The 114,955-nt window shown below is 61.1% G+C and carries 104 protein-coding genes, 1 other RNA gene and 1 pseudogene (2 of these 106 running past the window's edge); 51 read left to right on the top strand and 55 right to left on the bottom strand.

Annotated elements, in window-relative coordinates; translation table 11 throughout:
• A protein-coding gene (locus tag L8I05_RS21965; protein WP_242171506.1) for an MFS transporter crosses the window boundary here: on the top strand, positions 1-513 show its 3' end. 999 nt of this gene lie to the left of the window's left edge; only the last 513 of its 1,512 coding nucleotides appear in the window; its start codon lies beyond the left edge, outside the window; its stop codon occupies positions 511-513.
• A gap of 59 nt (positions 514-572) precedes the next feature.
• Here L8I05_RS21965 and L8I05_RS21960 read toward each other — a convergent pair whose 3' ends face one another.
• Together L8I05_RS21960 and L8I05_RS21955 are read right to left on the bottom strand one after the other, a co-directional pair.
• Entirely contained in the window at positions 573-983 is a 411-nt protein-coding gene (locus L8I05_RS21960) for an HPF/RaiA family ribosome-associated protein (protein WP_159954396.1), read from the bottom strand.
• A gap of 213 nt (positions 984-1,196) precedes the next feature.
• Complete coding sequence (locus L8I05_RS21955) at positions 1,197-2,144, bottom strand: LysR substrate-binding domain-containing protein (protein WP_242171505.1); 948 nt, start codon at positions 2,142-2,144, stop codon at positions 1,197-1,199.
• Positions 2,145-2,281: 137 nt separating this feature from the next.
• Between L8I05_RS21955 and L8I05_RS21950 the strand changes: the two genes are divergently transcribed.
• On the top strand, positions 2,282-3,658 hold the full coding sequence (locus L8I05_RS21950) for an L-serine ammonia-lyase (RefSeq protein ID WP_242171504.1): 1,377 nt from the start codon (positions 2,282-2,284) through the stop codon (positions 3,656-3,658).
• Positions 3,659-4,134: 476 nt separating this feature from the next.
• Positions 4,135-4,449, top strand: a complete 315-nt coding sequence (locus tag L8I05_RS21945) for a DUF3509 domain-containing protein (protein ID WP_242171503.1) — start codon at positions 4,135-4,137, stop codon at positions 4,447-4,449.
• Here the strand turns inward: L8I05_RS21945 and L8I05_RS21940 are convergent.
• The 3 genes and pseudogenes from L8I05_RS21940 to L8I05_RS21930 all read right to left on the bottom strand — a co-directional run bounded on the left by L8I05_RS21940 (position 4,446) and on the right by L8I05_RS21930 (position 5,775).
• Positions 4,446-4,934 carry a phosphate-starvation-inducible PsiE family protein gene (locus L8I05_RS21940; protein ID WP_017135172.1) on the bottom strand — a complete coding sequence of 163 codons (489 nt, stop codon included), beginning with the start codon at positions 4,932-4,934 and terminating at the stop codon, positions 4,446-4,448. The two genes, L8I05_RS21945 and L8I05_RS21940, sit on opposite strands and share 4 nt — an antisense overlap.
• Before the next feature lie 289 nt (positions 4,935-5,223).
• Positions 5,224-5,394: pseudogene (locus L8I05_RS21935) on the bottom strand (DUF6124 family protein); the annotation flags it as partial.
• Positions 5,395-5,529: 135 nt separating this feature from the next.
• Entirely contained in the window at positions 5,530-5,775 is a 246-nt protein-coding gene (locus L8I05_RS21930) for a DUF6124 family protein (protein WP_242171502.1), read from the bottom strand.
• A 426-nt stretch (positions 5,776-6,201) separates the two neighbouring features.
• Here L8I05_RS21930 and L8I05_RS21925 point away from each other — a divergent pair, with 426 nt between their 5' ends.
• The gene (locus tag L8I05_RS21925) at positions 6,202-6,462 is read left to right on the top strand and encodes a YebG family protein (RefSeq protein WP_003188807.1); all 261 of its coding nucleotides are present in this window, start codon (positions 6,202-6,204) and stop codon (positions 6,460-6,462) included.
• A 55-nt stretch (positions 6,463-6,517) separates the two neighbouring features.
• Here the strand turns inward: L8I05_RS21925 and L8I05_RS21920 are convergent, their stop codons facing one another.
• On the bottom strand, positions 6,518-7,537 hold the full coding sequence (locus tag L8I05_RS21920; RefSeq protein WP_197624863.1) for a Glu/Leu/Phe/Val dehydrogenase: 1,020 nt from the start codon (positions 7,535-7,537) through the stop codon (positions 6,518-6,520).
• A gap of 187 nt (positions 7,538-7,724) precedes the next feature.
• Between L8I05_RS21920 and L8I05_RS21915 the strand changes: the two genes are divergently transcribed.
• On the top strand, positions 7,725-8,528 hold the full coding sequence (locus L8I05_RS21915; RefSeq protein WP_242171501.1) for a transglutaminase family protein: 804 nt from the start codon (positions 7,725-7,727) through the stop codon (positions 8,526-8,528).
• A 61-nt stretch (positions 8,529-8,589) separates the two neighbouring features.
• Here L8I05_RS21915 and L8I05_RS21910 read toward each other — a convergent pair whose 3' ends face one another.
• The 4 genes from L8I05_RS21910 to hmgA all read right to left on the bottom strand — a co-directional run bounded on the left by L8I05_RS21910 (position 8,590) and on the right by hmgA (position 13,328).
• The gene (locus L8I05_RS21910) at positions 8,590-9,960 is read right to left on the bottom strand and encodes an aromatic acid/H+ symport family MFS transporter (protein ID WP_242171500.1); all 1,371 of its coding nucleotides are present in this window, start codon (positions 9,958-9,960) and stop codon (positions 8,590-8,592) included.
• Positions 9,961-10,097: 137 nt separating this feature from the next.
• The gene (gene maiA, locus L8I05_RS21905; protein ID WP_242171498.1) at positions 10,098-10,742 is read right to left on the bottom strand and encodes a maleylacetoacetate isomerase; all 645 of its coding nucleotides are present in this window, start codon (positions 10,740-10,742) and stop codon (positions 10,098-10,100) included.
• Positions 10,743-10,754: 12 nt separating this feature from the next.
• On the bottom strand, positions 10,755-12,041 hold the full coding sequence (gene fahA, locus L8I05_RS21900) for a fumarylacetoacetase (protein ID WP_242171497.1): 1,287 nt from the start codon (positions 12,039-12,041) through the stop codon (positions 10,755-10,757).
• Positions 12,042-12,044: 3 nt separating this feature from the next.
• Complete coding sequence (gene hmgA / locus L8I05_RS21895) at positions 12,045-13,328, bottom strand: homogentisate 1,2-dioxygenase (protein ID WP_242171496.1); 1,284 nt, start codon at positions 13,326-13,328, stop codon at positions 12,045-12,047.
• A 120-nt stretch (positions 13,329-13,448) separates the two neighbouring features.
• Here hmgA and L8I05_RS21890 point away from each other — a divergent pair, with 120 nt between their 5' ends.
• The gene (locus tag L8I05_RS21890; RefSeq protein WP_242171495.1) at positions 13,449-14,228 is read left to right on the top strand and encodes an IclR family transcriptional regulator; all 780 of its coding nucleotides are present in this window, start codon (positions 13,449-13,451) and stop codon (positions 14,226-14,228) included.
• Between the two features lies 1 nt (position 14,229).
• Here L8I05_RS21890 and dacB read toward each other — a convergent pair whose 3' ends face one another.
• From dacB to L8I05_RS21855, 7 genes are all read right to left on the bottom strand, one after another.
• Positions 14,230-15,681, bottom strand: coding sequence for a D-alanyl-D-alanine carboxypeptidase/D-alanyl-D-alanine-endopeptidase (gene dacB / locus L8I05_RS21885; protein WP_242171494.1), 1,452 nt, complete (start codon positions 15,679-15,681; stop codon positions 14,230-14,232).
• Between the two features lie 228 nt (positions 15,682-15,909).
• Complete coding sequence (locus L8I05_RS21880; RefSeq protein ID WP_242171493.1) at positions 15,910-18,330, bottom strand: TonB-dependent receptor; 2,421 nt, start codon at positions 18,328-18,330, stop codon at positions 15,910-15,912.
• 109 nt (positions 18,331-18,439) lie between these two features.
• Complete coding sequence (locus tag L8I05_RS21875) at positions 18,440-19,375, bottom strand: glutathione S-transferase family protein (RefSeq protein WP_242171492.1); 936 nt, start codon at positions 19,373-19,375, stop codon at positions 18,440-18,442.
• Between the two features lie 75 nt (positions 19,376-19,450).
• Entirely contained in the window at positions 19,451-19,726 is a 276-nt protein-coding gene (locus tag L8I05_RS21870; protein ID WP_119738470.1) for a GIY-YIG nuclease family protein, read from the bottom strand.
• A 36-nt stretch (positions 19,727-19,762) separates the two neighbouring features.
• Positions 19,763-20,233, bottom strand: a complete 471-nt coding sequence (locus L8I05_RS21865; protein ID WP_242171491.1) for a nuclear transport factor 2 family protein — start codon at positions 20,231-20,233, stop codon at positions 19,763-19,765.
• 115 nt (positions 20,234-20,348) lie between these two features.
• Complete coding sequence (locus tag L8I05_RS21860; RefSeq protein ID WP_242171490.1) at positions 20,349-20,984, bottom strand: response regulator transcription factor; 636 nt, start codon at positions 20,982-20,984, stop codon at positions 20,349-20,351.
• A gap of 201 nt (positions 20,985-21,185) precedes the next feature.
• Positions 21,186-21,989, bottom strand: a complete 804-nt coding sequence (locus L8I05_RS21855) for a response regulator (protein WP_242171489.1) — start codon at positions 21,987-21,989, stop codon at positions 21,186-21,188.
• A 449-nt stretch (positions 21,990-22,438) separates the two neighbouring features.
• On the opposite strand from L8I05_RS21855, the gene L8I05_RS21850 reads away from it, so the two are divergent.
• The 9 genes from L8I05_RS21850 to L8I05_RS21810 all read left to right on the top strand — a co-directional run bounded on the left by L8I05_RS21850 (position 22,439) and on the right by L8I05_RS21810 (position 30,846).
• Positions 22,439-23,068, top strand: coding sequence for a DUF1120 domain-containing protein (locus L8I05_RS21850; RefSeq protein ID WP_242171488.1), 630 nt, complete (start codon positions 22,439-22,441; stop codon positions 23,066-23,068).
• Between the two features lie 29 nt (positions 23,069-23,097).
• The gene (locus L8I05_RS21845) at positions 23,098-23,736 is read left to right on the top strand and encodes a DUF1120 domain-containing protein (RefSeq protein WP_242171487.1); all 639 of its coding nucleotides are present in this window, start codon (positions 23,098-23,100) and stop codon (positions 23,734-23,736) included.
• 39 nt (positions 23,737-23,775) lie between these two features.
• A complete protein-coding gene (locus L8I05_RS21840; RefSeq protein WP_242171486.1) occupies positions 23,776-24,399 on the top strand; it encodes a DUF1120 domain-containing protein in 624 nt (207 codons plus the stop codon).
• Between the two features lie 36 nt (positions 24,400-24,435).
• The gene (locus tag L8I05_RS21835; protein ID WP_242171485.1) at positions 24,436-25,059 is read left to right on the top strand and encodes a DUF1120 domain-containing protein; all 624 of its coding nucleotides are present in this window, start codon (positions 24,436-24,438) and stop codon (positions 25,057-25,059) included.
• An 88-nt stretch (positions 25,060-25,147) separates the two neighbouring features.
• The gene (locus L8I05_RS21830) at positions 25,148-25,777 is read left to right on the top strand and encodes a DUF1120 domain-containing protein (protein ID WP_242171484.1); all 630 of its coding nucleotides are present in this window, start codon (positions 25,148-25,150) and stop codon (positions 25,775-25,777) included.
• Positions 25,778-25,779: 2 nt separating this feature from the next.
• On the top strand, positions 25,780-26,523 hold the full coding sequence (locus tag L8I05_RS21825) for a fimbria/pilus chaperone family protein (RefSeq protein WP_242171482.1): 744 nt from the start codon (positions 25,780-25,782) through the stop codon (positions 26,521-26,523).
• 61 nt (positions 26,524-26,584) lie between these two features.
• Entirely contained in the window at positions 26,585-29,047 is a 2,463-nt protein-coding gene (locus L8I05_RS21820) for a fimbria/pilus outer membrane usher protein (RefSeq protein WP_347341226.1), read from the top strand.
• A gap of 11 nt (positions 29,048-29,058) precedes the next feature.
• Positions 29,059-30,189, top strand: a complete 1,131-nt coding sequence (locus L8I05_RS21815; protein ID WP_242171480.1) for a DUF1120 domain-containing protein — start codon at positions 29,059-29,061, stop codon at positions 30,187-30,189.
• A gap of 9 nt (positions 30,190-30,198) precedes the next feature.
• On the top strand, positions 30,199-30,846 hold the full coding sequence (locus tag L8I05_RS21810; protein WP_242171479.1) for a DUF1120 domain-containing protein: 648 nt from the start codon (positions 30,199-30,201) through the stop codon (positions 30,844-30,846).
• 2 nt (positions 30,847-30,848) lie between these two features.
• Here L8I05_RS21810 and L8I05_RS21805 read toward each other — a convergent pair whose 3' ends face one another.
• Both L8I05_RS21805 and L8I05_RS21800 read right to left on the bottom strand, forming a co-directional pair.
• Complete coding sequence (locus L8I05_RS21805) at positions 30,849-32,114, bottom strand: CynX/NimT family MFS transporter (protein WP_242171478.1); 1,266 nt, start codon at positions 32,112-32,114, stop codon at positions 30,849-30,851.
• Positions 32,104-32,763: a FadR/GntR family transcriptional regulator gene (locus L8I05_RS21800; RefSeq protein WP_242171477.1), complete on the bottom strand. Its 660-nt coding sequence runs from the start codon at positions 32,761-32,763 to the stop codon at positions 32,104-32,106. The genes L8I05_RS21805 and L8I05_RS21800 overlap by 11 nt, the downstream gene beginning before the upstream one ends.
• Positions 32,764-32,922: 159 nt before the next feature.
• Between L8I05_RS21800 and L8I05_RS21795 the strand changes: the two genes are divergently transcribed.
• Both L8I05_RS21795 and L8I05_RS21790 read left to right on the top strand, forming a co-directional pair.
• Positions 32,923-33,234 carry a type II toxin-antitoxin system MqsR family toxin gene (locus L8I05_RS21795; RefSeq protein ID WP_177016436.1) on the top strand — a complete coding sequence of 104 codons (312 nt, stop codon included), beginning with the start codon at positions 32,923-32,925 and terminating at the stop codon, positions 33,232-33,234.
• Complete coding sequence (locus L8I05_RS21790) at positions 33,231-33,731, top strand: type II toxin-antitoxin system MqsA family antitoxin (protein WP_242171476.1); 501 nt, start codon at positions 33,231-33,233, stop codon at positions 33,729-33,731. The genes L8I05_RS21795 and L8I05_RS21790 overlap by 4 nt, the downstream gene beginning before the upstream one ends.
• Before the next feature lie 52 nt (positions 33,732-33,783).
• Here L8I05_RS21790 and L8I05_RS21785 read toward each other — a convergent pair whose 3' ends face one another.
• The 4 genes from L8I05_RS21785 to L8I05_RS21770 all read right to left on the bottom strand — a co-directional run bounded on the left by L8I05_RS21785 (position 33,784) and on the right by L8I05_RS21770 (position 37,953).
• A complete protein-coding gene (locus L8I05_RS21785) occupies positions 33,784-34,548 on the bottom strand; it encodes an amino acid ABC transporter ATP-binding protein (RefSeq protein WP_003171943.1) in 765 nt (254 codons plus the stop codon).
• An 11-nt stretch (positions 34,549-34,559) separates the two neighbouring features.
• Positions 34,560-35,657, bottom strand: a complete 1,098-nt coding sequence (locus L8I05_RS21780; protein WP_242171475.1) for an amino acid ABC transporter permease — start codon at positions 35,655-35,657, stop codon at positions 34,560-34,562.
• 10 nt (positions 35,658-35,667) lie between these two features.
• Entirely contained in the window at positions 35,668-36,849 is a 1,182-nt protein-coding gene (locus L8I05_RS21775; protein ID WP_177016439.1) for an amino acid ABC transporter permease, read from the bottom strand.
• Between the two features lie 72 nt (positions 36,850-36,921).
• On the bottom strand, positions 36,922-37,953 hold the full coding sequence (locus L8I05_RS21770) for an amino acid ABC transporter substrate-binding protein (RefSeq protein ID WP_159954347.1): 1,032 nt from the start codon (positions 37,951-37,953) through the stop codon (positions 36,922-36,924).
• 347 nt (positions 37,954-38,300) lie between these two features.
• Between L8I05_RS21770 and L8I05_RS21765 the strand changes: the two genes are divergently transcribed.
• Positions 38,301-38,957 carry an alpha/beta hydrolase gene (locus tag L8I05_RS21765; protein ID WP_242171473.1) on the top strand — a complete coding sequence of 219 codons (657 nt, stop codon included), beginning with the start codon at positions 38,301-38,303 and terminating at the stop codon, positions 38,955-38,957.
• Positions 38,958-39,053: 96 nt separating this feature from the next.
• Positions 39,054-40,535, top strand: a complete 1,482-nt coding sequence (gene rhlB, locus L8I05_RS21760) for an ATP-dependent RNA helicase RhlB (protein WP_242171534.1) — start codon at positions 39,054-39,056, stop codon at positions 40,533-40,535.
• Between the two features lie 82 nt (positions 40,536-40,617).
• Here the strand turns inward: rhlB and moaE are convergent, their stop codons facing one another.
• The 5 genes from moaE to L8I05_RS21735 all read right to left on the bottom strand — a co-directional run bounded on the left by moaE (position 40,618) and on the right by L8I05_RS21735 (position 44,830).
• Positions 40,618-41,067, bottom strand: a complete 450-nt coding sequence (gene moaE / locus L8I05_RS21755) for a molybdopterin synthase catalytic subunit MoaE (RefSeq protein WP_197624942.1) — start codon at positions 41,065-41,067, stop codon at positions 40,618-40,620.
• A gap of 2 nt (positions 41,068-41,069) precedes the next feature.
• The gene (moaD, locus tag L8I05_RS21750; RefSeq protein WP_159954344.1) at positions 41,070-41,312 is read right to left on the bottom strand and encodes a molybdopterin converting factor subunit 1; all 243 of its coding nucleotides are present in this window, start codon (positions 41,310-41,312) and stop codon (positions 41,070-41,072) included.
• Complete coding sequence (gene moaC / locus L8I05_RS21745) at positions 41,309-41,782, bottom strand: cyclic pyranopterin monophosphate synthase MoaC (RefSeq protein WP_159954343.1); 474 nt, start codon at positions 41,780-41,782, stop codon at positions 41,309-41,311. Before moaC ends, moaD begins: the two co-directional genes overlap by 4 nt.
• Positions 41,783-41,962: 180 nt before the next feature.
• Positions 41,963-43,357 (bottom strand): PhoH family protein, encoded by a 1,395-nt coding sequence (locus tag L8I05_RS21740; protein WP_012722339.1) that lies wholly within the window; start codon positions 43,355-43,357, stop codon positions 41,963-41,965.
• A 348-nt stretch (positions 43,358-43,705) separates the two neighbouring features.
• Positions 43,706-44,830: a polysaccharide deacetylase family protein gene (locus L8I05_RS21735; RefSeq protein ID WP_242171470.1), complete on the bottom strand. Its 1,125-nt coding sequence runs from the start codon at positions 44,828-44,830 to the stop codon at positions 43,706-43,708.
• 119 nt (positions 44,831-44,949) lie between these two features.
• On the opposite strand from L8I05_RS21735, the gene yaaA reads away from it, so the two are divergent.
• From yaaA to L8I05_RS21650, 17 genes are all read left to right on the top strand, one after another.
• Positions 44,950-45,729 (top strand): peroxide stress protein YaaA, encoded by a 780-nt coding sequence (gene yaaA, locus L8I05_RS21730; RefSeq protein ID WP_242171467.1) that lies wholly within the window; start codon positions 44,950-44,952, stop codon positions 45,727-45,729.
• 900 nt (positions 45,730-46,629) lie between these two features.
• Positions 46,630-47,946: a nucleotide sugar dehydrogenase gene (locus L8I05_RS21725; protein WP_159954340.1), complete on the top strand. Its 1,317-nt coding sequence runs from the start codon at positions 46,630-46,632 to the stop codon at positions 47,944-47,946.
• 83 nt (positions 47,947-48,029) lie between these two features.
• On the top strand, positions 48,030-49,511 hold the full coding sequence (gene alg8, locus L8I05_RS21720; protein ID WP_242171464.1) for a mannuronan synthase: 1,482 nt from the start codon (positions 48,030-48,032) through the stop codon (positions 49,509-49,511).
• 36 nt (positions 49,512-49,547) lie between these two features.
• A complete protein-coding gene (locus tag L8I05_RS21715) occupies positions 49,548-50,714 on the top strand; it encodes an alginate biosynthesis protein Alg44 (RefSeq protein ID WP_242171462.1) in 1,167 nt (388 codons plus the stop codon).
• A gap of 14 nt (positions 50,715-50,728) precedes the next feature.
• On the top strand, positions 50,729-52,252 hold the full coding sequence (algK, locus tag L8I05_RS21710) for an alginate biosynthesis TPR repeat lipoprotein AlgK (RefSeq protein ID WP_242171460.1): 1,524 nt from the start codon (positions 50,729-50,731) through the stop codon (positions 52,250-52,252).
• Positions 52,249-53,736: an alginate export family protein gene (locus tag L8I05_RS21705; protein WP_242171459.1), complete on the top strand. Its 1,488-nt coding sequence runs from the start codon at positions 52,249-52,251 to the stop codon at positions 53,734-53,736. Before algK ends, L8I05_RS21705 begins: the two co-directional genes overlap by 4 nt.
• The gene (gene algG, locus L8I05_RS21700) at positions 53,736-55,310 is read left to right on the top strand and encodes a mannuronan 5-epimerase AlgG (RefSeq protein ID WP_242171458.1); all 1,575 of its coding nucleotides are present in this window, start codon (positions 53,736-53,738) and stop codon (positions 55,308-55,310) included. Before L8I05_RS21705 ends, algG begins: the two co-directional genes overlap by 1 nt.
• An 11-nt stretch (positions 55,311-55,321) precedes the next feature.
• Positions 55,322-56,770 carry an alginate O-acetyltransferase gene (locus tag L8I05_RS21695; protein ID WP_242171457.1) on the top strand — a complete coding sequence of 483 codons (1,449 nt, stop codon included), beginning with the start codon at positions 55,322-55,324 and terminating at the stop codon, positions 56,768-56,770.
• 8 nt (positions 56,771-56,778) lie between these two features.
• On the top strand, positions 56,779-57,888 hold the full coding sequence (locus tag L8I05_RS21690; protein WP_159954334.1) for a mannuronate-specific alginate lyase: 1,110 nt from the start codon (positions 56,779-56,781) through the stop codon (positions 57,886-57,888).
• Positions 57,889-58,080: 192 nt separating this feature from the next.
• Entirely contained in the window at positions 58,081-59,613 is a 1,533-nt protein-coding gene (locus tag L8I05_RS21685; RefSeq protein ID WP_177016451.1) for an MBOAT family protein, read from the top strand.
• Positions 59,614-59,624: 11 nt separating this feature from the next.
• A complete protein-coding gene (locus tag L8I05_RS21680) occupies positions 59,625-60,809 on the top strand; it encodes an alginate O-acetyltransferase (protein ID WP_242171456.1) in 1,185 nt (394 codons plus the stop codon).
• A gap of 16 nt (positions 60,810-60,825) precedes the next feature.
• Positions 60,826-61,482 carry an alginate O-acetyltransferase AlgF gene (locus L8I05_RS21675; RefSeq protein WP_083360051.1) on the top strand — a complete coding sequence of 219 codons (657 nt, stop codon included), beginning with the start codon at positions 60,826-60,828 and terminating at the stop codon, positions 61,480-61,482.
• A gap of 187 nt (positions 61,483-61,669) precedes the next feature.
• Positions 61,670-63,121: a mannose-1-phosphate guanylyltransferase/mannose-6-phosphate isomerase gene (locus L8I05_RS21670; RefSeq protein ID WP_242171455.1), complete on the top strand. Its 1,452-nt coding sequence runs from the start codon at positions 61,670-61,672 to the stop codon at positions 63,119-63,121.
• 355 nt (positions 63,122-63,476) lie between these two features.
• On the top strand, positions 63,477-63,941 hold the full coding sequence (locus tag L8I05_RS21665; protein ID WP_159954330.1) for a multidrug transporter: 465 nt from the start codon (positions 63,477-63,479) through the stop codon (positions 63,939-63,941).
• Positions 63,942-63,955: 14 nt separating this feature from the next.
• Positions 63,956-64,768 (top strand): SDR family oxidoreductase, encoded by an 813-nt coding sequence (locus L8I05_RS21660; RefSeq protein ID WP_242171454.1) that lies wholly within the window; start codon positions 63,956-63,958, stop codon positions 64,766-64,768.
• Positions 64,769-64,859: 91 nt separating this feature from the next.
• On the top strand, positions 64,860-66,191 hold the full coding sequence (locus L8I05_RS21655) for an AAA family ATPase (RefSeq protein ID WP_242171452.1): 1,332 nt from the start codon (positions 64,860-64,862) through the stop codon (positions 66,189-66,191).
• Positions 66,184-66,813 (top strand): retron system putative HNH endonuclease, encoded by a 630-nt coding sequence (locus L8I05_RS21650; protein ID WP_242171450.1) that lies wholly within the window; start codon positions 66,184-66,186, stop codon positions 66,811-66,813. The genes L8I05_RS21655 and L8I05_RS21650 overlap by 8 nt, the downstream gene beginning before the upstream one ends.
• Before the next feature lie 2 nt (positions 66,814-66,815).
• Here the strand turns inward: L8I05_RS21650 and L8I05_RS21645 are convergent, their stop codons facing one another.
• The gene (locus tag L8I05_RS21645) at positions 66,816-67,673 is read right to left on the bottom strand and encodes a LysR family transcriptional regulator (RefSeq protein ID WP_242171448.1); all 858 of its coding nucleotides are present in this window, start codon (positions 67,671-67,673) and stop codon (positions 66,816-66,818) included.
• A 111-nt stretch (positions 67,674-67,784) separates the two neighbouring features.
• On the opposite strand from L8I05_RS21645, the gene L8I05_RS21640 reads away from it, so the two are divergent.
• On the top strand, positions 67,785-68,969 hold the full coding sequence (locus L8I05_RS21640) for an MFS transporter (RefSeq protein WP_242171446.1): 1,185 nt from the start codon (positions 67,785-67,787) through the stop codon (positions 68,967-68,969).
• Complete coding sequence (locus tag L8I05_RS21635) at positions 68,966-69,367, top strand: DUF4440 domain-containing protein (RefSeq protein ID WP_197624997.1); 402 nt, start codon at positions 68,966-68,968, stop codon at positions 69,365-69,367. The genes L8I05_RS21640 and L8I05_RS21635 overlap by 4 nt, the downstream gene beginning before the upstream one ends.
• A gap of 30 nt (positions 69,368-69,397) precedes the next feature.
• Here the strand turns inward: L8I05_RS21635 and L8I05_RS21630 are convergent, their stop codons facing one another.
• The 4 genes from L8I05_RS21630 to L8I05_RS21615 are packed head-to-tail and all read right to left on the bottom strand — an operon-like array spanning position 69,398 to position 74,158.
• The gene (locus L8I05_RS21630; RefSeq protein WP_242171443.1) at positions 69,398-70,258 is read right to left on the bottom strand and encodes an HlyD family secretion protein; all 861 of its coding nucleotides are present in this window, start codon (positions 70,256-70,258) and stop codon (positions 69,398-69,400) included.
• 10 nt (positions 70,259-70,268) lie between these two features.
• Positions 70,269-70,469, bottom strand: coding sequence for a DUF1656 domain-containing protein (locus tag L8I05_RS21625; RefSeq protein WP_010565658.1), 201 nt, complete (start codon positions 70,467-70,469; stop codon positions 70,269-70,271).
• On the bottom strand, positions 70,459-72,636 hold the full coding sequence (locus L8I05_RS21620) for an FUSC family protein (protein WP_242171440.1): 2,178 nt from the start codon (positions 72,634-72,636) through the stop codon (positions 70,459-70,461). Before L8I05_RS21620 ends, L8I05_RS21625 begins: the two co-directional genes overlap by 11 nt.
• A 10-nt stretch (positions 72,637-72,646) precedes the next feature.
• A complete protein-coding gene (locus L8I05_RS21615; RefSeq protein WP_242171438.1) occupies positions 72,647-74,158 on the bottom strand; it encodes an efflux transporter outer membrane subunit in 1,512 nt (503 codons plus the stop codon).
• Positions 74,159-74,339: 181 nt separating this feature from the next.
• On the opposite strand from L8I05_RS21615, the gene L8I05_RS21610 reads away from it, so the two are divergent.
• From L8I05_RS21610 to L8I05_RS21590, 5 genes are all read left to right on the top strand, one after another.
• The gene (locus L8I05_RS21610) at positions 74,340-75,308 is read left to right on the top strand and encodes a LysR family transcriptional regulator (protein WP_053254489.1); all 969 of its coding nucleotides are present in this window, start codon (positions 74,340-74,342) and stop codon (positions 75,306-75,308) included.
• 196 nt (positions 75,309-75,504) lie between these two features.
• Positions 75,505-76,479 carry a D-glycerate dehydrogenase gene (locus L8I05_RS21605; protein WP_242171435.1) on the top strand — a complete coding sequence of 325 codons (975 nt, stop codon included), beginning with the start codon at positions 75,505-75,507 and terminating at the stop codon, positions 76,477-76,479.
• A gap of 209 nt (positions 76,480-76,688) precedes the next feature.
• Positions 76,689-77,591, top strand: a complete 903-nt coding sequence (locus L8I05_RS21600) for a chemotaxis protein (protein ID WP_159954321.1) — start codon at positions 76,689-76,691, stop codon at positions 77,589-77,591.
• A 3-nt stretch (positions 77,592-77,594) separates the two neighbouring features.
• Positions 77,595-78,077: a GNAT family N-acetyltransferase gene (locus L8I05_RS21595; protein WP_159954320.1), complete on the top strand. Its 483-nt coding sequence runs from the start codon at positions 77,595-77,597 to the stop codon at positions 78,075-78,077.
• 108 nt (positions 78,078-78,185) lie between these two features.
• Positions 78,186-78,929, top strand: coding sequence for a YkgJ family cysteine cluster protein (locus L8I05_RS21590; RefSeq protein ID WP_242171434.1), 744 nt, complete (start codon positions 78,186-78,188; stop codon positions 78,927-78,929).
• Positions 78,930-78,939: 10 nt separating this feature from the next.
• Here L8I05_RS21590 and L8I05_RS21585 read toward each other — a convergent pair whose 3' ends face one another.
• From L8I05_RS21585 to L8I05_RS21570, 4 genes are all read right to left on the bottom strand, one after another.
• On the bottom strand, positions 78,940-80,067 hold the full coding sequence (locus L8I05_RS21585) for a transporter substrate-binding domain-containing protein (RefSeq protein WP_347341617.1): 1,128 nt from the start codon (positions 80,065-80,067) through the stop codon (positions 78,940-78,942).
• Positions 80,068-80,263: 196 nt separating this feature from the next.
• On the bottom strand, positions 80,264-81,838 hold the full coding sequence (locus L8I05_RS21580; protein WP_242171431.1) for a PAS domain-containing methyl-accepting chemotaxis protein: 1,575 nt from the start codon (positions 81,836-81,838) through the stop codon (positions 80,264-80,266).
• A 107-nt stretch (positions 81,839-81,945) separates the two neighbouring features.
• Positions 81,946-82,713 (bottom strand): transporter substrate-binding domain-containing protein, encoded by a 768-nt coding sequence (locus tag L8I05_RS21575; RefSeq protein ID WP_242171533.1) that lies wholly within the window; start codon positions 82,711-82,713, stop codon positions 81,946-81,948.
• Between the two features lie 194 nt (positions 82,714-82,907).
• Positions 82,908-83,141, bottom strand: a complete 234-nt coding sequence (locus tag L8I05_RS21570) for a hypothetical protein (RefSeq protein ID WP_242171428.1) — start codon at positions 83,139-83,141, stop codon at positions 82,908-82,910.
• Positions 83,142-83,354: 213 nt separating this feature from the next.
• Between L8I05_RS21570 and L8I05_RS21565 the strand changes: the two genes are divergently transcribed.
• The 7 genes from L8I05_RS21565 to L8I05_RS21535 all read left to right on the top strand — a co-directional run bounded on the left by L8I05_RS21565 (position 83,355) and on the right by L8I05_RS21535 (position 94,523).
• Complete coding sequence (locus L8I05_RS21565) at positions 83,355-84,521, top strand: efflux RND transporter periplasmic adaptor subunit (RefSeq protein ID WP_159954316.1); 1,167 nt, start codon at positions 83,355-83,357, stop codon at positions 84,519-84,521.
• Positions 84,518-87,613, top strand: a complete 3,096-nt coding sequence (locus L8I05_RS21560) for a multidrug efflux RND transporter permease subunit (RefSeq protein ID WP_242171427.1) — start codon at positions 84,518-84,520, stop codon at positions 87,611-87,613. The genes L8I05_RS21565 and L8I05_RS21560 overlap by 4 nt, the downstream gene beginning before the upstream one ends.
• 10 nt (positions 87,614-87,623) lie before the next feature.
• Positions 87,624-88,301, top strand: coding sequence for a heavy metal response regulator transcription factor (locus tag L8I05_RS21555; RefSeq protein ID WP_065900845.1), 678 nt, complete (start codon positions 87,624-87,626; stop codon positions 88,299-88,301).
• The gene (locus L8I05_RS21550; RefSeq protein WP_242171426.1) at positions 88,291-89,655 is read left to right on the top strand and encodes a heavy metal sensor histidine kinase; all 1,365 of its coding nucleotides are present in this window, start codon (positions 88,291-88,293) and stop codon (positions 89,653-89,655) included. The genes L8I05_RS21555 and L8I05_RS21550 overlap by 11 nt, the downstream gene beginning before the upstream one ends.
• 404 nt (positions 89,656-90,059) lie before the next feature.
• A complete protein-coding gene (locus tag L8I05_RS21545; RefSeq protein ID WP_242171425.1) occupies positions 90,060-91,382 on the top strand; it encodes an OprD family porin in 1,323 nt (440 codons plus the stop codon).
• An 87-nt stretch (positions 91,383-91,469) separates the two neighbouring features.
• Positions 91,470-92,963, top strand: coding sequence for a sensor domain-containing diguanylate cyclase (locus tag L8I05_RS21540; RefSeq protein ID WP_242171424.1), 1,494 nt, complete (start codon positions 91,470-91,472; stop codon positions 92,961-92,963).
• A gap of 60 nt (positions 92,964-93,023) precedes the next feature.
• Positions 93,024-94,523 carry a sensor domain-containing diguanylate cyclase gene (locus L8I05_RS21535; protein WP_242171423.1) on the top strand — a complete coding sequence of 500 codons (1,500 nt, stop codon included), beginning with the start codon at positions 93,024-93,026 and terminating at the stop codon, positions 94,521-94,523.
• Between the two features lie 178 nt (positions 94,524-94,701).
• Here L8I05_RS21535 and lpxC read toward each other — a convergent pair whose 3' ends face one another.
• The 18 genes from lpxC to rsmI form a co-directional block, all read right to left on the bottom strand.
• Positions 94,702-95,613 carry a UDP-3-O-acyl-N-acetylglucosamine deacetylase gene (gene lpxC, locus L8I05_RS21530; RefSeq protein ID WP_003171886.1) on the bottom strand — a complete coding sequence of 304 codons (912 nt, stop codon included), beginning with the start codon at positions 95,611-95,613 and terminating at the stop codon, positions 94,702-94,704.
• 112 nt (positions 95,614-95,725) lie between these two features.
• A complete protein-coding gene (gene ftsZ, locus L8I05_RS21525; protein ID WP_017138180.1) occupies positions 95,726-96,931 on the bottom strand; it encodes a cell division protein FtsZ in 1,206 nt (401 codons plus the stop codon).
• A gap of 74 nt (positions 96,932-97,005) precedes the next feature.
• Positions 97,006-98,268 carry a cell division protein FtsA gene (ftsA, locus tag L8I05_RS21520; RefSeq protein WP_110623104.1) on the bottom strand — a complete coding sequence of 421 codons (1,263 nt, stop codon included), beginning with the start codon at positions 98,266-98,268 and terminating at the stop codon, positions 97,006-97,008.
• 15 nt (positions 98,269-98,283) lie between these two features.
• Entirely contained in the window at positions 98,284-99,153 is an 870-nt protein-coding gene (locus L8I05_RS21515; protein WP_159954310.1) for a cell division protein FtsQ/DivIB, read from the bottom strand.
• Positions 99,154-99,157: 4 nt separating this feature from the next.
• Positions 99,158-100,114, bottom strand: a complete 957-nt coding sequence (locus L8I05_RS21510) for a D-alanine--D-alanine ligase (protein ID WP_242171422.1) — start codon at positions 100,112-100,114, stop codon at positions 99,158-99,160.
• On the bottom strand, positions 100,111-101,556 hold the full coding sequence (gene murC, locus L8I05_RS21505) for a UDP-N-acetylmuramate--L-alanine ligase (protein ID WP_159954308.1): 1,446 nt from the start codon (positions 101,554-101,556) through the stop codon (positions 100,111-100,113). Before murC ends, L8I05_RS21510 begins: the two co-directional genes overlap by 4 nt.
• Positions 101,549-102,619 carry an undecaprenyldiphospho-muramoylpentapeptide beta-N-acetylglucosaminyltransferase gene (gene murG / locus L8I05_RS21500; protein ID WP_242171421.1) on the bottom strand — a complete coding sequence of 357 codons (1,071 nt, stop codon included), beginning with the start codon at positions 102,617-102,619 and terminating at the stop codon, positions 101,549-101,551. Before murG ends, murC begins: the two co-directional genes overlap by 8 nt.
• On the bottom strand, positions 102,609-103,826 hold the full coding sequence (gene ftsW / locus L8I05_RS21495) for a putative lipid II flippase FtsW (protein WP_159954306.1): 1,218 nt from the start codon (positions 103,824-103,826) through the stop codon (positions 102,609-102,611). The genes murG and ftsW overlap by 11 nt, the downstream gene beginning before the upstream one ends.
• Positions 103,823-105,169 (bottom strand): UDP-N-acetylmuramoyl-L-alanine--D-glutamate ligase, encoded by a 1,347-nt coding sequence (gene murD, locus L8I05_RS21490; protein WP_159954305.1) that lies wholly within the window; start codon positions 105,167-105,169, stop codon positions 103,823-103,825. The genes ftsW and murD overlap by 4 nt, the downstream gene beginning before the upstream one ends.
• Positions 105,170-105,175: 6 nt before the next feature.
• Positions 105,176-106,258 carry a phospho-N-acetylmuramoyl-pentapeptide-transferase gene (gene mraY, locus L8I05_RS21485; RefSeq protein ID WP_159954304.1) on the bottom strand — a complete coding sequence of 361 codons (1,083 nt, stop codon included), beginning with the start codon at positions 106,256-106,258 and terminating at the stop codon, positions 105,176-105,178.
• Positions 106,258-107,628 (bottom strand): UDP-N-acetylmuramoyl-tripeptide--D-alanyl-D-alanine ligase, encoded by a 1,371-nt coding sequence (gene murF, locus L8I05_RS21480; RefSeq protein WP_242171419.1) that lies wholly within the window; start codon positions 107,626-107,628, stop codon positions 106,258-106,260. The genes mraY and murF overlap by 1 nt, the downstream gene beginning before the upstream one ends.
• Positions 107,621-109,084: a UDP-N-acetylmuramoyl-L-alanyl-D-glutamate--2,6-diaminopimelate ligase gene (locus L8I05_RS21475; protein ID WP_159954302.1), complete on the bottom strand. Its 1,464-nt coding sequence runs from the start codon at positions 109,082-109,084 to the stop codon at positions 107,621-107,623. Before L8I05_RS21475 ends, murF begins: the two co-directional genes overlap by 8 nt.
• Complete coding sequence (locus L8I05_RS21470; protein ID WP_164487968.1) at positions 109,084-110,826, bottom strand: penicillin-binding protein 2; 1,743 nt, start codon at positions 110,824-110,826, stop codon at positions 109,084-109,086. Before L8I05_RS21470 ends, L8I05_RS21475 begins: the two co-directional genes overlap by 1 nt.
• Entirely contained in the window at positions 110,826-111,119 is a 294-nt protein-coding gene (ftsL, locus tag L8I05_RS21465; RefSeq protein WP_016974244.1) for a cell division protein FtsL, read from the bottom strand. Before ftsL ends, L8I05_RS21470 begins: the two co-directional genes overlap by 1 nt.
• Complete coding sequence (gene rsmH / locus L8I05_RS21460) at positions 111,116-112,057, bottom strand: 16S rRNA (cytosine(1402)-N(4))-methyltransferase RsmH (protein ID WP_085986468.1); 942 nt, start codon at positions 112,055-112,057, stop codon at positions 111,116-111,118. Before rsmH ends, ftsL begins: the two co-directional genes overlap by 4 nt.
• A 2-nt stretch (positions 112,058-112,059) precedes the next feature.
• Positions 112,060-112,515: a division/cell wall cluster transcriptional repressor MraZ gene (gene mraZ, locus L8I05_RS21455; protein ID WP_003171868.1), complete on the bottom strand. Its 456-nt coding sequence runs from the start codon at positions 112,513-112,515 to the stop codon at positions 112,060-112,062.
• A gap of 355 nt (positions 112,516-112,870) precedes the next feature.
• Positions 112,871-113,224, bottom strand: an RNA gene (gene rnpB, locus L8I05_RS21450) — RNase P RNA component class A.
• 96 nt (positions 113,225-113,320) lie between these two features.
• Positions 113,321-114,226: a 16S rRNA (cytidine(1402)-2'-O)-methyltransferase gene (rsmI, locus tag L8I05_RS21445; RefSeq protein ID WP_162530289.1), complete on the bottom strand. Its 906-nt coding sequence runs from the start codon at positions 114,224-114,226 to the stop codon at positions 113,321-113,323.
• A 165-nt stretch (positions 114,227-114,391) separates the two neighbouring features.
• Between rsmI and L8I05_RS21440 the strand changes: the two genes are divergently transcribed.
• Positions 114,392-114,955, top strand: the beginning of a protein-coding gene (locus L8I05_RS21440; RefSeq protein ID WP_242171417.1) for a penicillin-binding protein activator. Its footprint extends 1,248 nt past the window's final position; the window shows 564 of its 1,812 coding nt (coding positions 1-564); the start codon lies at positions 114,392-114,394; its stop codon lies beyond the right edge, outside the window.

Here is a 114,955-nt window from a genome sequence, read left to right as displayed (position 1 = left end):
TTGCGCTTTGGCGCCGAGCGCATCATTCCTTTGGGCCTGGGCATGATGGGCGCGGGCTTTATCGCGATGGCTACGGTCAATGCTGCCGAGCATCCGCGCATTGTGCTGGTGCTTTTCAGTTGCGCGATGGCCGGTGTGGGGTTGGCGCTGACTAACTCACCGACCACCAACACCACCACCGGCTCGGTCTCGGCCGACCGTGCGGGCATGGCCTCGGGCATCGACTTCAGCGCGCGGTTGATCACCTTGGCGCTGAACATCGCCTTGATGGGCCTGGTGTTGCTGCTGGGCATCAGCCATCACCTTTCCAGCGTGCTGCCCCAAACGTCTGCACTGGATTGGCCCGCCATCAGCCAGAATATTGCGGCGGGCAAGCTGGACGCGCTGGCGCTGGCCCCGGCAGACGCGCAGTCAGCTCTACGCCACGGCGCCGGTTGGGCGATGCTTTTTGCGGGCCTTGGCGCTGGCGGGTTGGCGATGCTGAGCGGGTACTTCTTCCGACGCGGCAGCTGAACGAAAACGGGCCTGCAGATGCAGGCCCGTTTGATTGGGGTTGAAAAAACTGTCAGCTATCAGCTGTTAAGCGCAGCCTGTTCGTTTTCCAGAAATTCCTCTTCAAGCTCGGCCTCGTCGGCCTTGGTATCAGGCAATGCTTGCCCGGCGGCGCGTGGTTTGCCGCGTAACTTTCCGTACAGATGCTCCAGCGCGTGTTCAAGCTTGGTCGCTGCACCATCAATCGCCTGTTCAAGGGTATCGGCCTTATGCAGGACCGACAGTGGCTGATGGCCCTTTGGCCGTGCCTCCAGGCGGCAACTCAGATCATGAGGGCCAGGCTTATCGCCATTCTCATCTTTCAAGTAGACCTCGACGCGGGTCAGGTCTTCTTCATAACGTTCGAGCGTGCTCTCAATGGTAGTACGTACCCACTCCTCCAGTCGGATGCTGCTTTCAATATGGTTATCGCTATTGACTTGGATTTGCATAGTTCTTCCCTTATTTCAGCTAGCTCGCGAGAGGTCACAAACTGCAACACCGGGGTGGTGAAACCATGACCTCTTGATTACACAATTGAGCAGTCGGAAGAACATTTCAACCCCTTTGCGAAGATAAATTACACATTACAAATTAAGTCTGACGACGGGCAAAAACGCTGTTAGGGTGGGGAGTTAGTTACATCTTCTTACGCCCAGCGAACCTCACAATTGCCCCTCTCCCATGGGGTGCAATCCGCGAAAAACCCCCGCTTCCTCCACCAGCCAGTCATGCACCGCACGCACGCCCGGATGGTTCAGCGCGCCTGGCGCGTACAGCAGCACATAGCGTTTGTGGTTCGGCACAGCCAGGCCGAACGGCACGATCAACGTGCCGCGCTCCAGCTCATCATTGAGCAAGGTGCGCCGTGCGATGGCCACGCCCATGCCGGCGATGGCGGCTTCGATGGTCAGGTGATTGCGGTTGAACGTGTGCCCGCGCCGTACGTCGGCGTCGTGGTAGCCGATGGCATTCAGGTAAAACTCCCACTCGGCGTATTCATAACTCCCACGCCAGGCGGTAATGTCGTGCAGCAACGGGAAATGCACCAGGTCGGCCGGGCCATGCAGCGGCGGGCGACCGCGCAAGAGGCTGGGCGCGCACACCGGGAAAATCTGTTCATCCAGCAGGGCTGTGGATAACAGGCCAGGGTAGCTGCCGTCGTTCAAGTCGATCGCCAAATCGAAGTCGCCCTCGTGCAGCGCAATGCTGCTGTCTTCGGCGACCATGCGCAGTTGGATATCCGGAAAACGTTGCTGCAAACGCGGCAAGCGCGGCGTCAACCATTTACCCAGAAACGACGGGATTGAGCGCAGGCGCAAGGTGCCGCTAATCATCCCTGCATCCAGGCGCTGCAACTCGGCATCGATGCTGCCATAGGCCTCCCCCACCGTCGCCGCCAGCCGCTGCCCCTCCGCACTCAGCTCCACGCCGCGTGCGCGCCGATGAAACAGACGGAAACCCAAACGCTCCTCCAATTGGCGGATTTGCTGGCTCACCGCCCCCGGTGTGATGTGCAGTTCTTCAGCGCAACGGGTAAACGACAAATGCCGCGCGGCGCAGGAAAAAACGTGCAGCCAGACATACGTCTGACCATGAAGAGGCCGGGTCATAGGGTTTAGTCCTGCTAAAGGGTGTCTTAGGATAATTCGTTGGTCAGTGCCGATCCAGAGGCGCAGTATCGCGCCAATTCCGCCTGCTCTACAAAACATGGCAGCGATTCCTACTCCATTGCTTGTTAGGCTTTAGCATGGCTATCAGTGTTTTCGATCTATTCAAAGTGGGCATCGGCCCATCCAGCTCCCATACCGTCGGCCCGATGCGCGCGGCGGCGACCTTCGCCCAGGCCCTCACCGAGCAGGATTTGCTGACCGACACACGCCGTGTCGAAGTGCGCCTGTACGGCTCGCTGTCCGCCACCGGCGTCGGCCACGCCACCGACCGCGCCTGCGTGATGGGCTTGATGGGCGAATGGCCGGACAAGGTCGACCCCACGTCGATCAACGCGCGCATCCAACAATTGCGCGAATCCGGCCAACTATTGCTCGCAGGCACGCAGGCAATTGCCTTCAACTGGCACACCGACCTCCTGCTGCTGGACGAAAGCCTGCCCTACCACCCCAACGCCATGTCCCTGCACGCTTATGGCGACAATGGCCTACTGAGCGAACAAACCTATTACTCGGTGGGCGGCGGTTTCATCATCGAAGCGGCCGAGGCGGCCTCCGGCATTGCGCCGACCAACGATGTTGAATTGCCCTACGACTTTTCCAGCGCCGTCGAACTGCTGGCCTTGTGCAACAAACATGGCCTGCGGGTTTCCGAACTGATGATGGCCAACGAACGCGCGTGGCGCAGCGACGAAGAAATCCGTAGCGGCCTGTTGCATATCTGGTCGGTGATGCGCGAATGCGTGGAGCAAGGCCTGCGCGATGAGGGCATCTTGCCCGGCGGCCTGGATGTGCCACGCCGCGCCGCGAAACTGCACCGCAGCCTGTTGGAAATCGGCAAGCCCAATGTCATCACCTCGACCTTGTCGGCCATGGAATGGGTCAACCTGTTCGCCCTCGCCGTCAACGAAGAAAACGCCGCCGGCGGGCGCATGGTCACCGCGCCGACCAATGGCGCGGCGGGGATCATCCCGGCGGTGCTGCACTACTACATGAAGTTCAACGCCGACGCGTCTGACGATGACGTGGTCAATTTCTTCCTGGCTGCCGCCGCCGTCGGCATCCTCTGCAAGAAAAACGCCTCGATCTCCGGCGCCGAAGTCGGTTGCCAGGGCGAAGTCGGTTCGGCCTGCGCCATGGCCGCCGCCGGCCTGGCCGATATCCTCGGCGCCACCCCGGAGCAGCTCGAAAACGCCGCCGAAATCGGCCTGGAACACAACCTCGGCCTGACCTGCGACCCGGTCGGCGGCCTGGTGCAAGTGCCGTGCATCGAGCGCAATGCCATCGCGGCGGTCAAGGCGATCAACGCCACGCAAATGGCCCTGCGCGGTGACGGCAAACACTTCATTTCCCTCGACCGGGTGATCCGCACCATGCGCGATACTGGCGCCGACATGCATGACAAATACAAAGAAACTTCACGGGGCGGCCTGGCGGTCAGCTGGGTGGAGTGCTGATCGGAGCACTGCAACCCGTCCTGAACCTGAGCCCGCGCAAAAATAATAACGCGGCAATATCGATGACCGATGTACGCCATCCGCCGCGTGCCTGCTCTGCGCCAGTACTTGGGCCACCTGTCGAATGTGTTCGTGGTGGTGATCGGGCTGATTGCGCTGTCTGCGATCATTTTCTCGGTAGTGCCCTGAAATAGCTCACAACACAAATCCAATGTGGGAGCGGGCTTGCCCGCGATAGCGATCTGTCAGCCAGGAATTATTAAGCTGATACACCGCAATCGCGGGCAAGCCCGCTCCCACATGAGATAGGTGAAGGTAGGAAGATCGCTGTACGGCACGGCCCTTGCTGTACAGCTATTGAGGAAAACGGACCTTGTGAAAACCTCAGCGATGGAGTGGCCGGTGGTCAGGCAACGCGAACTAATCCCGACACCGGTCGTCAATGACTGCATGTTCTTATCAGGCGGTAACGCACCATGGACAATCCTTTTCAGATCATCACCGACACGTTCACCCCCAAATACCGCGTCAACCTGAGCATCCAGCGGCTGGATGGCAGCATCATGCTCACCCTCTCCAATGAGGAGGGCGTGGTTGCCAAACGCATGATCAGCGCCGAACAGCGCAATGACCCGCAACGGCTCAAACGGCTGGTGCAAAGCATTCAATTCGGCATCGCCATCGAGCAGGGCCACAGCGCCATGGAGATTCTGGCGGTGATGACGGACGGCGACCATAAACTCCTGCAGCGCCCCCCCGCCCGCACCCTGCCCTTCAGCGTCGGGCTTTAAAGCTCGCCCTTCTCGGTTTCCAGGCTCGCCTCGCCCTTGCGGCGCGGGCCTTCGACTTTAACCGACGGGAACGCCGACGACGCGTAGCGCACCACCAGAATCGAGAACGCCAACAGCAGAATGCCGCCACACAGGTAGATGATGCCGATGTCCGGCGGGTTGTGGTGGGAGACGTTGGAGATCAACAGGCGCGTCAGCGCGGTGATCGCCACGTAGATCAGGAAGCGCACCGGCATGTGGTTGGTCTTGAAGTAAATCCCGACCATGGCGCCCAGTTCCAGGTAGATGAACAGCAGCAAGATGTCATCGATCTTGATATGCCCCGTCTCCAGCATCCCCAGAAACTCCATCACCGCCGCCCAGGCGGTCACCGCACCAATGGCGAACAACGCCAGGTAGTGGAACGTCTCGACAAATAGATTGCCCAGCGACTCGGCCAGCCCATGGACTTGCTGACGCAGCTTTTCGGCCCAGTTGATTTTCACGATGATGCTTCCTTAGGTCGGCTCGACCGGATAATGCGGGTTGGACGTGACGGTTGTTCTGCATGCAGAAAAAAGGCCAGACACTAGGACTTGAGATGGTGGCGGCCTGACATGAGGCACAAGGTGACGACACCACTTGTGGCGAGGGCGCTTTTGATCGTTCCCACGCTCTGCGTGGGAATGCATCCCGCGACGCTCCGCGTCCCCCTTGAGCCTTGCGTGAGCAGCGGGGCGCAGAGCGCCCCAGGCGGCATTACCACGCGGAGCGTGGGAACGATCGGTTGAGGCCTCAGGCGAGTGCGACTTGCTCCAGGGCTCGGTCGACCAATAAGCCGCCCATTTCCACCAGTTGGTGAATCGCCAAGACCAAGCTTCGCTGCGGGCCTTCAAGGTCGAATGCCAGCTTATTAGCCATCTCACGGGCGCTGCTTAGGGTTTCGCTGGCATTGGCGAGCAAGGTTGATCGTTCCCACGCTCTGCGTGGGAATGCATCCCGCGACGCTCCGCGTCCCCCTTGAGCCTTGCGTGGGCAGCGGGGCGCAGAGCGCCCCAGGCGGCATTAATACGCGGAGCGTGGGAACGATCGTTTGAGGCCTCAGGCGGGTGCGACTTGCTCCAGGGTTCGGTCGACCAATAAGCCGCCCATTTCCACCAGTTGGTGAATCGCCAAGACCAAGCTTCGCTGCGGGCCTTCAAGGTCGAATGCCAGCTTATTGGCCATCTCACGGGCGCTGCTTAGGGTTTCGCTGGCATTGGCGAGCAAGGTTTCTGTATCAGAATCAGGAGTAACGCTGAACAGCGTCGAATCAGTAGACGGAGGATTGGGGGTGATCTTTTTCATGGCACAGCTCCTCTCGTAGGGAAACCATCACCACCTGCCGCCAAGCAGTTTGGGTGACGGATTGCACAAGGTTGGCGGACCGGTACGAAAGGAACCCGGCACCCCGAAGGGTCCCTGTGCAACCCGCCATGACATAAGAATGCAAACGGAGTTAGCGTCTGAAATCCTATTAGAGCGTTGTTGCACCTTTCGTAGCAGGCCGCCAAGCCCGCTCGCTGCATGTGCAGCGCCGGTGGAAGGTAAGCCACCGGACAATTCCAGCGCAACCCCGGCAAGTTGTCAGACATTTCCGTTGTAGCAAACCTGTATTTACGGGCTACATTAAAAAACTGCTACCCAAACCCTGTCGTTTGGCTTAACCTTTTCGCTGTATATAAATACAGTAGTCGCAAAAGACAACTATCGTGAAGGCATGTGAGGTGGTGAATGGCCGTCGAAGTGGTATACCGCAGCAGCCGAGATCTGGAGCGTTTGTTCATGGATAAAGCCGAAGCTGACCGTCATGACAAGATGCTTGAACTCGCTGAGTTGCTGGCAGAAGTGTTGCAAAAAGCCGTGCCGTCCCTGAGCGAGCAGCAGGTGGAAGAAGCCGGGATCTACATGGCGAAGAACCGCGATGTATTTGCCAAGGCGTTCAAGAGCCAACCGGACGCACTGTCCGAGTTGCTCAACCCGGCAGCGGAATAAAGCCCGAATTGAACAGGCCCTGAATTATTGATTCAGGGCCTTTTTAATGCCTGGCTTACGGGTAGAGCAGGCGTTCGGCCAGCTCATCCGCCACCCGTGCGGGCGAGCGCTTTTCGGCTTGGGCGTGGGCGAAGATTTCGGTGAGGCGCGTGCCGATGTTCGACAGGTGCGCGGTGATGCCGGGCAGCTCGGCGCCAGCGTGTTTGAGTGCGACGTAGATCAGGCCACCGGAGTTGATCACGTAGTCCGGGGCGTAGAGGATGCCGCGCCCTTCCAGTTGGTCGGCGATTTCCAGGTTGGTCAATTGCGCGCTGGCGGAACCGGCCACGGCGGCGCAGCGCAGTTGGCCGACGCTGTGGCGATTGAACACCGCGCCGACGCCGCAGGGCGAAAGAATGTCGCAAGGCGTGCTGAGCAATGCATCGTTGGCAATGGGGTGCGCGCCGAGCTGTTCCATGGCCAGCTGCACCTTGCCGTTGTCGATGTCGCTGACCAGTAGTTCAGCCCCCGCCGCGTGCAGTTGCTCGGCCAGGGCGTAGCCGACGTTGCCCAGGCCCTGGACTGCTACGCGCAAGCCTTCAAGGTTGTCGCTGCCCAGGCGCGCCATGGCGGCGGCGCGGATGCCAGTGAATACGCCCATCGCCGCATGCGGCGCCGGGTCGCCGGCGGCGGTGGTGCTGGTGACGAAGCGGGTGTGCTGGGCGATGCAATCCATGTCGGCCACCGAGGTGCCGCTGTCGATGGAGGTGATAAAGCGGCCGTCGAGTTTTTCGACGCAACGCCCAAACGCCTCGAACAGCGCCGCGCGGCTTTCCACATGCACAGGCCGGATGATCACTGCCGTGCCGCCGCCCACCGGCAAGCCGGCCAGGGCGGCTTTGTAGCTCATGCCTTGGGCCAGGCGCGCGGCATCGGCCACGGCACTTTCATCGTCGGGGTAGGCGAGATAACGGCAGCCGCCCAACGCGGGGCCCAGGCGGCTGTTATGGATGGCTATGATTGCCTTCAGCCCGGTTACCGGGTCGACGCTCAGGTGCAGCGATTCAAGGCGGGTGCTGTGCATGAGAGCAAACATCGTCGGGCTCCCGAATCACTTCTGGTTGAGGCCCAAGTATAGGCTTACGGCAGGAAACTGCCGAAGTACGCTGGAATAAGCCGCCCGATTTCTCAGACCCCACGACATAAGCAGGTCGGATATTTCTTAAGTCACTGGACGAAAATTCACAGCAAGGCTAAAACGGGGGCATACGCCGGAGAACGCAATGAATCCCCGCACAGCCTTTTTCGCCTGCCTGGACCGTTCACCCCCTGCGCTGTTTGAAGCCGCGCTGTGGATTGCTGCCGAGCACGACCCGGCCGTGCAGCCGTTGCTGATCCTGCAAGATCTGGCGTTATTGCAACAGCAGGTCAGCGTCGGTATGCCCCTGTTGCCGGCCGATGAACTCGGCCAGCCACTGCTGCGGCGCATGAATGACCTGGGGTTCGCCCAGGACGACTTCACCCCACTGCGCCCTGCCGCCGCCTTGCTGGACAAGGTGCTGCAGCGCAAACGAGGGCAACCCTTGGCCATGGGGCTGATCGCGCTGGAGATGGCGCGGCGCCTGAATATCCCGATGGTCGGCGTCAACTTTCCAGGGCATTTTTTGCTGCGCGTGCCCGGCGCCGATCACCTGCTGGACCCGTGCGGCGGGCGGCGTTTGTACCCCAACGATTGCCGCGAGTTGCTGCACCGTCAGTACGGGCCGAATCTCAAGCTGAAGGCCGACCACCTGCTTACTGCCGAACCCCGCGCGATCCTGCAACGGCTGTCACGCAACCTGCGCCAGCTGCACCTCTCCAATGACAACCCATTGGCCGCTTTGATTGACGCCGAACGCGTGCTGGAACTGGGCAATGCCAGCGCGGCCGACTATCTGGCGCGGGCCAGCCTTTACCAGCGCCTGGATTGCCCGAGCGCCGAGCGTTTTGACCTGGAGCACGCCTTGCTGCTCAGCGAAGACCCGATCCAGCGCCTGCGCCTGACCGAACGGCTGGGGCACCTGCCGCCCAATTCAGTGGTGCATTGAAGTGGCAAGCCCTTTATTTGTGGCGAGCCCGCTCGCCACATAAGCCGCATCAGACGTTGAGTCAGTGATTGGCCGGTGCCTTGAGAATATCGCTGTGCAGCGGGATTGTCGGCGCACTCGGTACGGGCGAACGCACTTGAATGATCAACAGCGCCGCAATCACCGCCGGAATCGCGCAGAAGAAGAAAATCTGCTCCACAGGGATATGCATCGCCAGCAGCAGGCTGCCAAACAACGGTCCTAAAATTGAACCGAATCGCCCCACGCCGAGCGCCCAGCCCGTGCCCGTGGCGCGCACATGGGCCGGGTAGAAATTACTGGCGAAGGCATTAAGCGTGAGCTGGCCGCCAATGATGCAGAACCCGGCCGCGAATACGCAGGCCACCAGGTAGCGTGGGTTGTCGTGGTTCAAGCCGAGCAAAATGGTGCACACCGCAGCAGCCGCCAACACGCCGGACAATAGCCGCACTTTGCTTTTCAGGCGGTCAGCAAACCAGGCCATGCCGATAGCACCCAGGGTGCCGGCAAACAGGAACATTGAGGTCACCAGGTTGGCCTCTTTCAACTCGAGGCCGCTTTCCAGCAACAGCGACGGCAACCAACTGATCATGAAATACAACAGAATCAGGCTGACGAAAAACGTCGCCCAGATCAGCATGGTCGGGCGCGCGTAGCCGTTACGAAACAGCTCCACCACCGTGAGTTTGCTGCCTTGCGTCTGGCGATTTTCTGCTTCATTCGACGGTGGCGGTTGCCAACCGGGCAGCATGCGCGCCGTGACCTTTTGCAGGCGTGCGTACGGCGGTGCATCACGCAATAAACGTGGCAAGGATTCCGGCAGCAGCCACACGAGGAACGGGAACAGCAGCAACGGCGTCACACCGCCCGCCAGGAAGACCGCCTGCCAACCGTAGCCTTCGATAAACCCGGCCGCCACAAACCCACCCGCCGCGCCGCCGAACGAGAAGCCACAGGCGGCCAAGGTCACCATCAAGGTGCGCATACGTGGCGGCGAGTATTCCGACATCAACGCCATGGCACTCGGCATCGCGCCGCCCATGCCGATGCCGCAGATAAACCGCGCAGCCATCAGCGTAGTCAGGGAATTGGCGAACACCATCAGCACCGTGAGGCTGGCATAAATCAGCACGCAACCGAGCAAGATACGCCGCACGCCAAAGCGGTCGGCCAGCGGCGTCACCAGCAGCGAACCCAGCGTCAGCCCGAGCAGGTTGGCACTGAATACGGGGCCGAACGCGGCTTTTTCCAGGCTCCAATCCTTGGCCAAGGCCGGCACCACGTAACCGAGTACTTGGGCATCGTAGCCATCGGTTACCAGCAGCAGCGCCAGCAACAGAAGGATCAACCACTGATAGCGCGACACCGGACGGGCGTCGAGTGCCGCGCGAAAGCTGGCAATCTGATTGTGCATCGCAAGGTACCTATTATTTTTATAAGTATGACGCCGATCAAAATGTGGGAGCTGGCTTGCCTGCGATGACGGCGTGTCAGTCAGTGAATAATCAACTGACGGACCGCTATCGCAGGCAAGCCAGCTCCCACATTGATTTAGGGTGTGTCTGGGGTATCCGGTTGGTTGGCGGGATGCGCCTGCACAAACGCCGGATGCTGCGCCGCCAGGGCCGCCACGCGTCCAATGCGCGGGTACGCGGCCAACGGCACCTTGAAGCGCTCCGCCGCGTACAGCTGCGGAATCAGAAACGTATCCGCCATCCCCGGCTGTTCGCCGAAGCAAAAACCCTTATCGCCAATCAACTGCTCCACCGCCCCCAAGCCCTGACTGATCCAATGGCCTATCCATTCGAGCAATTGCGCCTCGTCATGGCCCCACTTGCGCAGCAGGTTCTGGGTGCTGGAGTTGTGCAGCGGGTGAATATCGCAGCCGATAATCGACGCCACTGCACGCTCATGGGCGCGGGTCGCCAGGTCTTCGGACAGCAGTGGCACCTGTGGATAACGTTCTTCCAGGTACTCGATGATCGCCGGCGACTGAATCAACAGTTCGCCATCATCGGTGCGCAACGCCGGCACGCGGCCCTGCGGGTTGATCGCCAGGTACGCCGGTTGGCGATTGGCACCGCCCGGCGGCACCAGCAGGTTGACCGGCACCGCAGTAAAATCCAGGCCCTTGAGCGCCAGGGCGATACGCACGCGGTATGACGAAGTGGAGCGGTAGTAAGTGTAGAGTTCCATCGCCCTGCCCTCTTAGCGCGCCGCGATCACGGTGCCACGGCATTCGCCGAAGCCGATGGAGGCAAACCCTTCGCGGCTGCAACGCGCGCGAAGGATGATTTCGTCGCCGTCTTCGAGGAACTTACGCACCTCGCCGGAAGCCAATTCAATTGGCTTTTTGCCGCCTTCGGTGATCTCCAGCAGGCTGCCGAACTGCCCCGGCTGCGGCCCGGACAAGGTGCCCGAACCGAACAGATCACCGGCCTGCAACTGGCAACCGTTGACGCTGTGGTGCGCAACCATTTGCGCCACGGTCCAGTACATATGCTGGGTGTTGCTCAGGGTCAGGCGATGGGCCGGCAGGTTTTGCTCGCGCATCGCGGCGGTGGTCAGCAGCACTTCCAGTTCGATGTCGAAACCGCCGGCGGCCTGGTCACGCTTGTCCAGCAGGTATGGCAGCGGCTGCGGGTCGCCTTCGGGGCGTGCCGGTTGGGCTTTGCGGAACGGCTCCAGTGCTTCGGCCGTCACCACCCAGGGCGAGATGCTGGTGATGAAACTTTTGGATAAGAACGGACCCAGCGGCTGATATTCCCAGGCCTGGATATCGCGTGCCGACCAGTCGTTGAGCAGGCAGAAACCGGCGATATGCTCGGCCGCATCGCCAATCGCAATCGAGTCGCCCATGGCATTGCCCTGGCCGATCCAGATGCCCAGCTCCAGCTCATAATCCAGACGTGCGCAGGGGCCAAAAGTCGGCTCGGTCTGGCCGGCCGGCAGCGTTTGGCCTTTAGGCCGACGTACCTCGGTGCCCGAAGGGCGAATGGTCGAGGCACGGCCGTGATAACCAATCGGCACGTACTTGTAGTTCGGCAACAGCGGGTTGTCGGGACGGAACAGTTTGCCGACGTTCTCCGCGTGTTCGATGCCGACGTAAAAGTCGGTGTAGTCGCTGATTTTTGCCGGCAAGTGCATCTGGCAATCGGCGGCGCGGTGCAGCACCTGAGCCTCGCGGGTTTGCAGCTTGCTGCCTTCGGCGAGCAGTTCCAGCAGACGCTCGCGCAAGGCCACGCGCGGGCCACGGCCGAGTTCGAAAAAGGCGTTCAGTTGGCCACCGGCAGTGGCTTCAACGGCACGCCGTGCTTCACCGTCAAATTCGTCCAGCGCGGCATGCAGGTCGAGAATCGCATCGCCAATTGCCACGCCACTGCGCGGCGCCGAGCCGTTGATGCTGAACACGCCCAGCGGCAGGTTTTGCAGGGGAAAATCCTGATGACCGTTGGCGGAGGCCACCCAGCTGCGAGTTGGCGTTGGTTGAGTCATGGGTTATCTCCGGTTCGGGTTGAAGGTGGCGGGCAGCGAGGCCCAGCACGCGTCGTAAGAAGGTTGCAATTGCGAGCATTCGAGGGCGAACTGCGTGGGGCGCAGCACTTGGCTGGTCTCGAACATGAAGGCCATGGTGTTGTCGATCTTGTGCGGCGCCAACTCGACGTTGATGGCTTTGGTGCAGGTCTCGCCATCCGGGCCGTGGGCGCTCATGCAGCTGTGCAGCGACGCGCCACCGGGCAGGAAGCCTTCGGCCTTGGCGTCGTAGGCGCCCTGGATCAGGCCCATGTATTCGTTCATCAGGTTGCGGTGGAACCACGGCGGCCGGAAGGTGTTTTCGGCCACCATCCAGCGCGGCGGGAAGATCACGAAGTCGAGGTTAGCCAGGCCGTGCACGCTGGTGGGCGAGGTCAATACGGTGAAGATCGACGGGTCGGGGTGATCGAAACTAACGGTGCCGATGGTGTTGAAACGCCGCAGGTCGTATTTGTACGGCACGTTATTACCGTGCCAGGCGACCACATTCAGCGGCGAATGGTCGAGCTCGCAGGCCCACAGCTCGCCGAGGAATTTCTGCACCAGTGTCGTCGGCTGCTTCAGGTCTTCGTAGTGGGCCACCGACGTTAAAAAGTCACGCGGGTTGGCCAGGCCATTGCTGCCGATTGGGCCCAGGTCCGGCAGGCGCAGCGGCGCGCCGTGGTTTTCCGCGACGTAACCGCGTGCTTGCGCATCCAGCAGTTCGACACGGAATTTAAGGCCACGCGGCAGCACCACGATGTCCAGCGGCTCGACGTCCAAAACGCCAAGTTCGGTGGCGATGCGCACGCCGCCCTGCTCAGGCACGATCAACAGTTCGCCGTCGGCGTTGAAAAACACGCGCTCCATTGAGCGGTTGGCGCGGTAGTTATAAATGCTGATGCCTGACGGTTTGTCCGACCCGGCGTTGGCGACCATGCCTACGAGCCCGTCGATAAAGTCTGTCGGCTCGCTGGGAACATCCAGTGGGTTCCAGCGCAAGCGATTCGGCGTCACCGCGCCCAGCGGCCCACCGGCCAACTGCCGCTCCAGTTTGACGAACGCCGGGTGATTGGCCGACGGCTGAATGCGGTACAGCCAGGTGCGGCGGGCTTCGCTGCGCGCCATGGTGAACGCCGTGCCGGAGAACAGTTCGGTGTACAGGCCGTAAGGGGCTTTTTGCGGGGAATTCTGGCCGACGGGCAGCGCGCCGGGCAGGGCTTCGCTGGCGAATTCATTGCCGAAGCCCGACAGGTATTCGAGGTTCATGGATCATCCTCTGAGCGGAAGTTGTTTTTATCGTAATCCAGTTACGCATAACGTAATTTGATCACTATCGACCGTCAAGCTATAAAGACGCCCATTCATCTCTCGGATTCTCGCCCTTCCATGGAAAAGCCCCGCGACACCGGTAAACAGAAAGTCCGCTCGGCTGAAGTCGGCACCGATATCCTCAAGGCCCTCGCCGAACTGTCCCCGGCCACTTCGCTGTCGCGCCTGGCCGAACATGTGCAGATGCCGGCGAGCAAGGTCCACCGCTATTTGCAGGCGCTGATCGCCTCGGGTTTTGCCGAACAGAACACCGCCACCAACCATTACGGCCTGGGCCGCGAGGCGTTGCGCGTGGGCTTGGCCGCGCTGGGCAGCATGGATGTGTTGAAAGTCGGCGCCCTGCCCTTGGCGGAACTGCGTGATGAACTGAATGAAACCTGTTTTTTGGCGGTGTGGGGCAACCAGGGCGCAACCGTGGTGCACATCGAGCCGGCGGTGCGCGCAATCACGGTGGTGACGCAATTGGGTTCGGTGTTGCCGCTGCTCAGCTCGTCCACCGGGCTGGTGTTCAGCGCCTATCTGCCGTCGCGGGAAACCGTGGAATTGCGCGAACGCGAGGTTCAGGCCGGTATCGCCCATGCCTTGGCCGACGACCAGGCCTACGCCGCCGCCTGCGAGCAGATCCGCAGCCGCGGCCTGCACTTTGTGCATGGTTTGCTGATGCCTGGCGTCGATGCGTTGTCGGCGCCGGTGTTCAACGCGGTCGGCCAGGTGGCGGCAGTGATGACCGTGGTCGGCCCGACCTCACTGTTTCACGCCGATGAAGACGGCCCGGCGGCGCAGCGCTTGCTGGCAGCGACCCGGGCCGTGAGTTGGCGGATGGGCTATCAGCCCTGAATTATTCGTCCCAGCGTGACAGGGCCACCGCCACGCGGTTCTCCACAGCCTTGACCTGTGCACCGGCAACCACATAGTTGTTGCTGATCATCGAGAACACTAACCGGCGCCCGTGGGCGTCGGTGATGTAGCCGCTCAACGATGACACGCCGCCCATGGAGCCGGTCTTGGCATGCAGGTTGTTTTCCGCCGGAGTGCCGCGCAGGCGATAGCGCAGGCTGCCGCCGGTCATGCGGTCGGTGTTGCCGGCAATCGGCAGAGCGCTGTACCAGGCGTTGAACCATGGTTGCTTGCTCGCGGCCAGCAGCAGGTCGGTGAGGGTTTGCGACGACACCAGGTTCTGCCGCGACAGGCCGGAACCGTCAACCTGCTTGAGCGTTGCCGTGTCCACGCCCTGACGCTTGAGAAACCCATCGACCGCCGCCACACCCGCCGCCGCCGTGCCGCTGTTCGCGGTCTTGCGGCCCATGGCCTTGAGCAAGGCTTCAGACATGTTGTTGTTCGAGAGTTTGAGCAGCGGCGTGATCAGTTCCTGCAACGGCGCCGATTGATGCTCGGCCAGCACGGTCACGCCGGCCGGGCTTGCAGCCCCCATCACTCGACGGCCCAGCACGGTGATGCCCTGCTGCTTGAGGGCTTGTTCAAACAGATTGGCCACCAGTTGCGTCGGCTCCCAGACGCTGACCAGTTGCGGGCTCTGCCGGCCCGGCGCCACCGCGCCGCTGAGCTGCAACAGGTTGGTGCCATGGCGGCGGTTGATCCCGTAGGTGTTACCCGGCCCACTCACCGCGCGATTGCTCAATTGCAGGTAATCGGTGGGCGGGAAGATCTCGACGCTCACAGGCTGGCCGACACGCACCGGCGCTTTGGCCGTGACGAGTACGCTGCCCGCATCAAAATCAGCATTGGGTGACACGGTCAGCGCCGAAATCTGCGCGCCGTAATAGGTGGTTTCATCATCGTGGGACCAATCGACACCCAGGCGCTCGGCGTCAAACCAGGTGTCGTCGAACACGATATCGCCCTGGACTTGGCGAACACCCTGGCTGGCCAGTTGCGCCGCCAGCGCCTGGTAGTCGGCGAATTGCATCGTCGGGTCGCCGAGGCCACGCAGGTACAGGTTGCCGGTCAGGCGATCGCCCTGGCGTATACCGTTGCTCAGCACTTGCGTGGCGAAGCGGTATTGCGGCCCCAACACGTCCATCGCGGCGGCGGTGGTCAACAGCTTGAGGTTGGAGGCCGGCACCAGCCGTGTGCGTGGGTTGTGCTGGTACAGCGTGGCGCCGCTGCGCGCGTCACGCACCATCAGCGACACCGAGGCACCGTGCAGCGCGGGGTCGGCCAGCAATTGATCAAGGGAGTTGGAAGTCGGCGAAACACTCGCGCAGCCGCCCAGTAAAACGCTCAAGCCGACCAGCATTGCGCTGGTGTGTATCCATTTGCCCAACTGCATCAGTAGCGTTTTCCCGCGAAGTCTTTAGTGGCGGCAACGCTACCAGCTCAATGCCTTTGTGGCGAGCGGGCTTGCCCCGCGTTGGGGCGCGAAGCGGCCCCTGGAAAGGCCACCGCGTTTTTTCAGGCACACCGCAGCGGCTGGTTTTGGGGCTGCTTCGCAGCCCAACGCGGGGCAAGCCCGCTCGCCACAGCAGCCTGCTTGCCACAACAAGCACTACCTGGCAGGTTAAAACTGCAGAGTACTGGACACCGACACCTGCCGCGCATCGCCCAGTGATACAAACACCCGGCTCGCGGCCGAGGTGTAGTACGTGCGGTCGAACAGGTTCTTCACGTTGAGCTGGAACTTGACCTTCTGCCCTTCGATCTTGGTGTCGTAGGTGGCAAACGCGTCTGCGACGGTGTAGCCGGGCAGGTTGAAGTCGTTGGCGGCATCGCCTGCGCGCTCGCCGACATACCGGGCGCCCGCGCCCACCCGCAGTTGATCGCCGCCGAAAATATTGCCGAAATCGTAAACCGCCGACAGCGAGCCGGTGTGCTTGGCCACGTTTTGCAGACGGTTGCCTTCAAGCGTCGGGTCTTTGTCCTTGGTGTCCAAGGCGTCGGTGTAGGCGTAGCTGCCGATCAGGCTCCATTGGTCGGTCAACTGGCCGGTGGCGTCCAATTCCAGGCCACGGGAACGCACCTGGCCGGCAATGCTGTAGACCGTGTTCGCACCGGAACCCACCGAGACCAGCACGTTGCGCTTATCGATATTGAACAATGCCGCACTGGCGGTGATACGCCCTGGCATGTCGAGCTTGGCCCCCAGTTCCCAGGACTTGGATTCCTCAGGCGTCAAGTCGCCGGTCAAGGTGCTGCCATCGGCCAGGGCGGCAATGGTGGAGTTGGGTTTGAACGACTCGGTGTAGCTGCCGTAGAACGACAATTCATCGGTGTAGCGGTACACCAAGCCGGCACGCGGCACCCACGCCTGGCCATTGCCATTGGTGTTGGCGGTAAACGGCACGCCCTTGCCGGCGTATTGGTCGTACATTTGATAGCGCACACCACCCACCAGAATCCACTGGTCGGTCAGGTGAATGGCGTCCTGAAAGAACAGTGAGTCGCTGCGCAGCAGGTCAGTCTGGGCGCTGTCTTTGGCACTGACGGTGGTGCCTTGTACATCCTTGCCGTAGACCGGATCGAGGTAGTTGAACGCGCTGCGTTGCGCCTGGCGAATCAGGTCGGCGCGATAGATCTTGCGGTACTCGTCGTCCAGGCCGAACACCAAGTCATGCTGCATGCCAGCGATGTTGACCTTGCCTTCCAGGCTCATGGTGGCGAAGCGGTCGGTGGTCAACGCACCGCGGGTGCCGTCCATGCTGCGAGTCAGGGTGCCATTCGAGTTGACCGACACCGTGCGCACTTGGCTGGCGTCGTAGGTTTCGCGGTTCCAGCTGTAGCCGAGGTGCGCCTTCCAGTCGTCGTTCAAATCGTGGTCGACTTCCAGGCGATACAGGTCGGAGCGGCCTTCCATATTGTTGAACGGCTCATCCAGGCGACGGGTCGCGGGGATGTTCAGCGGGTGGTTGGTCTTGGGGTCAATGGCGGTGCCACGGTCGAACGGCGAGAGGAATTCGCGGTGTTCGTAGGCGAACACCACTTTGGTGGTGTCGCCGTACCAGGCCAGGGACGGCGCCACCAGCGTCTCGCGGTGGGTGCCGAAGTTGCGCCAGTAATCTTCGTCTTCATGGTCGACGATCAGTCGATACGCCAGGCCGCTGTCGCCAATCGGGCCGGTGGTGTCGAGGTTGCCGCCGCTGCCGTTCTTGCCGTCGCCGAAGGTCGAGCCGCGTGCGGTCAGGGAAGTTGACTGCACCAGTTCGGGCTTTTTGCTGACGATATTGACCACGCCGCCCGGGTCCTGAATGCCGTACAACAAGGAGGACGGGCCTTTGAGCACTTCAACGCGCTCGGCGGTGGAGTTGAGCGCTCGGCCCTGCACCACCGGCATGCCGTCCTGCATGATCGAGCCGTTACGGTTATCGCCAAAACCCCGCAGCATCACCGCGTCCTGGGTGCTGGCCAAGGTGTTCGCCTGGGTGATGCCGCTGATATTGGCGAGGGCGTCGTCCAGGTTGCGTGGTGTCTGGTCGCGCAGCACTTGGGCCGGCACCACGTTGACGGTTTGCGGGGTTTCCAGCAGCAGGCCGTGGGAACGCATCACCGAACTGGTGGGCGGCGGCTGGTAGCTGGTGCTGTCCTGAGCTTGGCCGGCGCCGCTGATGGTGGTGGCGCCGAGGTTGACCGCGCCGTCGGTGGGCACGGGCTCCAGGGCCAAGGTGCGCGCGTCGATCTGGCGGAAGGTAAAGCCTGATTTGCTCAGCAGGCGTTGCATGGCTTGGGTCGCGCTCATCTGCCCGCTGACCGCCGGGGCGCTGAGGCCGTAGGGCGCTTCATCGGTGTAGATCACGCTGATGCCGGTGACGCGGCTGAAATCGCTCAGGGCCTGGGGCAGCGGTTTGGCTGCCAGGGCAAAGTTGAACTGGGCGCTTTGCTGCTCCTGTGCCTGCGCCACGGCCAAAGGCAGCAATGCCAGCCCCGACACCGTCAATACCGAGGCTCCCAGCCACTGTTTTACCCAACCGCCCGCCGTCGATTTCATGCTGTGAGAACCCGTGTAGAAAACGCTGTTAATGCGAATTGATCGCAGTTTCAAGCACTACACGGTTGGGCGGTGGATTTACCTCACCTTTGTTTGCAAATATTTTTGTTTATTGCGCCTGAATGCGAAAACCCAGGCGTGGGAAGTGCACATGCACGATACCGCCGCGCTCATCCGTACGCCGCAGGATCAGCTCTTCGCGCCCGGCGAACAGCAGCTCACCGGCGACCGGGTCTACGCCGTAGTCCGTTGCGCTGATGGTCACCGGCTGGCCGGGCTTGAAGCCGTTGGGGTCTTCGAAGATTTCCTCCGGCAAGGGCGCGGGCGTGGCATTGCGCGCAATCTCCAACGCCTGGTCGGCGCGCATTTCACTGGCGTTGCCATGGCCAAAGCTCAATACCCGCGCCAGCCAGGCCGCTACGGCCGGGTAGTGATCCACCAACGGCGACGTCACCGGCGTGCCCTTGAGGAACCACAACGGGTGCGCCATGGCGAAGTCGGCAATCGACGGCTCGCCAAACAGGAAGTCCCCGGCGCCATGCTGCAGTTGCTGCTCCAGGCGCACCATCAGCGCCGGCCATTGATGCCGGGCCAGCTCGACCGGCACCTTGCTCGCCGTGCCACCGCTGAACAGCGCGACGCGGTCGGCCATCAGCGCCTGCATCGCTTGCGGCGGCACTTTGGCAAAGCGCACGGCGGCGGATTCCGGCTCAAAGACCAAGGCCACGCTATGGTGAAACACCACGCTGTCGGCCCAGTAAGCGAAGGCTTGGGTGTTGATTTCCTGGCCGAGCGGAAACAGCGCCGGGGTGGATTTTTCCTGCTCCAGGCGCCGGGCGATCAGGGCGGTGTCGCAGTAGATATCCGCGCCCACCTGCAATACCGGCGTCTTGCGATAGCCGCCCGTCAATGCGGTCAGGTCGGGCTTGGGCGACATCGGTGGGATAAGCACCGAGTGCCACGACAAACCTTTGAAGCCCAGCATCAAGCGGGCTTTTTCTGCAAAAGGGGACTGCGGGTAATGGTGCAGGATCAACTCAGACATGCCAGGCTCCGCTGGATAGATGAGCGGCTAGCTTAACGCGCAAAATCGCGCGCAGGCGAGATGGGAACCCATCAGTCAAATCAATGAGCCGCTCGCCGCCAGGCACTCCTTGGCGCTTTTCTTGAGCTTCTTGATCAGCCGTTCCTGGCGCAGCGCTTCGCCTTTACTAGCGCACTGCTCGGTGTAAACCAGCGCCACAGCCGGGCTGGATAAAAAGAACCGCGCACCCTTGCCGCTTTGGTGGGAAGCAAAACGGCGCACCGGGTCATTGCTGATGCCGCAATACAGCGAGCCATTGGCAGCGCGCACCAGGTACACGAACCAGGGTTTGGGTTCAGTCGATTCAGTCACAGGGCAATTCGGCAAACCAGAGAAGCGCCAATCTTATCAACCACCGGCCTGGAATGCCTTCAGGCCTTTAAGCGCCTGGGCGCGCACAGCGTTTTTCAGCGCCGGCGACCAGCCCAGCAACAGGCCCTTGAGGCCCAGTGCCTGGCGCGACCAACGCCACAGGTCGAAGTGGTCGTGGTGCTCGCAGATCTTGCCGTCGCGAAACACAAACCGCGCGCCGATATCATTGACCACCGTGTTGCCGGTGGCGCTGAACAGGTACGTCGCCACCCAATGCGCGCTGCCGGTGCTGTCGTCGCTGCGGACATGGTCGAAGGTCAGGGAAAAGTCCTTGGCGCGGGTGGTGAGCATGCGCCACATATCACCGGCATCGCGCCCACGCAGCTCGCCGAAGGCCGGGTCGCTGAACACCACGTCATCGGTGTAGCAGGCGGCCATGGCTTCGGCGTCCAGGCGTTGGAAGGCGCTGTAGAACTCGGTGATCAGGGCGTTGTGGGCATCACTCATGGGCAGGGTTCGCACGGTGGTCAGAGGTACTGAACGATAAGCTGCGCAACAAGGGAATGCCATGGCTATTCGCTATGGGAATGAGTAATCACCGTGGCAGACTCAAGGATACCGTCTACGGCACCATCCCCGCCGAGCGCGCATAGGCGAACAAGTCCACATCGGTTGAAATACACAACCGGCTCATGGCCGTACTTTTCTGTTTGCTGATGGTGGAAATGCTGCGGTTGACCCGTGCCGCAATCTGGCTGACGGTCATGCCGCTGGCCAGCATGCGCACCACTTCACGTTCCTTGCCGGACAACTGCGGCGGTTGAGATTGATCGCCCGTGCCGGCCTCGTGCAACTGCTCGCGTAAACATTCACTGGCGAAGGTCTGGCCCTTGGTGACGGCCTTGATTGCCAGGGGCAACTCCTTGGCCGAGGCCTTTTTCGCGACGATGGCCTGTGCGCCATGGGCGAAGGAGGCCCGCAGGGTCGCGATGTTGGCGAACATGGTGACCAGAATCACCGGCATCTTCGGGTATTGGCGTTGCAACAGGCTCAGCAAGCAATAACCGTCAGCCTGGCGCCCACCCGGCATGGCGAAATCGGTTACCAACACGTCGCAGGGCATGGTGCCCAGCAACACCAGCAGTTCATCGGGGCCACTGGCTTCGCCAACGACTTTGCAGGTGCCACTCGCCTCAATCACCACCCTTTGCCCAATGCGGACAATGGGGTGATCGTCGGCAATTATTACTCGAAGCATAAATACTCACGGATGATGGCCACTTGATTCCGGGCAAAATACCTCCGACCGGGCGCTTCAACAACCGCCCGGCAAAGGCACATTTCAGCCAAACCCAGTGCCTTGTAGTGCCATCCATCAAACTTACAAAATAAAAGGAAAAGGCCCACATACAAAAACTACAACTCAAAAGAACAACTTCCTACAAGCCAAGATGAAACCTCATAACGTACTCACGTACGCGAAGTAGCGCTTGAGGTCATGCTCAAACATCTCCAGCCTTCCCAGGTTCGCCCACACGCCTTGGAGCCGGACCTGTTCAATCAGCGCACCACCCAGCGCCTCCAAGTCGTCGCAGCCTAAAAAAGCCAGGCTGCCCAGCAGACGATGCAGCCGCTCCAACACAAGCCGGGCGTTCAACGTGATACGCGCATCGGCCAGGGCCGCGCAGTCCGTGCGGGCTTCGTGCAGCAAGCTGCCGAGCATCTGGTTGACCACCTGTTCGCTGCCGAAGGTCTGGACCATGCCTGCGCGGGTCGACCAGGCCGTTGAGCCCTTGGATACGGCCGGCGATACGTCACACGGTGGGCCGGGCAGCCATCGCCCAAGCACATCGCACAACTGCGCAAATGTCAGCGGTTTTAGCAGCCAGGCATCCATGCCAGCATCGCGACAGCAATGCGGTTCGTCAGCGTGCAGGTTGGCGGTCAGGGCAATGATCGGCACCCGGCACCGCCCGTTCGCCCGCTCGTGCAGGCGTATGGCGCGGGCCAGGGCATAGCCGTCCATGCGGGGCATATGGCAGTCGCTGATCACCAGGTCGAAGCGCCTGCGCGTGAAGGCGGCAAAGCCTTCACAGCCGTCGCCTACCACTACATGGCCAAGCCCGAGTTTTTCCAGGAACCAGCCCAACAGCGCGCGGTAGGCCGAATGGTCCTCCGCGACCAATACCACCAAGTGTCGCCAGTGATCGGGCGGGGAGAAATGGACCGGAATGCGCTGCGCAGAGACATCGCTCGAAGGCACGCTCGCTCACCTCGTTGATGGTGTCGGTGGTGCAGCGCCCGTCGCCCAGAAACACGAAGGTCGTGTGGGCGAGGAGCGCTGACGCGACAGTCAACGGAACGCACTCTGCAGCAGGTTTCAAATTATTCAAATGACGGTCATCGCCAAGGAAAAGTATCGTTTCGGACGCCGCTCTGACCATACAACAACTACGAAACTGACCATTTACCTACATTTAACTGTTCATTCTTCTGACACGGATCACTCCAATTTCCGAGTCTTTGTGATTGTCGTAAAAGTTGTATGTCTCCCGCCCAGGCCCCTCGTTAGATTACGGCCCACTCTAGTCAGGGACGGTTCGCCGGCCCCTGAGCAGTCCAGATAAACATTAAAAGCCGCCTTGCACCCGTCGACACACTGCGCACAGCAAGTGTCGCGACGGCGTGACTCAACGTATTGGAACCCTTGAAATGAAAGCTCCCTTCGCCCCGTTAGCCACCGCATTGCTGCTTACCGGCGCTTCGACCGTGTTTGCCGCCAGCAGCGTCGACCTGACCGTCCAGGGCTTGATTACTCCCAGCGCCTGTACGCCCAGCCTTTCAAGCGGCGGGATGATCGACCACGGGAAAGTGGCGGCCAAGGATTTGAGCCCGATCAACTGGACATGGCTTGGCGATCACACCCTGCAGCTGAACATCACCTGCGAAGCGCCAACCCTGCTGGCGCTGCAGGGTGTTGATAACCGTGGCGATTCCCCTGACGCGTTCAACGGCTACGGCCTGGGCCTGGTCGACGGTATAAAACTGGGCATGTACATGCTGTCGCTGGATAACGCGACGTCCGGCGGTGCGCCGATCTCTGTGCTTGAGTCCAGCGACAGTGGCCTTACTTGGCAGGAAAACGCCCCGGGCGACGTCATGCCGGTGGCCTACCTCGCGTCGTTCGGCGACCGCTCAACGGGCAGCTGGGCGCCCACACCGGTACAGAACGTGACGTCAGACATGAAGGTGGCAACCATGCTCAGGCCCACGGCCGGCATGAACCTGGCCAACGAGATCCCCATCCTCGGCTCCGCCACGCTTGAAGTGAAATACCTGTAAGCCACCCCATAACCCACAGGATGTGACCCATGGCTCGCCCTCTCGTTACCCTCGCCGCAACCCTGCTGATAGTCGCCGCCAGCCCCGTATTCGCCGCCAGCAGCACAGACTTGGCCGTCACCGGGCTTATTACGCCCAGCGCCTGCGTCCCGACCCTGAGCCAGGGCGGCGTGGCCGACTATGGAAAGATCGCCGCCAGGGATCTGCAGGTAAGCCAACCCACGCCCTTGCCGGCCACCACCCTGCAACTCAACGTGAACTGCAGCGCCGCCACGCTGTTTGCACTCAACGGCGTGGATAACCGCCCCGGTTCATCCATCGATGTCGACAGCTCGTCGTACGGCCTGGGGTTCATCAACGAAACCGAAAAGGTCGGCAGTTTCCTGGTGGTTCTCAATAACTACCTCGCCGACAGCCAGCCCGTGACCAAGCTGGTTTCGCGCAACAACGGCGCCAGTTGGATCGAGAACAGCGAGGACGCCATCTGGATCCCCGGCTGGTTCACCGCCTTCGGCAGTAACTCAGGTGGCGACTGGGCGCCTATCGCGATCACGACGCTGACCAGCGACGTGAGGATCCACCCGATCATCGCCGCCTCCGAGACACTGACCCTGACTGAAGAACAACCGATCGACGGTTCCGCAACCCTGGAAGTGCGCTACCTGTAACCCACCCGTTCACTGCATCGATCACAAGGACCTGTGCCCATGGAAAGAACCACGCCCGCTGCTCTTGCCCTGCTGCTCGCGGCCTGCGCCCCAGGCGCATTCGCCGCCAGCAACACCGACTTGAGTGTCACCGGGGTCATTACCCCGTCCTCTTGTACGCCAACCCTGTCCGATGGCGGCATCGTCGACCACGGCAAATTGACCGCCAGGGACCTCGACCCGGACAAGCCCACCAGCCTGCAGGCCGGTGAAATGACCCTGCTGGTGAATTGTGAAGGGCCGACGTTTTTCACCCTGTCCACCGAAGACAGCCGCGCCGGCAGCGCAGCACTCAACCCGGCGCACCACGGGCTGGGCATGACCAACGATGACGAGAAACTCGGCAACGTGGCGTTCGGCCTGTTCGACCCGGTGGCTGACGGTGCGCCGGCGCAGACCATCTTGTCGCGTGACGGCGGCGCTACCTGGTACCCGTCTTCGTACCTGGGCCACACCGCTTTGACCTCCTTCGCGGCGCCGAGCAGCCCCACCACGCCGATGGCGCTGCAGACCCTGAGCGCCCGGCTGCGGGCGTTCACCATGATCGCGCCCGCCAGCGACCTGACCTTGGTCGACGAGGTGCCGATCGACGGCCTGGCCGTGATGCAACTCAAGTACCTGTAAGCCCTTTTTCCCGTCTCCCCATTCAGGAACCCCATCATGAACACCGCATTCAAAACCCTCTCCGCCACCCTGCTGTTGCTCGGCAGTGCCAACGTACTCGCCGCGTCCAGCGTCGACCTGACGGTCAAGGGCCTGATTACCCCAAGCGCCTGCACCCCGACCTTGTCCGGCGGCGGCACCGTGGACTACGGCAAGATTTCGGCCAAGGATCTGAAACCTGACGCGTCGACCTTTCTGCCCGGCCAAGTCGTGCAATTCACTGTCACCTGTGATGCCGCAACCCTGATGGCGATGGAGGCCAAGGACAACCGCGAAGGGTCTGACGCCAACAATGATTTCATGGAATTCGGCCTGGGCCTGATCAACGGCACGGAAAAACTTGGCGGCATGGAATTAAAACTGCTGAACCCGGTTGCCGATGGCGTGTCGGTCTCCACCGTCGGTTCTTACGATGACGGCGTCACCTGGGGCGCGGAGCGCAACCTGATGCGCAACAACCTCATCGCCCCCGCCGTGGCCGGCGTCAATACGCCAATCCCGGTTCAAGTGTGGACCGCAGACCTCAACGTCCTGCCCTTTATCGCCAAAACCAGCGGCCTGACCCTCACCAACGAAGTCAAGATCGATGGCTCGGTGACCCTCACCGTGCGATATCTGTAACACCCTTCGAGTCGAACAACGGCAGGCCTGCGCGCCTGCCTTTGTCACCTACGCAAACGATGAACCCGGCAACCGGTGAACCTTCCCCATGAAGCATATTTCTTCACGCCTTCTTGCCCTGTTTTACCTGTTTGGTGCCAGCCCGCTGGTGTTGGCGGCGTCCAGCACCGAGTTGAATGTTACCGGCCTGATCACCCCCAATGCCTGTACCCCGACGTTGTCTGCCAACGGCGTCGTCGACCACGGCAGGGTGCCGGCGCGCAGCCTCAACCAGTACGAGTTCAGCGCGCTGCCCACGCAATCACTGGACCTGAATGTAAGTTGCAACCAACCGGTGCTGTTCGTTCTGGTAGGCGTGGACAACCGCGCCGACTCGTCCCTTGGGCCGGGTTTTTACTATGGCCTGGGCAACAACATCCATGTGCCCAGCGAACGGCTGGGCACGGTTTCCTTGGCCTATCGCGACGCCATGGGCGACGGCGAACGCGTGCTGGTATTGGCCTCAAGCAACAAGGGTGAAACCTGGTTCCCCGAAACCAACGCCTTCCCGAACAACTACATGGGGTTCGCCCGCCTGGGCACGCTGGTGCCGGAGCCCCATCGCGAAGTCACCGCCAGCCTGCAAATCAATACGTCCATCAATGCCGCCGCCTATTTGACCCTCAAGCAAGAAGTGCCGCTGGACGGTTCCATCGTGCTTGACCTGAGGTATTTGTAGCCATGACTGCCCTGCCCTTTTTTACCCGAGCCTTCATCTTCACTCGCGTTGCCGGCCTGTACCTCGGTGCGCTGGCGCTGGCGATCGGTAGCCCGGCCCTGGTGCTGGCCGATGGCATGGTGCCTGACACCTCGGTGGTGATCGTCCACGAGGGCGAAGGCGAGGCCTCGGTCACCGTGACCAACACTGACGACAAGCTGGCCTTGCTGCACGTCACCCTGGAAGACATCCCTGAAGACACCGCAACACTGCTGTTTGTGACCCCGCCCTTGGCCAGGGTCGAACCGAACAAGAGCCAACTGATCCGCTTCATTCTGCAATCGGCCGAGCCGTTAACCACCCAACGCTTGAAACGGGTGATTTTCGAAGGCATGCCCCAAGGCCGTTCGGCGGCCCAGGCCGGGCATGCACAGGTGGGCGTGACGGTGCGCCAGAACCTGCCGGTGATCCTGCACCCCAAAGGCCTGGCCCCCAACCGCACGCCCTGGACCGGACTGGAGTGGCGCTTGAAGCGTGACCAATTGAGCGTGCACAACCCGAGCCCTTACGTGGTGCGCCTGGCCCAGGAACTGCGGCTGCTGCCCGGCAGCGGTTCGGCCTTGTTGCCGCGCACCTATGTGCTGCCCGGTGAAACCCTGAACGTGTCGGTGACCAGCACCGACACCGGCGCCAACCGCGTGAAGCTGCAACCGGCCACCGTGTATGGCTTTGCCGTAGCGCCTTACGAAGCACCGATCACCCTATAAAAAGAACGCCCTATAAAAAAGAGTGGCTTGCCAAAGCCACCCAACACTTGAGTACGACCTTGTGAGCACAGCAATGACTGACCGCGACGGCCGCGCCGTGCCCGGCGTTTCACCCCGCCGCGCACGCAAAATACTGACGAGCCTGGCGCTGACCCTGGGCGGCGCACTGCCGTGCGAGGCGGTGCTGGCGAGTGATATCGCCGGCGCCTTCGATCCCCAGACGCTGTCCCGACGCGGCATCGACCCGGAGCTGGCCAACCTGCTGCTGCAAGCGCCGCGTTTCGCGGCGGGCCGGCATGCCGTCAACCTCAGCGTCAACGGCCTGCGCCGTGGCCGGGTGGACGTGGAATTCGACCGTCAGGGCGGCCTGTGTTTCAACCGCGCCCTATTGGATGCGGGCAACCTGAACGTGCCCGATGACGAGGGCGCCCGCACCTGCCAACCCTTTATCGAGCGCTACCCGCAAACCGTGATCGAGCAAGACCCGGCCGCCCTGGCCGTGGCCCTGGTGGTGCCGACCGATGCCCTGCGCCCCGCCCAGCAGGACATTTCCGGCTACCAGACCGGCGGCAAAGCCTTGCTGCTCAACTACGACCTGACCGGCCTCTACAACGAGTTCGGCGACAACACGAGCCGCTTCGGCTCAGCCAACACCGAAGTCGGCTTCAACGCCGGCGACTGGATCGTGCGCAGCCGGCAGGCGAAAACCTGGCAGGACGGCAACTCGCGCACCACCCACCTGGACGCCTACGCCCAACGCACGTTCGCCGAACAACAGGCGGTGTTGCAGGCCGGGCAAATCAGCCTCTACAACCCGGTGCTGGCGGGCACGCAGATTACCGGCGCCCAGGTGCTGACCGAAACCGCGCTGCAAGACCAGAACCAGGGCGCAACCATCACCGGTATCGCCAACAGCCCGGCCCAGGTGGAAATCCGTCAGAACGGCGCGTTGATCCACTCCACCGTGGTGCCGGCCGGGCCGTTCGCGCTGACTGACGTGCGGCGTTTGAACAGCCGCTCCGACGTGGAAGTTACGGTCAAGGAAACCACCGGCGAAGAGCGCCGCTTTACCGTGCCCGCCGCCATGCTCGGCCTGGGCCTGCCCGCGCCGGGCTATTCAGTGGCGGCCGGGCGTGTGCGGCAGATCGGCAACAGCGACGGCCGTGAGCCTTGGGTGATCAGCGCAGGCTGGAGCGGCCCGTTGCACCCGCAACTCAGCGTCAGCGCCGGCGGGCTGATGGCGGATGCCTATCGCTCGGCGGGTGCGAGCCTGGGCTGGCTGCCGTGGCAAGACAGCCAGCTGCAATTCTCCGCCCAGGCGGCGCAAGCCAGCCCCAAGCGCATGGGCACTGAGCGGGGTGTACAAACCGACCTCTCCTGGTCCCAGCGACTGAGTGACCGCTGGGCGGTGAGCACCGCCGGTTCCTGGCGCTCCCAGGGTTACCGCGACCTTGAGGATTCAACCTACGTCGGCAACAGCGACGATCAACAACGTACGCGCTACCGCGACCAGCAAAGCGCGACTGCGTCCTGGGCGCACCCGACGTTGGGCGCGTTCAGCGCCGGGGTCTCACGCACGGCGTCCTATAACGGTGAAAGCAGCAGCCGCGCGCTGGCGTCCTGGGGCACCAGTTTTGGCCGGGTGTCGGTGTCGGCCAGTGCCGAATGGCAAGTGGGCGGCCGCCAGCAAAATGACGACAGCATTTACCTGAACCTCAGCGTGCCGCTGGGTGAAACCCGTCGCGGGCGTGCCTGGGTGCGTAATACCGGTGGCGAGCATCGCCTGGGGGTGGGCGTGAACGAGCAACTCAACGACCAATTGAGCTACCGGGTAGGCGTGGAACGCGACAGTCGTGACCGCGAAGTGGAGTCGTCGCTCGGCGTGTCGGCACTGCCGTGGTACAGCCAGCTGGACTTCAACTACACCCGCAGCGATGACGAACGTTCAAGCTACCAGGGCGGCGCCCGTGGCGGTGTGGTGCTGCATGAAGACGGCCTGACCTTCTCGCCGTACCCGGTGCGCGACACCTTTGCCGTGATGTCGGTGGGCGATATGGCCGGGATCAAGGTCAGCACCCCAAGCGGCCCGGTATGGACCGACTGGCAAGGCCAGGCCGTGGTGCCGCAACTCAGCGCCTATGGCCGCAGCCCGGTGGAAGTGCAGACGCGCTCACTGCCGCGCAACGCCGATATCCACAACGGCCTGGCCGTGATCGCCGCCGGGCGCGGTGCGGTCGACAAGGTGCACTTCGGCGTGGCCCTTACCCGCCGCGCGCTGTTGAACGTGACCACCGACAGCGGCCAGCCGTTGCCACGCGGCGCAACCGTGACCAGCGCCGACGGCGAGTTCATCACCCTGGTGCAGGAAGGCAGCCAAGTATTCCTGCCCGACGTGCTCGACCCGCGCACCTTGTGGGTCAAGGCACCGGGGCAGCCACGCTGTCGCCTGGACTTTGAACTGCCGAAAACCGCAGACCCCGAGGTGTATTTCGAAACCGCAGCGGCCCGGTGCCGCCAGCCATGAGGACGTTCACCATGGGCCTGAAACACCCGTTGTATCCCCTGGGCGTTGCGCTGCTGAGCAGCGGCGCCTGGGCCGCCGATGAATGCCAGCTCAACCTTAGCCAGGCCCAGTTGGATTTCGGCCTGATGAACCGCGCCGTAGCGCTGGCGCCTGCACCTGAACGTTTGCTCGGCGAGCGGCGTATCAGCCTGACGCTGAACTGCCCGCAGCCCACCGACATGAGCGTGTTTTATCGCGGCCTGGGCGCCGGGGCGGAGCGCTTTCGTTTTAGCGAGCGCGGCAGTTACGGCTTGCGCGTCAGCGAAGCGGTGCTGGACGGCCAAGCCGTGGAACTGGGTTTGATTGCAGGCCAAGGCCAACCGCCCGCCACTGTCAGCGCCCAACTGGCGTGGCAACCGGACCACGGCATTGTGCCGATGCGCGCAGGCGTTGCAGTGAGCGGGCGCAACCTGTCCTTGCAGATCGATGCCAGCGCCTGGGCCAGCGAAGACGCCGCACGGGTACGCGATGCCGTGACCTGGGACGTCGCCGGGCTGTTCGACGCCCTCGCCGCCGGGCGCTCGCGCGAGCTGCGTCTGCAAGCGCGCTTTGCGCCGGCGGCGTGTACGCCCACGCTGTCCAACGGCGGCCATGTGGAGCTGGGCAAGCTGTCGATTGGCGACCTGAATGTCGACAAGGACACGGTCCTGGCCCCACGCGCCTTGTCACTCAGTGTGACCTGCGATGGGCCGACCGCCTTCGCGGTGCGCATGCAAGACAATCGCCAGGGTTCGGCCACCGGCACCGCCGATGACAGCACCTATGGGCTTGGCCTGGACGCGCGCCAACAGAAAATCGGCCGTTACCGGTTGTTGTTCGACCCGGCCCGCATCACCGCCGACAGCTTCGCCCAGGTTTTTTCGACCGACTCCGCCACCGGCGGGGTGCCTTGGAGCAGCGCCGGAGCGGGCGTCGCGGCCGTCGGCGCGAATCGCTACCTGGGTTTTGGTGCTACGTCCGGCAGTACCAGCGGCCCCAGTCCCATTCAAAATCTCAACGCCACGCTGAGCCTGGAAGCGGTGATTGCGCCCTTGGGCTCCTTGGACTTGAGCAGTGAAGTACGCCTGGATGGCTCGGGCACTCTCGAAATTCACTATTTATAGGAGCACAGCATGAAACCGTTTCTGATCCCCCTGGCGATCTGTTCAGGCTTGGTCACAGGCATGGCCCACGCCGCTTCAACCGCCGAACTGACCGTCGGCGGGCTGATCACGCCCATGGCCTGCACGCCGGTGCTGTCCGCCGGCGGGCTGGTGGACTTCGGCAAGATTTCTCAGAAGGACCTCAACCAGGCCACCGGTACGCGACTGCCGCTCAAGACACTGACCTTGACCGTCAGTTGCAATGCCCCCGGCCGCTACGCCCTGCGCATGCGCGATAACCGCGACGGCACGGCTCACGTCAACAGCGAGATCTATTACGGGCTGGGGCTGGACACCGCCGGCAACAAACTGGGGGTCTACTCGGTAAAGTTCGATCCCAAGCAAACCGTCGCCGATGCCTTGCCGGTGACTTACGGCACCGAATCCACCACCGGTGGTGTGGCGTGGCGCACGTCGAACACCAACCCCATCGACATCGGCTCCAGGAGTTTGCTCGGCTTTACCGATGTGGTCGGCAGCACCGCCGGGCCATCGGCGATCCAGAACCTGACCAGCACCCTGACCCTGGAAGCCGTGATCAACGCCAAGCAGAACCTGGACCTGAGTGTGGAGACGCTGATGGACGGCTCCGCCACGCTGGAAGTGGTGTACCTCTAACCTCAGCGTTTTTCGCTGCTGACCTGCACATACAGCGCACGCCCGGCGCCGAGGCCGGCGATGATCGCGCCCAGGCCGATCACCGCGAAGATCCAGCCCACGGCGCCCCAGCCGCCGGTCCAGTCATGCACCAGGCCGACCGCGAACGGGCCCATGGACGCCAGGGTGTAACCAATGCCCTGGGCCATGCTCGACAGGTTGGCGGCCACGTGGGAATCACGCGAGCGCAGCACGATCAAGGTCAGCGCCAGGCTGAACGTACCGCCCTGGCCCAGGCCGAGCAAAATCGCCCAACCCCACAGGCCGTCAAGTGGCGCGTACAGGCAGCCAAACAGGCCGCCGAGGGTCAGCAGCATCACCACCACGATGGCCAGGCGCTGGTCTTTGCCACGGGTGGCCAGCCACGGCGCGGCGAGGGAACTGGCCAGTTGCACGATAACTGAACCGGACAGCACCAGCCCGGCCTCGGTCGCCGTGAGGCCGCGGCCGATCAGAATAGAAGGCAACCAACCGAACACGATGTAGGCCAACGAGGATTGCAGGCCCATGTACAACGTCACCTGCCAGGCCAGCGGATCGCGCAGCAAACCTTTGACCCGATAGGCGACTTGGTGCGCGCCATGCTTTTGCCCGACCTGCGGCAACCAGAACAGCGCCGCCACCAGTGCCGGCACAATCCAGAAGCCCAGGCCGATGTTCCAGCTGTCGCCGAAGTAATGACTCAACGGCACCGTGGAACCCGCGGCCAGTGCCGCCCCCAAGCACAAAGCCATGGTGTAGACGCCGGTCATGGTGCCGGCGTGCCTGGCGAAATCGCGTTTGACGATACCCGGCAGCAATACACCGATAATGCCGATGCTCGCACCGGCAATCAGGCTGCCGGCGAACAGGCCGACCTCACCGAACGAACTGCGCAGGATAATCCCGGCCGCCAATGTCAGCAGAATCCCCAGCACGACGCGCTCGGCGCCGAATCGCCGTGCAAGGATCGGCGCCAGCGGTGCGAACAGGCCAAGGCAGAGCACCGGCAAGGTGGTCAGCAAACCGGCCTTGGCGGCTGACAGCCCTAGGCTGCTGGAGACTTCGGCCAGCAACGGCGACATGCTCGACAACGCCGGGCGCAGGTTCAGCGCCACCAGGATCAAGCCCAGCAGCAACAGCCACGGCCGCATGACCACCGGGTGGCTGTGCTGCACCACGTCGTCGTCGGCTTCGGCGTCGATCAACAGTGCTTCGAGTTCGGGCGTGCGTTTGGCTTCAAGGTTCATTGATCAACTGCCGGCAGAGGGATTTGGCGCGTTCGGGGTCGTGGTTTTCCACGGCATCGAGCAGGGCGACATGCAGGTCGAACACGGCCTGGCGACGCGGCGAAATGTTCAGGGTCTGGCGCAACTGCGCAGCGACGATGGCGGAAAAATACTGGTACAGCTCGCTCAAGGCCGGGTTATGTGCCGCGTCGACCAAGTGCTTGTGGAACACCTGATCGGCGCTGATGTAAGCCTCCAGGTCACCGTGGTACAGCTCGCCGCTGATGCTCAAGGCCAGGCGTAATTTTTTCAGATCGTCATCGGTGCGGCGCAGTGCCGCGAGGCCGATGGCCTCCACTTCCAGAATCTGCCGCGTCTCCTGCGCCTGCTCCAGGGTGCAACTGGACAGCGCCCGCATGGCGCCCAGCGGGTCGGTCATCGAGCGCAGGTAACTGCCGTCGCCCTGGCGGATTTCAATCAAGCCGGAAAACGCCAACACCCGCATGGCTTCGCGCACGGTATTGCGGCTGATGCCCAACTCGGCGGACAGCTCGGGCTCGGTGGGCAAGCGCTCACCGATGGCCCATCTGCCTTCGGTAATGCGCCGGCGCAGTTGCTCCAGGGCTTGGTCAACCAGGGAACGTTTGATCAGGGGGGCGATGTCTGTCATGGGCTTTGCGCTTTCGTCCAATCATAGGATGAATTTTCCTACAGCCTATTAGGAGTTGCCTACAAAGGCAACGCACTAGGGTTTGGGGGCAACAAAAAGAACTGAATTTTCGATTGGTAAAATTACCCTATAAGGGTAATTATTGAACACAGGTGTCTTATGGAAAAGTACACACCTCATTACGATCTGGCGGTGATAAAGGCTGATGTAAGGCGGCTTGGCGCCAGGGCTTTTACACGGGGGGCAAAGAGAACCGCAGAGGCTCTCGACCTTGATCTCGCGCAGATGCAAATGATCGTTTTCAAACTGCAAAACAGGATGTTGTACAAATCGATGACGACCTATGCCGATCACCGCGTCTGGCATGACGTCTACCACATCCAATCACATGGTCTGGAGATTTACATCAAGGTCACTTACTGCTCCGGCAGTAACCCACCCGTGATCTCCTTCAAAGGGATGAACCCATGAAAACCCAGCATTGCTTTATCTGTGGCGCCCCCGACGCCATGACACGCTTTGAAGGTCGCAGCGAAACCCTGTGCATAAAAGGTATTGAGCGGCGCATTGACGATCTCTCGGGCTGGGAATGCCAGGTATGCGAGGACGGCATGTATGACCCTGACAGCTCCGAGCGCCACGCTAAAGCAGGTGACGAGCTACTCCACGCCGCCCGACGGATGATGGGCGCCGAACTGAAGCGTATCCGCCGCAAGCTGCACCTCACGCAGAAACAAACCGTAGAACTACTTTCCGGTGGCGGGCACAACGCGTTCTCACGCTACGAACGCGGCGAAATAACACCACCCAAACCGTTGATGGTATTGATGCGCCTGCTGGATCGTTACCCCCACTTACTCACCGACGCCAAAGAGTTGGCCGAAGGTGCAGACCTGCGCAACGCCTTCACTCACACCATCAACCACACCATCAATCACGAAGCACAAGAAGCCCTCAAAGCCTCTTAGACAGGCAAAAATAAACCCGGCACCAGGCCGGGTTTATCGTTTCAAGCATCGATCAATGCAGAATCTGGCTCAAGAACAACTTGGTCCGATCATTCTGCGGGTTGTCGAAGAAGTCATTCGGCGCCGCCTGTTCGACGATCTCGCCCTTGTCCATGAAGATCACGCGGTTGGCCACGGTGCGGGCGAAGCCCATTTCGTGGGTCACGCACAACATGGTCATGCCGTCTTCGGCCAGGCCGATCATGGTGTCGAGTACTTCCTTGACCATTTCCGGGTCGAGTGCCGAGGTCGGCTCGTCGAACAGCATGATTTTCGGTTTCATGCACAGCGCACGGGCAATCGCCACACGCTGTTGCTGGCCGCCGGACAGTTGCCCCGGAAACTTGTGGGCCTGCTCCGGAATGCGCACACGCTCCAGGTAGTGCATGGCAATTTCTTCAGCCTTGCGCTTGGGCATCTTGCGTACCCACATCGGTGCCAGCGTGCAGTTCTGCAGGATGGTCAGGTGCGGGAACAGGTTGAAGTGCTGGAACACCATGCCGACTTCGCGGCGGATCGCTTCGATCTGCTTGAGGTCGTTGGTCAGTTCCACGCCATCGACCACGATGCGCCCTTGCTGGTGCTCTTCCAGGCGGTTGAGGCAGCGGATGGTGGTGGACTTGCCCGAACCCGACGGGCCGCACAGCACGATACGCTCGCCCTGCTTGACGTTGAGGTTGATGTCTTTCAACACGTGGAACTGGCCGTACCACTTGTTGACGCCCTGCATCTGGATAATGCCTTCAGGGCTCACAGGCTGTTTGATCGCTTCGCTCATAACAACAACTCCTAACGCTTGTGGCCTGTGTCGAGCTTGCGTTCCAAATGAATGGAATAGCGCGACATACCAAAACAGAAAATCCAGAACACCAGGGCGGCGAATACATAGCCTTCAGTGGCCATGCCCAGCCATTTAGGGTCGGCGGCAGCTTGTTTGACGCTGTTGAGCAGGTCGAACAGGCCGATGATGATCACCAGGCTGGTGTCCTTGAACAGCGCAATAAACGTGTTGACGATGCCCGGAATCACCAGCTTCAGGGCTTGCGGCAGAATCACCAGGCCCATGCTGCGCCAGTAACCCAGGCCCATCGCTGCGGCGGCCTCGTACTGACCTTTGGGAATCGCCTGCAAGCCACCGCGCACCACTTCAGCCACGTAGGCCGACTGGAACAGGATCACGCCGATCAACGCCCGCAGCAGTTTGTCGATGCCCATGCCTTCGGGCAGGAACAACGGCAGCATCACCGACGACATGAACAGCACGGTGATCAACGGCACGCCGCGCCAGAACTCGATGAAGGTCACGCAGACCACACGAATTGCCGGCATGTTCGAACGCCGCCCCAACGCAAGCATAATGCCCAACGGCAAGGCGCCGGCGATGCCGACCGTGGCGATAACCAGGGTCAGCATCAGGCCGCCCCACTGGCTGGTGGCCACGTTGGTCAGGCCGAAGACGCCGCCATGCAGCAGGCAGTAGGCGATGATCGGGTACAGCACCAGGAAGCTCAGGCCGTAGACCGCCTTGCGCTGGAAACGCGAGATGAACAACGGCGCCACGCCGACAATGGCCAGCCACACGGTCAGGTCCACACGCCAGCGCAGGTCGCCGGGGTAGTAGCCGTACATGAACTGCCCGAAGCGCTGTTGGATAAACACCCAGCAGGCGCCTTCCTTGGTGCAATCGGCGCGCGTGGTCCCGACCCAGTTGGCGTCGAGGATGGCCCAGTGCAGGATCGGCGGCACGACCAGGTAGATCAGGTAGAACGCCAACAGCGTCAGCAAGGTGTTGAGCCAGCTGGAAAACAGGTTGGCGCGCATCCATGCCATCGGCCCGAAGACTTTGTTCGGTGGCGGCATATCAGGTTTGAAAGTATGCGAAGTCATGTGCGTTTCCTCACCGCTCGATCAGCGCAATGCGCTTGTTGTACCAGTTCATCAGCAGGGAAATGCTGATGCTGATCGCCAGGTACACGCTCATGGTGATGGCAATAACCTCGATGGCCTGGCCGGTCTGGTTGAGCACCGTGCCGGCAAACAGCGAAACCATTTCCGGGTAACCGATACCGGCGGCCAACGACGAGTTTTTCGCCAGGTTCAGGTATTGGCTGGTCAGCGGCGGAATGATCACCCGCAAGGCTTGCGGGATGATGACCTTGCGCAGCGTCGGCCCAGGGCGCAGGCCCAGGGAACGCGCCGCTTCGGTCTGGCCGTGGCTGACGGACTTGATGCCCGAACGCACGATCTCGGCAATAAACGCTGCCGTGTAGACGGTAAGCGCCAGGGTCAACGCGAGCAGTTCGGGGATCAATACCCAGCCGCCGACGAAGTTGAAACCTTGCAGCTTAGGCATTTCCCAGTGCAGCGGCGCGCCGAAGATCAGGGCGCACAACGCCGGGATCAGGATAAACAGCGCCAGGCCCGCCCAGAACTTGTGGAACGGTACACCGGTGGCTTCAAAGCGCTTGTTGGCCCAGCGCGCCATCAGCACGATTGCCACGATGGCAACCACGACGCTGACCACGAATGGCCAGAAACCATCGGCGGCAATCGCTGCCGGCATGTTCAGGCCACGGCTGCTGACAAAGAAGGTGTCGCCGAAGTTATGGCTGTTGCGCGGCCCCGGCATGGTCAGGAATACCGCGAAATACCAGAACAGGATCTGCAGCAGCGGCGGAATGTTGCGGAACACTTCCACATACACCGTCGCCAGCTTGTTGATCATCCAGTTGGGCGACAGGCGCGCCACGCCGATGATGAAACCGAGCAGGGTCGCCAGGACCACACCGATCACGGTCACCAGCAAAGTGTTGAGCAAACCGATCACAAAGACACGGGCATAGCTGTCCGATTCGGTGTAGTCGATCAGGTGCTGCGCGATGCCGAAGCCGGCACTGCGCTCAAGAAAGTCGAAACCCGAGGTAATGCCCCGGTGTTGCAGGTTGGTCTGGGTATTGTTGAAGAGGTACCAGCCCAGCGAGATCACCGCCACAATCGTGATGATCTGGAAGAGCCACGCACGCACTTTGGGATCGCTGAAGCTGAGCTTCTGCTTTGGTGCGCCGATTTGATTTTGCATGAAGTGCCCCGGAAATAATGGAACAGAACATCACCCGGTGGTTGGCCCACCGGGTGATAGAACCATCAGCGATCAGCGCACAGGTGGTGCGTATTGAATGCCACCGTTGGTCCACAGTGCGTTCAAGCCACGGTCGATTTCCAGTGGGGTGCTTTTGCCGAGGTTTTTCTCGAACACTTCACCGTAGTTACCGACCTGCTTGACGATCTGTACGACCCAGTCTTTCTTCACTTTCAGGTCTTTGCCGTATTCGCCGTCAGCACCGAGCAGACGCGCAACGTCCGGGTTCTTGGTGGACTTGGCTTCAGCTTCGACGTTTTTCGAGGTGATACCGGCTTCTTCAGCGTTGAGCATGGCGTAGCCAACCCAGCGCACGATGGCCAGCCACTCGTCGTCGCCGTTACGCACGACCGGGCCCAGCGGTTCTTTGGAAATGGTTTCCGGCAGCACCACGTAGTCTTTCGGCGAGGCCAGCTTGCTGCGCTGTGCGTAGAGTTGGGACTTGTCGGAGGTCAGCACGTCGCAACGACCGGATTCCAGCGACTTGGCGCTTTCATCGGAGGTGTCGAAGGTGATCGGGGTGTATTTGAGGTTGTTGGCGCGGAAGTAGTCGGAAACGTTCAGCTCAGTGGTGGTACCGGCCTGGATACAGATGGTTGCACCGTCCAGTTCCTTGGCACTTTTCACGCCCAGCTTGTTGTTAACCAGGAAGCCAACGCCATCGTAGTAGGTGATGAAGCCCGGGAATTTCAGGCCCATGCCCGCATCGCGAGAGCTGGTCATGGTGGTGTTACGCGACAGGATGTCGACTTCGCCGGATTGAAGCGCGGTGAAACGCTCCTTGGCGTTCAACTGGCTGAATTTGACCTTGGTTGCGTCACCGAAAACGGCAGCAGCTACAGCGCGGCAAACGTCAGCGTCGATCCCGAGGATCTTGCCGCTGGCATCCGGCACCGAGAAACCCGGCAGGCCGTCACTCACGCCACATTGTACGAAGCCTTTCTTCTGCACAGCGTCCAGGGTGGCGCCGGCTTGGGCAAAACCACTGACACCCAGTACAGCGGCCGCGCTTACGATGGCCAGGGTGGATTTCAATACCTTCATTCAAACCTCCAGTTTTGCTCTTGTTGTGTCGGAGCTCCAACCTCAGCGCACCCTTATGAGGCGATATCGACCCGTGTTGGCTTTTTTTGGGGTCAAGCGGCATGAAGTTGTTGCGGTAATTCCAGTTGCTATCCCACAAGCGGCAGTCACTGATAGTGTTACCGTCCTAAGATAGTTCTGACATCGATCTACACATAGCAAGCCCCGTACCAGAGTGGTGGCTGAGTCGATTCAGCCCATGGTCAACAGTAAAACTTTCAAACTTGCGACATTCTCTTAACAAATGAACCTGTCGCGCACCGTTCCGATGCACCCAATCGGAGCGCACGCACATATATGGAGCAGACATGACCGAACCCTTGATTCTTCAGCCCGCCAAGCCCGCAGACGCCTGCGTAATCTGGTTGCATGGCCTGGGTGCCGATCGCTACGACTTCCTGCCGGTGGCCGAAGCGCTGCAGGAAACTTTGCTGACCACGCGCTTTGTATTGCCCCAAGCGCCGACCCGTCCGGTGACTATTAATGGCGGCTACGAGATGCCCAGCTGGTACGACATCAAGGCCATGAGCCCGGCCCGCTCCATCAGCCTGGAAGAGCTGGAAACGTCGGCCAAAATGGTCATGGATTTGATCGAGGAGCAGAAGAGAACCGGAATAGACGCTTCGCGGATTTTCCTCGCAGGCTTTTCCCAAGGCGGCGCCGTGGTCTTCCACACCGCGTTCCTGAAATGGCAGGGCCCGCTGGGTGGCGTCATCGCCCTCTCCACCTATGCGCCGACCTTCGGTGACGAGCTGGAAATTTCCGCCAGCCAACAGCGGATTCCGGCCCTGTGCCTGCACGGCCAATACGATGACGTGGTGCAGAACGCCATGGGTCGCAGCGCGTACGAGCATTTGAAGAGCCGTGGTGTCACCGTGACATGGCAGGAATACCCAATGGGTCACGAAGTGTTACCCCAAGAGATACACGACATAGGCGCCTGGTTGGCCGCCCGCCTGGGCTGAAATCCATACATTATGTAGCCGTATGACAGACGCACTACGCCGCGCCCGATTCTTGCATTACACTGGCCGGCGTACATTCCTTAATCAATTAATGAGATCACCGTGCTCAAAGCACTTAAGAAGATGTTCGGCAAAAGCGAGGCTGAGCCGCTCGCGCCTGTTCCCAGTGCTCCTGCCCCCAAGCCCGGCCACCGCAACGACGGTAAACAGCCCGAGCGGACCGCACCTGTCGCCACGCCGAAGCCGCCTGCGGTGACACAGCCTGAACAGGTAAAACCGGCCGAGGTGGCGCCAACGCCTGCGCCTGCCCCCAAAGCCCCCCGCCGCGAGCGCGCACCCAAACCGCCCGTGACGCCATGGAAACTCGAAGACTTCGTCGTCGAGCCCCAGGAAGGCAAAACCCGCTTCCACGATTTCAAACTGGCCCCGGAACTGATGCACGCCATCCAGGACCTGGGTTTCCCGTACTGCACGCCGATCCAGGCGCAAGTGCTGGGCTTCACCCTGGCGGGCAAAGACGCCATCGGCCGCGCCCAGACCGGCACCGGCAAGACCGCTGCGTTCCTGATCTCGATCATCACCCAGTTGCTGCAAACGCCGCCGCCCAAAGAGCGCTACATGGGTGAGCCGCGCGCACTGATCATCGCGCCGACCCGCGAGCTGGTGGTACAGATTGCCAAGGACGCCGCCGACCTGACCAAGTACACCGGCCTCAACGTCATGACGTTCGTGGGCGGCATGGACTTCGACAAACAGCTCAAGCACCTCGAAGCTCGTCACTGCGACATCCTGGTGGCCACGCCGGGCCGCCTGCTCGACTTCAACCAGCGCGGCGACGTGCACCTGGACATGGTCGAAGTGATGGTGCTGGACGAAGCCGACCGCATGCTCGACATGGGCTTCATCCCGCAAGTGCGCCAGATCATTCGCCAGACCCCGCCGAAAAACGAGCGCCAGACCCTGCTGTTCTCCGCGACCTTCACCGAAGACGTGATGAACCTCGCCAAGCAGTGGACCACCGACCCGTCCATCGTCGAGATCGAAGCGCTGAACGTCGCCAGCGAAAACGTCGAACAGCACATCTACGCCGTAGCCGGTGCCGACAAGTACAAGCTGCTGTACAACCTGGTCAACGACAACGGCTGGGAACGCGTGATGGTCTTTGCCAACCGCAAGGACGAAGTGCGCCGCATCGAAGAGCGCCTGGTGCGTGACGGCGTCAACGCTGCGCAACTGTCCGGCGACGTGCCACAGCACAAGCGCATCAAGACGCTGGAAGGTTTCCGCGAAGGCAAGATTCGCGTGCTGGTGGCCACCGACGTGGCCGGGCGCGGGATTCACATTGACGGCATCAGCCACGTGATCAACTTCACCCTGCCGGAAGTGCCGGACGACTACGTGCACCGTATTGGCCGTACCGGCCGTGCCGGGGCTGCGGGCGTGTCGATCAGCTTTGCGGGCGAGGATGATTCGTATCAGCTGCCGTCGATTGAGACCTTGCTGGGCCGCAAGATCAGCTGCGAAACACCGCCGACGCATTTGTTGCGGGCTGTGGAGCGCAAGCGCCCTCAAGCCTGAAACGCGGTTAAAAATGTGGGAGCCAGCTCCCACACAAGCCCGGCTCCCACATTTGGGTCTCCATACACCTTTAGTCAGGTGTTTATTTCCAGCGATCCGCCGCGGCGTGATCACTGCCCCGCCCTTCCACCCAGCGCGGGCCTTCCGGCGTGTTTTCTTTCTTCCAGAACGGCGCACGCGTCTTCAGGTAGTCCATCACAAACGCACAGGCATCAAACGCGGCCTGGCGATGCGCACTGGCGGCAGCCACGAAAACAATCGGCTCGCCCGGTTCAAGCGCGCCGATCCGGTGCAGCACTTCCAGCTTGAGCAATGGCCAACGCTGTTCGGCCTCGACCGTTATCTTGGCCAGGGCTTTTTCGGTCATGCCAGGGTAGTGCTCAAGAAACATCCCCGACACATCCCGCCCGTCATTGAAGTCGCGCACATAGCCAACAAAACTCACCACCGCGCCCACGCCGACATTCGCCGCGTGCATGGCATTGACTTCGAAGCCTGGGTCAAACGCCTCGGCCTGAACACGAATGGCCATGCTCAGCCTCCGGTCACAGGCGGGAAAAACGCAACTTCATCACCGGCCTGCACCGGCTCATCAAGGCCACACAGCTCTTCGTTGCGCGCGCACATCAGGCTGGTTTCATTGAGCACCGCAAACTCCGGGTCACCGGCCAGCGCAAGACGCACAGCATCGACAGTGGCGAAATCGCCCTCCATCTCCAGCGAATCAAAGCCCACCGCTTCGGCGTAGCGGGCAAAAAACAATACGTTGATGCTCATGCCTGGTCCGCCTTGAAATGCCCACTTTTGCCGCCGAGTTTTTCCAGCAGGCGGATGCTTTCGATGGTCATGCCACGGTCCACCGCCTTGCACATGTCGTAGATCGTCAGTGCAGCGACGCTGGCGGCGGTCAGTGCTTCCATCTCCACGCCGGTCTGGCCGCTGAGTTTGCAGCGCGCCAGGATACGCACGGCGTCCACGCCTTCGGCGCTCAGCTCGACCTTGACGCCGGTGAGCATCAGCGGGTGACACAGCGGGATCAGATCACTGGTTTTTTTGGCGGCCTGGATCCCGGCAATGCGGGCTACGGCAAACACGTCGCCCTTGGGGTGGGCGCCGTCGACAATCATTTTCAGGGTCTCGGGCAGCATGCGCACCCGCGCTTCGGCCACCGCCTCACGAAACGTCACCGCTTTGTCGGTGACGTCGACCATATGGGCACGACCTTGGGAATCGAGATGAGTCAGCACAGGGATACTCCTGATCAGGAGCCCCGATTGTAAACCCAACGCACCCTGAATGTGGGCACTGGCTTGTGTGGGAGCTGGGCTTGCCCGCGATGCAGGCTCCGCGGTGTGTCAGGCACACCTTGGTGATGCTATCGCAGGCAAGCCAGCTCCCACACAAACCAGCTCACAAAGAGCCAGCGGTTATAGATGCGACTCGGCGTACTCGGCCAGAATCGAACGAGGAACACCCTGCAGCGCAATGTGCACGCCGTTCGGGAAGTCTTTGAAGCGTTCAGTCAGGTAAGTCAGCCCGGAGCTGGTCGCGGACAGGTAAGGGGTGTCGATCTGTGCCAGGTTGCCCAGGCACACCACTTTGGAACCGGCACCGGCACGCGTGATGATGGTTTTCATCTGGTGCGGCGTCAGGTTCTGGCATTCATCGATCAAAATCAGGCTTTGCTGGAAGCTGCGACCTCGGATGTAGTTGAGGGATTTGAACTGCAACGGCACTTTGCTGAGGATGTAATCGACGCTGCCATGGGTGTTTTCGTCATCCATGTGCAAGGCTTCGAGGTTGTCGGTGATCGCGCCCAGCCACGGCTCCATTTTTTCCGCCTCGGTGCCGGGCAGGAAGCCGATTTCCTGGTCCAGGCCCTGCACGCTGCGGGTGGCGATAATGCGGCGATAACGCTTGGTCACCATGGTCTGCTCGATGGCGGCGGCCAGGGCGAGGATGGTTTTCCCCGAGCCCGCGGCGCCGGTCAGGTTGACCAGGTGAATGTCCGGGTCGAGCAGCGCGTACAACGCCAGGCTCTGGTAGATGTCACGCGGTTTCAGGCCCCAGGCTTCCTGGTGCAACAGGGGTTCCTGATGCAGGTCGAGGATCAGCAGCTTGTCGACCTGGATCTCTTTGATCCAGCCCACAAAACCCTGTTCGTCGATGATGAATTCATTGATGTGCACGGCCGGCAGGTTGTCGATCAACTGCACCTGATGCCAGGTGCGGCCATGGTCCTGACGGGTTTCGACCTTGCTGACCAGGTCCCAGAAGGAGCCGGTCACGGTGTGATAACCACGCGACAGCATCGACACGTCGTCGACAAGCTGGTCGGTGCTGTAGTCCTCGGCAGCGATCCCACACGCTCGTGCCTTGAGGCGCATATTGATGTCTTTGGTCACCAGCACCAGGCGCAGGTCCTTGTCACGCGCGTGCAGGTCGATCAATTGGTTGATGATTTTGTTGTCGTTGAGGTTTTCCGGCAGCAGGCTGTTGGGCTCGCTGCGCTTGCTCATCAGAATCGACAGCAAGCCCTTGGGCCCGCTTTTGCCACGCTGGATCGGCACGCCGACCTCAACGTCCTCGGGTGAGGCTTCGCCCAGGGTCTTGTCGATCAGGCGGATGGCCTGGCGGCATTCGGCGGCAACGCTGTGGTGCCCGCTTTTGAGTTTGTCGAGCTCCTCAAGCACGATCATCGGGATGGCGACGTGGTGTTCTTCGAAATTAAGCAGTGCGTTTGGATCGTGGATCAATACGTTGGTATCAAGCACATAAAGGATTGGCTGGTCGGAAGAAGGGTTACGTCCATGATCATCCATACTCGGTCACCTTTGTGGGAGCCAGTCGACGCAATACCACAACAGTGCTGCGCCTCGATTCGACCACCGACTGCACCTGAGTGACGTCAAGTGCAGTGCCCACATGAGGAGTCTTGGAAGACGCCACCTGTGTTGCAGGTTTCGGCGATCTGACTTCGTAATACCGCAAAAACCATGACAGGAAAAAGCACTTTGACGCTTTTTTGAAGTTTATTTTTCAGGATGACGAATAGCACTAGCCGAGTGCCAGCCACCCCGATAAAGTCGGAAGTCCGCCTGCATCGAAATGTCGCACAAAACCACCCCAAAAATGCCTCATCCCCAACAGGGCCGGGCACTTCAGCCTTTTCAGCGAAACGCCTCCCGGCAGTCCTGCCAACCCAGCCCACTTTGCGCCGTTGCCTGCAGCAACATCGGCAATGCGACCCGCGCCTTGTCCTGGGTGTCGTGAAACACAATCACGCCTTTGCGCCACAGCAACATCAATGTCAGCACCCGTTGCGCCGACTCATCGGCCTTGAGTTTGCCCGGCTCGTCCTGGGAATCGATGTCCCACAACGCCACCTGTAAACCTTGGGACTGGAAGAAGCCCTGGCTGTCGGCACGGCGCTGGCCGTACGGCGGGCGAAACAGCGGCACGTAGTTTTCCGGCATCAGGTTCTGCGCCAGTGAGGCGCTGCGGGTGATCGAGCTTTGCCAGTCGACCCAATGGCTGTGGGAACGATACTGCCAGCCCTGGGTGCCTACGCACTGGCCTTGGTACAACGCCTGCACATCGGCGGCGGAACTGCGCTCCACGCGAGTCTGCAGGCTGCTGCCGAGGGCGAAGAAGGTGGCGTTCATCTTCTGCTTGCGCAGGTAATCGGTCAGCCAGTCGGTATTGCCGCTCACCGGTGCCGGGCCGCCGTCAAAGGTCAGCAGGAACAGGCGGTCGTTGAATTCGTCGCCATTGCGCTCGTGATCGCCGAAACGCAGCACTTCACTGCCGATCTGCGGGAACAGCGCGGCTTTGCGCAGCAGTTCGTCGAGGTAGCGTTCGTGGAAATTATGGCTGGGGCCGGCCCAGCCTATATAGAAGGAATTGTCGCTGACCTGGAACTTGCCGGCCTGTTCGCGCAGGTCGTCCATGTTTTCCACCAGGTAGCAGAACGAGGCGTCTTCTTCACAGCTTTGCTGGGCGAAGGTGTAGTTTTCCAGCAGGCGCTGCCAGAGCTGGCGACGCAGGTCATCGATGGCGGCCAGGTTGATGATCTTCAGGCCCAGGCGTTGCTTGAGCGCGGTTTCGTCCTGGTTCTCGCTGGCGAGCAGGCTCTGGGCGAACATCAGGATTTCGGCGCGCGAGGCCACGTCGAACAGCGCCGGGCTGCTGAGCTTCTCCGGCCAGGTGCCGCGGTCCAGGCTGGCCACCTCCACCGGCGCCGCATTGGCGTTCAGGCATAACAGGCAAGCTGATAATAAAAGCGCAATTCGCACCTAGGGTCTCCCTCTCCAGAGTCACCGCCCATCATAGCGGATCGTGCCTATCGCCATCATAGGTGGAGTCAAAAGCCCCAACCCCCTAGAATCCCCCCACGTTTAAAGGAGCCAAGTTCATGCTGATGGTGATTTCCCCCGCCAAAACCCTCGATTTCGAGTCCAAGCCGGTAACCCCGCGCTTCACCCAGCCGCAATACCTCGACCACTCCCAGGAGCTGATCGAACAATTGCGTGAACTGAGCCCGGCGCAAATCAGCGAATCGATGCACGTCTCCGACAAGATCGGCGGCCTCAACGCCGCGCGCTTCGGCAGCTGGACACCGGCGTTCACGCCCCAGAACGCCAAGCAGGCCTTGCTGGCCTTCAAGGGCGACGTCTACACCGGCCTCAACGCCGAGACCTTCAGCGACGCCGACTTCAGCTATGCCCAAGACCACCTGCGCATGCTCTCGGGCCTGTACGGCCTGCTGCGTCCTCTCGACTTGATGATGCCGTACCGCCTGGAGATGGGCACCAAACTGCCCAACGCCCGTGGCAAAGACCTCTACGCCTTCTGGGGCACCCGTATCAGTGAATGGCTCAACGAGGCACTCGCCGAGCAAGGTGATGACGTGCTGCTCAACCTGGCCTCCAACGAGTACTTCTCGGCGGTCAAGCGCACGGCGCTGAACGCGCGCATCATCAATACCGAGTTCAAGGACCTGAAGAACGGCCAGTACAAGATCATCAGCTTCTACGCCAAGAAAGCGCGGGGCATGATGAGCCGCTTCGTGATCGAAGAGCGCATCAACGACCCGGCCAAGCTCAAGCAGTTTGATGTGCAGGGCTATCGCTTCAATGCGGAGCAGTCCAAGCCGGATAACCTGGTGTTCTTGCGCGATCACGCACCGGAATAAGGCCGTACACACGCTCGAGGCCGCTATAGATCAACTGTGGGAGCTGGCTTGCCTGCGATAGCGGTGTATCAGTCGACTTATCTCTGACTGAAATACCGCTATCGCAGGCAAGCCAGCTCCCACATTTTTATCTGCGCTCCACACCAAGGATCGTCATTTATTTGGCGTCAAAAAACATCCTGACGCATTCCTAACGAATCTTTCACTCGACATTTCAGAAATTTTTTCGTAGTGGCACCACTTTTTTTAAAAGGTAGTGGCACAAAACTATCCCTGCGCGCCAACTCCCTATAACTACTGGCCCAAATAGCAAGTGCTATCAGTATAGTACCAGTGCCATCTTTTCTAATATTTCAAGAAATTTCCGGAAACAGGATGAGTGGCCAGGAACTTCATTCCAAAGCACCGCTCATACCACCGGTAACGAAATTCTCTGTTGCTGTAAGAGATGACTTACATGACCGACCAATGGAAGTAGCAAAGTTGTCACATACACTTTGACTGCGTGGTCATATTACCAACCGATTAGTTAAGAGCGGCGACAAGGATGAATTGCCACCCACTATAAGGCCAAGGCTCAGCTTCCCCTAATGGGTCAGTGAGACAACCCAAGGCATTGATATTTAAAGGCTTGCCGCCTCTATCAACGCTCTGCGGCACTGGCGCCAGGCCCTTCTCCCAGGAAGGCCGGCTGCATTTCAGGGCAAGTACCAATAACAAGGCCATGTTTCGCACACCTTGAGTGCAATCGTTAGTCACTCGTTATTTAACATGCCTGTACACGGTAAGTCGGCGTCTATTCGCCCAACTTTCGTGGCAACAGTGACGCTTGCAAACATGAACTCCGGCCATCTAATTGGCATGATTAATATCGTCTTCAATGACAAAGAGGTAAATGCGATGCGCATCAGCATATTTGGTTTGGGTTACGTTGGCGCAGTCTGTGCCGGTTGCCTGTCTGCCCGTGGCCACGAAGTGGTCGGCGTAGACATCTCCCAGGAAAAGATTGACCTGATCAATGCGGGCAAATCGCCAATCGTTGAACCGGGTCTGGGTGAACTGTTGAGCCAAGGGATCGAGACCGGTCGACTGCGCGGTACTACCAACTTCGCCGAAGCCATCCGCGATACCGACTTGTCGATGATTTGCGTCGGCACGCCAAGCAAGAAAAACGGCGACCTGGAACTCAACTACATCGAATCGGTATGCCGCGAGATTGGTTTTGTCCTGCGTGACAAGACCACCCGCCACACCATCGTGGTGCGCAGCACCGTGTTGCCGGGCACTGTGGCCAATGTGGTCATCCCGATCCTCGAAGACTGCTCCGGCAAGAAAGCCGGCGTCGACTTCGGTGTCGCGGTCAACCCCGAATTCCTGCGTGAATCCACCGCCATCGCCGACTACGACCTGCCACCGATGACCGTCATCGGCGAGTTCGACAAAGCCTCCGGCGATGTCCTGCAGGCGCTGTACGAAGAACTCGACGCACCGATCATCCGCAAGGACATCGCCGTTGCCGAAATGATCAAGTACACCTGCAACGTGTGGCACGCCACCAAGGTGACCTTCGCCAACGAAATCGGCAACATCGCCAAGGCTGTCGGCGTCGATGGCCGCGAAGTGATGGAAGTGGTCTGCCAGGACAAGACCCTCAACCTGTCCCAGTACTACATGCGCCCAGGCTTCGCGTTCGGCGGCTCGTGCCTGCCAAAAGACGTGCGTGCCCTGACCTACCGCGCCAGCTCCCTGGACGTGGAAGCGCCGCTGCTCAACTCGCTGATGCGCAGCAACGAGTCCCAGGTGCAGAACGCCTTCGACATCGTCGAAAGCCACGACAAACGCAAAGTCGCGCTGCTGGGCCTGAGCTTCAAGGCCGGCACCGATGACCTGCGCGAAAGCCCATTGGTGGAACTTGCGGAAATGCTGATCGGCAAGGGCTACGACCTGAGCATCTACGACAGCAACGTCGAATATGCGCGTGTTCACGGCGCCAACAAGGACTACATCGAGGGCAAGATCCCGCACGTTTCGTCCCTGCTCAACTCGGACTTCGACGATGTGATCAACAACTCCGACGTGATCATCCTCGGCAACCGTGACGAGAAATTCCGTGCCCTGGCGCATAACGCCCCGCACGGCAAGCAAGTGGTCGACCTGGTGGGCTTCATGTCCAAGGCCACCAGCGTGACCGGCCGCACCGAAGGCATTTGCTGGTAACAGCAACGGCAAGTTTCAGGCTGCAAGCGTACCAATCCCCAGCGCTTGCAGCCTGGAGCCTTCTTCACCTTCGGATGACGCTTATGTCCAAGTTAAAACACGTACTGCTCCAATCTGCCGGCTGGCTGTTCTTCTTGAGCCTGCTGATGGGACTCGCCCTGCTGTTACCGGCGAGTACGTTCGACTCCGAGTCGAAGAATTTTATTTTCCTGATTGGCGCCGTCGGTATCTGGCGCTACTCGATGGGTGCTACGCATTTCTTTCGCGGCATGCTGTTCCTGTACGTGGTCTACCCGCACCTGCGCCGTAAAGTGCGCAAGCTGGGCAAGTCGGCGGACCCGTCCCATGTGTTCCTGATGGTCACCAGTTTTCGTATCGATGCGCTGACCACCGCACAGGTTTACAGCTCGGTCATTCGCGAGGCCATCGAATGCGGCTTCCCGACCACCGTGGTCTGCTCGCTGGTGGAAATGTCCGATGAGCTGCTGGTGAAAAGCCTGTGGGAACGCATGAACCCACCGGAACACGTGAAGCTCGATTTCGTACGCATCGCCGGTACTGGCAAGCGCGACGGCCTGGCCTTTGGCTTCCGCGCCATCTCCCGCCACTTGCCGGACGACCGTGCCGTGGTTGCAGTGATCGATGGCGACACCGTGCTCGCCGAAGGCGTGGTGCGCAAAACCGTGCCGTGGTTCCAGTTGTTCGGCAATGTCGGCGGCCTGACCACCAACGAGTTCTGCGAAGTGCGCGGCGGCTACATCATGAGCGAATGGCACAAGCTGCGCTTCGCCCAGCGCCACATCAACATGTGCTCCATGGCCCTGTCCAAGCGCGTGCTGACCATGACCGGGCGCATGTCGGTGTTCCGTGCCAGCGTGGTCACCGACCCGGGCTTTATCGCCGACGTGGAAAGCGACTCGCTGCAACACTGGCGCCTGGGCCGCTTCAAGTTCCTGACCGGCGATGACAAGTCCAGCTGGTTCAGCCTGATGCGCCTGGGCTACGACACCTTCTACGTGCCGGACGCCGCGATCAACACCGTGGAACACCCGCCGGAAAAGAGCTTTATCAAGGCCAGCCGCAAGCTGATGTTCCGCTGGTACGGCAACAACCTGCGCCAGAACTCCCGTGCCCTCGGCCTGGGCGTGCGTCGGCTCGGCCTGTTCACCAGTGTGGTGCTGTTCGACCAGCGCGTGTCGATGTGGACCTCCCTGCTCGGCCTGACCGTGGCCTTCATCGCCACCTTCAAGTACGGCGGCGCGTTCATCCTCGCGTACCTGCTGTGGATCGGCATCACCCGCCTGATCCTGACCCTGCTGCTGTCGTGCTCCGGCCACAAGATCGGCCCGGCCTACCCGGTGATTCTCTATTACAACCAGATCATGGGCGCGCTGGTGAAGATCTACGTGTTCTTCCGCCTTGATCAACAGTCCTGGACCCGCCAGGACACCAAACTGACCCGCGATTTGGCCAGCTTTCAACGTTGGTTCAACACCTGGTCGTCTCGGACCATGACCTTCTCCGCCGGCAGCATTTTCGTCGCCGTGTTGCTGATGATGGTCTGACCCTGCCAAGCCTGAATTAACTAGGAACTACACACCATGAATAGCCAAGTAAACGCCAACGTTGTCCACGAGTCCGAAGCCCAGCGCCAACATGCCCGCGTGAAAATCCCGGCCAAGCTGCGCTTCTTCAACACCGACCGCACCCAGACCGAAGCACGGGTGATCGACCTGTCCGCCGGTGGCCTGGCGTTCACCGCCACCCAGCCGTTGACCGTCGGTGAAGTGCACAAAGGCCGCCTGCAATTCGTCATCGATAACCTCGGCCTGGCGATGGATGTAGAGCTGCAGATTCGCTCCTACGACCGCCAGACCGGCCGCACCGGTTGCCAGTTCCAGAACCTGGAACAACAAGATATCTCGACCCTGCGCCACTTGATCACCTCGCACTTGTCCGGCGACATCGTGACCATGGGCGACGTACTCGCCACCCTGCAACGCGACAACTTCACCAAGGCGCGCAAGGTCAAGGACGGCGGCAGCGGCATGACCGCGTTCGGTCGCCTGCGCGCCGTGGTGTTCAGCGCAGGTATTTTCATCGTCGGCCTCGCCGCATTCGGCTTTGTCTTCAAGTCGGTGTATGGCATGTACTTCGTCAGCCACGCCCAGGCCGGCCTGGTCAGCGTGCCGGGCATGAACGTCACGATGCCGCGCGACGGCACCGTGCAAAGCCTGCTCAAAGGTGACGCGGTCGCCGCCAAAGGCGCGCCACTGGCGACCTTCAGCACCAGCATGCTCGATGTGCTCAAGGGCCATCTGGACGAAGACCAACTGCAACCGGCCAAGGTTGAAGAGCTGTTCGGCAAGCAAATGACCGGCACCCTGACCTCGCCGTGTGATTGCGTGGTTGCCCAGCAAATGGTCGCCGACGGCCAGTACGCAAGCAAAGGCGATGTGATCTTCCAACTGGTGCCACGCGGCAGCCTGGCCAACGTGGAAGCGCGCTTCACCTATCGCCAGTTCGCCGACGTTCGCCCCGGCACGCCGGTGAGCTTCCAGGTCGCCGACGAAGAACAGATCCGCACCGGCACCATCGTCAGCAGCACCAGCCTGAACAGCGCCGACCTGTCCTCCGACATCCGCGTGCAGATCAAGCCGGACGCACCGCTGGACAGCACTTACGCCGGCCGCCCGGTTGAAGTGACCAGCGACCGTGGCCCGTCCCTGAACTGGCTGATCGACAAAGCCACGGCTCACGGTCTGTAAGTGAGGACATGCCTGTGAACCCTATTTCAAAAACAGCATTGACCCATGTGGGAGCCGGGCTTGCCCGCGATGCAGGCGACTCGGTTTTTCAGATGCACCGAGGTGACGCCATCGCAGGCAAGCCAGCTCCCACACAAAGCAGATTTCACTCTGCCTCTGCCTCTGCGCTCTGCGCGCTGGCATTGGCGGTGAGCCTCGCCGGTTGTGCCGGTCTGCCCGACCAGCGCCTGGCCAACGAAGCCCTGAAACGTGGCGACACCGTCACCGCCCAGCAGAATTACCAGCAACTGGCAGACCTGGGTTACAGCGAGGCCCAAGTCGGCCTGGCCGATATCCAGGTGACCACCCGCGACCCCGAGCAAATCCGCCAGGCCGAGGCCACCTACCGCGCCGCGGCCGATACATCGCCCCGCGCCCAGGCGCGCCTGGGTCGCCTGTTGGTGGCCAAACCCGGCGCTACCGAAGCCGAGCAGCACGAAGCCGAAGGCCTGTTGAAAAAAGCCTTTGCCAATGGCGAAGGCAATACCCTGATCCCGCTGGCGATGCTGTACCTGCAATACCCGCACAGCTTCCCCAACGTGAATGCCCAGCAGCAGATCAGCAAATGGCAAGCGGCGGGTTACCCGGAAGCCGGTCTGGCCCAGGTGCTGCTGTATCGCACCCAGGACACCTACGACCAGCATCTGGATGACGTGGAGCGCATCTGCAAGGCCGCGCTGAACACCACCGACATCTGCTACGTCGAGTTGGCCACGGTCTATCAGAAAAAAGCCGAGCCGGAAAAACAGGCCGAACTGCTCAAGCAGATGGAAGCCGGTTACAGCCGTGGCACCGTCACCGCCCAACGCGTCGACAGCGTCGCACGTGTCTTGGGTGATGCGACCCTGGGCAAAACCGACGAGAAAACCGCGCAAGCCCTGCTGGAAAAAATCGCCCCTGGCTACCCCGCTTCCTGGGTCAGCCTGGCGCAACTGCTCTACGACTTCCCCGAACTGGGTGACGTCGACCAGATGATGAAGTACCTGGACAACGGCCGCGCCGCCGACCAGCCGCGCGCCGAGCTGTTGCTGGGCAAGCTCTATTACGAAGGCAAGTGGGTGCCGGCCGACGCCAAGGCTGCCGAAGCGCATTTCGAAAAAGCCGTGGGCAAGGAAGTGGCCGCCGATTACTACCTCGGCCAGATCTACCGCCGGGGCTACCTGGGCAAGGTCTATTCGCAAAAAGCCCTTGACCACCTGCTGACCGCTGCGCGCAACGGCCAGAACAGCGCCGACTTCGCCATCGCCCAGTTGTTTTCCCAAGGCAAGGGCACCAAGCCCGACCCATTGAACGCCTATGTCTTCAGCCAGTTGGCTAAAGCCCAGGACACGCCAGAGGCCAATGACTTGGCCACGCAGCTCGAAGCCCCGCTCACGCCGGAGCAACGCGCCGAAGGCCAACGCCTGGTGCAACAGGAACTGGCCGCGCGCGGCACCCTGGCCCAGAGCACGCTGCAACTGCACGCCCTGCAAGAAGAAGACGGCGAGGAATCCCTATGAAGCTCAACCCATTCGTCAAGGCCGGCATCGGCCTGACCTTCGCCCTGCTGTGGTCGTGCCCGACCCTGGCCGCGCTGACCGAAGCCAAGAACTTCGGCCTGGAAGTCAAAGCCACTGCGCAGTCCGAAGATGACCGCGACCTCGGTACGCAGAAAGGCGGCGACGTCAACGGCATCGGCCTCGACCTGCGCCCGTGGGTCTACGGCGAAAGCGGCGCGTGGAGCGCCTATGCCATGGGCCAGGCGGTGACCTCCAGCGACATCATCGAGACCGACACCCTGCAACAGTCGGCCGACGACACCACCGAACAATCGAGCAACGACGACCGCAAAGCCAAGAAAAACTACCTGGCCCTGCGCGAGTTCTGGGTCGGCTACAGCGGCTTTACGCCCTACCCTGGCGAGATCCTCAAGTTCGGTCGCCAGCGCCTGCGCAATGACGACGGCCAATGGCGCGACACCAACATCGAAGCGCTGAACTGGACCTTCGACACCACCTTGCTCAAGGCCAATGTCGGCGCCGCCGAACGCTTCAGCGAATACCGCACCGACCTCAAGGAACTGTCGCCCAAGGACAAGGACCGCCAGCACTTCTACGCCGACGCCGCCTACCAGTGGACGCCCGGCCAGTGGATCGGCCTGCGCGGTCACCACACCCACGACGACGGCAAGCTCGACTATGCCGAACCGGGCGTGGCCACCGACCCGTTGGACAAACGCGAGAATGGCGACCTGACCTGGCTCGGCATCGAAGCCAACAGCGACGCCTATAACTGGCGCAACACCAACACGGTCAACTACTGGGCCAGCGTCACCGGCATGAAAGGCGACCGCGACACGGTCAACGCCCTGAACAAAGACGGCACTCGCCCAACCGAAGCCAAGCGCAGCGATGACGTGAGTGGCTGGGCCACCGACCTCGGCATTCGCCTGCGTCTGGACCCGCAGTGGCAAGTCGGCGCGGCTTATTCGCGCGCGAGTGCCAACTACGAGCAGAACGGCCTGCAAAGCAACCGTTCGAACTGGACCGGCACCCAGTCCCGCGTGCACCGCTTCGGCGAGGCGTTTCGCGGCGAAATGAACAACATGCAGTCAATGAGCCTGTTCGGTTCCTGGCAACTGCGTGAGGACTACGACGCGAGCCTGGTCTACCACAAGTTCTGGCGCGTCGACGGCAACAAGCCGGTGGGCAGCAACGGCATCGATGCCGTGCAGAACAACACCGACGACGTGACCGGCGCGATCCTGTCCAGCACTTCCCTGCCGCTCGAAGACGGCAAGAAGGACCTGGGCCAGGAGATGGACCTGGTGGTCACCAAGTACTTCAAGAAAGGCCTGCTGCCGGCCGCGCTCAGCCAGTCGATCGACGAACCGTCGGCGCTGGTGCGCTTTCGTGCCGGCGTGTTCAAGCCGGGTGATGCGTATGGCAGCCAGGTCGACTCGTACATGCATCGCGCCTTTGTCGACGTGATCTGGAAGTTCTGATGGGAGCCTGCGCAATGATTCCTCAAAAATTGCTGGTTGCCGCGATGCTGATGGCCAGTGCCACAGCGTTTGCCGACACCCCGCAGCAGGGCAAGGCGCCGACCATCGCCAAAGAACTGCAACAGGCCAAGACCTACACCATTTCCAGCCCGCCGACCGCGCCGCTGGAAATGGCCAAGCCCGCCCTGCCGGACCTGTCGGGCTACACCGGCGCGGCGATGGAAAAAAAGATCGTCAGAACCAAGCCGGGCAAAATCAGCATCCGCCGCATGATGCAGGAAGACGCGCTCAAGGACTTTATCGGCGGCGATAACAAGATGGCCGAATGGGTGGTGCGCCAGCACGGCATTCCCCAGGCGATCTTTGTCGACGACGGCTACATGAACCTCAAGGACCTGCTCGGCAAAGTGCCCAAGCAGTACTTCAGCGAAACCTCGCCGGGCGTGTTTCTGGCCAAGCTGCCGATTGTGGTCGGGCGCAAAGGCATCCTCGAAATCGACAAGAACACCCAGGAGCTGCGCCTGTCGCAACAAGCCGGTTCGTTCCTGATCAACGACGGCCAACTCTTTGTGCGTGACACCCGGATCACCGGCTGGAATGAAAAGACCAATGGCCCGGCACTGTTCCAGTCGCCCAAGGAATTCCGCCCGTTCCTGCTGGCCTGGGGCGGCACCGAGACCTACGTCGCCAACAGCAAGATGGCCAGTTTCGGCTACGCCAACAGTAAGTCGTACGGGGTGAGTATTTCCCAGTACACGCCGAACATGGCCAAGGTGCTCAAGCGCCCTGAGCCGACCGGCTGGATCGTCGATTCCGAGTTCTCGGACATGTGGTACGGCTTCTACTGCTACGAGACCACGGGCTTTGTGCTCAAGGGCAACACCTACAAAGACAACATCGTCTACGGCATTGACCCGCACGACCGTTCCCACGGCCTGATCATCGCCGACAACACGGTCTACGGCACCAAGAAGAAGCACGGCATCATCATTTCCCGTGAGGTGAACGACAGCTTCATCTTCAACAACCGCAGCTACGACAACAAGCTGTCGGGCCTGGTGATCGACCGTAACAGCGTCAACAACCTGATCGCCGACAACGAGATCTACCGCAACCACACCGACGGCATCACGCTGTATGAAAGCGCCGACAACCTGCTGTGGGGCAACAAGGTGATCGCCAACCGTCGCCACGGCATTCGTATCCGTAACAGCGTGAACATCCGCCTGTACGAGAACACCGCGATGGCCAACGGCCTGACCGGCGTGTACGGCCACATCAAGGATTTGACCGACACCGACCGCGACATCGCCCTCGACCCGTTCGACGCCAAGGTCTCGCTGATCGTGGTTGGCGGTGAATTGGCGGGTAACGGCAGCGGGCCGCTGTCGATCGACTCGCCACTGAGTGTCGAGCTGTACCGCGTGTCGATGCTGGCGCCGACCAAATCCAGCGGTATCAGCTTCAACGGCGTGCTGGGCGATCGGCAGGAAGAAATTCTCGACCTGCTGGTGCGCCAGCAGAAAGCCGTGCTGATCGACCCTGTCGAACGCCAGACCGAAATGCAGGACTGAGGATGACCCTTATGCACCCACACATGATCAAACTGCTGAGCCTCTCGGGTCTGACCCTCGGCCTGCTGGCGGCCAGCCAAGGCGTACGCGCCGATGAAATCAAGGCGCCGACCTTTACCGCCGAACCGTGCTGCAGCCTGTGCCCGGCCGCCCATGACGCGAAGAACTACACCACGCGTTACCAGCAGAACTTCACCACCCTGGTGCAAGCCCAGGGCGACTGGCTGTTCCGTACCCAGGAGGATTTGCGCACCGAATTCGACACCAGCCCAGCCGGCTACAAACGCATGCAACAGCTGCACGATGCATTCAAGGCCAAGGGCGTAGAACTGGTGGTGGTCTACCAGCCAACCCGTGGCTTGGTGAACCGCAACAAGCTCAACCCTGAAGAAAAAGCCAAGTTCGATTTCGACAAGGCACTGGGTAACTACAAGACCATGCTCGGCCGTTTCGCCAAGATGGGTTACGTGGTGCCGGACCTCTCGCCGCTGACTAACGAGCAACTGCCGGATGAACTGCCGGCCCACGATTTCTACTTCCGTGGCGACCAACACTGGACACCTTACGGCGCCCAGCGCACGGCGAAAATCGTCGGTGCCAAAGTGCGTGCGATGCCTGAGTTCGCGGATATTCCCAAGCGTGAATTCGAAACCAAACGCTCCGGGCGCATGGGCAAGACCGGCACCTTGCACAACATGGCCGGGCAACTGTGCGGCACCAGCTACGCGATCCAGTACATGGACCAGTTCACCACCGAGCCCAAGGGCGAAGCCGGTGACGGCGACCTGTTCGGCGATTCGGGCAACCCGCAGATCACCCTGGTGGGCACCAGCCACAGCGGCAAGAACTACAACTTTGCCGGCTTCCTGGAACAGGAAATCGGTGCCGACATCCTCAACGTCGCCTTCCCTGGCGGTGGTCTCGAAGGCTCGATGATCCAGTACCTGGGCAGCGATGAATTCCAGAAAACCCCGCCGAAAATTCTGATCTGGGAGTTCTCGCCGCTGTACCGCCTCGACCAGGAGACCATCTACCGCCAGATGATGTCGCTGCTCGACAACGGCTGCGAAGGCAAGACCGCACAGATGAGCGCCAGCACGACGTTGAAACCCGGCAAGAACGAATTGCTGGTGAACAGTTCGAACAAAGACCTGCGTAACAGCAGTCACCAGGTCGACATCCGCTTCGCCGACCCGTCGGTGAAAACCCTGCAAGCCACCCTCTGGTACATGAACGGGCGCCACGAGGACATCAAGATCGAGAAACCCGAAACATCCGATACAGACGGGCGTTTCGCCTTTGAACTGCGCACCGATGAAGACTGGGCCTCGCAGAACTTGCTGGCCGTGGAAGTGCAGGGCCCCGAAGCGGGCGCTGCCGCGCAGAAAGTCGAAGCGAAAATTTGCACACGCAACGTATTCCCAAGCGGTGGTCAGAAGACTGCCTCACTCGGGCAATGAGGTTACCTATGCAGAAGTTATTGATCCCATCGTTACTGGGCCTGGCGATCTTCGCCGGCGCAGCCAACGCCGCCGCGCCACTGCGCCCGCCCCAGGGTTATTTCGCCCCGGTGGAAGCGTTCAAGACCGGCGACTTCAAGAATGACTGCGACGCCATGCCGGCGCCGTACACCGGCTCGCTGCAATTTCGCAGCAAGTACGAAGGTTCGGACAAAGCCCGTTCCACCCTGAATGTGCAGTCCGAAAAAGCCTTTCGCGACAGCACCGCCGACATCACCAAACTGGAAAAAGACACCAGCAAGCGCGTGATGCAGTTCATGCGCGACGGTCGTCCGCAGCAATTGGAATGCACCCTGAACTGGCTTACCAGCTGGGCCAAGGCGAATGCGTTGATGTCCAAGGACTTCAACCACACCGGCAAGTCCATGCGCAAATGGGCGTTGGGCAGCATGGCCTCGGCCTATGTGCGCCTGAAGTTTTCCGACTCGCACCCGCTGGCCAACCACCAGCAGGAATCGCAGTTGATCGAAGCCTGGTTCAACAAGCTGGCCGATCAGGTGGTGAGCGATTGGGACAACCTGCCGCTGGAAAAAACCAACAACCACTCCTACTGGGCCGCGTGGTCGGTGATGGCGACGTCCGTCGCAGTGAACCGCCGCGACCTGTTTGATTGGGCGGTGAAGGAATACAAGGTCGGCGCCAACCAGGTCGATGACCAGGGCTTTTTGCCCAACGAATTGAAGCGTCAGCAACGGGCCTTGTCGTACCACAACTACGCGCTGCCACCGCTGTCGATGATCGCCAGTTTTGCCTTGGTCAACGGGGTGGACTTGCGCCAGGAAAACAACGGCGCGCTCAAACGCCTGGGCGACAAAGTGCTGGCCGGGGTCAAAGACCCGGAAATCTTCGAGAAGAAGAACGGCAAGGAACAGGACATGAAGGATCTCAAGGAGGACATGAAGTTCGCCTGGCTTGAACCCTTCTGCACCCTCTACACCTGCGCCCCGGATGTGCTCGAACGCAAGCATGGCATGCAACCGTTCAAGACCTTCCGACTGGGCGGCGACCTGACCAAGGTCTACGACCCGACGCATGAGAAAGGCAACAAAGGCAACTAGCGGCTGATGATCGTTCCCACGCTCCGCGTGGGAATGCAGCCAGGGACGCTCTGCGTCCCAAAAGCGGACGCAGAGCGTCCAGTGAGGCATTCCCACGCAGAGCGGGGGAACGATCACAGCCTCCCCCGAAATCGTGGGGGGGTTTGGGGGGGCTCTGGCCCTTGACTGTCTGTTAAACATGGAGAGATCGGGATGGTTTTCTCGTCCAATGTGTTCCTGTTTCTGTTCTTGCCGATCTTTCTCGGCTTGTACTACTTGAGCGGGCAACGCTATCGCAACCTGCTGCTGCTGATTGCCAGCTATGTGTTCTACGCCTGGTGGCGAGTGGACTTCCTGGCGCTGTTCGCCGCCGTGACGCTGTGGAATTACTGGATCGGCCTCAAGGTCGGTGCCGCCGGCGTGCGCACCAAGCCGGCCCAGCGCTGGCTGTTGCTCGGCGTGGCAATCGACCTGTGCATCCTCGGCTACTTCAAGTACGCCAACTTCGGTGTCGACAGCATCAACGTGATGATGAAGTCGGCGGGCCTGGAGCCGTTCATTCTGACCCACGTGCTGTTGCCGATCGGGATCTCGTTCTACATCTTCGAGTCCATCAGCTACATCATCGACGTGTACCGTGGCGACACCCCGGCCACGCGCAACCTCATCGACTTTGCGGCGTTCGTGGCGATCTTCCCGCACTTGATTGCCGGCCCGGTGTTGCGCTTTCGCGACCTGGCCGACCAGTTCAACAACCGCACGCACACCCTCGACAAGTTCTCCGAGGGCTGCACGCGGTTCATGCAGGGTTTCATCAAGAAAGTCTTTATCGCCGACACCCTGGCGGTGGTGGCCGACCATTGCTTCGCCCTGCAAAACCCGACGACCGGCGATGCCTGGCTCGGCGCGCTGGCGTACACCGCGCAGCTGTACTTCGACTTCTCCGGCTACAGCGACATGGCGATCGGTTTGGGCTTGATGATGGGTTTTCGCTTCATGGAAAACTTCAAACAGCCGTACATCAGCCAGTCGATCACCGAGTTCTGGCGCCGCTGGCACATCAGCCTGTCGACCTGGCTGCGTGACTACCTGTACATCACCCTGGGCGGCAACCGTAAAGGCACGCTGACCACTTACCGCAACCTATTCCTGACCATGCTGCTTGGTGGCCTGTGGCATGGCGCGAACATCACCTACATCGTGTGGGGCGCCTGGCACGGCATGTGGCTGGCGATTGAAAAAGCCATCGGCCTCAACACCGCGCCGCGCAGCTTTAACGTGGTGCGCTGGGCCTTCACCTTCCTGCTGGTGGTGATGGGCTGGGTGATCTTCCGCTCCGAGAACCTGCACGTTGCCGGCCGTATGTACGGCGCGATGTTCAGCTTTGGCGAGTGGTCACTGTCGGAACTCAACCGCGCCAGCCTCACCGGCCTGCAAGTGGCAACCCTGGTGGTGGCGTACGCAACGCTGGCGTTCTTCGGCCTGCGCGATTTCTACACCAATCGCCCTGCCGAAAAAGCCAAGCCGGCCGACCCGAGCCTGATCAAAGCGGTGCCTGGCGACAACCCGGACAGCATCCACCAGCCAGGTTTCACCGTCGGCCAGGACGCCGCCGTGCAACCGGCCTACTGGACCGCTGACTGGCCACGCTACGCCATGCGCGCTGCGGTGCTGCTGCTGTTTGTGGCGTCGATTCTCAAACTGTCGGCGCAGAGTTTCTCGCCGTTCCTTTACTTCCAATTTTGAGGGAGCCGACCATGACCCGTTCATTCCGCGTCCTCTATATCGCGCTGTTCCTGCTGGTGCTGCTGGCCCTGGGCGCCTGGTCGCTGCGCAGTTTCTTCGGCTTCAGCACCAATGCTGATGCCACGGTGCTCAACGGCCGCTGGACCAAAGCCGTCGAGACCCACTACGACGACCAGTTCCCGATCAAGCGTATCGGCACCAACCTGTGGGCAGCGCTGGACTACAAGCTGTTCAACGAAGGTCGCCCTGGCGTGGTGCTGGGTCGCGATCACTGGTTGTACAGCGACGAGGAGTTCAACCCCATCGTCAACGAAGACCAGAACCTTGAGGGCAACTACGCGCTGGTCGAAGGCGTGCGCCAGAAGCTCAAGGCCCAAGGCATTCAATTGGTGATGGCCATCGTGCCGGCCAAAGTGCGCCTGTACCCGGAACACCTGGGTGAAGTGAAACCGGCGAGCATCCACGCCAACCTGTACGAAGACTTCCACGCCCGTGTCGCGGCGGACAAGATCATCGCCCCGGACCTGCTCGGCCCGTTGCAACAGGCCAAGCTGGGTGGCACGCAAGTGTTCCTGCGCACCGACACGCACTGGACCCCGGACGGCGCCGAAATCGCCGCCAAGCAATTGGCCAAGACCATTGCTGAAAAAACACCTTTGAGCGGCGAGCCGCAGCGCTTTGTTACCGAAGCGGAAAAGACCGAACCGCACAAAGGCGACCTGCGTCTGTTCCTGCCGCTGGACCCGCTGTTTGAAAACTTGATGCCGCCTAAAGAGCCGCTGCAAAAACGCGTCACGCACCTGGCTGAAAACAAAGGCGACGACGCCCTGTTTGCGGACAGTGAAACCCCGGTGGCATTGGTCGGCACCAGCTACAGCGCCAACCCCAACTGGAACTTCGTCGGTGCGCTCAAGCAAGCCTTGCACAGTGACGTCATCAACTACTCCGAAGACGGCCACGGCCCGATTCTGCCGATGCTCAGCTACCTGAAAAGCGACGACTTCAAGAACAGCCCGCCACAGGTGCTGATCTGGGAGTTCCCGGAACGTTATCTGCCCGTCAACAACGAAATCGGTGACGCCGACCCGCAGTGGGTCGCGCAGCTTAAACAAGCCGGTTCGCGCCAACAGAACATGGCACTGAACACACCAGCTAAAACCCAAAAATCCGAGACGCCCGACCGGGCGCAAAACTGAAAGAGAGGTAACTCACATGACTTTCACTACAACTCCTCGTCGTCTCGCCAAGACTCTGGCCCTGGCTGCCGGTATGAGCATTGTGTCGATGTCCGCCTTCGCCGGTGGTGACGCCGCGCTCTACGGCCCAACCGCGCCAAAAGGTTCGAGCTTCGTACGTGTGTACAACGCTTCCAACCAGGAAGTCAGCGCCACCGTTGGCGCCACCAACCTCAGCGACGTTGCGCCACTGGCCAGCAGCGACTTCAGCTTCATGCCGGGCGGCGACTACAGCGCCAAGGTCGGCAGCCAGACCGTGCCGGTCAAACTCGCCGCCGATCACTACTACACCCTGGTCAACAGCGGCAGCGGCCAGCCACAGCTGATCGAAGAACCGCCGTTCAAGAACAAGCAGAAATCCCTGGTACGCGTTCAGAACCTCAGCGACAAGGCCCTGACCTTGAAAACTGCCGACGGCAAGACCGACGTGGTCAAGTCGGTGGCTGCCAAAGGCCGCGGCGAGCGCGAAATCAACCCGGTGAAAGTGAGCCTGGCGTTGTATGACGGTGACAAGAAAGTCGGCGATGTGAAGCCGGTGGCGTTGGAACGTGGTGAGGCGGCGGTGCTGTATGTGACCGGTTCCGGTTCGAGCATTTCGCCAGTCTGGGTGAAACGCCCAGTGTCGACCCGCTGAATATTTTCCTGAGTTGACACGCTCCAGGTGGGAGCTGGCTTGCCTGCGATGGCGATCTTGAAGGTGCCATCGCAGGCAAGCCAGCTCCCACAGTGTCCGCGTTTCAACTCAGGACACGAGACAAAAACAAGAGTGAAACGACAAACCTTCGTAGCTCTGACCCAAATCGATTCAAGGAGAAACCCCCATGATTCCAGTTATCCTTTCCGGTGGTAGCGGCTCACGTCTTTGGCCGCTTTCCCGTAAACAGTTCCCGAAACAATTCCTGGCCCTGACCGGCGAGCACACGCTGTTCCAGCAAACCCTGGAGCGCCTGGTGTTCGAAGGCATGGACTCACCGATTGTGGTCTGCAACAAAGACCACCGCTTTATCGTCAACGAGCAACTGAGTGCGCGTAACCTCGAATGCCAGCGCATCCTGATGGAGCCGTTCGGGCGCAACACCGCACCGGCCGTGGCCTTGACCGCGATGATGCTGGTCAACGAAGGCCGCGACGAACTGATGCTGGTGCTGCCGGCCGATCACGTGCTTGACGACCAGAAAGCCCTGCAACGCGCCCTGGCACTGGCCACCGTGGCCGCCGAGCGCGGCGAGATGGTGCTGTTCGGCGTACCGGCCACCCGCCCGGAAACCGGTTATGGCTACATCAAGTCCAGTAACGATTCGCTGCTGCCAGAAGGCGTGAGCCGTGTGCAGCAATTCGTGGAAAAACCGGATGAAAAACGCGCCGTCGAGTTTGTCAAAAGCGGCGGTTATTTCTGGAACAGCGGCATGTTCCTGTTCCGCGCCAGCCGTTTCCTCGAAGAGCTGAAAAAGCACGACCCGGACATCTACGACACCTGCGTGCTGACCCTGGAACGCAGCGAGCAGACCGCCGACACCGTGACCTTCGACGAAGCCACGTTCGCCTGCTGCCCGGACAATTCCATCGACTACGCCGTGATGGAAAAAACCCAGCGCGCCTGCGTGGTGCCGCTGAGTGCCGGTTGGAGCGACGTGGGTTGCTGGGCGTCGCTGTGGGCGGTCAACGACAAAGACGCCAACGGCAACGTCAGCAAAGGCGACGTGGTGATCCAGGACAGCCGTAACTGCATGATCCACGGCAACGGCAAACTGGTGTCGGTGATCGGCCTGGACAACATCGTGGTGGTGGAAACCAAAGACGCGATGATGATTGCCCACAAAGACAAGGTTCAGGGCGTCAAGCAGATGGTCAACACCCTCAACGACCAGGGCCGCAGCGAAACCCAGAACCACTGTGAAGTCTATCGCCCGTGGGGTTCCTACGACTCGGTGGACATGGGCGGGCGTTTCCAGGTCAAGCACATCTCGGTCAAGCCGGGCGCGTGCCTGTCGCTGCAAATGCACCACCACCGCGCCGAACACTGGATCGTGGTCAGCGGCACGGCGGAAGTCACCTGTGACGACAACGTGTTCCTGCTCTGCGAGAACCAGTCCACCTACATCCCGATCGCCTCGGTGCACCGCCTGCGCAACCCGGGCAAGATCCCGTTGGAAATCATCGAAGTGCAATCGGGCAGCTACCTGGGCGAAGACGATATCGAGCGGTTCGAAGATATCTACGGACGCTCAACGCCGGTTGAACGTGGCGTGTCGGTGAAAACTATCGCGCAATAAAACAGTCGTAAGAAGAAGCCCTCACCCAGTCCATTGCGTCCCCTATCCGCAGTGGGTTGGGTGGGGGCTGATCGTTCCCACGCTCCGCGTGGGAATGCCGCCTGGGACGCTCCGCGTCCCGCCCTCCGCGCACTGGTGACGCAGAGCGTCACGGGATGCATGCCCACGCAGAGCGTGGGAACGATCAGCTGTAAGGGCCTCATCGCAGGCAAGCCAGCTCCCACAGGGGAATGCATTCCAACTGTGGGAGCTGGCTTGCCTGCGATGGCGTCCGCCCAAGCAACAGTTATCTCAAGCTAGCCAATCCCACCTACGCTTAAGTTAGGATGCTCGTTCTCTATTCGAGGTGGTCTCCATGTTCATCGGCGTTCTACTGATCATCACCTGGCTGATCCTGCTGCTGCGCTACCCTGCCAAGGCCTTGCCGGTGTCCCTTGCCGCCGCCGTCGGCCTGGGCTTTGTGGCGATTTGGGTGGTGTGGCTGGACAACCGCGAAGCCTCGCAACTGTCGCGCCTGGAACTGCGCATCAGCTACGCGCCGCAAGAATGCCCGGCCGATCGCCCGCTTAAACTGATCCTGAACAACGGCAATGACGTGCCCCTCACAGAACTGCGCTGGCGCGTCGCCGCCTATGCGCCGGGCGACACGGTAAATCTGGCCGACAACGTCTATGCTGCCCCACGCTATCGTGGCCCCGGCGAGTTGCAGGCCGGCGCCACGTGGGATGATTGCCTGCCCACACCGCCGTTGCGCCCTGGCTACCGCCCGCAAACCCTGGAATTTCGCGCCGAGCACCTGCAAGGCAGTTTCTCGGACTGACAAAGGATTGATCCATGCCCAACGTACTCATCACCGGCTGCTCCAGCGGCATCGGCCGCGCGCTGGCTGACGCGTTCAAGTCCGCCGGCTTCGAGGTGTGGGCCAGCGCCCGCCGCGAAGACGACGTCGCCGCCCTCGCCGCCGCCGGTTTCAATGCGGTGCAACTGGACGTCAACCACAGCGCCGCCTTGCAGCACCTGGCCGAGCAGTGGGGCGAGCTGGATGTGCTGATCAACAACGCCGGCTACGGCGCCATGGGCCCGCTGCTCGACGGCGGCACCGAGGCCATGCAGCGCCAGTTCGAAACCAATGTGTTTTCCATCGTCGGCGTCACCCAGGCGCTGTTTCCCGCGCTGCGTCGCGCTAACGGCCTGGTGGTGAATATCGGCAGTGTGTCGGGTGTGCTGGTGACGCCGTTTGCCGGCGCTTACTGCGCCTCGAAAGCCGCGGTGCATGCCTTGAGCGATGCGTTGCGCATGGAGTTGGCGCCGTTCGGTGTGCGGGTGATGGAAGTGCAGCCGGGCGCTATCGACACGCGTTTTGCGAAAAATGCCGGGGCCCAGGCTGAGCTGCTGATCAACGAGAAGTCGCCGTGGTGGCCGTTGCGTGAAGGCATTCGTGCACGCTCCCAGGCCTCACAGAACAACCCGACCTCGGCCGAGCAATTTGCGGCTCAAGTGCTCAAGGCCGTGCAACAGTCAAAACCGCCACGGCTGTTGCGTGCGGGCAACGGCTGCCGGGCGCTGCCGTTGATGGCGGCGTTGTTGCCCAAGGCATTGCTGGAGAAGGTGTTGAAGAAGCGCTTTGGTTTGAACGGTGTGTTGTAAGCAACCGTGAAGCCCACCTGCCAAAAACCGGGATGAGTGCCATAATCGCCGCTTGCCTATTGAAACTGACTGGCCCCACAAGGGTAATGCGATGGAAATCAGAACAATTCGACTGAACAACGTCGGTCGTTTTACCGACTTGGAAGTCGCCTTTGCGCCTACCGAAAAGCATGCGTCGAAGGTGACGGTGTTTGTGGGGAACAATGGGGCGGGGAAGACGACGATTTTAAGGGCGCTCGCGACCTCCCTAAGTTGGTTAGTTGCGCGAATTCGATCGGATAGCGGCAACGGTAGTCCGATTGAAGAAGGCGCCTTACACAACGGTTCGAATGTCACATCAATCGCTGTTGAGGCGGAGGAATCAGGCAACTACTTCGAATGGTCATTGGCAAAATCCAGGCGGGGTCGCAATACAAAAGTCACCAGCGCCCTCGCTGATACATCCATTCTGGCCAATGTCTATAGAAACATTTTAACTCACGACAGTAACGCGTCTTTTCCCCTCATCGCTTACTACCCGGTCGAACGCTCAGTCATTGAAATCCCACTAAAGATTAGAACCCGACATAGCTTTGACCAGTTAGATGGCTACGACAACTCATTAAACCGAGGCGTTGACTTTCGCCGTTTTTTTGAGTGGTTTCGAGAGCGTGAGGACAGCGAGAACGAAAAGGGTATTTCAACAAGCGCATTGGCGGAAATACAAAATATTATCGGCAGCTCAGACAGCTCGCTATGGAAGTTTCTCGTCGACTCACATGCGTCATCCCGTGATCGACAGCTGGCCGCTGTGCGCTCCGCTGTAGGCGCATTTATGCCAGGCTTCACTAATTTGCGCGTTCAGCGCAGGCCGAAGTTGCATATGGCTATAGATAAGTCCGGCAGCACTCTGGACGTTGCGCAACTTTCACAGGGTGAAAAATCCATGATGGCTTTGGTTGGTGATATCGCTCGCCGTCTTGCCATGATGAACCCGTCTATGGAAAACCCACTGCATGGCGACGGCGTAGTACTGATTGACGAAGTTGATCTACACCTTCATCCCAAATGGCAGCGGCGCCTGATCAATCAACTCACCGAAACCTTCCCCAATTGCCAATTCATCCTGACCACTCATTCGCCACTGGTGATCAGCGATACCAAAGACGTCTTGTGCTACGCACTCGACAACGGCGAACTAGAAGAACACAGCGGCCTCTACGGTCTCGACGCCAACCAGGTACTGCTCAGCGTCATGGACACCGACGTGCGCAACAGCGACGTTCAGGCCCGTCTTGATCGTTTACTGGATCTGCTGCAAGACAAAAAACTCAAAGAGGCCAAAACTCTTTTCGAAGAACTGTCCGCAGACCTTCCTCCTGGCCATATCGAACTAACCAAAGCCGCCCTTCTAATTCGCAAACTGGAGTTGCGCAGTGCGTAAGATCACCAAAGGAGATGAGCCAGCCGCACTGACGCAGTGGAAACGTGCAAACCCGAGGGGTCGTTACCCTGATTTGACGCGTGAATCCAGCAAATCCATTCGTCAGGCCTGCGTCGAAGAACAACATGGACTGTGCGCTTATTGCTGCCATGAAATCACGCCAGAAAACGCTCGCAATGAGCATGTCCAAGCTCAAAAAATCGCGCCGAACCGCACAGTGGACTTTTCAAATATCGTCGCCAGTTGCGATAGGCCAAGACAGTGCGACAAAGCCCATGCCCACCAAGTGTTGCCGCTCACACCGCTAATGGATGAGTGCGAAACCGAACTGAAGTTTTACATTTCCGGGAGAGTGGAAGGCCTGACGCCAAGAGCAGCCACTGCTATTCAGGTGCTGAACTTAGGTGATACCCCTGAAGCCAACCGAACGTTGGTCAATACCAGAAAAAGTCTGTTGGATTTGATGCTTTTCGACTACGGCATGGCAGGTAACGATCTTAAAGCCGAAGATAGCGAGCTGCTTACAGCACTGATGGAAGACTTGAAACTGCCAGACGCCAACAACCGACTAAAGCCCTTTTCCCCAGTCATGGTAAACGTCATCCGCCACCTGACCGCCTGACCCTACCCCTTCATAAAATCAATAAACGCCCGCACCTTCAGCGGCAAGTGCCGTGTGTCCGGGTACATCGCATAAATCCCCTGCGGGGCGAAACGATGGTCCGCCAGTAATCGCACCAACCGCCCCGCGTCCAGGTCATCCTGCACCAGCCATTGCGGCAACACCGCCACGCCGTGACCGCGCACGGCAAATGCCTGAAGCACCGCCGCACTGTCGGCCACCAGCGCAGTCGGGCCGGGGCGGTATTGATGCTCGCCACCGGCCGGGTCGGTCAGGCTCAATTCCGTCAAACGACCGTGGCCCAGCTTGGGCACCTGTTCTAACTCATCCAGCGTTTGAACCCCGGCGAATTCGGGTGCTGCTACGGCAAACACCTCGAACGTCGACAACTGCACGGCGCGGTGGTTGGAATCCAATAGCCGCCCCAATCGAATCGCCACGTCAAAGCGTTCCGAGATCAAATCGGCGTGGGTCGAGGATGTGGATAAGTGAATGTTGAGGTCAGGATGCAAGCGCCGAAACGCCTCGATTGCGGGGGCAACCACCGCCAGTGCGTATTCCACCGTGGTGGTGATGCGCAACGTGCCTTTGAGCTGGGCATGTTCGGAACGCGCCTCTTCCACCGCCAGCCGGGCTTCTTCGAGCATGCGTGTGCAGCGCAGGTAGAAGCGCTCGCCGGCGTCGGTCAGTGCCAGTTGGCGGGTGTTGCGCGTCAGCAAGGTCACGCCGAGTTCCGCCTCAAGGCGCTTGAGGTTGAAGCTGACCACTGCGCGGGTCTGGCCCAGCAGGTCGGCGGCAGCGGTGAGCGAGCCGGCCTCGACCACGGCCTTGAAGGTGTCGAATCGGTCCAGTCTGACCATCGGCCGCGCCCTCCTTTGTCAAAATATTTTTGACAAACTAACAGGCAAACCGACGTATCCCAAACGTTGCGTGCGGCCTACCCTGCCCGCCTCACTCGCAGGATCGCGTTCATGACCTACCGCTCGAAAGTTGCCTGGATCTTCCTACTCGGCTTCGCCCTGGACCTGGTGAATATGTTTGTCGCCACGGTCGCCTACCCGGATATCGCCCGCGAGCTGCACGCTTCGGTGACGCAATTGGCCTGGATCAGCAATGCCTACATGCTCGGGCTCACCGTGATCATTCCCCTGAGCGTGTGGCTGGCGGCGATCATGGGCGAGCGAACACTGATCGCAGCGAGCCTGCTGTTATTTGCGGGGGCTTCGCTGATGGTGGGCCAGGCGGGCTCTATCGAAACCCTGATTGGCTGGCGCGCGCTGCAAGGGCTGGGCGGTGGTTTGCTGATTCCCGTGGGGCAAGCGATGGCGTACCGGCACTTTCCACCGGCAGAACGCAGCCAACTCACTGCTCGTGTGATGTCGGTGGCGCTGCTGGTGCCAGCGCTGTCGCCGGCATTGGGCGGGGTGATTGTGGACAGCGTGTCGTGGCGCTGGATCTTCTACGCCAACCTGCCGCTGGCGTTATTAACGCTGCTGCTGGCGCTGCTGTGGATAAAACCTGATACGCCTGCAACGGCGCGCCCGGCGTTGGATCCGGGCAGTATTTTCAAGCAGGTCCGCAGCCCGATGCTGCGCGTGGCGATGCTGATCTACCTGTTCATCCCCGGCGTATTTATCGGCACCAGCCTGATCGCCATTCTCTACCTGCGCGGCCTCGGCTATGACGCCACAAAGACGGGCGCACTGATGCTGCCGTGGGCACTGGCGTCGGCGCTGGCGATTTACCTGAGCAAAAAACTGTTTAACCGTTGCGGCCCAAAACCGTTGTTGCTGGCGGGCATGGCCCTGCAATGCATCGGCATCCTGCTGCTGAACCAGCCAGTCTTGGTGATTCTTGCCTACGCCCTGATGGGCCTGGGCGGCAGCCTGTGCAGCAGCACCGCACAGACCCTGGCGTTTCTGGACATTCCCGCCGAGCGCATGGGCGACGCCAGCGCGTTGTGGAATATCAATCGACAAGTAAGTTTTTGCCTCGGCGCGGCGGCACTCAGTGCACTGTTGTCGGCCTTGGATTCATTCGCCATAACCTTCACGATAGCGGCAGCCCTGACACTGCTGCCCCTTTTTGCCGTGCTGCGCCTGGATGCGTCCAGAATCCGCACACTGCTTCACCCTGCCAGCGAGCCCCAGCCATGATTGATTACAGCGATTTTTTTGAAGAAGTGATCCAGACCCACGTCGAGATTGAACAGTGGTTTGCCGGCGTTGCGCCTGAAGGCACCCTGGAAACCTTGCTTGCGCGCTTCTCACCCGAGTTCAGCATGGTCGCGCCCGCCACCGGCACGCGGGTGAATACGGCCGGGGTGAAGGCACTGTTCACGCGCCTTGGCGGTATGCGCCCAGGCTTGAAAATCACCCTGAGTGAAATGGCCGGGATTGACCGCCATGCACGCGGCGCCACGGTGACGTATCGCGAGCATCAGGTTGACGACAGCGGCACGCAGACTGATCGCAGGGCCACGGTGGTGTTTGAAAAGCAGGCCAGCGGCGCGCTGCTGTGGCGCCATCTGCACGAAACCTTCATCAAGGCTTAACACGGTCAAAACTGTGGGAGCTCACACAGTTTAATTTTGTGTTGGGTTGACGATAACGGTGCAGGTGATCCCCGCCGCCAGCAGCACGCCTTCGGGCACTTCATCAATGTGGATCCGCACCGGCACGCGCTGGGCCAGGCGCACCCAGTTGAAGGTCGGGTTCACATCCGCAATCAGTTCGCGACTCTGCGGGTTGTCACGGTCGTAGATGCCGCGCGAGATGCTTTCCACATGGCCCTTGAGGGTCTCGCCGCTCATCAGTTGCATATCAGCCTTGTCGCCGACGTTGACGTGGGGCAGCTTGGTTTCTTCGAAGAAGCCATAGACCCAGAACGAATTCATATCCACTACGGCCATCTTCGCCTCGCCAATACGCGCGTAGTCGCCACGGTGCACATTGAGGTTGGTGACATAGCCGTCCACTGCCGCCACGACTTGGGTGCGTTTCAAATTCAACTCAGCCGCTTCAAGCTGCGCCAGCGCATGTTGGTAATCGGCCAGCGCTGAGTCGGCGATATTGCTCGCGTCGTCGCGGTTTTCCTTGGAGATCACCAGGGCGTCGAGGTCGGCGCGGCGGTGGGCGTTGACCTTGCGCATTTCCCACGTGGCCTTGCGCGAGGCCACCAGCGATTGCGCCTGCTTGACCGCGATGCGGTAGTGCTCGGGGTCGATCTGCATCAGCAAGTCGCCCTTCTTCACCAACTGGTTGTCACGCACCGGCACGTCGACCACTTCGCCGGTGACGTCGGCCGCCACGTTGATGATGTCGGCGCGCACACGGCCATCACGGGTCCACGGCGTCTCCATGTAGTGCACCCACAATGTGCGGCCAATCCAGATCGCCAAAGCCAGTACCAGCAAGGTTGCGAGCAGGCTGAAAAACTTTTTCATCGGGGCATTCTCAACGGTAGACGGTCAGCGCCAGGGCGCCGAACAAGCAAACGAACAGGCTCAGGCGCAGCAACGCCGGGTGCCAGAAAAAACGGTACAGGTCGAACCCGGCCAGAAAGCGATCCAGGGCCCAGGCCAGCCCTGCCGCGATCAAGAACATCAAGGTCATGGTCGGCATGTACACGCCGTGGAAGGCGATTTCACGAGGCATGCGGGGCTCCTTTGAGGGCCGCGAGTGGCGATTGCGGGTCGAGCAGCGAGGTGCGGATAAAGTGCAGGTAGCTTTTCACCCGGCGCAGGGCCGAGGTGTCGAAGTGCGGGGCGAAGGGTTCGTCGGTGGCCTGCACGCGGCTGATCGCGTGGTCGACGGCAATCAGGCCGCGCTCCAGGTTGCTCGCGCTGGGCTGCAGAAACAGCCGCACCAGCGACCGGCCCATCACGCGGATCGCCTGTCGCCACGGCTGGGATTCGGCATACGCCGGGTGCACCGGCAAAATCGCCTGTTCCTTGCGCAACTCGATGATCGCGTGGCCGACTTCCAGCACCACGAACATCCAGCGCAGCAGGTCGCGCTGCACCTGCGGCTGGCCGACGGCGAGGCCGTAGGCCTGGTGCAACAGGTCGCGGGTGCGGCTTTCAAAACTCGAGGCCAGGCCCTTGAGTTTGCCGCTGATGGCGTACACCACCTGCTCACGCAGGTCCTGCTCCAAGCGGCGCCACAGCCAGCGGCTGTTGGGCGGCAGGATAATCGCGCCCGCCGCCGCGCACACCAGCATGCCGATGACCATGGCGATGTAGTCGTTAATAAAGGTGTAAGGGTTGTAAACGGTCAGGTTATCCGGCACCGAGCCGGTGCTGAAGAAGATCAGCAGGCCGACGCCGACACCGGCGTATTGCGGGCGTGAAGCGAGGAAGGAGCCGAAGATGATCACAGGCGCCAGCATCACGCACAGCAACGGGAAGCCGTCGATCCACGGGAACACGAAGAACATCTCGACGAACCCCACCAACGCGCCGATCAAGGTGCCGCAGGCCATCTGGAACGCCATGCGTTTGGGGTTGGGCGTGGCGGCCGACAAGCCCACGGTGGCGGCGGCGATCAGGGTCATGGTCGCGCCGCTCGGCCAGGCGGTGGCCACCCAATAACTGCCCAGCACGATCAGGATAAATGACGCGCGAATGCCGGACGCGGCGCAGGCCAGCCAGTTGGTTTTGGGGATAAAGGTTTCGTCCCACTGCTCGCGCGCATGGCTGTGGTCGGCGAGGGACGCGTGGGTCAACGCGTAGTTGTGCAGGTCGTCGACAAAGCGGTAAAGCAGCTCGTAGGCGGTATGGAAATCCAGTTGCTCGGCTTCGCTCGGGTCGCCCTCCTGAAAGCGCGCCCGCAGGCTGCGCACTTTGGCGGGCAAGCTGTCTTTATAGGCGCTGAGTTGGTTGGCCAACCGCGCGGCGTCGGGGCTGGTGAGGGCGCGAGCGGAAAAACCATCGAGTACTTCAGCGAGGTCTTGCAGGCCCGGCTTGATGGCCGCGACCACGTGATCGGCCGCATCCGTGCGCAGCCGCTCAAGCAACTGGTGCAAGGCGTTAAAGCGCGTGGTGATGCTCATGAATTCGCTGTTGAGGCGACTGAGCCGGCCATTGCGCCGTCGCATATGCGGGTCTTCAAACACAGTGATGCTGCGCAGCCCTTCCAGGCCCACGGCTTCGGCGATAAAGCGCACATTGCTGGCCTCGAACCCTTCGCGCTGGCTGCGCCCACGCAGACCGTCGGTGACAAACAGCGCGAACACGCCGAAGCGCTGATACAAGGCGTTGCGCATCGCGGCGCTGCTGGTTTGCGGCAGGATCGCGGCGCTGACCAACGTAGAGCAGAGAATCCCCAGGGAGATTTCCAGCACCCGCCACACCGCCGCCATAAAGGCGCCGTCCGGGTGCGCCAGGGCGGGCAAACCGACCATCGCCGCGGTGTAGCCGGCCAACACAAACCCATAGGCGCGAAAGTTGCGATTACGCGTCGCACCGGCCGTGCAAATGCCCACCCAGATCGCCAGCGCGCCAAGGAACAATTCGGTGTTCTGCGCAAACAAGGCGATCAGAAAGACCATCACCGTCGACCCGGCCAAGGTGCCCAGGAAGCGGTAAAAACTCTTGGCGAACACCTGGCCGCTCTGCGGTTGCATCACGATAAATACGGTGATCATCGCCGTGCGCGGTTGCGGCAGTTCCAGGCGCATCGCCAGCCACAGCGTGAGGAACGCGGCGATCAGCACTTTGAAGATATACACCCAGGTCACGCCATCACTGCGTGCCCAGTCGAAAAAACCACGCCGCCACTCCAGGGAGTGCAACCAGCGCAGCGGTGCAGGCAAGGGCGTCATCAAATCCTACTCAGTGATCAAACACGGCCAGCGCCGCCGGGGTTTTGCTCGGAAGGGTTTTGGCAGGCTGCGGCACATCGTTGCCGGCACCGAGCCCACCGCCCAGGGCGGTGACCAGTTCGGCATGCGCGCTCAGGCGCGCGGCCTGCACCTGTTGCTCGATTTGCTGCTGGCGGAACAGCAGGGTTTGGGCGTTCAGCACGTTGAGGTAATCGGTGAGGCCGCGCTGGTAGGCGATCATCGCGATGTCGTAGGTTTTTTGCGCCGAGGCCACCGACTGCGCGGCGAACGCCGACTGCTTGTCCATGGATTCGCGGCGGATCAACTGGTCGCTGATGCCCTTGAGCGCATTGACCAGGGTCTGGTTGTACTTGGCCACGGCGATGTCATAGCCGGCGCTGGCTTCGCCCAACTGCCCGCGCAAACGGCCGCCGTCGAAGATCGGCAAGGTGATCGCCGGGCCGACGTTGTAGTTGAGTTTCTCACCACTCAAAAAGCCCAGCATGGCGCCGCCGGTGGCCATGTAGCCGAGGCTGCCGACCAGGTCGACGTTGGGGTAGAAACCGGCGTGGGCCACATCAATGCCACGCGCTTGCGCGGCGACTTGCCAGCGGCTGGCGACCACGTCCGGGCGTTGGCCAAGCAACTGCGCCGGCAGGCTGGAAGGTAGTTTCAGCGGCGCGGCGAGGCTCAGGCTCGGGCGTTGCAGCTGCGCGCCCTCACCTGGGCCTTTGCCGGCCAATGCCGCCAGTTGGTTACGGCTCAAGGCGATTTCTTCGTCCAAGGCGTCCAGCTGACGATGGGTCTCCGGCAACGGCGTTTCGGCCTGGCTGACGTCGAAGTGCGTGCCGATCCCGGCGTTCAGGCGTTTGTTGGCCAGGTCGAGAATCTGCTGTTGCTGGGCCAACGTGGCGGCGACGATATCGCGGTTGGCGTAATGCAACGACAGTTGGATATAGGCGCGCACCACGTTGTTTTGCAATTCGAGCTGGGCCTGGCGCGCTTCGGCGGCGCTCATGTGCGCCAGGTCGACGGCGCGTTCGCTGGCGTTGCTTTCGCGGCCCCATAAGTCGAGGGCGTAGCTCAGGCCCAGGGAGGAATTGTTGTCCCAGGTGTTGGCGCCGCTCAGCTCGCCCGGCCCGTAGAACTGATCCTTCGGCCAGTTGTGGCGCTTGAGCGTGGTGTCACTGTTGATCTGCAACGCCTCGGCCGACTCGGCAACACCGGCCATGGCCCGCGCTTCACGCACCCGCGCGGCGGCCATGGCCAGGCTCGGGCTGTTTTGCGTGGCCAGTGCGACCCAGCGGTTCAGTTGCGGGTCGCCGTAGGCTTGCCACCATTGCGCGGTGGGCCAGTGGGCGTCCTGGGTGGCGTGTTGAATCGCTTCGTCGGTGGCCAGGGTATTGGCGTTGAGGGCCTGGCCTTGGGGGGCGATTCCTCCGGTTCCGATGCAGCCGCTGATTGCTAACGATAAGGCCAAAACACTGAGAGCCTTCAGCTCTCTGCTGATGCGACGCGGCACGGCAAGCGTATTCCTGAGGTGGTGTGGCGGGAAGGTGGCGCAATTCTAGGGGGCGACTTGGGGAACGATAAGCTGGCATTCCTGTGAATCTTTGTTACCGTTCAAGCGATAATCCGTTGGTAGGGATCACTGGACGGCGTAACTTTCTGTCACAATTTGTTATCTCCCCTGAGAACACCCCATGGACACTTTGCAAAACATGCGCGCTTTCAGTTGCGTGGCCGAAGCTGGCAGCTTCACCGCCGCCGCCGTGCAACTGGACACCACCACGGCCAACGTCTCGCGCGCGGTCTCCAACCTGGAAGCCCACCTGCAAACCCGCTTGCTCAACCGCACCACCCGCCGCATTGCGCTGACCGAGGCCGGTAAACGCTATTTGCTGCGCTGCGAACAAATTCTCGCCTACGTCGAAGAAGCCGAGGCCGAAGCCAGCGACGCGCATGCGCGCCCTGCAGGGCAGTTGAAAGTGCACACCATGACCGGCATCGGCCAGCATTTCGTCATCGATGCGATTGCCCGTTACCGCCGCACCCACCCCGACGTGACCTTCGACCTGACCCTGGCCAACCGCGTGCCGGACCTGCTCGACGAGGGCTACGACGTGTCCATCGTGCTGGCCAGCGAACTGCCGGACTCGGGCTTCGTGTCCCAGCGCCTGGGCATTACTTACAGCATCGCCTGCGCCTCGCCGGATTACGTCAAGGCCAAGGGCTGCGCGCAACGGCCCCAGGACTTGCTCAACCACGCCTGCCTGCGCCTGGTGAGCCCGGTGATCCAGCTGGATAAATGGACCTTCAACGGCCCAGAAGGCCAGGAAAGCGTAGCGATCAATACGTCGCCGTTCCTGGTCAACTCGGCGGATGCGATGAAAACCGCGATCACCAGTGGCATGGGCGTCGGCCTGTTGCCGGTGTATGCGGCTATCGAAGGCCTGCGCAACGGCACGCTGGTACGGGTGATGCCTACTTATCGTTCGCAAGAGCTGAATCTGTACGCCATTTACCCATCGCGCCAATACCTGGATGCGAAGATCAAGACGTGGGTGGAATACCTGCGCGGGTCGCTGCCGGAAATACTGGCGGCGCATCAGGCGGAACTGGTGGCCTATGAATTGAGCGGCAGCCTCAGCGGCGCGCGGCTGGCGAACTGATTGCTATCTGGCTACTGGGATCAAAGGTGGGAGCTGGCTTGCCTGCGATAGCGGTGTGTCAGCCAATACTGTGCTTACTGTTCCACCGCCATCGCAGGCAAGCCAGCTCCCACATTGATATTGCTATGCCCTGACAACCACCGTCAGGAATGTTAGCTTGCTTGGCATTCTCCCGTAGTCGATGAGCCCGCCTGCAATGAAAAAGACCGTCCTCGCCTTCAGCCGCGTCACCCCGGAAATGATCGAACGCCTGCAACAGGACTTCGAGGTGATCGCGCCCAACCCCAAGCTGGGTGACATCAATGCGCAATTCAATGAGGCCCTGCCCCACGCCCACGGCTTGATCGGCGTGGGCCGCAAGCTCGGCCGTGCGCAGCTTGAAGGCGCGAGCAAGCTGGAAGTGGTCTCCAGCGTGTCGGTGGGCTACGACAACTACGACGTGGCTTACTTCAACGAGCGCGGGATCATGCTCACCAACACCCCCGACGTGCTCACCGAAAGCACCGCCGACCTGGCCTTTGCCTTGCTGATGAGCAGCGCCCGCCGCGTGGCCGAGTTGGACGCGTGGACCAAGGCCGGGCAATGGAAGGCCAGCGTTGGTGCGCCGTTGTTCGGTTGCGATGTGCACGGCAAAACCCTCGGTATCGTCGGCATGGGCAACATCGGCGCGGCCATCGCCCGTCGCGGGCGCCTGGGTTTCAATATGCCGATCCTGTACAGCGGCAACAGCCGCAAGACGCAACTTGAGCAAGAGCTGGGCGCGCAATTCCGCAGCCTGGAGCAGTTGCTGGCCGAGTCGGATTTCGTCTGCCTGGTAGTGCCGTTGAGTGAGAAAACCCGTCACCTGATCAGCACCCGCGAGCTGGGGCTGATGAAGCCCAGCGCGATCCTGATCAACATCTCCCGTGGCCCGGTGGTGGACGAGCCGGCGCTGATCGAAGCCCTGCAAACCCAGAAGATTCGTGGCGCAGGGCTGGATGTGTATGAGCAAGAGCCGCTGGCCGAATCGCCGCTGTTCCAGCTGAGCAATGCGGTGACTTTGCCGCACATCGGCTCGGCTACCGGTGAAACCCGTGAAGCCATGGCCAATCGCGCCCTGGACAATCTGCGCAGCGCGCTAATGGGCCAGCGTCCGCAGGACTTGGTGAACCCGCAAGTCTGGAAGGCCTGATACTGATCGTTCCCACGCTCCGCGTGGGAATGCATCCTGTGACGCTCCGCGTCACCACTGCGCAGGACCTGACTCTTGCACCACGGGACGCGGAGCGTCCGGGGCGGCGTTCCCACGCAGAGCGTGGGAACGATCATCGGGCTAAAGCCTCGGCCGCCGAGGTCGATAACCCTCTATAGATCGTCATCCCTGATCCACAGAAGGTTTTTATGTCCACCACCAAAGCCCGCGCAGATTCACTCTCGCTTCTGCTGTTTACCCTGCGCAGCGGCAAGCTGATGGCCATCAACCTGTTGAAAGTCAGTGAAATCATTCCCTGCCCGCCGCTGACCAAGCTGCCGGAGTCGCACCCACACGTCAAAGGCATCGCCACGCTGCGCGGTACGTCGCTGTCGGTGATCGACCTGAGCCGTGCGCTGGGCGAAATGCCCCTGCAAGACCCGAACGGCGGCTGCCTGATCGTCACCGACGTCAGCCGCTCCAAGCAGGGCCTGCATGTGCAGGCGGTGAGCAAGATCGTGCACTGCCTGACCACCGACATTCGCCCGCCGCCCTATGGCTCCGGTGGCAATCGCTCGTTTATCACCGGGGTCACTCAGGTGGAAGGCGGGCTGGTGCAGGTGCTGGACATCGAAAAAGTCATCCACGGTATCGCCCCGGCGCCGATTGAAGCGGCGCCCACCGACCTGACTATGGAAGAGGCCGAAGTCCTCGGCAATGCGCGGATTCTGGTGGTGGATGACAGCCAGGTGGCCCTGCAGCAGTCGGTGCATACGCTGCGCAATCTGGGCCTGACGTGCCACACCGCACGCAGCGCCAAGGAAGCCATCGACGTGCTGCTGGAGCTGCAAGGCACCGTCGAGCAGATCAACGTGGTGGTCTCCGACATCGAAATGTCCGAAATGGACGGTTACGCCCTCACCCGCACCCTGCGCGAAACCCCGGACTTCCAGGAGCTTTATGTGCTGCTGCACACGTCCCTGGACAGCGCGATGAACAGCGAAAAGGCGCGCCTGGCCGGTGCCGACGCGGTACTCACCAAGTTCTCCTCGCCCGAACTGACCAAGTGCCTGGTGGTGGCTGCGAAATCTGTGGCGCAAAAGGGTCTGTAGCCGGTGGCGGAGTATTTCCAACTGCTGCGCCGCGACCTCACCGCCAGCCTGCCCGCGCCGCAGTGGCCGGCCGATATTCGATTGGATCATTACCGCGATGAGTTGGCTCCGGCGATTCATGCGGTGTTGCGCATGACCCAGGACCAAGGCGGCGGCCGCGTCGCCAGCCTGGCGCAATGGCAACACCGGTTCATCACGGATGCCGAGTTCGACCCCACGCTGTGCCTGGTCGCCAGCAACAGCGACGGCATACTCGGTGTGGCCCAATGCTGGACCAGTGCATTCATCAAGAACCTCAGCGTGCACCCTGGCGCCCAAGGCCAGGGATTGGGCCGCGCCCTGTTGCTGCACACCTTTGAGGTGTTCAAGCAGCGCGGCGAACCCTACGTCGACCTCAAGGTGCGCGAGAGCAACCTGCGCGCCCGGCAACTGTACGAAAGCGCCGGCATGGTGTTTGTGCTGCGCGACGTGGTGCCCGAGGACTGACAGGCACTGGCGCATAACTTGCTTTGCAAGGACTTGAACAGTGCAGAGAGGCAAAAACCCGTCACTGTTCAAGAGTGCCCTCTGACCTCGCCTGGTGACAGATCCTCCATGAACACTCACTTTTCCTGCGTGGGTTGCGGCAAATGCTGCACCGACCATCATGTGCCCCTGACCCTCGAAGAGGCCCGCAGTTGGGCGGCTGACGGCGGTAACGTCATCGTTCTGGTGGAGGGGTTTCTCGGCAACGGCCTGGGCTTGCCCGTGCAACAACGCGAACACGCCGAGCGCCGTTCAGTGGTGGTGCCGAGCGGCAGTACCGAGGCGTTTGTGGCAATCACCTTTGCCGCTTACAACCCCGGGCGCTGCCGGAATCTTGACGACGACAACCGTTGCCGCATTTATGAGCGTCGCCCGCTGGTGTGTCGCATCTATCCGATGGAAATCAACCCGCATATCCCGCTGAACCCAGCGGCCAAAGACTGCCCGCCGGAATCCTGGGAACAAGGCCCGGCGTTGATCGTCGGTGGCGAATTGATGGACCGGGAACTGGCAGAATTGATCCGCCGCTCGCGCCAGGCCGACCGCGATGACGTGCAGACCAAGGAGGCGGTGTGCGCCTTGCTGGGCATTCGCACCACCGCGCTCAAGGGCGATGGGTTTACCGCGTATTTGCCGGACATGAACGCCTTTGCCCAGGCAATCGAATTGGCGACTGATCAGCCAACCGCAGCCAATGAGTGGGTGTTTCATGTGTCCGGCATGGACATCGCCGAACAGCTGTTGGATGCCGGCGCCCAGATAGCAACCCAGGTGCCGGCCAACTACGCGTTTATTTCGTTGCGGGCCTCTTAGGCCCGCAGGCTTACAGGATGGCCAGGCACTCGATTTCGATCCGAGCATCGGCTAACAGTTTGCCGGCGGCGAAGGTCGTGCGCGTGGGAAGGCGGTCCGAAGGGAAGTAGCTGGCATAGACTTCGTTCATCGCGGCAAAGTCGCGGATATTGGCCAGAATGACCGTGCACTTGGCCAACCGGTCCATGCCAACGCCGTGTTTGCGCAACGTGTCGCGCAGGGTCTCAAGTGCCTGTGCGGTCTCTTTGCGAATACCGCCGCGCACCACCTTGCCGTTTTCATCCAGCCCGAGCAGCCCCGACACATAGAGGGTTTGCCCGACTTGCACGGTTTCCGAGAAGGGCAAACCACCGTCTGCCGGGGTGAATATCATCGTGGCCGGCTCAGGCTTGCCGGAAACCGGTGCCAGATAAGGCTGGGTAATGGCCGCGTACTTGCCATTGTCCTTCAGCCGCTGCAGCGCTTTGTTCAGCGCGGCAGTCAGCTCAGGGTCGGTCTTGCGTGTAGCAATGGCGGGGCCGCTGCCCAACAATTCATCCTTGATAGCCGGCCCGGCAAACGCATACGCCCTGCCCTGAGGCGTGTTGAGCAACGCCTCGCGGATTTCGATGGTGTCTTGCAAGGTCGCGCCCAACTCACCGGCCAGCAAGCTTTTGATCAATTCGGCATTGAGGTTGAAACTACGTACCTGCACCCCTTGCGGCGCCCATTGCGCCATTGCATAGGCGGCCCGGCTGGTGCCGGTCAAAACGCCCACGCGCTTGCCCTTGAGCGCGTTGGGTTCTGGCAGCAGGTTGGAACCCACGGGGGCGACCAAGCGGCTTTCAAGGGCATAAAGGGGGTCGGTGAAGTCTACGATTTCACGCCGTGGCGGCGTCGCGGTCATCGGCATGATCGCGTCGAAACGCTTGGCCTGGAGCGCCGTAATATTGGTTGCATAAGGCTGATCAACCCATACGCAGCGCGCGTTGAGTTCAGCACACAGCGCGTTACCCAACTCAATATCCAAGCCCACCAGCTCGCCTTGCGCATTGCGGTATTCAAAGGGCGGGACATCCGCCTCGACCCCAAAACGTATTTCGCTCCAGGGATTGGCGGGAGGGGGGGAAACAGCACACCCGCTCCCGGCGAACACCATCAAAGCGAGTGCCAGCATTCTTATTGCCGTCGTCATAAACCTGTCCTGTGCAAAAGTGATGTGAAGCATTCGGGCTCAATCACTTATGGCCCAAACACCCCCAGCGTTCTAACAAGCACTGACTGGTCTATAACTGCGACACGCCTGTTTATTGAGTAGGAAAACTCCCAAAAGTGATAGTAGACCGTTTTTCGACCTAGCGCCGGTGGCCCCAGAATTCTTGCGCCAACAGGCGCAAATCCTCCGCCAGCGCGGCCACATTGCCCGAGCTGAGCTGGCTTTGCTGCCCCGCGCTGACGGTGGCTTCTGCGGCATTACGAATGCCGACGACATTGCGATTAATGTCCTCGCTCACCGCGCTTTGTTCCTCCACCGCCGCGGCAATCTGCTGACTCATCGATGTAATCTGGCTGACGCGCCGGCTGATGCCATCCAGCGCGAGCGCGGCCTGCTGTGCCTGTGCAACGCTCGCATCGACATGCTCGCTGCTGTGCGCCATGGCTTGCACCGCATCGCGGGCGCCGCCTTGCAGGGTGCTGATCATGCGCTGAATCTCATTGGTCGATTGCTGCGTGCGCTGGGCCAGGCCGCGTACCTCATCGGCAACCACCGCAAAGCCACGGCCCTGCTCGCCGGCGCGAGCAGCCTCGATGGCGGCATTCAGGGCCAGCAGGTTGGTTTGCTCGGCAATCGTGCGGATCACTTCCAGCACGCCACTGATTTCGCCGCTGTGGCTTTCCAACTGCTGAATGACTGCGGTGGCGCGCGCCAACTCCTGGGCCAGGCGCAACACCGCATCGCGGCTTTCATCGACGCGCTGATGGCCTTCACGGGTTGCACTGCCGGCCTGGTCCGCCGCCGTGGACGCCTCAAGTGCATGGCTGGCCACTTGCGCCACGCTGGCGGCCATCTGGTGGATCGCCGTCGCCACCTGATCCGTCTGGGTCTGCTGGCCGAGGCTGCTGGCGTGGCTGTTGTCCAAGTGCTCGACCAGCTGCGCGGCATGCCCCGCCAAACGCTGGGACGCATCGCCGATGCGCCCCACCACGGCGCCCACTTGGGCTTCGAGCATTTGCAGGGCGAACTCGATCTGCCCGCACTCGTCGATGCGACCGGTGTAGATCGCCTGGCTCAAAGGGTTGTCGGCGATCAGGCGCGCGCGCTGGTTGAGTTGCCCCAGCGGTCGCACGATCGCTTTGACCCCGAGCGCCGCCAGTGCACACCCAAGCGTTAACGCCAACAGTTGCCAGATCGGCGAATGAGCCGCCAGGCCCAGCCCCAAGGCCCACGCCAACGCACAGGTGGCGGTGGCCCACAGTGACAATTTCATGCGCATGCCGGGCATCGGCGGCCTTTGACGTTTACCCGCGCGCAACTGCGCGTAAGCACGTTCCGCCGCCTGCACCTTGCGCGCATCGGGTTTGGTGCGCACCGACTGATACTCCACCGCCGCCCCGTCCCGCGTGACCGGCGTGGCGTAGGCGCTGACCCAATAGTGGTCGCCGTTCTTGCAGCGATTTTTCACCATGCCCATCCACGAGCGGCCGCTTTTCAGGGTTTGCCACATCTGTGCAAACGCTGCGGGCGGCATATCGGGGTGGCGCAACAGGTTGTGCGGTGAGCCAAGCAGTTCATCGCGGCTATAGCCGCAAACGTCGATGAAGTCCTTGTTGGCATAGGTAATCGCGCTGGTCAGGTCGGTGGTCGAGAGGATGTTGGCATCGGAAGCAAAGTCCACATTTCGACCGGTGACCGGCAGATTGATCTTCATGGAGAAGCGCGCTCGTAATTATTGGAGGAGTCGGCAGGGCGTCGACTCTAAGCGCACCCATGGGGCAAATACTGATCCAGCTCATGTTCCGAGCAATTAATTGGCCATCATGGACTGACGACCGGTTCCTCGAGGTTGTAAGGCTGCACGATACGCAGGTATTCACCGCTCTGTTTCAGTCGCTCCAACGCGTGGTTGAGATCATTGCGCAAAGCGATATCGGGCTTACGCACCGCAATGGCCACGCCGTCGCCCAGCAGCTCGGCCGAAACGGCGGGGCCCAGGAAGTCGAAATCCTGGCCGGCAGGGGTGTCGAGCAGTGCCTGGCGGATTTCCACCGTGCCTTGCAGCGTCGCATCGATATGCCCGGCCACAAGGCTGCGAACCAGTTCGTCATTGAGCCAGAAGCTCTTGATGACCACGCCCGCAGGCGCCCACTTTGATCGAGCAAAGGCTTCCCGGTTACTGCCCAGCAGCACACCGACACGCTTGCCCCGCAGCGACGCTACGGTCGGCACCAGGCCGGAGCCCTTGCGCGCCACGAGCCGCGTGATAAACGGATATAGATTGTCGGTAAAACTCACCCATTGGCGCCGTCTTGAGGTGGGGGCTATCCCCATGATCGCATCGAATCGACGGGCTTCAAGGGCTTGAAAACTTTCGACCAGGACCTGATCGACCCAGGTACAACGCGTATTGAGCTGCTGGCAAATGGCATTGCCCAGTTCAATGTTCAACCCCACCAACTGACCGTGCTGGTCGCGACTTTCAAAGGGTGGGAATTGGGCGACGACGGCGAAACGAATGTCGCGCCGTGGCTCATCAGCTGTCGCAGGGAGGCAGACAGCGGCGGCCAGGAACAATAAGGCAGGCACAACAAAAACCCGGATGAAATCCACAGGTGACGTCCTTTTCTGGAAAGACCAGCCTCATTACACCCTGCCCCGGTGAGAACAATCGGGGCTGAGCAGAGGCTGCACAAGCTTTCAAGAAACGGTCACGGGCCTTCAATCAGAAAGGTCAGCAGACCCTGTAGGCAAACACCGCCACAGTCTGCGCGTCATTACTCTCAGCGTTTACCCATGGAGCGGCGAGTGCCCGGTGGCGCCATGCCTGGCGACTTGGTGTGGCCGTTTTTGGCGCCGTTTTTGTACCAAGGCTGGGCGGCATTCCTGGCCCCGGCCAACTCACCCGGCTTGAACGGAAACTTGAACGCTGGGATCTCGGCTTTTTCAACGCTGTCAGCGCCGGCCGGATCGACGAGGTCGGCCACTTCAACAGGGGGTTGTGTCGGGGAAGTCATGGAAGCTCCGGGGCGTGCAAATAATGAGGCGGGGCCGGCTTGCGGGCCCCACTGGCGCGCAGTATACCTGCGCGCTTCGGATCTTTAACCACCGCCAGTACGAATGGTCGGACTTTACTGACAGCGCCGTCAGTTAGCAGTCACCGTGCTGACCGGATTGGCGGGCTATAAAGACCTTCATCCTCCCAACCCTTTGCCCCGGCGCCTCACCCCATGCACATTCAACGAAAAACCGCCCTGATCGTGGGTGTCCTCGTGGTAGTGGCGATTGCAGCCTGGGCACTGACCCGGCCCGCCAAGACCAAACTGGCGGCGCCGACCGCGATTCCGGTCCGGGTCGTCAGCGTCGCGCAACAGGACATCCCCCGCTATGTCAGCGGGATCGGCTCGGTGCTGTCGTTGCACAGTGTGGTGATCCGCCCGCAAATCGACGGCATTCTCACCAAATTGCTGGTCAAGGAAGGCCAACTGGTCAAGACCGGCGACCTGCTGGCCACCATCGATGACCGCTCGATCCGCGCCAGCCTCGACCAGGCCAGGGCACAACTGGGCGAAAGCCAGGCGCAACTGCAAGTGGCACTGGTGAACCTCAAGCGCTACAAGGAACTGAGCATCGACGACGGCGTGTCGAAGCAGACTTACGATCAGCAACAAGCCCTGGTCAACCAACTCAAAGCCACGGCGCAGGGCAATCAGGCGGCTATCGATTCGGCCCAGGTTCAGCTTTCCTACACCCAGATTCGCTCTCCAGTCACAGGCCGCGTCGGCATTCGCACGGTGGATGAAGGCAACTTCCTGCGCATGAGTGATACCCAAGGCTTGTTCTCGGTCACTCAGATCGATCCGATTGCCGTCGAGTTCTCCTTGCCGCAACAGATGCTGCCGACCCTGCAAGGCCTGATCGCCGCGCCGACCCAGGCCAGCGTCGATGCCTATATGGGCGCCGACACCGACGGCCAGACCGGCGATTTGCTCGGTGAAGGCCACCTGAGCCTGATCGACAACCAGATCAGCTCCACCACCGGCACCCTGCGCGCCAAGGCCGAGTTCAAGAATGCCTCGCAGCGCCTGTGGCCGGGGCAACTGGTGACCATCAAGATCCAGACCGCCCTCGACAAAAACGCCCTGGTGGTGCCACCGACCGTGGTGCAACGCGGCCTCGACTCGCATTTTGTGTACCGGGTAAAAGGTGACAAGGTCGAGATCGTGCCGGTGCAAGTTGCCTATCAGGACAGCGACGTGAACATCATCAAGGGCGTGCAAGCCGGTGATGTGCTGGTCAGCGATGGCCAGTCGCGGCTCAAGGCCGGTGCCCAGGTAGACGTGCTCAAGGAACCGCCACAAGTCATCCAGACGGTCGACGCCAAGGTGCAACCATGAGCGGCAGCCGTTCGCCGTCCGCCTGGTGCGTCGACCACCCGGTCGCTACCCTGCTGCTGACGTTCGCCTTGGTGCTGCTGGGGGTTATTGCCTTCCCGCGCCTGGCCATTGCGCCACTGCCGGAAGCGGAATTTCCGACGATCCAGGTCACCGCGCAATTGCCCGGCGCCAGCCCGGACACCATGGCGTCGTCGGTGGCAACGCCGCTGGAAGTGCAATTCAGCGCCATCCCCGGCATGACCCAGATGACCTCCAGCAGCGCCTTGGGCTCTAGCCTGCTGACCCTGCAATTCACCCTGAACAAAAGCATCGACACCGCCGCGCAGGAAGTGCAGGCGGCGATCAACACCGCGTCCGGCAAGCTGCCCAGCGATATGCCCAGTCTGCCGACCTGGAAGAAGGTTAACCCGGCGGACAGCCCGGTGCTGATCCTCAGCGTCAGCTCCGACAGCATGCCCAGCACCGAGCTGAGCGACTACGTGGAAACCCTGCTGGCCCGCCAGATCAGCCAGATCGACGGCGTCGGCCAGATCAACATCACCGGCCAACAGCGCCCGGCGATTCGCGTGCAAGCCTCACCTGACAAGCTCGCGGCCATTGGCCTGACCCTCGCCGACGTGCGCGTGGCCATCCAGCAGTCCAGCTTGAACCTGGCCAAAGGCGCGATTTACGGCGAGAACAGCGTGTCGACCCTGTCGACCAATGACCAGCTGTTTCACCCGGATGAATACGGCCAGTTGATCGTTTCCTACAAGAACGGCGCGCCGGTTCAGCTGCGCGACATCGCCAAAGTCATCAACGGTTCGGAAAACGCCTACGTGCAAGCCTGGTCCGGCGATACGCCTGGGGTGAACCTGGTGATCTCGCGCCAGCCCGGCGCCAACATCGTCGAGACCGTGGACCGCATTCAAGCCGAACTGCCGCGCCTGGAAGGCATGCTGCCAGCCTCGGTGCAGGTCAGCGTATTGACCGACCGCACCAAGACGATTCGCGCGTCCTTGCATGAAGTGGAAGTCACGCTGCTGATCGCGATCCTGCTGGTGGTGGCGGTGATGGCGCTGTTCCTGCGCCAACTGTCGGCGACGATGATTGTGTCCAGCGTGCTCGGCGTGTCGCTGGTGGCCAGCTTTGCCTTGATGTACCTGATGGGCTTCAGCCTGAACAACCTGACGCTGGTGGCGATTGTGATTGCCGTGGGTTTTGTGGTGGACGATGCGATTGTGGTGGTGGAGAACATTCACCGCCACCTGGAAGCGGGCCTAAGCAAACGTGACGCGGCAATCAAGGGTTCCGGCGAGATCGGCTTCACCGTGGTGTCCATCAGCTTCTCGCTGGTGGCGGCGTTTATTCCGCTGCTGTTCATGGGCGGCGTGGTCGGGCGGCTGTTCAAGGAGTTCGCGCTGACGGCGACCTCGACCATTTTGATTTCGGTGGTGGTTTCGCTGACATTGGCGCCGACCCTGGCCGCGCTGTTCATGCGCGCGCCGACCCACCACGCCCACGACAAACCCGGCTTCAGCGAACGCCTGCTTGCCGGCTACGCGCGCAACCTGCGCCGCGCGCTGGCGCATCAACGAACGATGGCGGCGATCTTCATGGTGACCCTGGCCCTGGCCGTGGTCGGCTACATCTTTATCCCCAAGGGTTTCTTCCCGGTGCAAGACACTGGCTTCGTGCTCGGCACCAGCGAAGCGGCGGCGGACGTGTCGTACCCGGACATGGTCGCCAAGCACAAAGCCCTGGCCGAAATCGTCAAGGCCGACCCGGCAGTGGAGGCGTTTTCCCACTCCGTTGGCGTGACCGGCAGCAACCAGACCATCGCCAACGGCCGCTTCTGGATCGCCTTGAAAGACCGCGGTGACCGCGACGTGTCCGCCAGCCAGTTCATTGATCGCATCCGCCCCAAACTGGCCAAGGTGCCGGGCATCGTGCTGTACCTGCGCGCCGGCCAGGACATCAACCTCAGCTCCGGCCCGAGCCGCGCCCAGTACCAATATGTGCTCAAGAGCAACGACGGCCCGACGCTGAATACCTGGACCCAACGCCTCACCGAAAAACTGCGCGCCAACCCGGCGTTCCGTGACCTGTCCAACGACCTGCAACTGGGCGGCAGCATCACCCATATCAGCATCGACCGCCAGGCCGCCGCGCGCTTCGGCCTGACCGCCACCGATGTCGACCAGGCGCTGTACGACGCATTCGGACAGCGCCAGATCAACGAGTTCCAGACCGAGATCAACCAGTACCAAGTGGTGCTGGAACTCGACAGCCAGCAACGCGGCAAGGCCGAGAGCCTCAACTATTTCTACCTGCGCTCGCCGCTGACCAATGAGATGGTGCCGCTGTCGGCGCTGGCCAAGGTCGACCCGCCGAGCGTAGGGCCGTTGTCGATCAGCCATGACGGCATGTTCCCGGCCGCCAACCTGTCCTTCAACCTGGCGCCCGGCGTGGCGCTGGGCGATGCCGTGATCATGCTCAACCAGGCCAAGAACGAAATCGGCATGCCGGCGACCATGATCGGCACGTTCCAGGGCGCGGCCCAGGCGTTCCAGAGTTCGCTGGCCAGCCAGCCATGGCTGATCCTCGCGGCGCTGGTGGCGGTCTACATTATCCTGGGTGTGCTGTATGAGAGCTTTGTGCACCCGCTGACGATCATCTCGACCTTGCCCTCGGCGGGTTTGGGCGCGCTGATCATGCTATGGCTGCTGGGCCAGGACTTTTCGATCATGGCCTTGATCGGCCTGGTGCTGCTGATTGGTATCGTCAAGAAAAACGGCATCCTGATGATCGACTTCGCCCTGGACGCCCAGCGCGTGCGCGGGCTGCCGCCCGAGGAGGCGATTTATGAAGCCTGTGTCACGCGGTTCCGGCCGATCATCATGACCACCCTCGCCGCTTTGCTCGGCGCGGTGCCGCTGATGCTGGGCTCCGGCCCCGGTGCGGAACTGCGCCAGCCGCTGGGTATCGCGGTGGTGGGCGGCTTGCTGGTGAGCCAGGCGCTGACGCTGTTCACCACACCGGTCATATACTTGTACCTTGAGAAGTTTTTCCACAGGCCCAAACCAGCGCTGGCGCTGGCGACCACACACTAAAGGCGGGGTCATGCGCGTCCTGATTATTGAAGATGAAGAAAAAACCGCGGACTACTTGCACCGCGGCCTGACGGAACAGGGCTACACCGTCGATGTGGCGCGTGAAGGCGTCGAGGGCCTGCACCTGGCGCTGGAGAACGATTACGCGGTGATCGTGCTCGACGTGATGCTGCCCGGCCTCGACGGCTTCGGCGTATTGCGTGCGCTGCGTGCGCGCAAGCAGACGCCGGTGATCATGCTCACGGCGCGTGAGCGCGTGGAGGACCGCATTCGTGGCCTGCGCGAAGGCGCCGACGATTACCTGGGCAAACCGTTTTCGTTCCTGGAACTGGTGGCGCGCCTGCAAGCGCTGACCCGCCGCAGTGGCGGGCACGAGCCGGTGCAGGTCACCGTCGCCGACCTGTGGATCGACTTGATCAGCCGCAAGGCCAGCCGCAACGGCCTGCGCCTGGACCTGACCGCCAAGGAGTTCTCGCTGCTCAGCGTATTGGCGCGGCGCCAGGGTGAAATCCTTTCCAAGACGGCGATTGCCGAGATGGTCTGGGACATCAATTTCGACAGCGACGCCAACGTCGTCGAAGTCGCGATCAAACGCCTGCGCGCCAAGCTCGACGGGCCGTTCGACACCAAGCTGCTGCACACCATTCGCGGCATGGGTTATGTGCTGGAGAACCGCAGTGTCGGCTAACTCCATCGCCCTGCGCCTGAGCGGCATGTTCACGCTGGTGGCGCTGCTGATCTTCGTGTTGATCGGCGGCGCGTTGTACCAGCAAGTGGACCGGGGTTTGGGGCTGTTGCCGGGCGCCGAGCTGGATGCGCGCTACAGCGTGCTGGAGTCGTCGGTCAATCGCTTCGGCACGCCGGACCACTGGGCGAAAATCACCGCCAAACTGAAATTGCTCGGCGAAGAAGACAAGCGCATCCGCTTTTGGGTAGTCAGCAGCGATCCGAACTACGAATACGGCAACCCGGACGCGCAAATCCGCGCCTTCGCCGAGGGGCCGACCGGCAAGCGCGATTTGCGCCTGCCGGGGCGTGAATACCCGTTCAAGGTGTTGGTGAGCCAGTTCGCGGCCAAAGAACAGCGCCCGCCGCTGCGCTTTATGATCGCCATCGACACCGAAAACTTCCGCGCAACCCAGCACCAACTGCTGGTGGCCTTGATCGGCCTGGCGTTTGTCGGCGTGGTGCTGGCGGCGCTGTTGGGGTTCTGGGTGTCGCGCATTGGCCTCAAGCCGTTGGGCAAACTCTCGGATGAGGCGCAGAAACTGGCACCGCCCAAGCTCTCGGGGCGGTTGCAACTGTCGCCATTGCCGCCGGAGTTGAGCCAGTTCGTCAACTCGTTCAACTCCACCCTGGATCGGGTTGAGCAGGCCTACTCGCGCCTGGAGTCATTCAATGCCGACGTGGCGCATGAACTGCGTTCGCCGCTGACCAACCTGATCGGCCAGACCCAGGTAGCGCTGACACGCGGGCGTTCGGCCGAGCATTATTTCGAGGTGCTGCAATCCAACCTTGAGGAATTGGAGCGCCTGCGTTCGATCATCAATGACATGTTGTTCCTGGCCAGTGCTGATCAGGGCAGCAAGGCCACCAAGCTGATCGAAAGTTCACTGGCGGACGAAGTGGCCACGACCCTCGATTACCTGGACTTCATCCTCGAGGACGCCCAAGTCCAAGTGCGGGTGCGCGGTGACGCATTGGTGCAAATCGAGAAAGCGCACCTGCGCCGTGCGTTGATTAACCTGCTGAGCAACGCAGTGCAGCACACCGCACCGGGGCAGGTTATCGAGGTGAACATTGAGGTAGAGGAGCATCAGGTGGCGATTGGGGTGACCAACCCGGGGGCTGAGATTGCCAGTGAGCATTTGCCCCGGCTGTTCGAGCGGTTTTATCGGGTGGATGCGTCACGCAGCAACAGCGGGGCGAATCATGGGTTGGGGTTGGCGATCGTCAAGGCGATTGCGTTGATGCATGGCGGGGATGTGTTTGTGCGCAGCGATGGGGGCGGGAATACGTTTGGGATTACGTTGCCGGTGTGAGTGGGTCAGCGGCCTGACAGCTGACCTGAGGGTGGAATCTTAACTCGGTCAAATTGTGGGAGCGGCGTATCCGTTGAATCAGAGTCGTCTTCTAGACCGCCATCGCAGGCAAGCCAGCTCCCACAAAGGGTCTCTGCCGGCTCGACTATTGCGATTTGGGCAACAGTCATTATCTTGTTACACTCTGTATCGCACCGCTCACCTGCGTTAATTTGACGCACCGATGAGCGCGACGGCAAACACAGCTTCCCGCTTACCCCAATTTCCCTCGACTTATTTCCAGGGCTCTACACTGGGAATCTGTTTAAAGCCGCTGACTTCAGCGGCTTTTTTTTGCCGTAAAAAAAGGCCAGGCACACCCCCACGACATTGGCCGTTTACGATTGACCAAAGGAGCTCCACCGGTGAAGAACTCGCTGACGTTCACCCCGCTATTCCTAGCGATTGCAGCAACGATCGCCCCCCTCGCCCACGCGGCAGACACCACCCCCGCCGACGGTTTCGTCGAAGGCGCAAGCCTCAAGATCAACACCCGCAACTACTACATGAACCGCGACCGTCGCGACATTCACACCGATGACAGCAAGGAATGGGGCCAGGGTTTCATCGGCACCTTCGAATCCGGCTACACCCAAGGCACCGTCGGCTTCGGCCTGGACCTCAACGCCATGCTCGGCCTCAAACTCGACGGCGGTGGCGGTACTGACGGTTCCAGCATCCTCCCGTACGGCAGCGGCAACGGCAAAGCCCCCGGTTCGTTCTCTACCGCTGGCGGCACCTTGAAGATGCGCGCCTTGGACACCGAGCTGAAAGCCGGCGACCTGTTCCTCAATAACCCGGTGATCGCCGGCGGCATGACCCGCATGCTGCCGCAGGACTTTCGTGGCGTAAGCCTGACCAACCACAGCTTTGACGGCTGGATGCTCGAAGGTGGCCAGGCCAGCTTCACCAAGCTCTACAACCAGAGCGGCCACCGGCGCATCGGCACCAGCTACGGCGCGCTGCCGGACCACGCCGACAGCAAGCACCTGAACTGGGCCGGTGTGTCGTTCAGCGGCATTCCAGGCGTGACCAGCAACCTGTACGCCTCCGAGTTGAAAGACGTATGGCACCAGTACTACTACGACCTGGACTACACCTACGCGCTCAATGACCTGGTCAGCCTCAACCCGGGCCTGCACTACTACCACACCCAGGACACCGGCCAGTCACTGCTGGGCAATATCGACAACAACACCTACAGCCTGCATTTCACCGTGGGCGTGGGCAACCACAGCGTCACCGCCGCCTACCAGCGCGTCAACGGCAACACGCCGTTCGATTACATCAGCCAGGGCGACAGCGTTTACCTGGACAACTCCCAGCAATACTCGGACTTCAACGGCCCCAACGAGCGCTCGTGGAAACTCAAGTACGCCTATGACTTCGCCGGCCTCGGCATGCCTGGGCTGACGTCCGCCGTGTCCTACATCAGCGGCAAGACCGACCTGACCAAGGTCGACCCCAACAGCCGTGGCTACAGCGCCTGGTACAGCGCCGATGGCAAGGACGCGAAACACTGGGAGCGGGACATCGATTTGAAATACGTGGTGCAAGGCGGCAAGGCCAAGGATCTGGCGGTACGCCTGCAGTGGGCAACCAACCGTGGCGGCAATGGCTACGCGGCGGTAGATCGCGATGTGGATGAATACCGGGTAATCGTGGACTATCCGATCAACGTGTTCTAACCCGCTGATTTTTCTTTTTTAGCCCATGCTCTAATTTTCATCGCGTAGAACTAAACTGCCAGTATCTTCCCTGTTGAAGCCTGCGCGATGAGTCAACTCCGCCCTCCTTCTTTGCCTGCACGCTCGGAGCTTTTGCTGATTCTGGGCAGTGGCCTCACCGTTATCCTGATTGTGATTATCGTTGCAGCGTTGCTGAACCGCGAACACGCCAGCACCTTGCAGGCGGCCAAACGCGCGACCACCAATATCACCCAACTGATCAATGCCGATGTGTTGCGTAACGCCGAGCTGTATGACTTGGCGCTGCTGGGCTTGATCAGCGCCGCCAAGCGCCAGGACCTGGCGCAGGCGTCGCCGGAAATCCGCCACATGGTGCAGTTTGATCAATCCAACGCGGCGCCCTTTAAAGGCGAAGTGCTGCTGCTGGATACCGATGGCGCGGTGATTGCCGACTCCTCGACGCTGCGGCCCACACCGCGCAATTTCGCCAACCGCGATTATTTCCAGGTGCATAAACAGAATGCCCAGGCAGGCCTGTTTATCAGCCGGCCGTTCAAGATCCGCTGCGATTGCGACCAAGTCTGGCGCATGGCATTCAGTCGCCGAATAAGCGGGCCCGACGGCGAGTTTGCCGGTGTCGCGGTGGCGACGATGCGTTTGGCGTACTTCGATCAGTTGTTCAACCGCCTCACCATCGGCAATGGAAGCTCGGTCAACCTGCTGAACAACCGCGGCATTCTCCTGGCCCAGCAGCCGCTGCTGGAACGCGACATGATCGATAAAGACCTCAGCGATCGGCCCAACTTCAAACGCATACTGCGCGAAGGCCAAGGCAGCTTCCGGGCTATCTCAGCCATCAGTGGCACAGAGCGTTTATACACCTTCACCAATGTCGGTGAGCTGCCGCTGATTGTGGTGGTGGCACTGGCCAGTGATGACGTGTTCGCCCCCTGGAAGCGCGCCGCGCTGCTGACCAGTGGCGCCACCGGCGTGCTCTGCATTGGTTTGTTATGGCTGACCTGGATGTTGCGCCGTGAACTGCGTCGCCGTTATCGCGCCGAACAGGTGCTGTCGGAGCTGGCCGCCACCGATGCTCTGACTGGCCTGGCCAACCGCCGTATCCTGGATCAACGCCTGGGCCTGGAATGGGAACGCGCACAGCGTTCCACCGAGCCGCTGACGCTGTTGATGATCGACGTGGACCACTTCAAGGCTTTCAACGACCGTCATGGCCATCATGGCGGTGACGCGGCACTGCGCACGGTCGCCCAGGTGATCGGCGGCAACATCCGCCGCCCAGCCGACCTGGCTGCACGGTATGGCGGGGAAGAGTTTGCGGTGGTGCTGCCGAATACCGACGCCAAGGGCGCCTGGGTGATCGCCGAGCATATCCGCAGCGGTGTCGAGCACCTGCCACGGGTCGCCGGTGCCGAGCGGCCGATCACCGTAAGTATCGGCATGAGTACCTGGGACAAACGCAGCCGCCTGTCACTCGAGGCGTTGCTGCTGCACGCGGATCAGGCGCTGTATGAGGCCAAGCACAGCGGGCGCAACCGGATCGTGGAGGCGACCACACACTGATCGGCTGCAACGCCCTGCACGTACTACGCTATTGGCATCCTCGAAGCAGAAGTAAGCCCGATGAGCCCGAGCCTTTCCCGCCCTACACGTCGCCCGGAGCGCTTGCTGATCCTGGGCAGCGTGCTCACGGCCCTGCTGATCGTGGCGATCGTGGCGGTGCTGCTGATTCGTGAACACGCCAGCACCCTGCAGACCGCCAAACGTACCGCGAACAACATTACCCAACTGATCGACGCGGATGTACTGCGCAATGCCGAGCTCTACGACATGGCCCTCAAAGGCCTGATCGCCGCCACGGAGCGCAATGACCTGCACAGCGTTTCCGCCGAAATTCGTCACCTGGTGCTGTTCGACCGCTCCGCCGCCGCACCGTACAAGGGCGACATCTTGCTGCTCGACGCCAACGGCGAGGTGATCGCCGACTCGTCCTTGCTCACGCCCAAGACCGGTAACTTTGCCGACCGGGACTATTTTCAGGCGCACCGCAAAAAACCTGATATCGGGCTGTATATCAGCCGGCCGTTCATGGCGCGCTGCGTGTGTGACGACCAATGGCGCATTGCATTCAGCCGGCGTATTTCCGGGCCCGATGGACGCTTTCAGGGCGTCGCGGTGGCGTCCATGCGCCTGTCGTACTTTCATCAACTGTTCAGCAGCCTGAACATCGGCAGCAACAGCACTATTAACCTGATCAACCAGCAGGGCATCCTGCTTGCGCAATACCCCCTGCTGGAACTCGACATGATCGACAAGGACTTGAGCCAGCGCCCCAACGTCGCGCGCATGCTCAAGGAACGCGACGGCAGCTTTCGTGGGGTTTCCAGCGTCGACCACCAGGAACGGCTCTATACCTTTTCCAGTGTGGGCGACTTACCGCTGATCGTGGCGGTGGCCCTGTCTACCGAAGACATCTTCGCCCAATGGAAGCGCGCGGCCTTGCTGATCAGCCTGGCAACCGGCGTGCTGTGCATTGGCTTGCTATGGCTGAGCTGGATGCTGAGCAAAGAATTGCGCCGCCGCCACCGCGCCGAGCAGGTGCTGTCAGAACTGGCAGCCACCGATGCCCTGACCGGGTTGGCCAACCGCCGCACCCTGGACCAGCGCCTGCGCCAGGAATGGGACCGCGCGCAACGCTCGACGGAGCCGCTGACGTTGCTGATGATCGACGTAGACCACTTCAAGGCTTTCAACGACCGTCATGGCCACCACGGCGGTGACGCGGCATTGCGCACGGTGGCCCAGGTGATCGAAGACAACATCCGCCGCCCCGCTGACCTGGCGGCGCGCTACGGCGGGGAGGAGTTTGCGGTGGTGCTGCCGCATACCGAAGCCAAGGGCGCGTGGCTGATCGCCGAGCATATCCGCAGCAGTGTCGAGCACCTGCCACGGGTCGCCGGCGCCGAGCGGCCGATTACGGTGAGTATCGGCATGAGTACGTGGGACAAGCGCAGCCGCATGTCGTTGGAGGCGTTGTTGTTGAGTGCGGATCAGGCGTTGTATGAGGCCAAGCACAGCGGGCGCAATCGGATTGTGGATACTGCAACGCTTCAAGCTGGGTGAGTGCAGCGTAAATTAATAGCGAAGCTGCGATGCAGGTGCCTTGGTATTTATGGCGTACCGCAGTGATGCTATCGCAGGCAAGCCAGCGCCCACAGGAGGGCTGCGGTGCTTTCACATCAGGCGAAAAAAAAGGCCACCCGAAGGTGGCCTTTCAAAACTAAAGAAAGAGAGTTGTTACTTACACCGCCGCAACGGGACGCATGTAAGAGATCGGTGCGGTGCTGGCATCTTCGAAGGTCACGACTTCCCAAGCGTCTGTCTGCTCAATCAACTTGCGCAGCAGCTGGTTGTTAAGGGCGTGGCCCGACTTGAAGCCTTTGAACTCGCCTATCAGGCTATTGCCCAGCAGGTAGAGGTCACCGATTGCATCGAGGATCTTGTGCTTCACGAATTCGTCTTCGTAGCGAAGGCCGTCTTCGTTCAGTACACCATCCGCGTCGACCACAATGGCGTTTTCAACGCTGCCGCCGAGTGCGAGGTTGTGCTTGCGCAGGTACTCGATGTCACTCATGAAACCAAAGGTACGGGCGCGGCTGACTTCTTTTACGAACGAAGTGCTGGAAAAATCCACGCTTGCACTTTGGGTGCGGTCACGGAATACCGGGTGATCGAAATCGATCTCAAAGCTCACTTTAAAGCCTTCGAACGGGACGAAGGTGGCGCGCTTGTCGCCGTCTTCTACTGTCACTTCCCGCAGAATGCGAATGAACTTCTTGGCTGCGTCCTGTTCTTCCAGGCCGGCAGATTGAATCAAGAATACGAAGGGTCCAGCGCTGCCATCCATGATCGGGACTTCGGACGCGGAGAGCTCGACGTAGGCGTTATCGATGCCCAGGCCAGCCATGGCCGAGAGCAAGTGCTCCACCGTGTCCACTTTGACGTCACCGTTGACCAATGTGGTCGACATCGTGGTTTCGCCAACGTTTTCCGCGCGAGCAGGAATCTGCACCACAGGGTCCAGGTCGGCACGAACAAACACGATGCCGGTGTCGACAGGTGCGGGCTTGAGGGTCAGGTATACCTTCTCCCCGGAGTGCAGACCTACACCTGTGGCACGGATAATATTCTTCAGGGTGCGTTGTTTAATCATGGCTTGGACCGCTTCAGCGCAAATTGCGAACTGGTATCAACAAAGGCTGGCGATAATAACAGACCAGACCTTTGCTGAACACCAATCACCTTCATAGCCCTGATACATTCCATTAATCGGCCTGACGACGCAGGAATGCCGGGATGTCCAGGTAGTCCAGATCATCTTGCGGATTCGGGCTACGGGACGCCGCAGCACCGGCCTGAGCCTGGTTGCGCATCACGGTCGGACGGTCCAGGTCACGATAGTTCACAGACGGCAGTTCCTGGCGCGCAGGCGCTGGAGCGGCAGCTTGCTGGCTGGCGTGGCTGTTGTGGCCGGTGTGAACGGTATTGTCGATGACCTTCACAGGCTTCTCGATTTTAGCGCCCAGGCCGGTAGCCACCACGGTCACGTGCAGTTCATCACGCATGTCCGGGTCGATAACGGTGCCGACTTTGACCATCGCGTGCTCGGAAGCGAAGGCTTCGATGATGCTACCCACGTCGGAGTACTCACCCAGGGACAGGTCAGGACCGGCGGTGATGTTCACCAGGATGCCGCGTGCGCCTTGCAGGTTCACGTCTTCCAGCAACGGGTTGCGGATCGCCGCTTCAGTGGCTTCACGCGCACGGTTCGGACCGCTGGCGCAGCCAGTGCCCATCATCGCCATGCCCATTTCGCTCATGACAGTACGTACGTCGGCAAAGTCGACGTTGATCATGCCTGGGCGCTTGATGATGTCGGAGATACCGCGAACGGCACCGGCCAGTACATCGTCAGCCTTGGCGAACGCGGACAGCAGGCTTGCGTCCTTGCCCAGGATGGTCAGCAGCTTCTCGTTGGGAATGGTGATCAACGAGTCGACGCTTTCAGACAGCAGACGGATGCCTTCGTCGGCGATCTGCATGCGCTTGCGGCCTTCGAACGGGAACGGACGGGTGACGACAGCAACCGTCAGAATCCCCATTTCCTTGGCCACTTCGGCAATGATCGGGGCCGCACCGGTACCGGTACCGCCGCCCATGCCAGTGGTGATGAACACCATGTTGGTGCCTTGCAGCACTTCAGCAATACGCTCACGGTCTTCCAGTGCGGCTTGACGGCCGACTTCCGGATTGGCGCCAGCGCCGAGGCCCTTGGTCACGGCTGTGCCCAATTGCAGGATGGTCCGCGCGCCGATGCTTTTCAGCGCCTGGGCATCAGTGTTGGCGCAGATGAATTCAACGCCTTCAATGTTGCTCTTGACCATGTGGTTGACAGCGTTGCCGCCGCCACCGCCGACACCGATTACTTTGATAACCGGGCTTGCGGGGATGTTGTCTACGAGTTCGAACATGTTCCCTCTCCTTTCATTTTCTCTAGTTTTTTCGCCTACTGCTTACTGCGGTGCTGCGGTGTCGCGGTAAATCTTTAGAAATTGCCTTTTACCCAAGCCTGCAGCCGCTCGAACAACGGCGCTTTCGCCTCGTCATCGCTGCGGTAGCTGTCACGGATACTCGGGCCCGACAGGGAAATGCCGTCGGTCTGCTTTTGCAGCCCGTACAACAGCAAGCCCACACCGGTGGAATAAATCGGGTTGCGCACCACGTCGCCCAGGCCTTTGACGCCATGGGGCACGCCCAGGCGAACCGGCATGTGGAAGATTTCCTCGGCCAGTTCGACCGCGCCTTCCATCTTCGAGGTGCCGCCGGTCAGCACGATGCCAGCCGGGATCAAATCTTCATAACCGCTGCGGCGCAGTTCAGCCTGGATCAGGGTGAACAGCTCGTCGTAACGAGGCTCGACCACTTCAGCCAAGGCTTGGCGCGACAGCTCACGCGGTGGGCGATCGCCGACGCTTGGCACCTTGATGGTTTCACCGGCACCGGCCAGTTTGGCCAGGGCGCAGGCGTAACGGATCTTGATTTCTTCGGCGTACTGGGTCGGCGTACGCAGCGCCATGGCGATGTCGTTGGTGACCTGGTCGCCGGCAATCGGGATCACGGCGGTGTGACGGATCGCACCCTCGGTGAAGATCGCAATGTCGGTGGTACCGCCGCCGATGTCGACCAGGCACACGCCCAGCTCTTTTTCGTCGTCGGTCAGTACCGAGTAGGCCGACGCGAGTTGCTCAAGAATGATGTCGTCGATTTCCAGGCCGCAGCGGCGCACGCATTTTTCAATGTTCTGTGCGGCGTTGACGGCGCAGGTCACCACGTGAACCTTGGCCTCCAGACGTACGCCCGACATGCCCAGCGGCTCACGAACGCCTTCCTGGTTATCGATCACGTAGTCCTGCGGCAAGGTGTGCAGCACACGCTGGTCAGCCGGGATCGCCACGGCCTGGGCGGCGTCGAGTACGCGCTCAAGGTCGGCGGAGCTGACTTCGCGGTCGCGGATCGCCACGATGCCGTGGGAATTCAGGCTGCGGATATGGTTGCCGGCCACGCCGACAAACGCCGAGTGAATCCGGCAACCGGCCATCAGCTGCGCTTCTTCGATGGCGCGCTGGATCGATTGCACGGTGGACTCGATGTTCACCACCACGCCCTTCTTCAGGCCCCGGGACGGATGCGTGCCGATACCGACGATTTCGATAACACCGTCTTCACCGACTTCGCCGACCAGCGCCACCACTTTGGAGGTGCCGATATCGAGACCGACGATCATTTTTCCGCTTTGCACGTTTGCCATGGGTCCTGCCTCTTCTTAATTCTTCGCGACAGCGGGTTTGGCTGTCGTCGGCGCAGCTGGTTCACGCCAGCCGACGGCCAGGCCGTTGGCGTAACGCAGGTCGACGCTCGCAATGTTCGTAATCTGTTCTTTCAAGGTCTTGTCATAGATGGCAATAAAGCGGCGCATCTTTTCCACCAGGTTGCCGCGTCCCAGCAGCAACTCGATGCCCGGGCCGGAACTGCCTGCCCCGGTGGTCAAAAACCAGCTGCCCCGTTCACGCAGTTCCAGGCGTGCAATGGAGAAACCCAGCGGGCGCAGCATCTGGCTCAAGGCCTGGTACTGCTGCATGACTTGCTGTTGCGCCCGCTGCGGCCCGATCAACTGCGGCAGGTGTTCGTAATTCGCCAACTCACGCGGGGTAAATGCCTGGCCCTGGTTGTTCAGCAGCGCGCCATCGCCCCAACGGGCCACGGGCAGCTGTTCTTCCAGGCGGATCGTCACCTGGTCCGGCCAGACGCGGCGGACTTCGGCGTGGGCGATCCACGGCATTTGCTCCAGCTCCGAGCGCATACCGGCTAGGTCGATGGTAAAGAAGCTCGCGGCCAGGTACGGGCCGATGCGCTGCTGTACCGCTTGCTGGCTGATGTAGCTCAAGTCGCCCTGCACACTGATCTTGGTGATTGGTCGATCGGCATACGGCAACAGGCGCTGCGCACCTTCGTAAGTACCAAAGCCCAACGCTACCAACAGCACCGGCCAGAACAGCGCTTTGAGAAAACCAAAGTTGGCTTTCGGCAGGCGCGCCGACATCGGCTCTTTAGCCACCATTCGGCTGGCACCTCGTGGCACCGGCTTGCGGCTGGGCACTGGAGGTTGCTGATGACGAAGCGATGCGCCGTTCATGTGTTTAGCCTCTTGGCTCAATGCTTGCGGCCAGGATCGCCAGCACCAACTGCTGGAAATCCAAACCGGCTGCACGGGCTGCCATAGGTACCAGGCTGTGATCGGTCATACCGGGAGCGGTGTTGACTTCCAGGAACCAGAAATTCCCTTGGTCATCCTGCATCACGTCTGCCCGCGCCCAACCGGCGATACCCAGCGCCTCACAGGCTTTCGCCGTGAGGTCCATCAATTCCTGTTCCTTGGTTGCGTCGAGGCCGCACGGGATCCGGTACTGGGTATCGGAAGCCACGTACTTGGCGTCGTAGTCGTAAAAGGTGTGGGGCGTGCCCAATGCGATAGGCGGCAATACCTGGCCACGCAGGGTGGCGATGGTGTACTCAGGGCCTTGAATCCACTGTTCCACCAACACTTGCGAATCGTAGGTACTTGCCGCTTTCCATGCGTCGATCAATTCGGCGGCCGAGTTCACTTTGGCCATGCCGATACTGGAGCCTTCATGGGCTGGTTTGACGATCAAAGGCAGGCCCAGTTCCTTGGCTGCGGAAATACAATCGTCTTCGCTGCACAGCACGCTGTGACGCGGGGTTGGAATACCCAGGCTGTGCCACACCTGCTTGGTGCGCAACTTGTCCATCGCCAGTGCCGACGCAAGGATGCCGCTGCCGGTGTAAGGGATGCCGGCGCACTCGAGCAAGCCTTGCATGCTGCCGTCTTCGCCGCCACGGCCGTGCAGGATGATGAAGGCACGGTCGATTTTTTCGGCCTGCAGGCGGGCTAGGAAATCATCGCCCACGTCGATACCGAACGCGTTCACGCCGGCACTTTGCAGGGCTTCAAGCACGGCATTGCCGGACTTGAGCGACACTTCACGCTCGGCGCTTTTACCGCCAAACAGCACGGCCACGCGGCCGAAGTCGGCAGGCGTGATCGTGGAAAACAGGGCGTCGTAATTCGTGATCATTTCGACTTCCCCTGCACGGCGGCAAACAGCGGGCTCGCCAGCAACTTGGGCGCAAGGCCACCGATATCACCGGCGCCCTGGCACAACAGGATGTCACCGGCACGCAGCAGCGGCTTGACGATCGGCGCCAGGTCCACACCGCGCTCGATGTAGATCGGGTCCAACTGGCCACGCTGACGGATGCTGTTGCACAGCTTGCGGCTGTCGGCGCCCGGGATCGGCTCTTCACCGGCCGGGTAGACTTCCATCAGCAGCAGTACGTTGGCATCGGCCAATACATTGACGAAATCGTCGTACAGATCACGGGTGCGGCTGTAGCGGTGCGGCTGGTAAACCATCACCAGGCGACGCTCCGGCCAGCCACCGCGCACGGCTTTGATGACTGCGGCGACTTCGGTCGGGTGGTGACCGTAATCGTCCACCAGCATCACGTCGCCGCCGTCCACCGGCAATTGGCCGTAGACCTGGAAGCGACGGCCAACCCCGGCAAAGCGCGACAGGCCTTCAACGATGGCTTCATCGCTGACGCCCTCGTCGGAGGCGATGCAGATGGTCGCCAGGGAATTGAGCACGTTGTGGTTGCCCGGCATGTTCACCGAGACGTCCAGCGGCTCGCGGTCGGGGCGCAGCACGGTGAAGAAGGTTTGCATGCCTTCCTGACGCACATTGATCGCGCGCACGTCGGCGTCTTCGCTGAAGCCGTAGGTCACGGTCGGACGCTTGACCAGCGGCAGGATTTCACGCACGACAGGATCGTCCAGGCACACCACGGCCAAACCGTAGAACGGCAGGTTGTGCAGGAATTCGACGAAGGTTTTCTTCAACTTGTTGAAGTCACCGTCGTAGGTCGCCATGTGGTCTTCGTCGATGTTGGTGACCACCGCAACCAGCGGTTGCAGGTGCAGGAAGCTCGCGTCACTTTCATCGGCTTCGGCGATCAGGTAGCGGCTGGTGCCGAGCTGGGCATTGGTGCCCGCTGCATTCAGACGGCCACCGATGACGAAGGTCGGGTCCAGGCCACCGGCGGCGAACACCGAGGCGATCAGGCTGGTGGTGGTGGTTTTGCCGTGCGTACCGGCAACGGCGATGCCGTGGCGATAACGCATCAGCTCGGCGAGCATCTCGGCACGCGGCACCACGGGGATACGGCGTTCAAGGGCGGTGGCCACTTCCGGGTTGGAGGTGTTCACGGCACTGGAAACCACCAGCACATCAGCTTCGGCAGCGTTCTCGGCGCGGTGGCCGATAAAGATTTGCGCGCCAAAGGACTTCAGGCGGTCGGTGACCGGTGACTCTTTCAAGTCGGAGCCGGACACTTGGTAGCCCAGGTTCAGCAGTACTTCGGCAATACCGCACATGCCCACACCGCCAATACCGACGAAGTGGATGCGACGGATGCGGCGCATTTCCGGTTGCGGCATGGCTTTCTGATTCTCAACCATGGGCCACCTCCAGGCAGATATCGACCACGGTGCGGGTTGCGTCAGGTTTGGCCAGGCGGCTTGCGGTGCTCGCCATGCTGTTGAGTCGTTCCGGTTGCATCAAAACCTCGGTCAGGCGTGCGGCCAAATCGGCGGCGCCAGTCGTTCTTTGCGGCAGCAGGAAGGCAGCGCCCTCCCCGGCCAAATATTCGGCGTTGCGGGTCTGGTGATCGTCAATCGCGTGGGGCAAAGGCACCAGCAAGGACGGCAGACCGGCGGCGGCCAGTTCACTGACGGTCAGCGCACCAGCGCGACAGACCACCAGGTCGGCCCAGCCATAGGCGTGGGCCATGTCTTTAATGAAGGGCTGTACATTCGCCTCGACCCCGGCCTCGCGATAGCGAGTGGCGGTCACTTCATCGTGGTTCTTGCCGGCCTGGTGGAAGATCTCCGGGCGCAATTCCACAGGGAGTTGCGCCAGCGCTTCGGGCAGCAATTTATTCAGCGGCTCGGCGCCCAGGCTTCCGCCCAGAATCAGCAGATGCGCCTTGCGCCCGGCCAATGCCTCACGGGCAATGGCCATAAACAGTTCGGTGCGCACCGGGTTGCCGGTGGTGCGCAGCTTGTCCGAGGCAGCAAAGGTTTTCGGGAACGCTTCACACACCCGTGTTGCCAACGGCACCAGCAGGCGGTTGGCAGTGCCGGCGACGGCGTTCTGCTCGTGCACGATCACCGGCACACCAGCGAGTTTGGCTGCCACGCCGCCAGGGCCGGTCACGTAACCACCAAAACCGAGCACACACACCGGCTTCAATTCGCGGATGACTTTGCGTGCCTGCCACACCGCCTTGAGCAACACGAACGGCGCCTTGAGCAGGGACAGTTTGCCCTTGCCACGCAGGCCAGTGACGTTGATCAAATGCAGCTGCAAGCCGGCATTCGGAACCAGTTCATTTTCGATGCCGCGCGGTGTACCGAGCCAATGCACGGTGTAGCCGCGGTTCTGGAATTCGCGCGCGCACGCCAGGGCCGGGAACACGTGGCCCCCGGTGCCGCCCGCCATGATCAGCACGTTAGCGCCCATGGTTCGGCTCCTCGGCAAAATCGCTTTCGCTGAATTCCATCTCTTCGCTGCCCAGGTGGGTTCGACTCTCCCACTCGATGCGCAGCAATAACCCCAGGCACGCGCAGCAAATCACCAACGAACTGCCGCCGTAACTGAGGAACGGCAAGGTCAGGCCCTTGGTCGGCAACAGGCCGACGTTCACACCGATGTTAATCAGGAACTGGCCGATCCACAGGAACGACAAGCCGTACGCCACATACGCGGCGAAATACTGTTTGGCTTTCTCGGCCCACAAGCCGATGTACATGCCGCGCACACACACGAACACGAACAGTGCGACGGTGCACAGCGAACCGACCACGCCCAGTTCTTCGGCGAGTACCGAGAACACGAAGTCGGTGTGCGCTTCCGGCAGGTAGAACTGCTTCTGCACGCTGTTGCCCAGGCCCACGCCCAGCCATTCGCCGCGACCGAAGGCGATCAGCGCCTGGGTCAACTGGTAGCCGGAACCGAACTGGTCGGACCATGGGTCGGTAAAGGTAATCAGACGCGCCATCCGGTAGGGTTGCGCCTGCACCAACACCGTCACGGCAGCCACGGCCAGCACCACCATCAAGGTAAAGCGGAACAGGCCGACGCCACCGAGGAACAACATGGCGGCGGCGGCGCCCATCATCACCACGGTGGCACCGAAGTCGGGCTCCATCAGCAACAGGCCAGCCATCGGCAGCAGCACGATGAAGGGCTTGAAGAAGCCCATCCAGCTTTCGCGGACTTCTTTCTGACGCCGCACCAGGTAGCCGGCGAGGTAGATCACCACGAACACCTTGGCGATTTCCGACGGCTGCACGTTGAACGCACCGAAGCCGATCCAGCGCATCGAACCGTTCACCTCGCGGCCGATGCCGGGCAGGATCACCATGATCAGCAAGCCAAACGCGCCGATCAGCATCATCCAGCCCAGGCGCTGCCAGGTGGCAATGGGGATCATCATGGTGACGATGCACGCGCCGAGACCGATGACCAAATACACCAGGTGACGGATCATCATGTACAGGGTGTTGCCCGACTGCACGGCGGCCACTTCGGAGGATGCCGAAGTGATCATCACCAGGCCCAGGCCCAGCAGCGCGAGGCAACCGGCGAGCATCGGGAAGTCGAGGTCGATGCCACGGCCAGTAATAATCGGCGACGGGTACGGCTTGATGATATTTCTGAAATTCATGCCAAGGCCTCCACGCCGCGGGCGAACAGCTGGCCGCGCTCTTCGTAGTTCTTGAACATGTCGAAACTGGCGCACGCCGGCGACAGCAGCACTGCATCACCCGGCTGGGCCAGGGCTTGGCAGTGAGCGATGGCGTCGTCCAGGGACGTGGCGCGCACTTGCGGCACCGCGTCACCGAGGGCGGCGGCGATCAGATCGGAATCACGGCCCAGCAGCACCACGGCGCGGCAATGGGCGGCCACCGGACCTTTGAGGTCCTTGAAGTCGGCACCCTTGCCATCGCCACCGGCGATAAGCACCAGCTTGCCTTCGATGTCGGCACCCAGGCCTTCGATGGCAGCCAGGGCAGCACCGACGTTGGTGGCCTTGGAATCGTTGTAATAGCTGACGCCGTTGAGGTCGCGCACCCACTGGCAGCGGTGCTCAAGGCCAGCGAAGGTGCGCAGGCTGGCGAGCATGGCATCGAACGGCAGGCCGACCGCATGACCGAGCGCCAAGGCCGCGAGCGCATTGGACTGGTTATGCGCGCCACGGATTTTCAGCTCACGCACCGGCATCAGGTTCTGGAATTCGAAGGCCAGGTATTTCTCGCCGTTCTCTTCGCGAATGCCGAAGGCTTTGAAATCGGGTTTGCCGAGGCCAAAGGTCCAGCACGGCAGGCCCTCGCCCATCAGCGGACGGCTCAGGGCGTCTTGACGGTTGACCACCACTTGCCTGGCACCACGGAAAATCCGGTGCTTGGCCAGGTGATACGCCGGCAGGCCGCTGTAGCGGTCCATGTGGTCTTCGCTGACGTTCAACACGGTGGCCACTTCGGCGCCGAGGTCGTGGGTGGTTTCAAGCTGGAAGCTCGACAGTTCCATCACGTACAGCTCGACGTCGTCGCTGAGCAAATCCAGCGCCGGTGTGCCGAGGTTACCGCCCACGGCCACGCGCTTGCCGGCCGCAATGGCCATCTCGCCCACCAGCGTGGTCACGGTGCTTTTTGCGTTGGAGCCACTGATGGCCACAATCGGCGCTTTCGCATTGCGCGCGAACAGGTCGATATCGCCGGAGAGCTTCACGCCACGTGCGGCAGCAGCTTGCAAAGCCGGTGTCGCCAGGGCCAGGCCTGGGCTCACGTAGAGCTCATCGGCACGGCACAGAAACTCGACATCCAGCTCGCCACAACGCACTTCCACGTGCGGGTAGTCACGGCGCAGCGTGACCAGCTCCGGTGGATTTTCCCGCGTATCGGCCACAGCAAACGACGTGCCCCGGTTCGCCAGGAAGCGAACCAGGGACATGCCGCTCTTGCCGAGGCCGACAACGATGCGGAAGTGGTCTGAAGCGATCAGGGACACTCGTTTCTACCTCAGTTTCAGGGTGGCAAGGCCGACCAGTACCAGAATCACGGTGATGATCCAGAAACGGACGATCACGCGTGGCTCGGGCCAGCCCTTGAGTTCAAAGTGGTGGTGAATCGGCGCCATGCGGAATACGCGGCGCCCGGTCAATTTGAAGGAAGCCACCTGGATGACCACCGACAGGGTTTCCATCACGAACACACCGCCCATGATGAACAACACGATTTCCTGGCGAACGATTACCGCGATGGTGCCCAGGGCTGCGCCCAGCGCCAGTGCGCCGACGTCGCCCATGAAGACTTGTGCCGGGTAAGTGTTGAACCACAGGAACCCCAGGCCGGCACCGATCAGCGCGCCGCAGAACACAATCAGCTCACCTGCGCCCGGTACATACGGGATCAGCAGGTATTCAGCGAATTTCACGTTACCCGACAGGTAGCAGAAAATGCCGAGCGCGCCGCCGACCATCACCGTCGGCATGATCGCCAGGCCGTCGAGGCCGTCGGTCAGGTTCACCGCGTTGCTGGAGCCGACGATCACGAAGTAGGTCAGCACCACGAAGCCGATGCCCAGTGGAATGCTGGCGTCCTTGAGCATCGGGATGATCAAGGTGGTTTCAACCGCGCTTGGCGCAGTGGTGTACAGGAAAATCGCGGCGGCAAGGCCGAATACCGACTGCCAGAAATACTTCCAGCGGCTTGGCAGCCCCTTGGAGTTTTTCTCGATCACTTTGCGGTAGTCATCGACCCAGCCGATGGCGCCGAACAACAGGGTCACCAGCAGCACCACCCACACGTAGCGGTTATGCAGGTCGGCCCACAACAAGGTGCTGACGCCGATGGACGACAGGATCAGCGCGCCGCCCATGGTCGGGGTGCCGGATTTGGACAGGTGCGACTGCGGGCCGTCATTACGAACCGATTGACCAATTTGCAGGTTCTGCAGGGTGCGGATCATCCACGGCCCCAGAAACAGCGACAGAGACAGCGCGGTCAGCACACCCAGAATCCCGCGCAGGGTCAGGTACTGAAAGACCGCGAAGCCTTTGTGGAACTGTTGCAGATACTCAGCCAGCAGCAGCAGCATTAATGTTTCTCCGTACTTGAGCCACACAAGGCCGCGACGACGTTTTCCATCACCGCGCTGCGCGATCCCTTGATCAAAATGGTTGTGTGTTTGTCGTGTTCTGCCGCCACCAGGGCCTGGATCAGCTCGGCCTGGGTAGCGAAATGCAGCGCGCCGAGGCCGAAGGCGTCGACGGCGTGAGCCATGTTCGGGCCGACGGCGTAGAAGGCGTCGACTTTGCCGGTGGCGTACGCACCGACTTCACGATGTGACTGTTCGGCCCAGTCGCCCAGCTCGGCGATATCGCCCAGTACCAGCACCTTGCGGCCGTCGAAGCTTTTCAGCAGGTCGATGGCGGCGCAGATCGAGGACTGGTTGGCGTTGTAGGTGTCATCAATCACGCGCATGCCATTGGTTGCCAGTTGCGCAACCGTGCGGCCTTTGACCGGCTGCACCGCGCCCAACCCGGTGGCGATACCAAACAGCGACACGCCCAAGGCATGCGCGGCAGCCGCAGCGGCCAAGGCGTTGGCGACGTTGTGGTTGCCCAGCAGATTCAGTTGTACGTGCTCGCTACCTTGCGGGGTGTGCAAGGTGAAGGACGGACAGCCGCGCGCGTCGACGCGGATATCGGAAGCATGGAAATCGGCGGCTGCATTCAACACGGCAAACGTCAGCACTTTGCGACCGGCGGCGCGTACACGCCAGGTTTCGAAGGCCTTGTCGTCGAGGTTCAATACTGCAGTGCCCGAGGCGTCAAGGCCTTCAAGGATTTCACCCTTGGCTTCGACGATTTTCTCGGGGCCGCCGAACTCGCCAACGTGGGCGGTGCCGGCATTGTTGATGATTGCAACGTGGGGCTTGGTCAGCGCCACGGTGTAGGCGATTTCGCCGACCCGCGAAGCACCCAGCTCGATCACCGCCGCCGTGTGTTCCGGGGCCAGTTCGAGCAGGGTCAGCGGTGCGCCGAAATCATTGTTCAGGTTGCCACGGGTGGCGAGCACCGGCCCGCGCGTGCGCAGGACGCCGGCGAGCAATTCCTTGACCGTGGTTTTGCCGCTGGAGCCGGTGATGGCTGCAACCGGCTTGTCAAACGCGGCGCGGTTCAGCGCACCCAACTGGCCCAGGGCCAGACGAGTGTCGGCAACCAACAGTTGCGGCAAGGTGGAATCCGCCACTTCGCGCTGCACCAAGGCACCCACGGCACCTTTGGCGGCGACGTCATTCAGGTAATCGTGGCCGTCGAAGCGCGGGCCGGCCAGTGCAATAAACAATTGCCCAGGCTGGATGTTGCGGCTGTCGATACTCACGCCGTCGAAGCTGCAATCACTCGACACTACGCGGGCCGACAACGCCTGGGTCAGTTCGCTGAATTTCATCGCTTTAAGCATGCGCGACCTCCCAGGCGGTCAAGGCGTGATCGGCCTCGACCAGATCGGAAAAGGCATGGCGTTCGCCGTTGATTTCCTGGTAGTCCTCGTGACCTTTGCCGGCCAGCACCACCACATCGTCAGCGCTGGCGCTGGCGATCAGTTGGGCAATGGCGGCGCCACGACCGGCGACGAAGGTCGCCTTGGACGCGTCTTTGAAACCGACACGGATGTCATCGAAAATCTGGCTCGGGTCTTCGCTGCGCGGGTTGTCGTCGGTGACGAGTACGCCATCGGCCAGGCGCTCGACGATCTCGGCCATCAACGGGCGCTTGCCGCGATCACGATCGCCGCCGCAGCCGAACAGGCAAAGCAATTTGCCCTTGGCGTGTGGACGCAGGGCTTCGAGGACTTTTTCCAGGGCGTCCGGGGTGTGGGCGTAATCGACCACCACCAGCGGCTGCGAGCCGCCGCCCAAACGCTGCATGCGACCGGCCGGGCCTTCCAGCTTGGGCAGTACACGCAGGATTTCATCCAGGGCGTAATCCAGGCCGAGTAAGGCACCAATGGCCGCCAGCACGTTGCTCAGGTTGAAGCGCCCCAGCAAGGTGCTGCGCAAGTGGTGCTCGCCCTGCGGCGTGACCAGCGTGGCGCGCACGCCTTCGTCATTAAAGTGGGCGTCGCGGCAATACAGGTACGCGCTGGAATCTTCCAGGCTGTAGCTGATCAGGCGCGCTTCGCTGTCTTCGGCAGCCAGTTGGCGACCAAACGCGTCATCGAGGTTTACCACCCGGCACTTCAGGTCATTCCAGGCGAACAGCTTGGCCTTGGCGGCAGCGTAAGCCTCCATGGTGCCGTGATAATCGAGGTGATCGCGGGACAGATTGGTCATCACCGCCACGTCAAAGGCCAACGCCGTCACGCGGCCTTGGTCCAGGCCGTGGGAGGACACTTCCATGGCAACCGCCTTGGCACCGGCCTTTTTCAGGTCGGCCAGGGTCGCTTGCACAGCAATCGGGTTTGGTGTGGTGTGCAGGCCGCTTTGCAGCGCGCCATAAAAACCGGTGCCCAGGGTGCCGACAATGCCGCAGTGTTGGCCGAGCAGGTCGAGCGCCTGCGCTACAAGCTGGGTCACGCTGGTCTTGCCGTTGGTGCCGGTCACGCCGACCAGGTTGAGCTGACGGCTCGGGTCACCGTAAAAACGCCCGGCGATATCCGACAGTTGCGCAGCCAGGCCTTTGACCGGAATCAACGGCACGTCGGTGATCGGCAGGACGGTGGCGCCTTCGACTTCATACGCCACGGCCGCAGCACCGCGCTGCAGGGCATCGGCGATATGCGCGCGGCCATCGAACTTGCCGCCAGGCACGGCCAGGAACAGGTCACCGGCGCGTACATTTCGGCTGTCCAGGCTCAACTCGCGAATCAGTAGATCGCGTCCGGCGTGGGCAAAAATCTTGTTCAAGCTAAGAGACATCAGCCGCGCCCTCCATTGGCTTTGGCAGCAGCGGCCGGCGGGCCGGCGTTCGCTTGTTGGGTGGGCGGCAGGTTGTCCGGCGTGATGTTCATCAGGCGCAGGGTGCCGGACATCACTTTGCTGAACACCGGCGCCGACACGAGGCCACCGAAATAGCCGGCCTTGCTCGGCTCATCGATCACCACAACGATGGCGTAGCGCGGGTCGCTCATCGGGCCGAAGCCGGCGAACAGCGAACGATACGAGTTCTCGGCGTAGCCCTTGGTGCCCACCGACGTTTTACGTGCAGTACCCGACTTGCCGGCCACGTGATACGCCGGCACCTGGGCGCGGAATACACCGCGCGGCGCTTCGATCACTTGTTGCAGCATGCCTTGCATGGTCTTGGCGACGTTTTCCGGAATGACCTGGGTGGCTTTCGGCGCTTCGTCGACGTGGATCAGGCTCAGTGGAACCATCCGGCCATTATTGGCCAATACAGAGAAAGCATGGGCCAGTTGAATCGCCGTCACCGACAGGCCGTAGCCGTAGGAAAGCGTGGCAGTCTCGGCTTTTTTCCAGTCGCGGTAGTTCGGCAGGTTACCCACGCGCTCGCCTGGGAAATCCAGACCGGTGGGTTGGCCCAAGCCGATTTTTTGCGCCAGGTGGTAGATGGTTTCGCCGCCGATATCGAAGGCGACTTTACTCATGCCCACGTTACTGGAGTTGATCAGGATGCCTGTCAAATCCAGCACTGGGCCTTCGGTGCGGGACACGTCTCGAATGGTGTATTTGCCCAACTGCAGGGTGCCTGGGTACACCTCGACTTTGTCGCTGGGTTTCCAGCGCCCGGTTTCCAGGGCGGCACTCATGGAGATGGCTTTCATGGTCGAACCCGGCTCGAACACGTCGATCATCGCGCGGTTACGCATCATCGCCGGTTGCAGGTTGCGACGGTTGTTCGGGTTGTAGGTCGGCTGGTTGACCATGGCGAGAATCTCGCCGGTCTTCACGTCCATGATCACCAGGCTACCGGCCTTGGCGCCGTTCTCGATGATTGCGTTACGCAGCTCGCGGTTGGCCAGGTATTGCAGACGCAGGTCAATCGACAACGCCAAGGGCTTACCGGCCTTGGCGTTTTTGGTGACCTGGACATCTTTGATCAGTCTGCCGCGCCGATCCTTGATGACCTGCCGTTTGCCGGGAACCCCGGCCAGCCATTCATCGTAGGCGAGTTCCACGCCTTCGCGGCCGTGGTCATCGATGTCGGTAAAGCCCACCATGTGCGCGGTGGTTTCACCGGCCGGGTAGAAACGACGGAATTCCTCGATGCCGTAGACACCGGGGACTTTAAGGTCGAGCACTTGCTGGCCCTGTTCAGGGGTAAGCCCGCGAACCAGGTAGATGAATTCTTTATTGGCCTGGGCTTCAAGGCGCTCGGACAAGGCTTTCGGGTCCTGGCCCAGGGCCGCGGCCAGTTCCGGCCATTTGTCCTTGGCAACCTGCAACTCCTTGGCGTTGGCCCACAAGGTGGTCACTGGTGTACTGACGGCCAGGGGCTCACCGTTACGGTCGGTAATCAGGCCGCGGTGCGCAGGAATCGGAATGTGACGCAGGCTACGGGCATCGCCCTGGCCGATCAGGAAGTCACGGTCGACCACTTGCAGGTCGATGATGCGCCAAGCAATCGCGCCCACCATCAATGCCAGCAAGCCGAGCATCAGACGGAAGCGCCATGGGTAGAGTGCGCCTTCGAGTTTCATCATGGCGCCACCATGCGAACTTCGGCCGCGCCCGGAATGTGCATTTTCAGTTGCTCGGTCGCCAGCACTTCGATGCGGCTATGGGCGGTCCAGGTGCTTTGCTCGAGAATCAACCGGCCCCACTCCGCCTGCGCTTTATCACGCACACTCAATTCCCCGTACAGGGTATTGAGCAATTGGCGGTTGTAATGGGCGCTGTAGGACACCGCAATCGCGGAAACCAATACGCCGATAAACAGCAGCAACATAAAGAAGCTACCGCCCGGGAGGGGCTTGGCGAAAAGCTTGCTCACCGCAGCTTCTCCGCAACGCGCATGACGGCGCTACGGGAACGTGGGTTGGCCTTGAGTTCTGCTTCGGAAGCGAACTGCGCTTTGCCATGGATTTTGATTTTCGGCACAAAGGCCTCGAAACGTACCGGCAGGTTGCGCGGCAGGTTATCGGACTCGCCCTTGACCAGACGACGCATGAACAGTTTGACGATGCGGTCTTCCAGGGAGTGGAAGCTGATCACCACCAGGCGACCGCCCACTTCCAAGGCGTCCAGCGCGGCTTCGAGGCCGGCTTCCAGATCGCCCAATTCGTTGTTGACGTGAATGCGCAGGCCCTGGAACGCGCGGGTCGCCGGGTTCTTGCCCTTTTCCCAGGCAGGGTTGGCGACTTTCAGCACTTCAGCCAGGTCGGCAGTGCGCTCGAACGGCTGGATTTCGCGACGCTCGACCACGGCGCGGGCCATGCGACCGGCGAAGCGTTCTTCACCGTATTCCTTGAACACGCGGGCGATTTCTTCAACCGGAGCAGTGGCAATGAACTGGGCCGCACTGACGCCACGGGTCGGGTCCATGCGCATGTCGAGCGGGCCGTCGTTCATGAAGCTGAAGCCGCGCTCCGGGTCGTCAAGCTGCGGCGAAGACACGCCCAGATCGAGCAAGACCCCGGCCACCTTGCCTGCCATGCCACGCTCGGCGACTTCGGCACCGAGTTCGGCAAAGCTGCGCTGCACAACGACAAAGCGGCCGTCTTCGGCCGCTAGCGCTTGCCCGGTGGCAATCGCTTGAGGGTCTTTGTCGAACCCGAGGAGTTTGCCGTCGGACCCGAGCTGGCTGAGTATCAACCGACTGTGCCCGCCCCTGCCGAAGGTGCCATCCAAATAGCAGCCATCCGCGCGTACGGCGAGAGCTTCAACGGCTTCGTCAAGCAGTACGGTGATGTGGTTAAAGCCGCTATCAATAGTCACAGGATCAAATCACGCAGTTCATCAGGCATGGCGCCCGGTTGTTGAATAGCAGCCAGGTCTGCTGCAGAAACAGCATCCCAAGCATCTTCGTCCCACAATTGGAACTTGTTCAGTTGGCCGACCAGCATTGCGCGCTTGTCCAGCTTGGCGTACTCGCGCAAACGTGGAGGCACCAGGAAACGACCGCTGCCATCGAGTTCGAGGTCGACGGCGTTACCAATCAGCAAACGCTGCAGGCGGCGGTTTTCTTCACGCAATGAAGGCAGAGCGCGCAACTTGGTTTCAATCAACTCCCACTCGTCGAGGGGGTAAACACATAAACAAGGGTCGACGGCGTCAATCGTGATGATTAACTGCCCGGAGCTTCGCGAAATGAGCTCGTCACGATACCGGCTCGGCATGGCGAGACGGCCTTTTGCATCGAGACTGATAGCGTTAGCTCCGCGAAACACAGATGCGTTTCTCCAAATTTTAGCGTTTTACGTTCAAAAAACCCACTTTGTGCCACTTTCCGCCACTTGCGCACACTATAGGAATGCGCCCACCACACCGTCAAGGCGCGGATTCAAGGAAAAGCCTTACAGAACGGAGATTTAGGAGCGCAAAAGGAGGAGAAAGGCGAGTTCGGCGAGGATTTTGACTCAACAATCGCAAATAGCTCATAGAGCTATAGCTCAAAGTTAAAGTAATTTATTAAGAGTAAGATTTTTTTGGTATTACGAAGACGCATCTGCCAATGATTCGGCAGGGAGGGATTCTTGCGTTACTACCGGTTTTCTGCCCGAGATTCAGACAGAAGGAAAAAAGGTGGAGAGTCGATCTGTAAGCCGGGTTCTGTCTTGAACAGTCATTCGTCTACGATGGCCATCACTGGACATCTTTAGCAACCTACCCGGTCCCAGCGCGGGCCACGCCTTGGGACCCTATTTGGTCTTGCTCCAAGTGGGGTTTACCTAGCCACGAACTGTTGCCAGTCGTGCGGTGCGCTCTTACCGCACCTTTTCACCCTTACCGGCACCGAAGTGCTTAGGCGGTTATTTTCTGTGGCACTTTCCGTAGGCTCACGCCTCCCAGGCATTACCTGGCACTTCGCCCTATGGAGCCCGGACTTTCCTCCCCCCCCTAATTTTCATAGAGGGCAGCGACTGTCCAATCGACTCTCCGCCGCGCAGGTTAACGGCACGGCGGCCTCAGGACAAGTATTAAAAGTACAGCAATGCCATCACGTTCAGACGGAATACAGGTTTAACCCCGGAACTATTCGGCTTTTTGTTTATCCAGCGCAACTTGATACAGAACATTCTTACGCACGCCGGTAATTTCAGCCGCCAGTGCCGCGGCGCGCTTGAGGGGCATTTCCTTGAGCAGCAAATCCAGAATGCGCATGGCCTCACTGCCCACCGCATTTTCTTCTTCCGGCGCCGTCCAACCCGCCACCAGCACTACGCACTCACCGCGCTGTTGATTGCTGTCGCCTTCTACAAACGCGCGCAGCGCTTCCAACGGCAAGCCCTTGAGGGTTTCGAAGGTCTTGGTCAGCTCGCGCGCCAGCAACGCGAGGCGTTCGCCGCCGAACACCAGCTCCATATCCTGCAGGCATTCCAGGATGCGGTGCGGGGCTTCATAGAAGATCAACGTGCGCGGTTCTTCCTTTAGTGCCTGCAGACGCGCACGGCGCCCAACCGTCTTGGCCGGCAGGAAGCCCTCGAAGATAAAACGATCCGACGGCAACCCGGCGGCAGATAATGCTGCAATCAGCGCGCACGCCCCCGGAACAGGCACTACATTGATACCAGCGGCACGCGCCTGACGAACCAGGTGGTAGCCAGGATCGGAAATCAGCGGCGTACCGGCATCGGAGATCAGCGCCACATCGTCACCGGCCAGCAGGCGCGTGATAAAACGGCTGCCTTCTTCGCGCTCGTTATGCTCGTGACACGCGGCGAGTGGCGTGCTGATACCAAAATGCTGCATCAACCGCTGGGAGTGTCGCGTGTCTTCCGCCGCGATCAGTTTTACCTCGCGCAACACTTTCAGGGCTCGAGCACTGATGTCGTCCAGGTTGCCAATGGGCGTCGCCACGACAAAAAGCGAGCCTGCAGTGGAATTCAAAGGACCTGGAGCAGTCAAAACGCACACCTCGATGGTAGGGAAAAGTCGCATTGTAGCGCGTAGGCGCCTCGATAATATGCCCGCAAGTTCGGCCGTCGATGCTCGTTTGCAACAATTGCACGACCTAAATCGATGGTTTCACGCCAGTAACATCGCGCCTGGGCCAGTGCTTGGGTACAATTCCACGCTAATTTGATCGGTATCAGGAACACTTACATGATCGCTTGCCTGCGGCTGCTCTCCGCCCTCTGCCTCGCTGCCTTGCTGGCCGCTTGTGCCAGCTCGCCCTCGTCCAGCCTTGGCGACCTCCCCCGGACCCCGGATGCCAGTATCGAGCAACTGCTCGAACAGGCGACTTCCGCCAGTACGCCAGAAAAGGCCGCGATGCTGCGCCTGAGTGCGGCTGACCTGGCCTATCGCCAGAACAACCCTGGTCGTTCGGCGCAGATTCTTGCGCAGGTGCCCCTGGATGTCCTGAAGCCGGCTGCGCAAGTATTTGCCAGCACCCTGTCGGCCGAGTTGGCCATGGCACGCAATCAGCCAAAAGCGGCGTTGGCGGCCCTGAACCACCCGAGCCTGCAAAGCCTGAAGGACCTGCCGACCGAACAGCAGGTGCGCACTGGCACCGTGCATGCCCGCGCGTATGAAGCTGATGGCCAGACCCTGGCCGCCGCGCGCGAGCGAGTCGCCATGGCCCCGCTGCTGACGGGCGATGCTGCCGCCAGCAACCACGAAGCCATCTGGGCGCTGATTGCCGCACTGCCGGCCGAACAGCTGCAA

Source organism: Pseudomonas sp. MONT-RG-20F-20-E-7-02, assembly GCF_022662395.1.
Taxonomy (GTDB): domain Bacteria; phylum Pseudomonadota; class Gammaproteobacteria; order Pseudomonadales; family Pseudomonadaceae; genus Aquipseudomonas.
The sequence above is the reverse complement of the archived record's forward strand: the minus strand, read 5'-3'. Positions and strand labels throughout refer to the sequence as shown.

Bases quoted from the DNA above. Each gene is read 5' to 3' on its own strand.
- L8I05_RS21960 (WP_159954396.1), bottom strand. From the start codon at position 983: ATGCAAATCCAAGTCAATAGCGATAACCATATTGAAAGCAGCATCCGA.
- L8I05_RS21955 (WP_242171505.1), bottom strand. From the start codon at position 2,144: ATGACCCGGCCTCTTCATGGTCAGACGTATGTCTGGCTGCACGTTTTT.
- L8I05_RS21950 (WP_242171504.1), top strand. From the start codon at position 2,282: ATGGCTATCAGTGTTTTCGATCTATTCAAAGTGGGCATCGGCCCATCC.
- L8I05_RS21945 (WP_242171503.1), top strand. From the start codon at position 4,135: ATGGACAATCCTTTTCAGATCATCACCGACACGTTCACCCCCAAATAC.
- L8I05_RS21930 (WP_242171502.1), bottom strand. From the start codon at position 5,775: ATGAAAAAGATCACCCCCAATCCTCCGTCTACTGATTCGACGCTGTTC.
- L8I05_RS21925 (WP_003188807.1), top strand. From the start codon at position 6,202: ATGGCCGTCGAAGTGGTATACCGCAGCAGCCGAGATCTGGAGCGTTTG.
- L8I05_RS21920 (WP_197624863.1), bottom strand. From the start codon at position 7,537: ATGTTTGCTCTCATGCACAGCACCCGCCTTGAATCGCTGCACCTGAGC.
- L8I05_RS21915 (WP_242171501.1), top strand. From the start codon at position 7,725: ATGAATCCCCGCACAGCCTTTTTCGCCTGCCTGGACCGTTCACCCCCT.
- L8I05_RS21910 (WP_242171500.1), bottom strand. From the start codon at position 9,960: ATGCACAATCAGATTGCCAGCTTTCGCGCGGCACTCGACGCCCGTCCG.
- maiA (WP_242171498.1), bottom strand. From the start codon at position 10,742: ATGGAACTCTACACTTACTACCGCTCCACTTCGTCATACCGCGTGCGT.
- fahA (WP_242171497.1), bottom strand. From the start codon at position 12,041: ATGACTCAACCAACGCCAACTCGCAGCTGGGTGGCCTCCGCCAACGGT.
- hmgA (WP_242171496.1), bottom strand. From the start codon at position 13,328: ATGAACCTCGAATACCTGTCGGGCTTCGGCAATGAATTCGCCAGCGAA.
- L8I05_RS21890 (WP_242171495.1), top strand. From the start codon at position 13,449: ATGGAAAAGCCCCGCGACACCGGTAAACAGAAAGTCCGCTCGGCTGAA.
- dacB (WP_242171494.1), bottom strand. From the start codon at position 15,681: ATGCAGTTGGGCAAATGGATACACACCAGCGCAATGCTGGTCGGCTTG.
- L8I05_RS21880 (WP_242171493.1), bottom strand. From the start codon at position 18,330: ATGAAATCGACGGCGGGCGGTTGGGTAAAACAGTGGCTGGGAGCCTCG.
- L8I05_RS21875 (WP_242171492.1), bottom strand. From the start codon at position 19,375: ATGTCTGAGTTGATCCTGCACCATTACCCGCAGTCCCCTTTTGCAGAA.
- L8I05_RS21865 (WP_242171491.1), bottom strand. From the start codon at position 20,233: ATGAGTGATGCCCACAACGCCCTGATCACCGAGTTCTACAGCGCCTTC.
- L8I05_RS21860 (WP_242171490.1), bottom strand. From the start codon at position 20,984: ATGCTTCGAGTAATAATTGCCGACGATCACCCCATTGTCCGCATTGGG.
- L8I05_RS21850 (WP_242171488.1), top strand. From the start codon at position 22,439: ATGAAAGCTCCCTTCGCCCCGTTAGCCACCGCATTGCTGCTTACCGGC.
- L8I05_RS21845 (WP_242171487.1), top strand. From the start codon at position 23,098: ATGGCTCGCCCTCTCGTTACCCTCGCCGCAACCCTGCTGATAGTCGCC.
- L8I05_RS21840 (WP_242171486.1), top strand. From the start codon at position 23,776: ATGGAAAGAACCACGCCCGCTGCTCTTGCCCTGCTGCTCGCGGCCTGC.
- L8I05_RS21835 (WP_242171485.1), top strand. From the start codon at position 24,436: ATGAACACCGCATTCAAAACCCTCTCCGCCACCCTGCTGTTGCTCGGC.
- L8I05_RS21830 (WP_242171484.1), top strand. From the start codon at position 25,148: ATGAAGCATATTTCTTCACGCCTTCTTGCCCTGTTTTACCTGTTTGGT.
- L8I05_RS21825 (WP_242171482.1), top strand. From the start codon at position 25,780: ATGACTGCCCTGCCCTTTTTTACCCGAGCCTTCATCTTCACTCGCGTT.
- L8I05_RS21815 (WP_242171480.1), top strand. From the start codon at position 29,059: ATGGGCCTGAAACACCCGTTGTATCCCCTGGGCGTTGCGCTGCTGAGC.
- L8I05_RS21810 (WP_242171479.1), top strand. From the start codon at position 30,199: ATGAAACCGTTTCTGATCCCCCTGGCGATCTGTTCAGGCTTGGTCACA.
- L8I05_RS21805 (WP_242171478.1), bottom strand. From the start codon at position 32,114: ATGAACCTTGAAGCCAAACGCACGCCCGAACTCGAAGCACTGTTGATC.
- L8I05_RS21800 (WP_242171477.1), bottom strand. From the start codon at position 32,763: ATGACAGACATCGCCCCCCTGATCAAACGTTCCCTGGTTGACCAAGCC.
- L8I05_RS21795 (WP_177016436.1), top strand. From the start codon at position 32,923: ATGGAAAAGTACACACCTCATTACGATCTGGCGGTGATAAAGGCTGAT.
- L8I05_RS21790 (WP_242171476.1), top strand. From the start codon at position 33,231: ATGAAAACCCAGCATTGCTTTATCTGTGGCGCCCCCGACGCCATGACA.
- L8I05_RS21785 (WP_003171943.1), bottom strand. From the start codon at position 34,548: ATGAGCGAAGCGATCAAACAGCCTGTGAGCCCTGAAGGCATTATCCAG.
- L8I05_RS21780 (WP_242171475.1), bottom strand. From the start codon at position 35,657: ATGACTTCGCATACTTTCAAACCTGATATGCCGCCACCGAACAAAGTC.
- L8I05_RS21775 (WP_177016439.1), bottom strand. From the start codon at position 36,849: ATGCAAAATCAAATCGGCGCACCAAAGCAGAAGCTCAGCTTCAGCGAT.
- L8I05_RS21770 (WP_159954347.1), bottom strand. From the start codon at position 37,953: ATGAAGGTATTGAAATCCACCCTGGCCATCGTAAGCGCGGCCGCTGTA.
- L8I05_RS21765 (WP_242171473.1), top strand. From the start codon at position 38,301: ATGACCGAACCCTTGATTCTTCAGCCCGCCAAGCCCGCAGACGCCTGC.
- moaE (WP_197624942.1), bottom strand. From the start codon at position 41,067: ATGGCCATTCGTGTTCAGGCCGAGGCGTTTGACCCAGGCTTCGAAGTC.
- moaD (WP_159954344.1), bottom strand. From the start codon at position 41,312: ATGAGCATCAACGTATTGTTTTTTGCCCGCTACGCCGAAGCGGTGGGC.
- L8I05_RS21740 (WP_012722339.1), bottom strand. From the start codon at position 43,357: ATGGATGATCATGGACGTAACCCTTCTTCCGACCAGCCAATCCTTTAT.
- yaaA (WP_242171467.1), top strand. From the start codon at position 44,950: ATGCTGATGGTGATTTCCCCCGCCAAAACCCTCGATTTCGAGTCCAAG.
- L8I05_RS21725 (WP_159954340.1), top strand. From the start codon at position 46,630: ATGCGCATCAGCATATTTGGTTTGGGTTACGTTGGCGCAGTCTGTGCC.
- alg8 (WP_242171464.1), top strand. From the start codon at position 48,030: ATGTCCAAGTTAAAACACGTACTGCTCCAATCTGCCGGCTGGCTGTTC.
- L8I05_RS21715 (WP_242171462.1), top strand. From the start codon at position 49,548: ATGAATAGCCAAGTAAACGCCAACGTTGTCCACGAGTCCGAAGCCCAG.
- L8I05_RS21705 (WP_242171459.1), top strand. From the start codon at position 52,249: ATGAAGCTCAACCCATTCGTCAAGGCCGGCATCGGCCTGACCTTCGCC.
- algG (WP_242171458.1), top strand. From the start codon at position 53,736: ATGGGAGCCTGCGCAATGATTCCTCAAAAATTGCTGGTTGCCGCGATG.
- L8I05_RS21695 (WP_242171457.1), top strand. From the start codon at position 55,322: ATGCACCCACACATGATCAAACTGCTGAGCCTCTCGGGTCTGACCCTC.
- L8I05_RS21690 (WP_159954334.1), top strand. From the start codon at position 56,779: ATGCAGAAGTTATTGATCCCATCGTTACTGGGCCTGGCGATCTTCGCC.
- L8I05_RS21685 (WP_177016451.1), top strand. From the start codon at position 58,081: ATGGTTTTCTCGTCCAATGTGTTCCTGTTTCTGTTCTTGCCGATCTTT.
- L8I05_RS21680 (WP_242171456.1), top strand. From the start codon at position 59,625: ATGACCCGTTCATTCCGCGTCCTCTATATCGCGCTGTTCCTGCTGGTG.
- L8I05_RS21675 (WP_083360051.1), top strand. From the start codon at position 60,826: ATGACTTTCACTACAACTCCTCGTCGTCTCGCCAAGACTCTGGCCCTG.
- L8I05_RS21670 (WP_242171455.1), top strand. From the start codon at position 61,670: ATGATTCCAGTTATCCTTTCCGGTGGTAGCGGCTCACGTCTTTGGCCG.
- L8I05_RS21665 (WP_159954330.1), top strand. From the start codon at position 63,477: ATGTTCATCGGCGTTCTACTGATCATCACCTGGCTGATCCTGCTGCTG.
- L8I05_RS21660 (WP_242171454.1), top strand. From the start codon at position 63,956: ATGCCCAACGTACTCATCACCGGCTGCTCCAGCGGCATCGGCCGCGCG.
- L8I05_RS21655 (WP_242171452.1), top strand. From the start codon at position 64,860: ATGGAAATCAGAACAATTCGACTGAACAACGTCGGTCGTTTTACCGAC.
- L8I05_RS21645 (WP_242171448.1), bottom strand. From the start codon at position 67,673: ATGGTCAGACTGGACCGATTCGACACCTTCAAGGCCGTGGTCGAGGCC.
- L8I05_RS21640 (WP_242171446.1), top strand. From the start codon at position 67,785: ATGACCTACCGCTCGAAAGTTGCCTGGATCTTCCTACTCGGCTTCGCC.
- L8I05_RS21635 (WP_197624997.1), top strand. From the start codon at position 68,966: ATGATTGATTACAGCGATTTTTTTGAAGAAGTGATCCAGACCCACGTC.
- L8I05_RS21630 (WP_242171443.1), bottom strand. From the start codon at position 70,258: ATGAAAAAGTTTTTCAGCCTGCTCGCAACCTTGCTGGTACTGGCTTTG.
- L8I05_RS21625 (WP_010565658.1), bottom strand. From the start codon at position 70,469: ATGCCTCGTGAAATCGCCTTCCACGGCGTGTACATGCCGACCATGACC.
- L8I05_RS21620 (WP_242171440.1), bottom strand. From the start codon at position 72,636: ATGACGCCCTTGCCTGCACCGCTGCGCTGGTTGCACTCCCTGGAGTGG.
- L8I05_RS21610 (WP_053254489.1), top strand. From the start codon at position 74,340: ATGGACACTTTGCAAAACATGCGCGCTTTCAGTTGCGTGGCCGAAGCT.
- L8I05_RS21605 (WP_242171435.1), top strand. From the start codon at position 75,505: ATGAAAAAGACCGTCCTCGCCTTCAGCCGCGTCACCCCGGAAATGATC.
- L8I05_RS21600 (WP_159954321.1), top strand. From the start codon at position 76,689: ATGTCCACCACCAAAGCCCGCGCAGATTCACTCTCGCTTCTGCTGTTT.
- L8I05_RS21590 (WP_242171434.1), top strand. From the start codon at position 78,186: ATGAACACTCACTTTTCCTGCGTGGGTTGCGGCAAATGCTGCACCGAC.
- L8I05_RS21585 (WP_347341617.1), bottom strand. From the start codon at position 80,067: ATGGTGTTCGCCGGGAGCGGGTGTGCTGTTTCCCCCCCTCCCGCCAAT.
- L8I05_RS21580 (WP_242171431.1), bottom strand. From the start codon at position 81,838: ATGAAGATCAATCTGCCGGTCACCGGTCGAAATGTGGACTTTGCTTCC.
- L8I05_RS21570 (WP_242171428.1), bottom strand. From the start codon at position 83,141: ATGACTTCCCCGACACAACCCCCTGTTGAAGTGGCCGACCTCGTCGAT.
- L8I05_RS21565 (WP_159954316.1), top strand. From the start codon at position 83,355: ATGCACATTCAACGAAAAACCGCCCTGATCGTGGGTGTCCTCGTGGTA.
- L8I05_RS21560 (WP_242171427.1), top strand. From the start codon at position 84,518: ATGAGCGGCAGCCGTTCGCCGTCCGCCTGGTGCGTCGACCACCCGGTC.
- L8I05_RS21555 (WP_065900845.1), top strand. From the start codon at position 87,624: ATGCGCGTCCTGATTATTGAAGATGAAGAAAAAACCGCGGACTACTTG.
- L8I05_RS21540 (WP_242171424.1), top strand. From the start codon at position 91,470: ATGAGTCAACTCCGCCCTCCTTCTTTGCCTGCACGCTCGGAGCTTTTG.
- L8I05_RS21535 (WP_242171423.1), top strand. From the start codon at position 93,024: ATGAGCCCGAGCCTTTCCCGCCCTACACGTCGCCCGGAGCGCTTGCTG.
- lpxC (WP_003171886.1), bottom strand. From the start codon at position 95,613: ATGATTAAACAACGCACCCTGAAGAATATTATCCGTGCCACAGGTGTA.
- ftsZ (WP_017138180.1), bottom strand. From the start codon at position 96,931: ATGTTCGAACTCGTAGACAACATCCCCGCAAGCCCGGTTATCAAAGTA.
- ftsA (WP_110623104.1), bottom strand. From the start codon at position 98,268: ATGGCAAACGTGCAAAGCGGAAAAATGATCGTCGGTCTCGATATCGGC.
- L8I05_RS21515 (WP_159954310.1), bottom strand. From the start codon at position 99,153: ATGAACGGCGCATCGCTTCGTCATCAGCAACCTCCAGTGCCCAGCCGC.
- L8I05_RS21510 (WP_242171422.1), bottom strand. From the start codon at position 100,114: ATGATCACGAATTACGACGCCCTGTTTTCCACGATCACGCCTGCCGAC.
- murC (WP_159954308.1), bottom strand. From the start codon at position 101,556: ATGGTTGAGAATCAGAAAGCCATGCCGCAACCGGAAATGCGCCGCATC.
- murG (WP_242171421.1), bottom strand. From the start codon at position 102,619: ATGGGCGCTAACGTGCTGATCATGGCGGGCGGCACCGGGGGCCACGTG.
- ftsW (WP_159954306.1), bottom strand. From the start codon at position 103,826: ATGAATTTCAGAAATATCATCAAGCCGTACCCGTCGCCGATTATTACT.
- mraY (WP_159954304.1), bottom strand. From the start codon at position 106,258: ATGCTGCTGCTGCTGGCTGAGTATCTGCAACAGTTCCACAAAGGCTTC.
- murF (WP_242171419.1), bottom strand. From the start codon at position 107,628: ATGCTTAAAGCGATGAAATTCAGCGAACTGACCCAGGCGTTGTCGGCC.
- L8I05_RS21475 (WP_159954302.1), bottom strand. From the start codon at position 109,084: ATGTCTCTTAGCTTGAACAAGATTTTTGCCCACGCCGGACGCGATCTA.
- L8I05_RS21470 (WP_164487968.1), bottom strand. From the start codon at position 110,826: ATGAAACTCGAAGGCGCACTCTACCCATGGCGCTTCCGTCTGATGCTC.
- rsmI (WP_162530289.1), bottom strand. From the start codon at position 114,226: ATGCGACTTTTCCCTACCATCGAGGTGTGCGTTTTGACTGCTCCAGGT.